Raw genomic sequence first — 112,697 nt, 5'->3', positions numbered from 1 at the left:
GGATCCATTCCATTTGCCCCTTGACCGGCTTGCGCGCCTTGGACGTGGGCTGTGGCGGCGGTATCTTGGCCGACTCCATGGCGCGCCGTGGTGCGGCGGATGTATTGGGCATCGATTTGTCGACAAAAGCACTCAAAGTTGCGCAATTGCACGCCCTGGAGGCTCAAACCCCCAATATTGCCTACCGTGAGGTCGCGGTAGAGGACTTGGCGGCCGAAGCGCCCGCTTCTTTTGATGTCGTCACCTGCATGGAAATGCTGGAGCACGTGCCCGACCCGTCGTCCGTGGTGCAGGCCTGTGCCAATCTGGTCAAACCCGGCGGCTGGGTGTTCTTTTCTACGCTGAACCGCAATGCCAAGTCCTTCATGCTGGCCATTGTGGGTGCAGAGTACGTGCTCAATATGCTGCCCCGCGGTACACACGAATACGCCAAGATGATCCGCCCCAGCGAACTGGCCAGCTTCTGCCGCCATTCCGATCTGGATGTGCGTCAGACCAGTGGTTTGGAGTACAACCCGCTGACGACCCGCTATTCGTTAAGCCGCAATACCGACGTCAATTACCTTTTCGCTACCCAAAAGCCCCTTTAGTGTTGCCAAATCCCGTGCTTTTTCCCAATATTGCCGCCATCTTGTTTGATCTGGATGGCACCCTGATTGACAGCGCCCCTGACCTGGGCGCCGCCGCCGACCAAATGCGTGTGGCGCGTGGCATGCCGTCCTTACCCCTATCCGCCTACCGCCACATGGCGGGTGCCGGTGCGCGCGGCATGCTGGGCGTGGCCTTCGGCATCACCCCAGACACACCTGGCTTTGAAGCCATGCGGGAAGAGTTTTTCACCAACTATTCGGCCTGCATGACTCAGCGCACCGTGGTGTTTGATGGTGTGCAGGAGCTGATAGCCCGCATCGAGCAAAGGGAATTGCCCTGGGGTGTGGTGACCAACAAGTCGTCTCGCTTCACCGACCCGCTGACCCGCGCCATGCCCTTGTTCACCCATGCCGGCGCCATCGTGAGCGGCGACACCACGCCGCATGCCAAACCCCACCCAGCCCCGCTGCTGGAAGCCGCGCGGCGCCTGGGCGTTGAGCCCAGCCAGTGCGTGTATGTGGGGGATGATGAGCGTGATGTGGTCGCTGGCCTCGCCGCGGGCATGAAGACCGTGGCGGCGAGCTATGGCTATCTGGGTCAAAAGACCGAAACCCAAGCCTGGGGCGCACATGCCGAGATTAATTCTCCGCTTGCGCTCTTGCAATTGCTGGCTAGCGCCTAAAATAGAAGACTTGGGGCTGCACTGGTTTCGACGTGGGTTCGGACGCGCAGCAGGGCATGTCGAGGTTCTGTTACCTCGTAAAACAGCAGAAAAAAACTAACTGCAAACGACGAACGTTTCGCACTCGCTGCTTAATTGCACGTGAGCCTCACAACAGCAAGCCGATAGGCTGGGCAAGGGTAGCGCAAGCTGTCCAGGCTGTGGGGTAATTTCATTCGGCTGGGTCCGCCTTGGGTAACTTAGGGCAGGTCGAGAAAATAGGTTGCTGGCGTTTTGCATAGCGTGCCACTGCGCGATGTAAAAGGCGAGACTCAAACCAGATGGCTACACATGTAGAACTGTTCGAAGAAGGCTTGCGGACGGGGGTTCAAATCCCCCCAGCTCCACCATACGTTAGCATCAAGGCCGCCGAGTCAACCAACTCGGCGGCTTTTTTCTTGTCCCGACCCGCCACATACCACCTAGAGCTTCCGCATGGAACTGATTGCCTTTCTGATCGACTTCGTCCTGCACGTAGACAAATACCTCGAAGCCTTTGTGCAGAACTACGGCACCTGGGTCTATGCGCTGTTGTTCGTCATCATCTTTGTTGAAACCGGCGTCGTGGTCATGCCGTTCTTGCCGGGGGATTCGTTGCTGTTTGTCGTGGGCGCCATGTGCGGCGTGGGGCTGATGAGCTACCCGCTGTCGGTAGGCCTGCTGCTGGCCGCAGCCATTCTGGGCAACCAGTCCAATTACACGATCGGTCGCTTCATAGGGCCACGGGTCTTTCAGTGGGAGGACTCGCGCTTCTTCAACCGCAAAGCCTTTGACTCGGCGCACGCGTTCTATGAACGCTATGGGGGCATCACCATCGTCGCTGCGCGTTTCATGCCTTTTCTGCGCACCTTTGCCCCCTTTGTGGCGGGCGTGGCGCAGATGACGCGCACGCGCTTCACCTTCTTTGATGTGACGGGTGGCGCGCTGTGGGTGGTGGGCATCATCACCGTGGGTTACTTCTTCGGCAATTTCCCGTGGGTCAAGGCCAACCTGGACAAGATCATCTGGGCGATGATTTTTGTGCCCGGCTTCTTTGTGCTGCTGGGGGCCTGGCGCTCCAAGCGCAAGGCGGCTGCAGCTGCAGCGGCCACGCAGGCACAATGATCTCGCCCAAGCCATCGCTGGGCGGGGGCCGCTAGCTTCTGATCCGATTACGCGCCAGCGGTGGGTTCTTGGAGAAATAGCGCTCGATGCCCCGCATCAGCGCGTCGGCCAACTGGTTTAGAAACTCATCACTGTTGAGCTTGGCCTCTTCCGTGGGGTTGCTGATGAAGGCCGCCTCCACCAGCACGCTGGGAATGTCGGGCGCCTTCAGCACCGCAAAGCCAGCCTGTTCCACCTTGGCCTTGTGCAACTTGCCGACGCGGCCAATCTCGCCCAAGAGCGTGCTGCCCAGCTTCAGGCTGTCATTGATCTGGGCCGTGGTGCTCATGTCCAACAGGGCACGCTGCACGGTGGCGTCCTTGGCTTGGACGTTGATGCCGCCAATCAAGTCGGCTTTATTCTCTTTGGCCGCCATCCAGCGCGCGGCGCTGCTGGATGCGCCGCCTTGGCTGAGTGCAAACACGCTGGCACCTTGCGGGTCGGGTGTGAAGAAGGCGTCGGCATGCAGGCTGACGAACAGATCGGCCTGCACGCGGCGGGCCTTTTGTACCCGCACCTGGAGCGGCACAAAGAAGTCGGCATCGCGCGTCAGATAGGCGCGCATAGCATTGCCGTTGACGCTGGTGGCATTGATGCGGTCACGCATCAGGTGGGCCAGGCGCAGCACCACATCCTTCTCGCGGGTGCCGCCGGGGCCTACGGCACCGGGGTCTTCGCCGCCGTGGCCTGCGTCCAGCGCGATGATGATCAGACGGTCGGTCGCCGCAGGCTCCGGTGCCTCGGTTTTGGCGGGAGGCTTTGCAGAATTTGGGGCGCTAGCCCCCGTGGATGCTGCGTGGGCTGCTATGGATTGTGTAGTGCTTGATGTGCCGCTCCCACTGGCGGCGGTCGCTGGCTTTTGTGTGTGCTGGGTGATCAGCTCACCCAAAGGGTCGGCCGCAGGGTGGGGCTTTGCCGCACTGTTGCTACTGGTCTGTGGCGGGTTGGCCTGCGTCTCTTGCAGGCGCTGCGCGATCAGGGCTTCCAGCGGGTCGGTCTCTTGCGTCGGGTACAGGTCCAGCACCAGGCGGTGCTGGTAGGCGGCCACCGGCGTCAGCGTGAACACCTGCGGACGAATAGGCTGCTTCAAATCCACGACCAGCCGCACCACATTGGATGTGAACTGGCCCACGCGTATGCCGGCAATATTGGGGTCGTCGGCACGCACCTTGGCCACCAGCTCCTTGAGTGCCGGGTTCAGCGTGATGCCTTCAATGTCCACCGCCAGGCGCGGCGGGCTGGGCACAAAGGTTTGCTTGGTTGTCAGCGCGCTGTCGGATTCGATCGTCACCCGTGAATACTCGGGTGCCGGCCACACGCGCACCGTGATGATGTTGGCACCATGCGCCAACTCGGCCAGCCCCAGGCTCAGCACGATGCCGCCACCCGAGCGCAGGAGGGCACGACGCTTCACGCTTGGGGCCCCTGCGGGACGCTGGCGGCATGCAGCAGGGCGGTGCCGGTGGGTGTGTTGGCGCTCAGGGTCACGTGGCGGGCGTTGTCGGGCGTGGTCAGAATGGTGATATCCAAGTCCGCGCAGGGTAGCATGGCGCCGGCCTTCTCAGGCCACTCGGCCAGTTTCAGTCCAGGGCTGGCGAAGATATCGCGAAAGCCCGCGTCCTCCCACTCGCGCGGGTCGGCAAAACGGTAGAAGTCGAAGTGCCAGATATTGAGGTCTGGCAGTTCATAGGGCTCCACCACCGCATAGGTGGGGCTCTTGATGCGCCCCGTCACCCCCAGCGCACGCAGCAGGTGGCGCACCAGCGTGGTCTTGCCCGCACCCAGGTCGCCATGCAGGGCGATGAAGGCATGCGCTGCGTCGGGTGACGCGGCCAGCGCCTGCGCAAAGCGCTGCGTGGCCGTTTCATCGGGCCAGTCCAGGGTTTTTACAATGGGGGCGTGACGATCAATAGCGCTCAATTCGATGGCAACCAGCTGGTTTCGCAAATGCAGGCCTGGGCCCGGGAATTGGGATTCTCCCAAATTGGCGTGGCCTCTGTCGATTTAACCTCGGCCGAGGCCGGGTTGATGCAGTGGCTTGCGCGCGGTTTCCACGGCGACATGGCCTACATGGCCAGCCACGGCCTTAAGCGCGCGCGCCCGGCCGAGCTGGTGCCCGGTACGCTCAGCGTCATCACCGCGCGCATGGACTACCTGCCGCGCAACACGCCCGAGGACTGGACCACGGTGGAGCTGGACCGCCTGCAGCGCCCCGGTGAGGCCGTCGTGTCCGTGTACGCAAGGGGGCGGGACTACCACAAGGTCTTGCGCAACCGGCTGCAACGCTTAAGCGAACGCATTGCGCAGGAGATTGGCCCCTTTGGCCACCGCGCCTTCACCGATTCGGCCCCGGTGCTGGAGGCCGAGCTGGCCGCTCGCAGCGGCCAGGGCTGGCGCGGCAAACACACGCTCTTGCTGAACCGCGAAGCGGGCTCGATGTTCTTTTTGGGCGAGATTTATGTGGACGTGCTGCTGCCCACCAGCGAGCCCGTGCAAGGACACTGTGGCACCTGCAGCGCCTGCATCACCGCTTGCCCCACGCAGGCCATCGTCGCGCCCCACAAGCTGGACGCGCGCCGCTGTATCTCGTACCTGACGATTGAGCACGCCGGGCCGATACCGGAAGAGTTTCGCCCGCTGATGGGCAACCGCATCTATGGCTGTGACGACTGCCAACTGGTCTGCCCGTGGAACAAGTTCGCCCAGCGCAGCCCGCTCAAAGACTTCGACCCGCGCGATGGCTTGAGCGGCCAGCAACTGGAGCACATGTTCAACTGGACCGAAGCCGAATTCCTGCACCGCACCGAAGGCAGCCCCATACGCCGCATAGGCCACGAGCGCTGGCAACGCAATATCGCTGTGGCGCTGGGCAATGCGCTGCGCGCTGGGGCCGATGTGGGGGCGTTTTTGCAGAGCCAGGTGCAGCACCCTAGCGCGTTGGTGCGCGAGCATGTGGAGTGGGCGCTGGCGCAAGCGCGCTAAACACCGCAAAACGATCGCTTTCCGTACAGCCCCACGAGGGAAAACGTGGGGGAGGCCGACCCACCCCCTGTGCGATGATCCCGCGGCACCGGACCCCCACGCTCACCACTGCGTGTGTTGCGCTGCCCCCCAAGGGGGCAGTGTTTCATTTTGGGGCGGCCCGGCAATGAAACTTTGAGGCACAACCTTATGCGACTCCCCAACCTGCTGGCCACCAAAAATGGTCGATTGATGGCTTTCTTTCTTTTGTATGTGACCGAGGGCATCCCCCTGGGCTTTGCGGCCACAGCCGTCGCCACGCGGCTGCGGCGGCTGGATGTGGGCCCGGCCGAGATCGGCGCCTTTGTCGGCTCCTTCTACCTGCCCTGGGCCTTCAAGTGGGCCTTTGGCCCGGTCATTGACGTGTTTTCTTCCGACCGCTTTGGCCGCCGCCGCGGTTGGATTCTGATCACCCAGGTGATGATGGCGCTGACGCTGCTATCCACCGTGATGCTGGACCTGCCCGCGCAGCTGGGCCTGTTCACCATCATCCTCTTGGTGCACAACACCTTTGGCGCCATGCAGGACGTGGCCATCGACGCGCTGGCCTGCAGCACCTTGCACGAGGACGAGCGCGGCCTGGCCAACGGCATGATGTTTGCCGGCGCCATGATCGGCAGCATGGTCGGTGGCAGCGGTGTGCTGTTCCTCAGCGGTGTCACAGGCTTCCAGCCCACGTTCTTTTTTGTGGCGGCCTGCATCTTCGCCGTGACGGTGTTCGTGGTCTTACCGATGAAAGAGGCGGCCGGGCCCGTGCGGGCTGCGGTGGTGGGCTCCAAGCTGGCCCAGGCCGGGCGCGAGATGCGCACCTTTGCGGTCGACTCGTTCCGCTCCTTCCTGGGCAGCCCCGGCGCTTTTGGCGGCCTGCTGTTTGCTCTGCTGCCGGCGGGTGCCATGTGCATGGGGCTGGCCTTGCAATCCAACCTGGCGGTCGAACTGGGCATGAACGATGACGAGGTCGCCGCGTTGGGCGTGTGGTCGTCGATCCTGAACGCCGGCTTCTGCGTACTGGGTGGCTATGTGTCCGACAAATGGGGCCGCCGGCGCACGTTGGCGGTCTATTTGGCGCTGATGAGCGTGCCGGTGTTCTACATGATGCATGAGCTGTCCAAGTATGGCTGGGTCATGCCGGTTCCTGCGGGCGCCGAGAACCGGCCCCAGGTTCCCGTTGCGCTGGTGACGGCATTGTGGATAGGCACGCTGCTGTACTCCGTCGCCCAGGGCCTGATGTATGGCACGCGCTCGGCCATCATGATGGACGTGACCAACCCCGCCGTGGCTGCCACCCAGTTCACCGCCTATATGGCCTTGATGAACCTGGCCATCTCGTACTCCGCCACCTGGCAGGGCATTGCCATCGAGGCCTGGGGCTACCCGACCACCATGCTGGTGGATGGCATCTTCGGCCTGGCCTGCATCTTGGTCATACCCTGGCTCAAGCCCGCAGCCGCTAGCGAAGCAAGCCGCTATGCCGACGCCCTGGGCCCCAAGCGCGCCCGCCGCATGGCGCTGGGCCTGGGCCTGGCCTGCATGGCCTGGGCGCCCTACAGCTACTGGAGCGCGTCGTTCGGCGCGGCCAAGCCCATCATGGGCACGCTGTTCACCGTGGTCTTCATCGCTTCTGCCTTGTTCCTGCTAGCCAGCCGGGCCGTGCTGGCCGAAGCCGGTGGCTGGGCCGCGCGCCTGGGCACCTGGATGGCGCCGCTGCTGCTGCTGCTCTATGCCCGCTACTACCTGGAGAGCATTGCCAAGTGGATGCCCGATGGCATCAGTGCCCCCAGCTTTGTGGCCGGCGCGCAGAACGCCATCACGGCCGTAGCGGTGCTGGCGGGCCTGACCTTGCTGCTGCTGCGCGGCCAGTCCTGGCACACCATGCAGCCAAGCCCGGCTACTGTGGTGGAGTAGTTTGCTATCTTTTGTGTAGCGATATATTCATATCCGACGAGGGCTAGAGGCCGGTTTTTATCGCAAGGCCCTTCAACAAACCCAAAATAGGTTTTTTTGAGCCTTTTTTAGCGCAAAACAGCCAACGCAAAGGGCAGGCTGACCACGCCCAGCATCGTCGACAGTGTGACCAGCCCCGCCACATAGGCGCCGTCATAGCCCATGCGGCTGGCCAGCACATAGCAGCTGGACGCGGTGGGCAGGGCCGAGAACACCAGCAGCACCGTGGTCTCGCCCGCGCTCAAGCCAAACAACCGGGCAATGCCCCAGGCCGCCATGGGCAGCAGCAGGTGGCGTATGGACAGCACCGAGACCGCCAGCGCCTTGGCCCGCGCCATGGCGCCCAGCTGCATGCCGGCGCCCGCCGCCATCAACCCCAAGGCCAGCGACGCCGCGCCGATGCGGCTGACCGAGGTCTCCAGCCAGTGGGGGATGGTGAAACCCAGCAGATTGGCCACCAGACCCGACGCGGTGGCGATGATCAGGGGGTTGCGCACCAGCTCGCGCGCAAAGCCGCGTTGGGCATGGCGCGCCATGGGCCACACCGCGCCCACGTTGAACAGCGGCACGCACACGCCAATCAGCACGGCAAACAACTGCACCCCCTGCGCCCCCGCCAAGCGGTCGGCAATCGCCAGGCCGATGAAGGAGTTGAAGCGAAACGCCACCTGCGCACTGCTGGCATGGTCGCGCCGATCGATCCAGCGCCGCAGCACCGGGACATGGGGCAGCGCATAGGCCATCGCAATGCCGCTCAGGCCCAGGGCCCAGCCCGCACCCATCAGGCGCGACGCGGCACCCACATCCAGCGGGCTCTTGACGATGGACTGGAACAGCAGCACCGGGAACAAGAAGAAATACACCAACGCATCGACCTGGTGCCAGACCGCGCGGTTGAGGGCGGTGTAGCGGCAAACCAGGTAGCCGCAGAGGATGAGCGAGAAATCGGGGAAGAGTAGTTGGGCGTAGTTCACCCGTCTGAGAATACCAGCCGTCCGCTCTGGTTTGGCCGGCACCAGCGGTTACCATTTGCCCTGCGCGAAGCGACTACAAACCCACTGGAGACCACCCGCATGCGACACCACCAACTACTATGTACCTTGGGCTTGGCCTTCGCGGCTGGCGCCGCCATGGCACAGGGCTATCCCAACAAAGTCATCAAGCTGCAGGTGCCATTTGCACCCGGCGGCACAACCGACATCATTGCACGCACCATTGCCGATCCACTGGGCAAAGTCTTGGGCCAGAGCGTGATCGTGGAAAACAAGGCTGGCGGCGGCGGTGTGGTCGGCGCCAACGAGACGGCCAAGGCCGCGCCCGATGGTTATTCGCTGGGTGTGGCCACGGTGTCCACCGTGGCGGCCAACCCGGCCATCAACCCCAAGAACCCCTACAACCCGCTGACCGATTTCACGCCCATCATCAACGTGGCGGCCACGCCCAATGTGATCGCCGTGCACCCCAGCTTTCCAGGCAAGGACTACAAGACCTTTCTGGCCGAGGTTAAGGCCAACCCCGGCAAGTATTCCTATGCCACCTCGGGCACGGGCGGCATCGGCCACCTGCAAACCGAGCTCTTCAAAAGCCTGACCGGCACCTTCATCACCCACATTCCCTACCGCGGCGCCGGGCCCGCACTGAACGACACCGTGGCCGGCCAGGTGCCCATGATCTTTGACAACATGCCATCGGCCATGCCCTTCATCAGCGCCAACCGTTTGGTCCCCATTGTGGTGGCCGCGCCCCAGCGCCTGTCGCAACTGCCCAATGTGCCCACGTTCAAAGAGGTGGGGCTGGAGCCTGCCAACCGCATGGCCTTCTACGGCATCTACGGCCCCAAGGGCCTGCCCAAGGAGGTGGTCGACAAGATCAACGCAGCCGTGCGCAAGGTGCTGGAAGACCCTGCCGTGCGTAAGCGCATTGAAGACACCGGCTCGCTGGTGCTGGGCAACACGCCCGATCAGTTTGCTGCCCAGATCAAGGCCGAATACGAGGTCTACAAAAAGGTCGTCGACACGGCCAAGCTGCGCCTGGAATGAATGCAGAGCAGGGTGGGGCACTGTCAGCAGACCAGGCAGAGATTGATGCTTTTGTCGACGCCCTCTGGCTGGAAGACGGCCTCTCCAAAAACACCCTGGCCGCCTACCGCCGCGACCTGACGCTGTACGCCGCGTGGCTGGCCCAGCGCTCCAGCCACCGCTTGCAGCAAACTACCGAGCTTGATCTGCAAGCCTATTTTGCAGACAGCCACGCCCACACCAAAGCCACCACCGCCAACCGCCGCCTGACGGTGTTCAAACGCTACTTCCACTGGGCGCTGCGCGAGGGCCTGCTGCAGATAGACCCCACGCTGAAACTGCAGTCCGCCAAACAGGCGCTGCGCGTGCCCAAGACGCTGACCGAGGCGCAGGTAGAGGCATTGCTCAACGCACCCGACACCTCCACCGCATTGGGCGTGCGCGACCGCACCATGCTGGAGCTGATGTACGCCAGCGGCCTGCGCGTCAGCGAGCTGGTGACGCTGAAGACCTTGAACATCAGCCTCAACGACCAGGTGCTGCGCGTGCTGGGCAAGGGCAGCAAGGAGCGCCTGGTGCCCTATGGCCAGGTGGCCGGCGACTGGCTGCGCCAGTACCTGGGCGCAGCGCGCGCTGAGCTATTGGCCGGCAAGCAGACCGATGACTTGTTCATCACTGTGCGCGGCGCCAACCCCGGCACCGCCATGTCGCGCGTGATGTTCTGGATGGTGGTGAAAAAGCACGCCGCGGCCGCCGGCATCAAGGTGCCACTGTCACCCCACACCCTGCGTCACGCCTTTGCCACCCACTTGCTCAACCACGGCGCCGACCTGCGCGCCGTGCAGATGCTGCTGGGGCATGCGGACATTTCCACGACGACGATTTACACGCACATCGCCCGGGAACGGTTGGCTACGCTGCATGCGCTGCACCATCCGCGGGGGTGAGAGGTGTTTTTGGGGAGAGCGGGCGTAGCCTGTTTCGAATTCAGCGCCGTGAAGCAGACATCGGATAACGTTGGATGTAACGGGCGCCGGAGCGTAGCGGAGGGAACCAAAATGCGTAGTATTTTGGCGTCCCTTTGACGAACTCGTTCGGGCTTGGGCGCGAGTGCAAATCCCCGGATCGTGAATCAGCGTTTGCCAAATGGCCACAGCTGGCGAATGGTGTCCCATGGTCCTCGAGCGAAGTGCAACTGCGGTGCCTCCCCCTTTCTCAGTATGTCCTCCGCTGTAATCAAGTGATCAACCCGATCGATGACCTCCTGCGCTTCGATCGACACTCTGTGCAAATTGATTTTTTCGGTACGCAACTGGGCGCGCAGGCGCTCCAGCGCGTAGCGGAACGCAGGAAGCTGATGCAATCGATCGCGAGTCACGATGGTGCTGGTTATGACCAACAGTTGAAGCGCCCCTCTCTTGTTCATCAACGGACGCACTCGCGTCTTGCTATCAACAGAAGCCGCCGCCTTGGTGACCGCAGCTTCTATTAACTTCATCACGGACTCGAGCGGGTCGGCCGCAGGCGCAGGAGGAACTACTGGTCCATCCTCATACAGACGGACCGGGCGCGCTGCAGCCGAAGATTTGAGAAAGACATCAATGTCGCTTGGCAGCATCATGAAGCGAAACGCCACCGCTGCCTTGCCGAACTCGTCCTCAAGCTGCCGCCATCCGGCAGGGGGCAATGCTAGAAAGGCTAAGGTCAGCCCGATGGAGTCGACGCAACAACGAAGCTCCCCAACATGCGGTTGCCTCGACTGAGTGGGCCAGATCAGGTCGTCTTCATGATTGAGCATGTCATCCCAGCTACAGCTTGTGGGGGGCCTAACCAGCATGCGTCGGGCTAGTTTCAATTGATTGTCTGATGTCATGTCGAAACGGATGCTGAGTTTGAATTTTGGTTTGAAGCAGTGTTACGGAATTCCAATCAACGGTCATTGGAGCAGCACGACTTCACGCGCTAACGTTGGCCGTGAGTGGACCACAGGCGACTTCTCATCCATGAGTCTGACAAGTGGATGCGATTGTCCTCCGGAAAGCAGTCTCTGATCAACTTCCGCGAGTGGCACCAAGCAGCTAAGCCCAAAGTGGTTTTCCAGCTGGCAACTTCACGCCAACTTCACATAGTTCATCAAGACCTCACGGACCGCGATCAGACTAAATCCTCCGAAACTCAAGTACATCAATCGAGTGTTTCCCTTTCGGAGAAAGTGATCGGTTTGTGAGTTCCATCAATGGAATCGCTACTGTTTCGCCACTGACAAGGCATTGTGGTCCGCTAACGACCGGGAAGACCTTGCAACTCCAAAAGTTGTAGACGCAGATCGTTAGTCATTCATAACCTATGCTTTTCGCTTTTATTTTCTTTTGGCCAATAACACTGCCGTTGTCTACAGGATATCTGTTGCTGCTCTTCAAGCTGTTTCGGAAGCAGGTGTACCTTGTGTTGACCATAGTGGCAATAGCGCCGTTTTTTGCATATGAGGCGGTTCAGTACTGGTGGTTTTCGAAGGTTCTACCCGTGCAGATTGGAATCACCTATCCAATATCCATCAGTGAAGAAGGCGGGTTTAGAGAAGGGTGTGGAACCGCTGTGTTCAAAGTATCGAACGAAACACTTGAGACCATCAAGAGAAGTGGACTCAACGCTCTTTCCGGAGCTACGCAAGCACGAGGGCATCTGAACGAGCACTATTACAAATATGAAGAGTGGAAAGAGACGCCAGTTCCTCCATCGTGGCTAAGCGAAGGATCGTGGATGTTGTGTTCCGGTTTGAGTAACGAAGCCCAAGCAAAGATAGTCGCTGCGGCGAAGGAAAAAGGCGCCTATTACACTACGAAAGAGGAGGCACAGTTGATTCTCATTCCTTCACTGGGATATGTAGTGTTCTCCTTTTTTGGCTGACGCAACTGTCAGCCGGGAGTCTAAGGCTGGAGTTCCTGTAAGCAGCCGTTGTCCAATGCCTGCAACTGGCCCCAACCTGCCGCTCGCGTACCCACCAAGCCTCACGGAACTTTTGGAAATCAGTCGCTGAAGCTTGTTGCGCAAATGCCCCGCACCCACCATCTCGCTAAGCCATATGCTCCATATCTTCCGGCATGGAGACCCAAGCATGCATCCGCTCTTCATACACCGAGAACACGGGTGGTGGGAAGTTTGAATCTGCAAAGACCCCTACGGGAATGGCGATGTTTTCTTCTCGGCCTTCTATGACGTAGTAGACCGTTGTGCCGCAAATGGGGCAGAACGTAAACTTGCATTTGCCGCCGCTGTCGCCCACACGGACGTAGTCTGTGCCTTCGCCTTGGATCTCAACCGCTTGCCGCGGGAACCGGGCCTGTGTGCCAAAGACGCTACCGGTTCTGCGCTGGCAGGCATGGCAATGGCAGACGGACACGCGGATGGGGTCTCCGGTGACCTTGGCGGTCAGTTGGCCGCAACTGCAGGATGCGATTCGAAGTGTTGTCATGGCGGTGATGGTGTCAATGGTGAAAGAAGGATCAGCGGCACGGCCTACACACCCATGGTCTCAGCCCAAGCCAAAGCCTGCACATGCGCCCAATTGACCTGGCTGTCGGTCAGGCACAGCAGTGTCGTGCTGCTGGCAAAAGCCGCGTCATCGCCCGTCTCGCAGGCAATGGTCAGCTCCAGGAACGGAGCCAGCGGGCCGGTGCGGTGTAGCAGGGCTTGTGTCACCACATCGGGTAGGGACACGGTAGCCAATGCGGTCTCCATGCGCATGCCCAGCATGGTGTCCAGCAGCGAGAACACGCCCACCACAAATGCGTTGTCGCTCTCTTCGGGCGGTAGCGCAGAGTCGGCTGCCAGCAGTTCCATCAGGCGGCCGCGTACAACCGCGGTGGTGCCTACCGCGGGGGGCACGTCGCCGTTGCGGGATGTGGTCAGCAGCAGCGCCGCCCACTTGAACAGGCGGTTCAAGCCCAGCAGCATGACCGCGTGCTTGAACGATGTGACTTCGGTGCGCGCGCCGAAGCCGGCCGAGTTGATGAAGCGCAGCAGGTTGAAGGACAGCGTGGGGTCGTGCTTGAGCACTTCTTCAATGTCGGCGGTGCTGGCCTGCTGGCGCACCAGGTTGATGAGCTGCAAGATGATGGCCTGTCCCGGCCGCACGGATTGGCCTTGCACCAGCACCGGCTTGGCAAACCAGAAGCCCTGGAACAGTTGCACACCCAGGTCTGCCAGCAGTGCGTACTGCGCTGGCGTCTCCACTTTTTCGGCAACCAGCTGGGCTTGCGACTTGGCCTGTGCCAGCTTGACGAAGGATGGGATGGACTGGGGCCGTATGACCGCCAGGTCAAACTTGATGAACGAGGCTAACTCGAGCCACGACACATAAGAGTGTGTCAGCACCGAGTAGTCGAACGCCAGGCGAAAGCCGCGGCGCTGAAGGTCTTGCAGGTGGGGCAGGCGGGTCTGTATTTGGTCGACCTCGGACACCGGCATGGGCGGTATCTCCAGCACCACGCGCTCGGGGTCTATCAGGTCCAGGTGGCCGCCGGCCAGACTGTCGTGGGTGCAATTGATGAACACGGTCTTCTCGCCGATGGGCGAGCGGTTGTCCACGGCGCTGAGCACATTGAACAGCAGCTGCGCGTCGGTGGCGGCTGTGTGGCCCTGCGACAGGGGTGCGCGGTTGAACAATTCGTAGGCCACAACGGCCTGGGTGCGATCCAGGATGGCCTGGTGTGCAAAGCTGACAGATGCCACGGAAACTTGAAGCGATAAAGGTGAGGGAGTGGTGTTTTCAGCCATGGGAGGGGGCTGCTAAAGATGAGGTGCTGGTGGCCGCGTGCAGACTGCTCTCAAAATCTGCCAGAGGCATAGGCCGCCCCAGCAGGTAGCCTTGGTAGGCGTCGCAGCCTTGGCTGTGCAAATGATCGCGCTGGGCCTGCGTCTCCACACCCTCGGCAATGACGGCCAGCCCCAGGGCGTGGCCCAGCGTGATGACGGCCAGCGCAATGGCCGCGTCGTTGGGGTCGGTCATCAAGTCGCGCACAAAGGATTGGTCAATCTTCAGTTGGTCCAGCGGCAGGCGCTTGAGGTACGACAGTGAGGAGTAGCCGGTGCCAAAGTCGTCCAGCGAGAAGCCCACGCCGCGCGCCTTCAGCGCCGTCATCTTGAGCGTGGTCTCGTCCACGTCGTTGACCAGCAGGCTTTCGGTCAGCTCCAGCTTCAACCGGCGGGGGTTGACGCCGGTATAGGTGATCAGGTCCAGCACATACTCCACAAAATCCGGCTGGCGGAATTGGCGGGCGCTGACGTTGACCGCCAATGTCAGGTCCTGCGTGGCCGTGTCCTTGGCCCACAGGGCCAGTTGTGTGCAGGCGGTCTCCAGCACCCAGTTGCCCAATGGCAGTATCAGCCCGGTGTCTTCGGCCAGCGGGATGAACTCGGCCGGCGACACCATGCCCCGCTCGGGGTGGGGCCAGCGCATCAGCGCCTCGGCGCCCACGGCGCGGCCGTCGCGGTCGATCTGGGGCTGGTAGTACAGCACAAACTGCCCTTGCAGAATGCCCTGGCGGATATCGTTCTCCAGCTTGACGCGGGTGGTAATGACGGCCTGCATGGCGGGGTCGAAGAAGCGCAGCGTGTTGCGCCCGGCCGCTTTGGACTGGTACATGGCCAGGTCGGCCTGCTTGAGCAGCTCGTCAGTGGATTGCTCGTGGTTGGCGTATAGCGTGATACCGATACTGGGCGTGATCTGGTATTCCAGTCCGGCCAGTTTGTAGGGCATGCTGATCGTGTCCAGAATCTTTTCTCCAATCATCTCGGCCTGGGCTGCTGCCTCTTCACGGTCTTCGCTGAGTTCCTCGATCATCACGACGAATTCATCGCCGCCCAGCCGGGCCACGGTATCGCCCTGGCGCATGCAGGCACTCAGGCGCATGGCGACCTGCTGCAGCAGCATGTCGCCCATGTCGTGGCCCTGGGTGTCGTTCAGTGTCTTGAAGTTGTCCAGGTCAATGAATTGCAGGGCGCCGATGCGGCCACTGCGGCCACTGACGGCCAATGCCTGGCGCAGGCGGTCCACCATCAGCCGGCGGTTGGGCAGGTTGGTCAGCGGGTCGTAGAAAGCCAGCTTGTTGATCTCTTCCTCGGCGGTTTTGCGTTGCGTCACATTGCGCGACAGCACGATAAAGCGCGGCTCGCCCGTGCCCTGCTTGCGGGTCAACGAGATCTCGAACCAGAAATTGCCCTTGGAGGTCTGCAGCGCAAACTCGCGGCCCTCGGAGTGGCCTTGTTCATTGGCTTCTTGCAACGCAGACATCACGGCGCGCGCCGCATCGGGCGGCAGCACGTCCGACACTTTCTTGCCCAGGAAAAACTCGGCCGGTGGGAAGGATGTGTTGGAGCGCGGCGCGTGGTAATCGTGGTAGGTGCCGTCCAACCCCATCTCCAGCATCACGTCGGGTATGGCCTCCAGTGTGGCCTTCAGGCGGTTTTGTGATGACGCGATCTCGGTCGTGCGCTGGGCTATCAATTCGTCTTGGCCGCGTTCGTGGGCCTTGAGTTCCATCAGCAGCTTGCTGGCATAGGCCAGCATGGCGCTCAAGAGCAAACCCAGCGCGGCTTTGGCGGTCAGCTCCGGTGTACCGCCCCAGCCTCCTATCGGCGCCACGCTGAGTGTCCATTCGCCATTGGGTACGGTCAGGTTGCGCTCCACCGGGTCATCCAGGCCGGTTTCGCTGCCGGCAATGGTGTCGCGTTGGCCGGTGTCGGGGTTGGTGCGCCACAGGGAATAGGCAATGCCGGCCTCAGTCAGCTGGTTCAGCCGTACATTGCTCAGGGCCTGTGGGAAGCGGATGACGGCATAGGTCAGTCCCCAGAACACGGGCCTGCCATCCGGGCCATCCAGAAAGATGGGAAGGCGCCCCACGGCGCCCAGGCCACCCTGGACCAGCTTCAGCGGCCCGGCCAGCGTGAGCTTGCCGGTGTCGCGGGCCATGCGGGCCTCGCGCCCCTGCTTGGGGTCGGCCAATTGGTTGAAGCCTATGGACTTTTCGTTGCCCTTCAGCGGCGCCACGCGCTGGATGATGCCGTTGGGGCTGAGGCCCAGTATGGAAACGCCGGGGTACCAGGGCAGCATTTCGGCGGCCACGCCTTCAAAGTCGGGCACATTGCCCTTGCCCTGGCGCACCATGGCGGCGATGGAATAGGTGGCCGACAGAGCCCGCTCCATCGTGGTCTGGATGGCATGCGCATGGTCGCTGGCAAGGGCCGCCATGCGCATCCGCTCGGCGGCCATGCCGCGCTGCTCAAGCCGCCAGATCACGGTCGCGCTGGCCGCCAGAGCCAGCACAAACACCACGCACGCCACCGCCAGGGGGCGGCCGATGCGTGGTGCGGCGGCGGTATCCGGTTGGGTCATTGCTGGCGAAGGCCCCATGGCAGGTGGTGGAACGTGTTGTTGGGCATTGTGCCTGCGGCGCGCGCGCCTGTGTCGGATTGTGCGCCGCAGATACCGGTTTCTGCCAAAACAGTATAGGCTAAATTGGCCTCTAGCCCTCGTGAAATATACGTATGCCGCTACGCTATTGATAGCGATTTCGAGTTGTTACTGGGGCAGAGCCGCGAGCTCGGCGTCCGAGAAGCCGGCCAGCTTGCGCGCCCGCAGGTTGAAGGGCGGTTTCAGTCGCGGAGCACCGTGCCGGGCGGCCGCTTCGGCGTAAAAGGCATAGGGGTCCAGCCCCCCACGCTGGCACAGCCAGTGGTACCAGCGGTTGCCAATGGCGACGTGGCCCACCTCTTCGGTCAGGATGACGTCCAGAATCTCCACCGCGGCCAGCGCCTGCGGCGTGCCCACCTTACGCAGCTTGGCCTGGATGATGGGAGTGGCGTCCAATCCACGTGCCTCCAGCGTGCGCGGTACCAGGGCCATGCGGGCGGTCACATCATGGCGGGTGTTCTCGCACATGGTCCACAGGCCGTCGTGGGCCACAAAATCGCCATAGTCGCGACCCTGCTCCAGCAGGTGGTTGCGTAAGAGCGTGAAATGCTTGGCCTCTTCCTGTGCAACCTGCAGCCAGTCGGTGTAGTAGTCGGCCGGCATGCCGGCAAAGCGCCAGATGGCATCCAGCGCCAGATTGATGGCATTGAACTCGATGTGGGCGATGGAGTGCACCAGCGCGCAGTGGCCCTCGGCGGTGAAAGGCGAGCGGCGGGGCACCTCTTGGGGATGCACCAGATGGGGCTGAGCGGGGCGACCGGGTTGCCCGGTGTAGTCCAGTTGCAATGCGCAGTCCAAGGCGCCCGCTGTTTCGCCGCCCAGTGTTAATGCCATGGCTGCTGCGGCCTTTTCGTTGGGGTCGGTCAGGCAAAAAACCGCGAGGGCACGTGTCCTAAGTTCCATACTTACAATTCTAGGGAACAAGTCCCGCCTCTCGATTGATCAGGAAACTCCCCCATGGCCATTTACGAACTCGATAGCATCGCCCCCCGCTTGGCCGAATCCGCCTGGGTGGCCGACAGCGCCCAGGTCATGGGCAATGTGGAGCTAGCCGAAGACACCAGCATCTGGTTTGGCGCGGTGGTGCGTGGCGATACCGAAGTCATCCGCATTGGCCGCGGCTCCAATATCCAGGATTGCAGCGTGCTGCACGCCGACATCGGTATGCCGCTGACCATTGGCGAAAACGTCACCGTGGGCCACCAGGTCATGCTGCATGGCTGCACTATTGGCGATGGTGCGCTGATCGGCATTGGCGCCGTGGTGCTCAATGGCGCCAAGATCGGCAAGGGCTGCATAGTGGGGGCTGGCGCACTGGTCACCGAGGGCAAGGAATTCCCCGATGGCTCCATGATCCTGGGCAGCCCCGCCAAGGCCGTGCGCGAACTCTCGCAAGCCCAGCAGGACGGGCTGAAGATGAGCGCCATCCACTACATCGAGAATGCCAAGCGCTTTAAGCGCGGGCTGAAGAAAATTGCCGATTGAACCCCATGGGGCCGCCATTGCCGGTGTGGCCCGTTGTTACTGCTTAGGAGCCCTGCGTGTCTGAATTGCACAAGTTTTTGTTTGATGGCCTGCCCGTGCGCGGCATGGTGGTGCGTTTGACCGACACCTGGACCGAAATCTTGCGCCGGCGTGCGTCCAACACCAATACCGGCCCCTACGAGGCCCCGGTGCGCGACATGCTGGGCGAAATGGTGGCCGCCGCTGCGTTGATGCAGGCGAATATCAAGTTTGATGGCTCACTGGTTTTGCAGATTTTTGGCGATGGCCCGGTCAAGTTGGCCGTGGTGGAGGTGCAGCCGGATCTGGCCCTGCGCGCCACCGCCACCGTGGTGGGCGAGCTGGATGGCGCGACCACGCTGAGCGAGCTGGTTAACGTGGGCAATGAGGGACGCTGCGCCATCACATTGGACCCCAAAAACAAGCTCCCCGGACAGCAGCCCTACCAGGGTGTGGTGCCGCTGTTTGACGACCAGCGCAAGAAGATCGACAACATCAGCGAGGTGCTGGAGCACTACATGCTGCAAAGCGAGCAGTTGGACACCACGCTGGTGCTAGCCGCCAACGACCAGGTGGCCGCCGGCTTGCTGATTCAACGCCTGCCGATGCAGGGCACCGACAACCTGTCGGGCAGCCTGGTCAGCAGGGAAAACGAAGACCAGATCGGCGTGAACGAGCACTACAACCGCATCGCCATTCTGGCCAGCAGCCTGAAGCGCGAAGAGCTGTTGACGCTGGATGTGGAAACTATTCTGCACCGCTTGTTCTGGGAAGAATCCCTGACCCGCTTTGAGCCACTGGAGGGCGCTACCGCGCCGCACTTCGCCTGCTCCTGCAGTCGCGAGCGCGTGGGCCGCATGATTGTGAGCCTGGGCCGCGAGGAGGTGGAGCACGTGCTGGTCGAACGCCCGGACATTGAAGTCGCCTGCGAGTTCTGCGGCATGCAATACCGCTTCGATGCGGTCGATGCGGCGCAGTTGTTCACCGCACCGGTGCAGCAGCATCCCGGCGGCTCAGGGCCGCACTGAGCCTCGGCCGTTCACCAAAGCGGTGAACAGGCGGTGTTCGCAGGCCGCGTCGGAGCAGGTGTCGCAGCACCACTGCCAGGCCGATGGCGTAGACGACCGCCGAGCATTTGGTTTGCGGTGGTAGGCAATGGCCTGCAGGGCGCAATCCAGGCGTGCTTGCCCGCTGCCATAGACCACCGCATAGGCCATAGCATGGCTGTCCAAGGCATGGCGCAGAGCCGCATCGTGTTGTGCGGTTACCGCGCTGGCTTTTCCAGGCATAGGCGCCAGGTCCAGGCCCATCAGCAGGGTCAGGTCGAAGCGGCGATGCTGGGCCAGTGCCAAAGGGTAGTGCGAGCGGTCTTGTGCAAGAACATCCTGCCGCACGGCTTCAGCCAATGCCCAGCCTTCATCAACCATGGTGTCATTGCGCGATTCTTCGGAGCTTGCGGCAGGCGCCAGGGCCAGGCGCAAGGCCGCAACCAGGGTGGATGTGCCCGTGCCCGGAGCTCCCACAACAGCGATCTTCATACGGGAGAGGTGTGCCGCGCAGAGTAGTGTGCGAACTACTTGGCGATCTGGACGTAGATTTCGTTGGCCTTGACCATGCCCAACTCGGAGCGGGCCTTTTCTTCGACGATCTCCAAGCCTTCGCGCAGATCGTTGATCTCGGCCACCAGGCGCTCATTGGCCCGCGTGGCATTGGCATTGGCTTGCTGCTGCTCGTCCAACTGGCGCATCAACTTTGTGACATTGGGCACACTGCCCCTGCCGAACCATAACTGGCCGTGCAAGATCACCAGCAGGGCGATCAAGGCTGCAGGAACAATGTGCTTGCCCACTAACCTATTCAGCGGAGGTTATAAAACGCGGCACGACCGGGGTAGCTGGCCACATCGCCCAAGTCTTCTTCTATGCGCAGCAACTGGTTGTACTTGGCCATACGGTCCGAACGGCTCAAGCTACCGGTCTTGATCTGGCCGGCGTTGGTGCCCACAGCGATGTCGGCGATGGTGTTGTCTTCGGTCTCGCCCGAGCGGTGGCTGATGACGGCGGTGTAGCCGGCGCGCTTGGCCATCTCGATGGCTTCAAAGGTTTCGGTCAGCGTACCGATCTGGTTGATTTTGATCAGGATGGAGTTGGCAATGCCCTTGTCGATGCCTTCCTTCAGGATCTTGGTGTTGGTGACGAACAGGTCGTCGCCGACGATTTGCACCTTCTTGCCCAAGCGGTCGGTCAGCTTCTTCCAGCCGTCCCAGTCGCCTTCGGCCATGCCGTCTTCGATGCTGATGATGGGGTACTTGTCGACCCAGGTGGCCATGATGTTGATCCACTCTTCGGCGTTCAGCGTCAGACCTTCGCCTTCGAGGTGGTACTTGCCGTCCTTGTAGAACTCGCTGGCTGCGCAGTCCAGGCCCAGGGCGATCTGTTCACCGGCCACATAACCGGCCTTGTCGATCGCTTCCAGAATCATCTGGATGGCGGCTTCGTGGTTGGCCACGTTGGGGGCAAAGCCGCCTTCGTCGCCCACTGCGGTGCTGATGCCCTTGTCGTGCAGAATTTTCTTCAGCGCGTGGAACACTTCAGCGCCCCAGCGCAGTGCTTCGCGGAAGCTGGGGGCGCCCACGGGGATGATCATCAGCTCTTGCAGGTCGAGGTTGTTGTTGGCGTGCTCGCCGCCGTTGATGACGTTCATCATGGGCACGGGCATGGACATGCGGCCCATGCCACCAAAGTAGCGGTACAGCGGCAGGCCGGACTCTTCGGCAGCGGCGCGGGCCACGGCCATCGAGACCGCCAGCATCGCGTTGGCGCCCAGGCGGCTCTTGTTGTCGGTACCGTCCAGGTCGATCAGGGTCTTGTCCAGGAAGGCTTGCTCGGAAGCATCCAGGCCCAGCACAGCCTCGGAGATTTCGGTGTTGATATGTTCCACGGCCTTGAGCACGCCTTTGCCAAGGTAACGCTTCTTGTCGCCGTCGCGCAGCTCGATGGCTTCGCGGCTGCCGGTGGAGGCGCCGGATGGCACAGCAGCACGGCCCATGGTGCCGGATTCCAGCAACACGTCGCACTCCACGGTGGGGTTTCCGCGCGAATCCAGGATTTCGCGGCCTACGATATCAACAATTGCACTCATTGGCTTTTTCCTAAGTTAAAAAAACGGTAGCGATCGATTTTTGCATGGCTGGGTGCGCTGGAGCGTGGGGCCTCGCCGATTGTTCTCGGCTGGTAACCGGTGGGGTCAGGCCGTGAAACGGTTCTCCAGAAAGCCATTCTTTTTGGTCACATCATCCAGCGCCACCAGGGTTTCCAGCAGCGCCTTCATGTGTTTGAGCGGGACAGCGTTGGGGCCATCACAAAGCGCATTCGTCGGGTCGGGATGCGTCTCCATGAACAGGCCTGAGACGCCCACGGCAACCGCAGCGCGCGCCAACACGGGGACCATCTCCCGCACACCACCGCTGCTGGTGCCCTGACCACCGGGCAATTGCACCGAGTGGGTGGCATCAAACACCACCGGTGCCTGGGTCTCGCGCATGATGGCCAGTGAACGCATGTCGCTGACCAGATTGTTGTAGCCAAAGCTGGCACCCCGTTCGCAGGCCATGAAGTTGTCTTCGCTCAAACCAGCGGCTTTAGCAGCGGCGCGGGCTTTGACGATGACGTTCTTCATGTCACCGGGGGCCATGAACTGCCCCTTTTTGATGTTCACGGGCTTGCCGGACAGGGCCACGGCATGGATGAAATCGGTTTGCCGGCACAGCAGGGCAGGCGTTTGCAATACATCTACCACCGGCGCGACTTGGGCGATCTGGTCTTCGCGGTGGATATCCGTGAGAACGGGGACGCCTATTTCTCGCCGGACCTTGGCGAGAATTTCAAGCCCCTTCTCCATGCCCAGACCGCGGTAGGCTGTCTCACTGGTCCGGTTGGCTTTGTCAAAACTGCTTTTGAAAATGAAGGGAATACCGAGGCTGGAGGTGATTTCCTTCAGCGTCCCGGCCGCATCCATCTGCAGTTGTTCGGATTCGACGACGCATGGGCCGGCGATCAAAAAGAAGCGGTGCTCCAGCCCAATGTCAAATCCGCACAGTTTCATTTTTATGCCACCGCCTTCAAATTCTTGCCTTCAGTCTGGTGGTCCAGTGCGGCCTTGATGAAGGCGTTGAACAGCGGGTGGCCGTCCCAGGGGGTGGACTTGAACTCGGGGTGGAACTGCACGCCGATATACCAGGGGTGGGTGGCCTTGGGCAACTCCACCATTTCGGTCAACTGCTCACGCTGCGTCAGCGCCGAGATCACCAGACCGGCCTTGCGCAGTTCGTCCAGGTAATTGACGTTGGCTTCGTAGCGGTGGCGGTGGCGCTCGGTCACGATGTCGCCGTAGATTTCGTGCGCCAGCGTGTCCTTGGCCACGTCGGAGCTTTGTGCGCCCAGGCGCATGGTGCCGCCCAGGTCAGAGTTCTTGTTGCGGGTCTTGATGGTGCCGTCGGCATCTTTCCACTCGGTGATCAAGGCGATGACCGGGTTGGCGCAATCGGGTTCGAACTCGGTGCTGTTGGCATCCTTGAGGTTGGCCACATGGCGGGCAAACTCGATGGTGGCCACTTGCATGCCCAGGCAGATGCCCAGGTAGGGTACCTTGTTCTCACGGGCAAAACGGGCCGCGCAGATCTTGCCTTCGATACCGCGTTTGCCAAAGCCGCCAGGCACCAGCACCGCGTCGAACTTGGCTAGGCGCGACACGCTGTCGGGCGTGATGGTTTCGGAGTCGATGTAGTCGATCGTCACCTTGGCATGGTTCTTCATGCCGGCGTGGCGCAGGGCTTCGTTCAGCGACTTGTAGCTGTCGGAGAGGTCCACATACTTGCCAACCATGGCAATGCTGACTTCGGCTTGCGGGTGGGCGGTCTCGTAGACCAGGTCGTCCCAGCGCTTCAGATTCGCGGGCGGCGTGTTCAGGCGCAGCTTGTCGCAGATCAGGCCATCCAGGCCTTGCTCGTGCAGCATGCGCGGCACCTTGTAGATGGTGTCCACGTCCCACATCGAAATGACGCCCCATTCGGGCACGTTGGAGAACAGCGAGATCTTGGAACGCTCTTCGTGTGGGATCGGACGGTCGGCACGGCACAGCAGGGCGTCGGCCTGGATACCGATTTCGCGCAGTTGCTTGGCCGTGTGTTGGGTGGGCTTGGTCTTGAGCTCGCCGGCCGCAGCAATCCACGGCAGATAGCTCAGGTGCACAAAGGCGCTGTTGTTGGGGCCAAGCTTCAGGCTCATCTGGCGCACGGCTTCCAGGAAGGGCAGGGACTCGATGTCGCCCACGGTGCCGCCGATTTCCACAATGGCCACATCCACCGCATCAGGCTCGCCAAAACGCGCGCCGCGTTTGACGAATTCCTGGATTTCATTGGTGACATGGGGGATGACTTGGACGGTCTTGCCCAGGTAGTCGCCACGGCGCTCTTTGTCGAGCACGCTTTTGTAGATCTGGCCGGTGGTGAAGTTGTTGGCCTTGCGCATGCGCGTTTCGATGAAACGCTCGTAATGGCCCAGATCCAGATCGGTTTCGGCGCCGTCGTCGGTGACGAAAACTTCACCGTGTTGCAGCGGGGACATCGTGCCGGGATCGACGTTGAGGTAGGGATCCAGCTTGATGAGAGTGACTGTCAGGCCCCGCGATTCCAGTATCGCAGCGAGGGAGGCTGAGGCGATTCCCTTGCCAAGGGAAGACACCACACCGCCGGTGACGAAGACAAATTTGGTCATGTCAGGGGGAGCTTGTACGCTCGGGGAGGTGGTAAAGCGAGATTATACCGGGGGCAGGGCGCCGTCCCATCAGAAGAGCAATACAGCCTCTGCTACATTGCCCCCCATGAACGACCTCGCTGGAAAACACATCGTCCTGGGCCTCACCGGAGGCATCGCCTGCTACAAGGCTGCCGAGTTGTGCCGGGCCCTGATCAAAGAGGGCGCAACGGTCCAAGTGGTGATGACCGAAGCGGCCGCTCAGTTCATCACACCGGTGACCATGCAGGCCCTCTCCAACCGGCCGGTCTACGACTCCCAGTGGGACGCGCGCCCCGACAACAACATGGCGCACATCAACCTCAGCCGCGAGGCTGACGCCATCCTGATCGCCCCCTGCAGCGCCGATTTCATGGCCAAGCTCTTGCACGGCGGGGCCGACGAATTGCTGAGCTTGATGTGCCTGGCGCGGCCCATCGACACCGTGCCCCTGTTGGTGGCACCCGCCATGAACCGCGAGATGTGGGCGCACCCCGCCACACAGCGCAATCTGGCACAACTGGCGGCTGACGGTGCCACGATTCTGGGTGTGGGTAGTGGTTTCCAAGCCTGCGGCGAAACGGGTGACGGTCGCATGCTGGAGCCCGATGAACTGCTGGCCGATGTGATCGCTTTTTTTCAACCCAAAGCATTGACCGGTCAACATGTTTTGGTCACGGCCGGGCCTACCTTTGAAGCCATTGATCCGGTGCGTGGCATCACCAACCGATCCAGCGGCAAGATGGGATTTGCGATTGCCCGTGCGGCGCAGGAGGCGGGTGCCCAGGTCATGTTGGTGGCGGGGCCGGTGTCTTTGCCTACGCCACGCGGCGTGCAGCGCGTCGACGTGCAGTCTGCGGCCGATATGCTGGCAGCCTGCGTGAATGCTGCGCACGCCGCTAGCGTATTCATAGCGACGGCGGCGGTGGCCGACTGGCGGCCTGCGCAGACTTCCGAGCAAAAAATCAAGAAAGACGGCTCTGGCCAGACGCCGACGCTGGCGTTTGCCGAGAACACCGATATCTTGGCCACAGTGGCCCAGTCAGCCCGTGCGCAAAGCGGTGCCTTGTATTGCGTCGGCTTTGCCGCCGAGAGCCACGACCTGGTGGCCCATGCCACGGCCAAGCGCATCCGCAAGGGCGTGCCGCTGCTGGTCGGCAATATCGGCCCTGCCACCTTTGGCAAAGACGACAATGCGCTGCTGCTGGTCGATGCCAACGGCACGCGGGAATTACCGCACAACAACAAACTCGCGCTGGCGCGGCAACTCGTTGCCGAAATTGCCGGCCGCCTCTCCCCTGCAACCTAACGCTAGAAAAATGAAGATCGACGTCAAGATTTTGGATTCCCGCCTCAACGAGCAAATGCCCAGTTATGCCACGCCCGGCAGCGCCGGCCTGGACCTGCGGGCCTGCCTGAGCGAGCCACTGACCTTGGCCCCCAATGCCTGGCAACTGGTGCCAACCGGCATGGCTATCTACTTGCAAGACCCGGCCTACGCTGCACTGATACTGCCGCGCTCGGGTTTGGGCCACAAGCACGGCATCGTGTTGGGCAATCTGGTTGGCCTGATTGACAGTGATTACCAGGGTCAACTGATGGTCAGCGCCTGGAACCGCAGCGATGTGGCGTTCACGATAGCGCCCATGGAGCGCATTGCGCAACTGGTCATCGTGCCCGTGGTGCAAGCCCAGTTCAATATCGTCAATGACTTTGAAGCCTCGGAGCGCGGCGCCGGGGGGTATGGTTCCACGGGCAAACACTGAGACATCGGATGGTAGCTACGAAATTTGTAGCTACAGATATCCATCCGACGAGGGCTAGCGCCCGTTTTTCTAAAAGTCGTCAGTGCAGGGTGCGGCTGGGCGGGACGTGGTCGTCGATGCCCACGTGCAGCTTGAAGAAGCCGGTGCCGCAACTGCCGCGTCCGATTTCTTCTTCCGTGGCCTCGCGCACCGATTCCACTTTCAGGTTGAGGCGAATTGCAATGCCCGCCAGCGGGTGGTTGCCGTCGATGACCACGTGGTCGGGGTAGATGTCGGTGATGGTGTACAGCGCGTCTTTGGGTACATCGGGGTTGCAGCCGGCGGGCAGGGCGCTGCCTTCCATCGTCAAGCCCACTTGCAAGTCGGCGGGAAACAGGTGGCGCGGTTCCAGGAACAGCAGTTTGTCGTTGAAGTCGCCAAAGGCCTGTTCGGGTTCGATCTGCAGTTGCACGCTGGCGCCGGCGGCATGGCCTTGCAGTGCGGTTTCGATCGCCGGTAACAGGTCATTACCGCCGACCAAAAACTCCACTGGCTCGTCCAAAACGTCCAGTTCCTCGCCCAAGGTGTCTTTCAGCGTCCAAGTGAGGGCAACGACGCATTGAGGTGTGATTTCCATACGAGAATTGTCCCATGAACATTGACCAACCCCTGCAGCTCCTGGGCGGGCTTTCGCCCAAGACCTTTATGCAACGCCATTGGCAAAAGAAGCCATTGGTCATACGCCAGGCCATACTGGGCTTTGAGGCCCCGCTGGATCGCACCGATCTGTTGGCACTGGCCGCCCAGGATGATGTGCAGTCCCGCTTGGTGATCCAGGCCAGCGCTGGTGGCAAGCAGCCCTGGCGCTTCAAGCACGGGCCGTTCAACCGCAAGGCGCTGCCGGCTTTCAAGCAACCGGGCTGGACCTTGCTGGTGCAGGGCGTCGATCTGCTCGACGAGCGCGTGCATGCGCTGATGAACCAGTTCCGTTTTGTGCCGGACGCGCGTCTGGACGACGTGATGGTCAGCTATGCCACCGATGGCGGCGGGGTAGGTCCGCATTTCGACAGCTACGATGTCTTTTTGCTGCAGGCCCACGGCCAGCGCCGCTGGCGGATTGGGCGGCAGAAGGACTTGAGCCTGCAGCCCGACATGCCGCTGAAAATTCTGGCCCACTTTGAGCCAGAAATGGAGTTCGTGCTGGATGCTGGCGACATGCTGTATCTTCCGCCCCGTTATGCCCACGATGGTGTTGCTGTGGGTGAATGCATGACGTATTCCATCGGCTTTCGGGCACCCAGCCGTGCCGAGCTGGCTGGCGAGTTGCTTCAGCGCCTGGCCGAAGATGCGGGTGACGCCGTGGGCAGCGGCTTATATGCCGACCCCAAGCAGGCAGCGCTGGCCCAGTGCGGAGAAATCCCCGACACCTTGATCGCATTCGCCCGCAAGGCGTTGGACGATGCGCTGCGGGATCCGCTTGCGCTGCAGCGGGTTTTGGGGGAGTATTTGACCGAGCCCAAGGGCCATGTGCAGTTTGATGGTGGTGATGCAGATGACGGTTGGAGCGCCTTGGTGTTAGACCGGCGTACCCGCATGGCCTATGACGCACAGCACGTGTTCATCAATGGCGAAAGTTTCCTGGCCTCGGGGCGCGACGCAACTTTGATGCGTTTGCTGGCGGATGAGCGCCACTTGACCGCACCTAGCGTTAAACGGCTCAGTGGCCCGGCCCGGGATTTGGTGCAAGACTGGATGGAAGCGGGGTGGATCCATGGTGACGAACAGTGATAGTGGCGGCGGCGAAGAACTGAAGGGCCCGTTTAGCGGACCCACGGCGTTTGCGCAAATAGTGCGTGCGGCCTTGGCCCGCGCGGTGCAAGAGGGCTGGCCAGCCATGGTGTGGAGCGACGCCACATTTGAAGAATGGCCCTTGGGCGAGCGCGTGGTAACCGAGTCTTTGCAGGCCTGGGCCGGCAGTGGCCGGCAATTGCTGTTGTTGGCCAAGAGCTATGACTCCATCCAACGCTACCAGCCCCGGTTTGTGACATGGCGCAGGACCTGGGACCACATCATTGAATGCCGTGTCTGCAAAACCGTGGATGCCAGCGAAATGCCCAGTGCGCTGTGGAGCCCACATTGGGCGATGCGACGCCTGGATTTGGTGCGTAGCACCGGCATTGCGGACCTGGAGCCTGCACGGCGCGTGCTGTTGAAAGAAGAACTGGATGAATGCCGCCGTCAAAGTGCGCCGGGGTTTTCGGCCAGCACTTTGGGGCTATAGCGACAGTTAGAGGGTTTTCCCGAGGGTTGAAAGACTATTCCTGTATACTTATGGGTTAGGCAAAAAGAGATCGAATGCTTTTTGTCTGAGTCTGGGCGGTGCGCTGCTTTGACAATTTCCGGAAATTGTTTCGTTAACTCACTCTAGTTTTAAAAATGAACAAATCACTCGTCTTGGCAGCCGTTATCGCTGCCGCTGCCTTGGCTGCTTGCAGCAAGCCCGCTGAAACTCCCGCTCCCGCAGCTGCTCCCGCTCCTGCTGCTGCTCCCGCCGCTGCACCTGCTTCCGCTCCCGCAGCTGACGCATCTGCTCCTGCCGCAGCACCCGCATCTGCTCCTGCATCTGCTGCTTCCGCCAGCTAAGAGCTCATTTTTGCTCCCAGCAAAAAGCCACCTTGCGGTGGCTTTTTTTCGTCTGTACTTTCTGGGGACAGGGGCCGCAGCCCCTGTGAACCTAGTACTTATTTGATGTCGTCGGCGATGACCTTGACGATGCGTTGCGCGTTGACCGAGGTCTCTGGCACGCCCTTGGTATCCAATACGGATACGGTAGTCACATTGGCGACGCTGCGTACCGCGATCTGGTATTTCGCAGGATCGGTGTTCTTACTGCCGCTAAACAGCTTGGCAAAGAAGCCCGGCTCGGTATTGTCGGCATTGAGCGGCACATAGCGCACAAAATAGATGCCTTGCTTGCGGTCGCGGTCTTCCACGGTGAAGCCGGTGCGGTCCAGGGCCAAGCCGACGCGGCGCCATGCGCTGTCAAATCCTTCTTCGATGCGCACGGCAGGTTGACCGTTTTCGGTGGAAATCGAGGCAATGCTCTTGGGTGCGCTGGCCGTGGCGACCACGGTCTTGGCTTGTGGCTCGCTGACGCCCAGTTTGACCATCAGGCGGCGTAGGAATTCAGCTTCCAGCTCAGGGTCGGTTGGGCGGGGTTGCCAAACCGTATTGCCAGCCTCTTTGGCCGAAGTGGTCAGCACGGTTTCCATCATGCCGCGGTGGCTGATGAAAATTTCGGTTTCGCCATTGGCATTGCGCTCCAGGCGGGTGCGGAACTTGTCGCGCTCGGCGGTGGAGTACAGCGAGTCAAACAGCTTGCCCAGCGAGTTGCGGATGAAGTCCTGCGGAATTTTGGCCCGGTTTTCGGCCCAGTCGGTTTCCATGATGCCCAGGGTATTTTGGTCCAGGGACAGCAGGAAGCCATTTTCTTGCCAGAACTCTTTCACGGGTTCCCACAGCTTGTCGGCGGGGCGATTGACCACCAGCCAGCGTTGGTTGCCGGCGCGCTCAATACGCGCATCACCCAGTGTGGCAGCTGCAACCACAGGCGTAGTGGATACAACGGGTTGGCCGGCCTTGTAGCCCGACGCCGACACGGCGCCGCCAACCACGGCGTAGTGCGTGTCTTTGGACAACTGGGTGAGATCGGGTGGAACGTCCAGCGAGGGCACTTTAGGGCCATTGTTCGCGCTGCGGTAGTCCACCTTGTCGGTTTCCAAAACGGAGCATGCTGACAGCGAGACGGCTACGCTAACCAGCGTCAATTTCAAGAAAGGGTTCACGAAAATCCTTTGGATGGAGAACTGCTTAAATCAGGCCAGCGGTGCGCATCACGCGCTCCAATGCCGGACGATTGTCGGGTGTCAAAACGGTCAACGGCAGGCGCAGTGCGTCTTTGCACAAACCCATGCGCGCAACCGCCCATTTGACGGGAATCGGGTTGGATTCTACGAAAAGCGCTTTATGCAACGGCAAGAGCTGGAATTGGATCTCCATGGCCCGCTTGATATCGCCCGCAACGGCCGCCTTGCACAGCTCGTGCATCAGCCGCGGCGCCACATTGGCGGTGACGCTGACATTGCCGTGGCCGCCGCACAGCATCAAGGCCACAGCGGTGGGGTCATCACCCGAATAGATGGCAAAACCCTTGGGGGCTTCTTTGATCAGCCATTGCGCGCGCTCGATGTTGCCGGTGGCTTCCTTGATGCCGACGATGCCGGGAACCTGGGCCAGGCGCATCACCGTGTCATGGGCCATATCGGCCACTGAGCGGCCGGGCACGTTGTACAGGATGACGGGCAGGTCGCCAGTGGCTTCGGCAATGGCCTTGAAGTGCTGGTACTGGCCTTCTTGTGTGGGCTTGTTGTAGTAGGGAACAACCTGCAGTTGCGAGTCGGCGCCCACCTTTTTCGCGAAACGTGCCAGTTCTATCGCCTCGGCTGTGGAGTTGGCGCCGCAGCCGGCCATGATGGGTACCCGTCCTGCGGCCTGCTCCACCGAGACACGGATGATTTCGCAGTGTTCTTCGACATTCACTGTAGGCGACTCGCCGGTGGTGCCCACTACGCCTATGCAGTCAGTACCTTCGGTGATATGCCAGTCGATCAGCTTGCGCAGCGCCGGGTAGTCCACGGAGCCATCTTCTTGCATGGGCGTGACCAGTGCAACGATGCTGCCGGTAAGAGGGCCTTGAGATGGATTCATGTCAGTTATTTGAACGGTAATCGACTATTTTACCTAGAGAGCATAGCGGCTGGATGGTAGCGGCTTGGCGCCATCGCCTGCTGGTCGCAGGGCCGCAATGCGTTGCACCACGCGGGGCGGGTTCTCCAAGTAGCCGTGCTCGTAAGCCACTACGTCCAGGCATGCGCAGGCGCGCAACAATTCGCTGGGCTGCAGCAGAAAATCCGGCCGGCTGGGGCGGCCAAAGGCTTCATTGCCGATTGCAAATGTTTCGTAAAGTAGTACGCCACCCTGCGCAACGCTGCTGGCGATAGTGTCCAAGAGGGGGCGCCATAGGTAATTGGTCACTATTACGGCGCCAAAGGTTTGTAGTTCACCCGCAGACTGCAGGGGCCATGGGCCGGTCTCGATGTCAGCGGTGATGAGCATGGCTTCGGGAACCTGTTCACGGGCCGTTGCCGTGTCACGGTCCACACCGGTGACCGGGTGACCATGCTCTGCAAACCACGACAAATGCCGGCCCGACCCGCAGGCAACATCCAGCACGCTGGCGCCCGGCGCCAGCAGATGGGACCAGCGGACTATCCAAGGGGATGGGTTCAAAAGCAGGCCCAGACTTGATTGGCCATCTGCACCATGAAGTCTGCCTGCGTATACAGTGCAAAGACTGCGGCCAACGCCGCGAGCGCCAGCAGACGGATGGTGATGCGCTTGCCCATGGCGATTGCCATCATGAAGCCACTGCATTGCGCGGCAGGGTCCGCGCAATGGCGGCTTCCTTGACCGGCAGATTGATCAGCGCCGCTGCAACCCCCAGTGCGATTGCGATGTACCAGACGATGTCATAGCTACCGGTCTTGTCATACAGGTAGCCGCCCAGCCACACACCCATGAACGAACCGATTTGGTGGCTGAAGAACACGAAGCCGCCCAGCATGGACAAATGGGCCACACCAAAGATCTGCGCGACCGTGGCATTGGTTGGGGGCACGGTGGACAGCCAGAGCAACCCCATCACTGCGGAAAACACATAGACGCTGGCCGGTGACAGGGGTGCCAATAGAAATGCGGTGATGGCAATGGCACGGGTGAAGTAGATGAAGGCCAGGATGTTCTTCTTTTGCATCTTCTGGCCCAGCACGCCAGCGGCATAGGTGCCAAATACATTGAACAGACCGATCAGCGCCAATGCATAGCTGGCTACCTGGGGCGACAGACCTTTATCTTTCAGGTAGCTAGGCATATGCACGCCGATGAACACGACCTGGAAGCCACATACGAAATAACCCGCCATCAGCAGTTGGAAGCTGGGGTATTGGATCGCTTCGCGCATCGCATGGCCAATGGTTTGCTCACGCACCGGGGCAGAGGTGCCGCCGCCAAAACCTGTTTCCCGCAGGCCCCATGCCAAGGGAATGATCAGCAGAGATGCCATTCCCAGCAAGACCAGCGCCTCTTGCCAACCAAATCGGCCGATCAAAAAACCCTCGCTGGGAACCATCAGGAATTGGCCGAATGATCCGGCAGCCGCCGCAACACCCATGGCCCAGGACCGCTTTTCGGCGCTGACGTTGCGCCCGATCACGCCGTAGATGACGGCGTAGGTTGTGCCCGACTGGGCCATGCCGATCAGCACACCGGTGCTGAGCGCAAAGAGCAACGGCGTATTGGCATGGGCCATGCCCACCAAGCCCAGTGCATAGAGCACCGCCCCGGCAATGATGACGCGGAAGGCGCCGAATCGGTCGGCCGCCATGCCGGCAAAGATGCCAAAAACACCCCAGGCCAGGTTCTGGATGGCGATTGCCAGCGCAAAGGTTTCCCGCGTCCAGCCGTGTTCCTGGGTAATCGGTTGCAGCCACAGGCCGAAACCATGGCGTATGCCCATGGACAGCGTGACGATAGTGGCACCGCAGACCAGAACTTGTGTGGTGGAAATGGGTTTGGGGGCGTTTTGCATGGCCGGATTGTCCGCAATCCCAGGTGCCGCTGCACAGCCCATGACAAAGTCATTGGGAGTGATGGCTGTATTTATATACAGATAGTCAATGCGCGGCGTTTACAATGCCGGCCTATGTCAGCCAAAGCTACCCCAGAATATTCAGAAGGTTCCATCCGGGTTCTCAAGGGCCTGGAGCCCGTCAAGCAGCGCCCGGGCATGTACACCCGCACCGACAACCCCCTGCACGTCATCCAGGAAGTGCTGGACAACGCGGCCGACGAGGCGCTGGGCGGTTACGGTAAAAAGATCAAGGTCACGGTCCATATGGACGGCTCCGTCGCCATTGAAGACGATGGCCGCGGCATTCCCTTTGGCATGCACCCGGAAGAGAAAGCCCCGGTCATCGAGCTGGTGTACACCCGCCTGCATGCCGGCGGAAAGTTCGACAAGGGCAAGGGCGGCGCCTACAGCTTCTCCGGCGGCCTGCACGGCGTGGGGGTGTCCGTCACCAACGCCCTGGCCAAGCGCCTGGAGGTCACCTCCTACCGCGAGGGCCAGGTTGCCACCATCGTCTTCGAGCATGGCGATGTGACCCAGCCGCTGCAGACCCGCAAGATCGGCGATGGCGATCGCAAGTCCGGCACCACCGTGCGCGCCTGGCCCGACGCCAAATACTTTGAGTCCGCTGTCTTGCCCGCCGGTGAGCTGACCCACCTGTTGCGCAGCAAGGCGGTGCTGATGCCCGGCGTCAGTGTGTCGCTGACCACCGAAAAAACCAAGGAAACCCAGACTTGGCTGTACAAGGGCGGCTTGCGCGACTACCTGACGCAGACGCTGACCGCGGACCCCGTCATCCCCCTGTTTGAAGGCGAAGGCTATGCCGATAGCCAGAGCGACAACTTTGCCGAAGGCGAAGGGGCGTCCTGGTGTGTGGCCTTTACCGAAGATGGCCAGCCGGTGCGCGAAAGCTATGTCAACCTGATCCCCACCAGCGCAGGTGGCACGCACGAGAGCGGTTTGCGCGACGGCTTGTTTACCGCCGTCAAGAGCTTTATTGAACTGCATGCCTTGTTGCCCAAGGGGGTCAAGCTGATGCCGGAGGACGTGTTTGCCCGCGCCAGCTATGTGCTGTCCACCAAGGTGTTGGACCCGCAGTTCCAGGGCCAGATCAAGGAGCGCCTCAACTCCCGTGATGCCGTGCGTCTGGTGTCCAGTTTTGTGCGCCCTACGCTGGAGTTGTGGCTCAACCAGCATGTGGACTATGGCAAGAAATTGGCGGAATTGGCGATTAAAGCTGCACAAAGCCGACAAAAAGCCGGCCAAAAGGTGGAAAAGCGCAAAAGCTCGGGCGTGGCTGTACTACCCGGCAAGCTGACCGATTGCGAAAGCCGCGACACCGCACACAACGAAGTGTTTCTGGTCGAGGGTGATTCCGCCGGCGGCAGCGCCAAGATGGGCCGCGACAAGGAGAACCAGGCCATTCTGCCGTTGCGTGGCAAGGTGCTTAATACCTGGGAAGTGGACCGCGACCGCCTGTTTGCCAATACCGAAATCCACGATATTTCGGTGGCGATCGGTGTAGATCCGCATGGGCCCAACGACACGCCAGATTTGTCCGGGCTGCGCTATGGCAAGGTGTGCATCTTGTCCGACGCCGATGTGGATGGTTCACACATCCAAGTGTTGCTATTGACCCTCTTCTTCCGCCATTTCCCCAAACTCATTGAAGCCGGCCATGTGTTTGTGGCCCGGCCACCGTTGTTTCGGGTTGATGCACCGGCCCGTGGCAAGAAACCGGCCTCCAAGGCGTATGCGTTGGATGACGGAGAGTTGATCGCCATTCTTGACAAGTTACGCAAAGAAGGCGTACGCGAAGGGGCTTGGAGCATCAGCCGCTTCAAAGGCCTGGGTGAAATGAATGCCGAGCAACTGTGGGACACCACGCTGAACCCCGATACCCGCCGTCTGTTGCCAGTTACGCTGGGTGCTATCGATTTTGGCGCCACCGAGGCCCTGATCACCAAATTGATGGGCAAGGGCGAGGCTGCTGCCCGGCGCGAACTGATGGAGTTGCACGGTGACTCGGTCGAGGTGGACGTCTGATGTCTGCCCGCTTGAAGAGTCTATTGGCGGGGCTGGCGCTGCTGGTCAGCCATGTGGCCCACGCCGATATGTGGATCTACACCGACGCGCAGGGCGTCAAGCATTTCGCTTCCAGCCAATTGGACCCGCGCTACAAGCTGATGTTCCGGGGCGTGCCCGCACCGGATGCGCAGGCGGCTCCTGACGGTGGCGTTGCCACGGCAGTTGCGCGCGAGGCTTATTCCAGTGGGGGCGGCCGTACGGTGGCCAGCATGGAGTCCGCGCCCAGCTTCTTGGCTGTCAAACCCCATATGCGCACGGCGGCAGACGCCAACCAGCTCGACATGTCCCTGTTGCATGCGGTCATTGCCACCGAGTCCGGCTTCAATCCGTCCGCCGTGTCACCCAAGGGTGCCGTGGGCTTGATGCAGGTGATGCCAACGACTGCGCAGCGCTATGGTCTGGCCAATGACCAAGGTGGCACCGTATCCGCCAAGCTGACGGATCCCAAGACCAATATCCAAACCGGCGCCCGCTACCTGCGCGACCTGATCAATATGTTTCCGGGGCAGTTGGAATTGGCCGTGGCCGCCTACAACGCTGGCGAAGGTGCCGTGCAGAAGGCTGGCAACAAGATCCCCAATTTCAAGGAAACACAGAATTACGTGCGCTCGGTGATGCAGCTTTACCAGCGCCTCAACCCCCAAGCCCGCGTGACGCCCGCAGCCACTTCCGGCGGCAGGGTGCAAGGGCAGTTTCACGGCCCGAGCGCCAATGTCAATCTACGTTGGGGTGAGCTGATCGGCGCGCAGGATGCCGATCCCGCATCCAAAAAAGTGGGCCGTGAGCCCTTGCAACCCGGCGACATGGCCATTGGCTCGGGTCAGACCGCCAAGGCCAGCCCGTCTCTTACCGAATTGTCGAATTAACCTGTATCCATGACCGACCAAGCCACACTTGATCTGACAGCCGAGCCGCCCCGTGATGGTGGTGGTGATGACGACCAAAACCTAGCTTCTTACGCCCAACGCGCTTATCTGGAATACGCACTCAGCGTTGTCAAAGGCCGGGCCTTGCCCGATGTCTGCGATGGCCAGAAGCCCGTGCAGCGCCGCATCCTGTACACCATGTCCCTGTTGGGCCTTGGCTACGGCGGCCCCAACGGAAACACCGCCGCCAAGCCAGTCAAATCGGCCCGCGTGGTGGGCGACGTCATGGGTAAATTCCACCCCCATGGCGACCAGGCTGCCTACGACGCACTGGTGCGCATGGCGCAAGACTTCTCACTGCGCTACCCGCTGATCGACGGCCAGGGCAACTTTGGCAGCCGCGATGGCGACGGCGCCGCGGCCATGCGCTACACCGAAGCCCGCCTGGCCAAGATCACCAGCCTGCTGCTGGACGAACTGGACATGGGCACGGTGGACTTCCAGCCCAATTACGAAGGCTCGACCGAAGAACCCCGTCTGCTGCCCGCGCGCCTGCCGTTCACGCTGCTCAATGGCGCCAGCGGTATCGCGGTGGGCCTGGCCACCGAAATCCCCAGCCACAACCTGCGCGAGATCGCCGATGCCTGCGTCGCGCTGATCAAGACCCCCACACTGGCTGAAGACGCCTTGGCAGCCCTGGTGCCCGGCCCAGACTATCCCGGCGGCGGCCAGATCATCAGTAGCGCCACCGACATCGCCGATGCCTACCGCACCGGCCGCGGCTCGCTGAAGGTGCGTGCCCGTTGGAAGATCGAAGACCTGGCCCGCGGCCAGTGGCAACTGGTGGTGACCGAGCTGCCACCCGGCGTCAGCAGCCAGCGTGTGCTGGAAGAGATTGAAGAACTGACCAACCCCAAGGTCAAGACCGGCAAAAAGGCCTTGTCGCAAGACCAGACCCAGCTCAAGGCCAGTATCCTGTCGGTGCTGGATGCTGTGCGCGACGAGTCCAACAAAGACGCCGCCGTGCGCCTGGTGTTCGAGCCCAAGACCTCGCGTATCTCCCAGCAGGAGCTGATCACCGCTTTGCTGGCGCACACCAGCCTGGAAACGTCCGCCCCCATCAACCTGACCATGGTTGGCCTGGATGGCCGGCCCACGCAAAAGTCGCTACGCCAGATGCTGATGGAGTGGATCGAGTTCCGCCAGACCACGATACAGCGCCGCTCGCAGCACCGGCTCAACAAGGTGCTGGACCGCATCCACATCCTGGAGGGCCGCCAGCTCGTTCTGCTGAACATCGACGAGGTGATCGCCATCATCCGCCAGGCTGAAGAGCCCAAGGCTGCGCTGATCGAACGCTTCAAGCTGTCAGACCGCCAGGCTGAAGACATTCTTGAAATCCGCCTGCGCCAACTGGCCCGGCTGGAAGCCATCAAGATCGAACAAGAGCTGTCCGAGCTGCGCACCGAGCAGGGCAAGCTGGAAGAGATTCTGGGCAGTCCATCCGCGCTGCGCCGCCTGATGGTTAAAGAGATTGAGGCCGACGCCAAGACCTTTGCCGACCCGCGCCGTACCTTGATCCAGGCCGAGAAAAAAGCCGTACTGGAGATCAAGGTGGTGGACGAGCCCGTCACCGTGGTCATCAGCCAAAAAGGCTGGGTGCGCACCCGCACCGGCCATGGTCACGAGGCCACGTCGTTCGCCTTCAAGGCAGGCGATGGCCTGTATGGCACCTTTGAGTGCCGCAGCGTCGATACGCTCTTGGTGTTCGGCTCCAACGGCCGGGTCTACTCGGTGGCGGTGTCGCTGCTGCCGGGCGGGCGGGGCGATGGCCAGCCCGTCACCACGCTGATCGAATTGGAAAGCGGCACACAGTTGTTGTATTACTTTGCTGGTTCGGCGGCCGCCACGCTGTTGCTCAGCAGCACGGCGGGTTATGGCTTCATGGCCACGGTAGACAACATGGTCTCGCGCCAGAAGGCCGGCAAGGCGTTTGTGTCCGTCAACGAAGGCGAAAGCCTGTGCGCCCCCTCGCTGGTGTCGGGCGCGCAGGGCAAGGTCACGGTGGCGGGCACGCCGGCTGCCGTTGTGCCGGTTGCCACGCATGTGGCCTGCGCATCTGCAGGTGGCCGCATCCTGACCTTCGAGATCAGCGAAATCAAGTCCATGGCCAACGGGGGCCGCGGTCTGATGCTGATCGACCTGGAGGCCAAGGACACGCTGGCCGGCGCCGCAGCCTACACGCGTAGCATCCGCATCGCCGGCGTGGGCCGGGGCGGCAAGGAGCGCGAAGAGACGCTGGAAATCCGCAGCCTGAACAACGCCCGCGCAGCGCGTGGCCGCAAGGGCAAGGCCGCTGACTTGGGCTTCAAGCCCAATGCCGTGGTGCGGGTGGAGTAAGCGGCTAGCCTTTAAACTGGGGCGCAGCAGCTACCCGCTTCCCTATTGCCGTGCCCCCATCCAGTCCACCTCCCCACCAGCCCCTGGCCGAACGCCTGCGACCCAAGAGTCTGGGTCAGGTGATCGGCCAACAGCATGTGCTGGGCGAAGGCATGGCACTGCGCCTGGCGTTTGAGTCGGGCCAGCCGCATAGCTGCATTCTGTGGGGGCCGCCGGGTGTGGGTAAGACCACCATTGCGCGGTTGATGGCCGACGCGTTTGATGCGCAGTTCATCAGCATCAGTGCGGTGTTGGGCGGTGTCAAAGACATTCGCGATGCGGTCGAACAGGCGCAGGTCGCACTGGGGCAGGGGCGGCGCACCATCCTCTTTGTCGACGAGGTCCACCGCTTCAATAAAAGCCAGCAGGATGCTTTTCTGTCCCATGTGGAGAGCGGTCTGTTCACCTTCATCGGCGCAACCACCGAGAACCCATCGTTTGAAGTCAATTCGGCCTTGCTGTCGCGGGCCGTGGTTTATGTGCTGCAGCCGCTCACGGCGGAAGACCTTAAGCAGATTGTGGCGGTAGCCCTCGTCGAATGTGCACTACCCGCTATCGAAAACGTAGCAATCGATCGTTTGGTGGCCTATGCGGATGGTGACGCTCGCCGCCTGCTGAACACCCTGGAGACCCTGGCTGTCGCCGCCCGGCAGGAGCGCCTGGAGCAGGTGACAGACGCCTGGCTGGTCAAAGTGCTGGGCGAACGCATGCGCCGCTACGACAAAGGCGGCGAGCAGTTTTATGACACCATCAGCGCGCTGCACAAGTCGGTGCGTGGCTCCGACCCCGACGCCGCACTCTATTGGCTTGTGCGCATGCTCGATGGCGGTGCAGACCCGCGCTACATGGCGCGGCGCCTGATCCGTATGGCCAGCGAAGACATAGGCCTGGCCGACCCCCGCGCCCTGCGCCTGGCGCTGGATGCGGCCGACGTATACGAGCGACTGGGCTCGCCGGAGGGCGAACTGACGCTGGCCCAGTGTGTGGTCTACCTGGCGGTGGCGCCCAAGTCGAATGCTGTTTACAAGGCCTTCAATGCGGCCCGTGCGCTGGTCAAGAAAGACGGCTCGCGGCCGGTACCCCTGCATTTGCGCAATGCGCCGACCCGCCTGATGAAGCAACTGGACTACGGCAAGGGATACCGCTACGCCCATGACGAAGCGGATGGCTTTGCGGCAGGTGAAAACTATTTCCCCGATGGCATGGAGCCCCCTGAGCTTTACCAGCCTGTGGAGCGTGGCCTGGAGATCCGCATCGCCGAAAAAATGCGGCAATTGAAGGCCCGCAATGTGGAATCAGCGAACGACCGTGCGGGCGATCCAGCTTAAGCGAAACGTATGTTTCTGCCGCTGTATTAGCGGTTCTAACGCCTCTGTGATTCGACTGATGCACCCCCTTTGCTAGGGGTAAACCCAAGGGTAACTAGCCTCTATGCACATATCCCCTTGGCTACAATTCCACACACTTGCCTGTCGCACCTTGGGAGATGGCAGGCTTTTTGCTAGCGAGCATGTGCCGCCCACAAGGCCACACCGGTCGCCTTCAAATAGCCGTTCAACCAATGGGTGAACCACGCACCGGCCAAAAAATCGGAGAACTTATATGGATATATTGTTGCAACAGATCATCAACGGTCTGGTGTTGGGCAGCATGTATGCACTCATCGCCCTGGGTTACACCATGGTGTACGGCATCATCAATTTGATCAACTTTGCCCACGGCGAGGTCATGATGGTTGGAGCTCTGACGAGCTGGTCCATCATCACCCTGATGCAGGAATCCATGCCCGGAACACCGGGCTACATCATTCTCATCATCTCGTTGCTCATCGCCTGCGTGGTGTGTGCGGTGCTCAACTTCACCATTGAAAAGGTGGCCTACCGCCCACTGCGCAACAGCCCCAAGCTGGCGCCCATGCTGACCGCGATGGGCATGTCCATCCTGTTGCAGACGCTGGCCATGATCCTGTGGAAGCCCACCTACAAGTCTTACCCAACCCTGTTGCCCAATACGCCCGTTGACGTGGGTGGCGCATTGATTTCCCCCACGCAAATTGTGATCCTTGGTTTTACCGCCGTATCACTGGCGGTTCTGATGTGGCTGGTTAACCATACCAAGTTGGGCCGTGCCATGCGTGCCACGTCTGAGAACCCACGCGTTGCTGCGCTGATGGGTGTCAAGCCCGACATGGTGATCTCCGCAACCTTCATCATTGGCGCCGTGCTGGCGGCCATTGCCGGTGTGATGTACGCATCCAACTACGGCACGGCCCAGCATGCAATGGGCTTCCTGCCCGGTCTGAAAGCCTTCACCGCTGCGGTGTTTGGCGGCATCGGCAACTTGGCCGGCGCCGTGGTCGGCGCCATCCTGCTGGGGCTGATCGAGTCGATCGGTGCGGGCTACATCGGTGCACTCACAGGCAACGTCCTGGGCAGTCACTACTCCGACATTTTTGCGTTCATCGTCCTGATCATTGTGTTGACGCTGCGGCCTTCCGGCCTGCTGGGTGAACGCGTGGCGGACCGGGCTTGAGGAGCATTCACCTATGAAACAACAACAAAAAATTCTGGTTTTTCTGGCTGCCGCTGCTGGCTTGCTGATACTGCCACTGTTGCTGCAAAGCTTTGGTAACGCCTGGGTGCGTATTGCCGACATGGCGCTGCTGTTTGTGCTGCTGTCCCTGGGGCTCAATATCGTGGTCGGTTATGCCGGTCTGCTGGACTTGGGCTATGTGGCTTTCTTCGCGATTGGTGCGTACACGTACGGCCTGATGGCCTCGCCCCAATTGACCGACACCTTCCCGGCGCTGGCAGCCATGTTCCCTGAAGGGCTGCATATGCCGTTGTGGGTCGTGATTCCGCTGGCTGCGGGTTTGGCGGGTCTGTTTGGCGTACTGCTGGGCGCACCTACCTTGCGTCTGCGCGGCGACTACCTGGCCATCGTGACACTGGGTTTCGGCGAAATCATCCGTGTGTTCATGAACAACCTGGACCAGCCGTACAACATCACCAACGGGCCCAAGGGCATCAGCCAGATTGATTCGTTCCACTTCTTTGGTGTGAACCTGGGCAGGAAGCTGTCGGTGTTCGGCTTTGAAGTCGCATCGGTTTCCCTGTATTACTACCTGTTCCTGGCGCTGGTGGTGTTCAGCGTCATCGTCTGCCATCGCCTGGAGTTGTCCCGCGTGGGCCGCGCCTGGATGGCCATTCGCGAAGACGAAATCGCCGCCAAGGCCATGGGCATCAACACCCGCAACCTGAAGCTATTGGCCTTCGGTATGGGCGCCACATTTGGTGGCGTGTCGGGCGCTATGTTTGCTTCCTTCCAGGGCTTCATCTCTCCCGAGTCTTTCAGCCTGATGGAGTCGGTGATGATTGTGGCCATGGTGGTGCTGGGCGGCGTCGGGCATTTGCCTGGTGTAATCCTGGGTGCCGTATTGCTGTCGGCCTTGCCCGAGGTGCTGCGCTATGTTGCAGGCCCGCTGCAGGACATGACTGACGGCCGTCTGGATGCCTCCATCCTGCGCAGTTTGCTGACAGCCTTGGCCATGATCACCGTCATGCTGTCCCGCCCCCGCGGCTTGTGGCCATCGCCCGAGCATGGCAAGTCCCTGCTGAACGCCAAGAGCTGAAAGTAACCACCAACATGACAGATACAGTACTCAACGTCTCCGGCGTTTCCAAACGGTTTGGTGGCTTGCAAGCCCTCAGCGATGTGGGCATCAAGATCGAGCGCGGCCAGGTTTACGGCCTGATCGGCCCCAATGGCGCCGGCAAGACCACCTTCTTCAATGTGCTGACCGGCCTTTACACGCCCGACAGCGGTAGTTTCGAGCTGGCCGGCAAGACCTACCACCCCACGGCTGTGCACACGGTGGCCAAGGCCGGCATTGCGCGTACCTTCCAGAACATTCGGCTGTTTGCCGAAATGACGGCCCTGGAAAACGTCATGGTCGGGCGCCATATCCGCACCCACTCGGGCTTGCTGGGTGCCGTTTTTCGCACCGGTGCATTCAAGGCCGAGGAGGCTGCCATCGCGCAGCGTGCCCAGGAACTGTTGGACTATGTAGGCATCGGCAAGTTTGCTCCCTACAAGGCCCGCACGCTGAGCTATGGCGACCAGCGCCGTCTAGAGATCGCCCGCGCACTGGCGACCGATCCACAGCTGATTGCACTGGACGAGCCGGCCGCCGGCATGAACGCCACCGAGAAGGTCATGCTGCGCGAACTCATCGACCGCATCCGCAATGACAACCGCACCATCCTGCTGATCGAGCACGATGTGAAGTTGGTTATGGGCTTGTGCGACCGCCTCACGGTGCTGGACTACGGCAAGCAGATTGCCGAAGGCACGCCGGCTGAAGTGCAGAAAAACGAACGAGTGATTGAAGCGTATCTGGGCACCAGCGGCCACTAGGCGGCTTCAGGAGAACAAGACAATGTCAACAACAAAAAATATTTTGCTCAAGGTCGCCGGACTGAAGGTTTCCTACGGTGGCATCCAGGCCGTCAAGGGCGTGGACTTTGAAGTGCGCGAAGGCGAGCTGGTGTCCTTGATCGGCTCCAACGGTGCCGGCAAGACCACTACCATGAAGGCCATCACCGGCACGCTGCCGCTGAACGCCGGCGACATCGAATATCTGGGCAAGAGCATCCGCGGCCAAGGCCCCTGGGATCTGGTCAAGCAGGGCCTGGCCATGGTGCCGGAAGGCCGCGGCGTGTTCACCCGCATGACCATCATCGAGAACCTGCAGATGGGCGCCTACATCCGCAATGACAAGGACGGCATTGCGGCCGATATGGAAAAGATGTTCACCATCTTCCCCCGTCTGCGCGAGCGCAAGGACCAGCTGGCCGGTACCATGTCCGGCGGTGAGCAGCAGATGTTGGCCATGGGTCGCGCCTTGATGAGCCGCCCCAAGGTCTTGTTGCTGGACGAGCCGTCCATGGGCTTGTCGCCCATCATGGTGGACAAGATCTTTGAGGTGGTGAAAGACGTGTACGCGCAAGGCGTGACTGTGTTGCTGGTGGAGCAGAACGCCAGCCGTGCTTTGGCCATTGCCAACCGGGGCTACGTGATGGAGTCAGGCATTGTGACCATGTCCGGCGATGCCGCCGAGATGCTGACCGACCCCCGCGTGCGAGCCGCTTACCTGGGCGAATAAGCCCCGCGGCCCAGCAGCCAAACAAAGAGCCACCCTTGCGGTGGCTTTTCTTTTTTCTCTTATTCCCGAGCCTTGTCGGCTTCGGAGGTGAATGAGTCCGCGAAGAACTCTTCGGATGGCAGTTGCGCCAGCGCCGAGAAGTCCCGGCGTGCCGACTCAATGACGATGGGGGCGCCGCAGGCATAGACCTGGTGTGCGCTGAGATCAGGAAAATCTTCCAGCACGGCGCGGTGCACAAAGCCGCTGCGGCCTTGCCAGTTGTCGTCGGCGGTTGCATCCGACACCACGGGCACATAGCGCAGGTGGGGCATGGTCTTTTGCTGCTCCGCGACCCAGTCCTGCATGTACAAATCCGCGGGACGGCGCCCACCCCAGTACAGCACGGTGTCGCGCGCAGACCCCAGGTGCTGCATATGCTCCAGCAAGGCCTTGATGGGGGCAAAACCAGTGCCCGAGGCCAGCAGGATGATGGGTTTGGTGGAGTCTTCCCGCAGGAAGAAGGAACCATAGGGCCCTTCCACGCGCAGGATTTCTTTTTCTTTCATTGCTCCAAATACATGGTCGGTGAACTTGCCGCCGGGCATGTGGCGGATATGCAGTTCCATGCTGGGGCCCAGGCTGGGAGCGCTGGCCATGGAATAGCTGCGCCGTGCGCCGTCGCGCAGGATGAATTCCACATACTGGCCTGCGCGGTAGGCAAAGCTGTCGTTGGCGGGCAACTGCAATTGCAAGACCATCACATCATCGGACTTCTTGGTCAGCGAAATCACCCGGGTTGGCATCTTCTTGATCGGCAAGGCACCTAGCTCGGTGACTTGGCGTGACTCCAGTACCAGATCCGACTGGGCAATAGCGCAGCAGGTCAGTACAAAACCATTGGTCTCTTCTTCCGCGGTGAGCGCAGACTTCTGGTGGTTGCCATGCTGCACGGAGCCGCTGACGAGCTTGCATTTGCAGGAGCCGCAAGCACCGTCCTTGCAGCCGTAGGGCAGGCCTATGCCTTGGCGTATGCCGGCTGCGAGCACCGCTTCGCCGGCCGCGACGCTGAACGTGCGCCCACTGGGTTGCACCACGACGGAAAATTGCGGTGCTTCGGAATGGCTTGCAGTCATCTTGTCGGTATCCTAGGAACTCTCATACACATATTTAAACGGATCAGCGATTTTGCCTTCAAACCAAGCACCCCTCGGCGCCTTGCCTGCGCGATTTCGGCGTGAACGTGTCCTGATTGTCGGCTGTGGTGATGTAGGCATGCGCGTCGCAGGGCAAATGCAGGGCCGGGTGCGCTTGATGGCGCTGACTTCACAACCGGCACGTGCGGTGGATTTGCGGGCCCAGGGGCTGACGCCGTTGATTGGCAACCTGGATGCTGCCGCCAGCCTACGCCGCCTAGCGGGGCTGGCTACGCGGGTTGTACACCTGGCGCCGCCACCTGCGGACGGTCGTGTGGACATCCGCACACAGAACCTGGTGCGTGCCTTGCGGCTGCGCAGCCCACCGCGCAGCGCAGTGTACGGCTCCACCAGTGGTGTCTATGGCGACTGCAGGGGGGCTTGGGTGTCGGAGACCCGTGCCCTGCAGGCGGGTACGCCCCGGGCGCACCGGCGCGTGCATGCCGAGGCCAGCATGCGCTTTTGGGGCGTGGCCACCGGCGTGCGCAACAGCATTCTGCGCATTCCCGGCATCTATGCTCCGAACCGGGAGGGCGGCACACCACGGGCGCGGCTGATCAAGGGTACGCCGGTGCTGCAGCCCGAAGAGGATGTCTACACCAACCACATCCATGCCGACGACTTGGCCCACGCTTGCTGCTTGGCGCTGTGGCGCGGAAGACCCCAGCGGGTCTACAACGTTAACGACGACAGTGACCTGCGCATGGGTGACTATTTCGACTTGGCGGCTGACCTGTATGGTCTATCCCGCCCACCCCGAATAAGTCGGGAGGAGGCAAGCGCGCTGTTACCGCCCACCTTGCTCAGCTTTATGAACGAGTCACGCCGCATGGTCAATGCACGTATGAAGCGCGAACTGCGCATGGCGCTGCGCTATCCCACGGTGCACAGCGGCTTGCTTTAGCCTTGGGCTTGGGCGGCAGCAGGCGCGCTCGATTCCGCGTCCAACTCGTCAGGGTATTGCTGGCGCAAGGCGTTGAAGGTTTCCAGATTGGCCAGCAGCAGGTCGACCAAGGCGGGCTCGAACTGGCGTCCGCTGCCTTCGCGTATGGCCTGCACCACCATGTCCTGCGACCAGGGCTCCTTGTAACTCAGGCGTGAGCCCAAGGAATCGAACACATCGGCCAGTGCCGTGATGCGACCTGAGACGGGGATGGCCATGCCCACCAGTCCGTTAGGGTAACCCGAGCCGTCCCAGCGTTCGTGGTGGGACAGTGCAATTTCGGCCGCCAGTTTCATCAACGCGCGGTTGGAACGCTTCAGAATCTCCAGGCCGAATTGCGCGTGTTGCCGCATCAAAGCCCACTCTTCGGGATTGAGCTTGCTGGGCTTGTGCAAAATCGCATCGGGTATCGCCACCTTGCCAATGTCGTGCAGGGGGGACGCGTTCTTGATCAACAGCGTCTGCGCCTCGGGCAGGCCGTAGAGGCGGGCGAGCAATTCACAGGACAGCGCGACGCGCTTCACATGGGCACCCGTCTTTTGGGTACGGGCCTCGACCGCGTCGGCCAGCGTGTAGACCAATTCCTTTTGCGTTTCTCGCAAGTCCTCTTGCAGGTTGATGTTGTCAAAGGTGATGGCAACGCTCTGCGTATAGATTTCCAGCAATTGCTGGTCCATTTTGCCCAGCTCGGCGGCGTGTTTCAGGTACAGCAGGTTGCCGCCGCCATTTTTGGCATGGGTGTACAGCACGTAGGCGTCGTCATAGTGCTGTCCACACTTTTTCTCAAACACTTCTTTGAAGCGCTGGGTAACAATATCCGGCAGATTGGCACAGCTCTGGTTGGTGCTGTATTGCACAAAATCGCCGGTGGCCGCAATGGTCTTGGTTTCATGCTCGCCGTTTTCTGCGTTGGGCAAGATGATGCAATACAACGCGGAGCGATCCAGGTGCAGCAGCGATGTCAGTTGGTCCAGCACGGCTGAGGCAAAGACCGTCAATGATTCCGCCGTTTGCACCATGGCCGTGGCGCCCAGCACGCGAGCCAAGCCATCGCGCTGGTATTCGATGATGCACAGATCGCGGTAGGCCCGCAGCTTGCTGTACAGCAGCGTACGCAGCTTCTGAATCGTCAGATCGGTTTTCTCTTTGTAGTCGTCGATATCGTATTCACGGATGACGCGGTCTTCGGGCGCCTGGCCGGGTTGGCCGGTGCGCATCACCAAGCGGGTGCGGTGGTTTTCCAACGTGTTGCGCACATAGTGCACCAGGTCCAGTCCGGCGTGGTCGGTTTCCATGACCACATCCACAATGGCCAGCGCAATATCGTCGCGGTTGTGAAATATCTCCCGGCCAGCCTGGCCGGAATGGGCGCTCAGCAACTCCAGGCCACTGCCCTGGAATTCGAAGCCCTTCAGCGCCAAACGGGTCACTGCGTGGACCTCAGCGTCGTCGTCCACGAGCAGGATGCACCAGGGTTTCTTTTGTGCTTTCTTTGCGTTGTCAGACGACGGGGATTCTTCCTCGGCAAAAATCAAATCCATGGGGCGAATCCTGCTGTGTTTGAAATGCACATTGGTCTTCGGATGATTCTACGCAGATTGCATCCAACGTGGGAAATTGCTGACCCTTCGGGCAGGATTGGGGGATAACCCTCAGTCGGGATAGATACGCAGCAGTGCTCTCCACACCAACCAACTGGACAACAGCGTGATGGGCCAGGCCCACAGTACATCGCTGAGCCAATGTGCGCCATCCGCCATGCGGGCAAAACCGATGGTCAGCCCGGCTGCCACGCCTGCGGCAGCCCAGACGACGCGGCGTTTGCGGTCCACCAGCAGCAAAGACGCCAGAAAGATGCCGCAGGCCACATGGCCGCTGACAAAGGAACAATTGTTGTTGCACTGGTCGGTGATGACGGCGGCGCGCGTGAACTGCTGGGTGCCGCCAAAAGCCTGCACCTGGTAGGGGCGCGAGCGCTGCCAGTTGTCCTTGAAGCCGCTGTTGACGACCAGGCCCGGCCCTAGCGCCCCGGCCAGTACCACAAAGGCCAGTGCCAGCCGCCAGTGCCGGAGCTGTGGTCGCAAGCTGGCGGCCACCCACGCCACCAAGGCCACTGCCACGATGACACGGAACACGGCGGGCACATACAGATTGATCAGTTCCACCCACCACCATTGGGCCACCTCGGTATGGGCCTGGGGGCCGAGAAATTGCGCGGCCGCCTGCAAGTCCAACTCCGTCCACACCGTGGGCACCAGCGCCAAGGCGACGGAGGCTCCCACTATCCACCAAAACAGACGGGGTGTTGGGTTGGCGGGCAGGGTGGGTTCAACGTCGGCTTGCATGGACTGGTGTGTGGCGGCGAGGGGGTGATTGTCGGTGATTTACCGCATCCAACTGGCTAACACCTGCTTACAAAGGGTGTCGGCGATTGGATGCGAAAATCATGGGCAGGTAATATCTGGACTCCTTTTAAGCGGACCTTCTCCCATGACCATTCTTGTGACCGGCGGCGCCGGATTTATTGGCTCCAACTACGTGCTGGACTGGCTGGCGCAATCCGATGAGGCCGTTGTCAATCTCGACAAACTCAGCTACGCCGGCAACCTGCAGAACCTGGACAGCCTCAAGGGCAACCCCAAACACATCTTCGTCAAGGGCGATATCGGCGACGCCAGCCTGATCCCCGCGCTGCTGGCCCAACACCAGGTCCGTGCCGTCGTCAATTTCGCGGCTGAGTCCCATGTGGACCGATCCATCCACGGCCCCGGTGAGTTTGTGCAAAACAACATCGTGGGCACCTACCACCTGCTGGAATCGGTGCGCGGTTATTGGAGCGCGCTGGCTGGTGCTGCCAAGACCGATTTCCGCTTCCTGCACGTGTCCACCGACGAGGTCTATGGCTCGCTGCACAAGGGCGACCCGGCCTTCACCGAATCCAACACCTACGAGCCCAACAGCCCTTACAGCGCCAGCAAGGCTGCCAGCGACCATCTGGTGCGCGCCTGGCACCACACCTATGGCTTGCCGGTGCTGACCACCAACTGCTCCAACAACTACGGCCCTTACCACTTCCCCGAAAAGCTGATTCCCCTGGTCATCGTCAATGCGCTGGCCGGCAAGACCCTGCCCGTGTACGGCGACGGCCAGCAGATCCGCGACTGGCTGTACGTCAAGGACCACTGCAGCGCCATTCGCCGCGTGCTGGAAGCCGGCAAGCCCGGTGAAACCTACAACGTGGGTGGCTGGAACGAAAAGGCCAACCTGGACATCGTGCGCACCATCTGCGGTCTGCTGGACAACCTGAAGCCCCGCGCCGATGGCAAGCCTTACCAGGACCAAATCGCCTTCGTCACCGACCGCCCTGGCCACGACCGCCGTTACGCGATCGATGCCCGCAAGATCGAACGCGAACTGGGCTGGAAGCCGACCGAATCGTTTGAAACCGGCATCGCCAAGACCGTGGCCTGGTACTTGTCCAACCAGGACTGGGTGGCCAATGTGCAAAGCGGTGGCTACCGCGACTGGGTCAAAACGCAATACGGCAGCGCCGCGGCCGTAGCATGAAGATTCTGCTACTGGGAACCGACGGCCAGGTCGGCTGGGAGTTACAGCGCAGCCTGGCCCCACTGGGCGAACTGGTGGTCATGGGGCTGGACCGCGCCACGAATCCGGGCGGCCTGAGCGGTGATTTCACGCAACTGGATGCGCTGGCCGAAACCGTGCGCACCGTGCGCCCGGACGTCATCGTCAATGCGGCCGCCCACACCGCGGTGGACAAGGCCGAGAGTGAAGCCGATTTCGCCCGCCTGCTGAATGCGCAAGCACCCGGCGTGCTGGCCGACGAGGCACAAAAGCTGGGTGCCTGGCTGGTGCACTACAGCACCGACTATGTGTTTGATGGCAGCGGTGAAACGCCCTGGAAAGAAACCGACGCCACCGGCCCCTTGAGCGTCTACGGACAAACCAAGCTGGAGGGCGAGCAGGCCGTGGCCCGCTGCCAGCGCCACCTGATCTTCCGCACCAGCTGGGTCTATGCGGCACGCGGCGGCAACTTCGCCAAGACCATGCTGCGCCTGGCCAAGGAGCGCGAAACGTTGCAGGTCATTGACGACCAGTTTGGCGCCCCCACCGGTGCGGATCTGATTGCCGACGTGACGGCCCATGCGCTGCGCCAGGTCAAGGCGGTGAAGGGCGGTGGCGATGTTGCGCTGGCCGGTATCTACAACCTGGTTGCAGGTGGCACAACAACCTGGCATGCTTATGCAAAACATGTTGTAGCCCTCGCCGAATCTGCGCAACCAGCTATCAAAATAGTAGCGAAAGAGATCAAGGCTGTTCCTACCTCGGCCTTTCCCACACCGGCCAAACGCCCCCACAATTCGCGGCTGGACACCACCAAGCTGCAAACCACCTTTGGCCTGCAACTGCCCCACTGGCAGGCAGGCGTCACCCGCATGTTGAACGAGATTGACTATGGTCGCACCCACTAGCTCCCCTTCCTCCAGCCGCAAGGGCATCATCCTGGCCGGGGGCTCTGGCACCCGCCTGCACCCGGCCACGTTGGCCATCAGCAAGCAGTTGCTGCCGGTGTACGACAAGCCCATGATCTATTACCCGCTGAGCACGCTGCTGCTGGCTGGTATCCGCGACATCCTCATCATCAGCACGCCGCAAGACACGCCGCGCTTCCAGCAACTGCTGGGTGACGGCAGCCAGTGGGGCGTCAACCTGCAATACGCCGTGCAACCCAGCCCCGACGGCCTGGCCCAGGCCTTCATCATTGGCGACAAATTCATCGGCAACAACGACAGCGCCCTGGTGCTGGGCGACAACATCTTCTACGGCCATGACCTGCAGATCCTGCTGCGCAACGCGCACGCGCAGGATCACGGCGCCACAGTGTTTGCCTACCATGTGCACGACCCCGAGCGCTATGGAGTGGTGGCCTTCGACGGCCAGGGCAAGGCCCGCAGCATCGAAGAAAAACCCAAGCAACCGCAAAGCAATTACGCCGTCACCGGCCTGTATTTCTACGACAAGCAGGTCGTCGACATCGCCAAGGCCGTCAAGCCCAGCGCGCGTGGCGAGTTGGAAATCACCGCCGTCAACCAAGCCTACCTGGAGATGGGGCAGTTGAGCGTGCAGATCATGCAGCGCGGCTACGCCTGGCTGGACACCGGCACACACGACAGCCTGCTGGAAGCCGGCCAGTTCATCGCCACGCTGGAGCGTCGCCAGGGCCTCAAGATTGCCTGCCTGGAAGAAATCTGCTGGCGCAATGGCTTCATCCAGGACGAGCAGCTGAACAAGCTGGCCCAGCCCCTGGCCAAGAATGGCTACGGCCAGTACCTGCTGGGCCTGCTGAAGGAAGGCAAGCACCCATGAAGGTCACCCGCACAGCCATCCCCGAGGTCTGCCTGATCGAGCCCAAGGTATTTGGCGACGCACGGGGCTTCTTCTACGAAAGCTTCAATGCACGTGCCTTTGCTGAAGCCACTGGCGTGCAAACGGAGTTCGTGCAGGACAACCATTCCCGCTCGGCCCGTGGCGTGCTGCGCGGCCTGCATTACCAGATCCAGCAAGCCCAGGGCAAGCTGGTGCGCGTGGTGGCGGGCGAGGTGTACGACGTGGCCGTGGACATCCGCCGCTCGTCGCCCACCTTTGGCAAATGGGTGGGTACCCACTTGTCCGGCGACAACAAGGCCCAGTTCTGGGTGCCGGCCGGTTTTGCCCACGGCTTTGTCGTGTTGTCGGAAACGGCTGAGTTCTTGTACAAGACCACGGACTACTACGCGCCCGCGCACGAGCAGTGCATCGCGTGGAACGACCCTTTCCTGAACATCCAGTGGCCCGATCTGGGCGAGGCGCCCAAGCTGTCGGCCAAGGATGCGGCGGGCAACACCTGGGCCAACGCCAAATTTTTTGACTGAAGAAGGAACACATCCATGGTATCTCCGCAATTGCGCCTGACATTGAGCTCGTTTGCGGTGGCCGCGCTCTTGAGCGCCTGTGCCGTGGCGCCATCGGGCAAGTCCCCATCCTCCTCGTCGCCGTCCACGTCTGCAGCTGTGCCATCGGCGCCCGCAGCGCCGGCGGCATTGACCTTGGCTGGAACGGAGTGGTCAGCCTTCGCAATCGATGGCAAGGCCGAGGTCGTCAACCCAAAGCCCAAGCTGCGCTGGCTCAGCGCGGACAAGGTGGCTGGTACTGGCGGTTGCAATGGCTTTACAGGTGCCTCCGTCTCGTCCAGCCCGGGTAGTCTGGTGTTGGGTCCGCTGGCGTCCACCGGCAGGGCGTGCTTGAGCATGCCGGGCTCGCAGGAAGACCTGTTTTTCAAGGCCCTGGAACTGACCCGCAAGGCGCGGATAGAGCGTGGCGATCAACTGGTGCTGATGGACGAGAACGGCAAGCAGTTGGCGCGCCTGCTGAAGACCAACTGAAGCAGCCTTGTCCTGCCGTGGCGGCAGCCCCTGGGGCTCAGCGCACGTTGTTGGTGATGGTGGATGGACCCATGTCCTGGAAAGGGCCCAGCGGGTTGCTGTTGACTTCCACTTCATTGATGACGGGTTGGCCACCCCAGCCGCGGTAGACCACCACATCGTTGACCAACAGAACCAGTGCATTGAAGCGCCAGCCCGTGGTCTCGGTGCGGCGTTTGAAATTCACAAAATCCGCCCAGAAGCCGCCGGTACGCGCCTTGGTGATGCGCGCCACGTTGAGCTCCCAGCCCCGGCAGGCATTGCGCGCATTGATGCAGGTCACAATGCCGGGGTCCAGATCGTCCTTGCCCAATATGCCGCCATTGAAGACCCTGCGCACGACATCGGCCTGCGTCAGGATGACGGTATTGGGTTGCTTTTCGGGGGTGAGTCCCCGTTCGGTCAGCTCGGCTATGCCGCTACGCGATGGCACCAGGGCCTCTATAGCCTGGCGTGCCTCGTCAAAGGTCTGAAAAGTGGGGGACTCGGTGTGGGCCCTGGGCAGCATGGACGTACAAGCCTGCAGCAGCAATGCGGCTACCAGCACCACACTCGCAGTTAGTGCGCGTTGGGCGAACGACAGGACCGTGGCTTGGTGTGACATGGCGGCCTTTGCTGGGGCTGTTGTTGCTGACCCCTTCGGCTACAGCTTAGCAAAATACTGCGCGTCCAGGGCAAAACATCTGCCACGGGAGACATGCAAAAAACTCAAAAGGGGAGTGCAGTGCAGCAGAAATACCCAACTGCTAGAAAGACCACAGCATGCATGCTATGGTGCCCGGGGCCGGAATCGAACCGGCACGCCTTGCGGCGGCGGATTTTGAGTCCGCTGCGTCTACCAATTCCACCACCCGGGCGACGCTGTTTACCAAGACCTAAATTATGGCACATTTAAGGGCATGAAATACCCAACTATTGAAGACGCGATCGGTAAAACACCGTTGGTCGCTTTGCAACGCATTGGCGCCGACTACAACGCAGCCCAGAACAACGTGGTTTTGGGCAAGCTGGAAGGCAACAACCCCGCAGGTTCGGTCAAGGACCGGCCGGCCCTGTCGATGATCCAGCGCGCGCAGGAGCGCGGCGATATCAAGCCTGGCGATACGTTGATCGAAGCAACCTCTGGCAATACCGGCATCGCCTTGGCCATGGCCGCAGCTATCAAGGGCTACCGCATGGTGCTGATCATGCCCGAGGACCTGTCTGTCGAGCGTGTGCAGACGATGAAGGCCTTTGGCGCCGAATTGATCCTCACGCCCAAGAGCGGCGGCATGGAATACGCGCGCGACCTGGCTGAGCAGATGAAGCGTGACGGCAAGGGCACGGTGCTGGACCAGTTTGCCAACCCCGACAACCCCCGCATCCACTACGAAACCACGGGCCCCGAGATCTGGGAGCAGACCGGCGGGCGCATCACCCACTTCGTCAGCGCCATGGGCACCACCGGCACCATCACCGGTGTGTCGCGCTTCCTGAAAGAGAAGAACCCCGCCATTCGCATCATCGGTGCCCAGCCATCGGAGGGCTCGCGCATACCGGGCATTCGCAAATGGCCGCAGGAATACCTGCCCAAGATTTACGACCCTGCCAATGTGGACGAGTTGGTGTATGTAGGCCAGTCGGACGCGGAGGACATGTGCCGCCGCCTGGCGCGCGAAGAGGGCATTTTTGGCGGCATTTCCGCGGCCGGTGCCTGCTGGGTGGCGCAAGAGATTGCCAAGCGCGAGAAGGACGCCACCATTGTGTTTGTGGTGTGCGACCGTGGTGACCGCTATCTGTCCACCGGCGTGTTCCCCGCATGAGCACCATGCAAGCCTTCAAGTTCTGCCCGCAGTGCGCCACGGAGCTGGCCCTCATTGCACGGGCCGAAGACGGTGGCGACAAGACGCGTCTGCGCTGCCCGGCTTGTGACTACACGCATTGGAACAATCCGGTGCCGGTGTTGGCCGCGGTCATTGAATACGACGGCCAGATTCTGCTGGCGCGCAATGCGGCCTGGCCGGGCAAGATGTATGCGCTGATCACCGGCTTCATGGAGGCCGGCGAGACGCCCCAGGAAGGCATTGCGCGCGAGATTGCTGAAGAGACCAACTTGACCACGGATTCGCTGGACCTGATTGGTGTCTACGACTTCCAGCGCATGAACCAGATCATCATTGCCTACCATGCGGTCTGCCGGGGTGAAGTGCGTTTGTCACCCGAGCTGGTGGACTACCGGCTCTATGCACCGCAGGATGTCAAATGCTGGCCGGCTGGCACCGGCTATGCGCTGGCAGATTGGCTCACGGCACAAGGGCACACGCCAAACTTCATAGAATTCCCCAAGCGAGATTGAGCGAACACATCACCATGCAAGCCGACAAAGAAATCGATACCCGCGGACTGAACTGCCCATTGCCTATTCTGAAGGCCAAGAAGGCGCTTTCGGATATGTCCACGGGGCAGACGCTGAAGGTAGTGTCCACCGACCAAGGCTCCATCCGCGACTTCCAGGCCTTTGCCCGTCAGACGGGGAATGAGCTGGTGGAGCAGGAGACCGTGAACAACGAGTTTGTGCACGTGCTGCGTCGGCGCTAACTTCCGACAGCGGCACGCGCCCGCAACAGACCGCAGGCGGATACCGCCGCTCGTGTCCCCCGCCCGCTACGCGGGCTCCTCCTTTACCTCGCTTTGGTACCCACCTCCGGTCCGTTGCTGGACCGGTCGGTGATGAGACGACCCAGCTCAGCCTAGGCGCTTCAGTTGCTCACGCAGCTTGTTCAGCGTATCCGTAAAGTCGGCCACGCGCTTGCGCTCTTGCTCCAGGACGGCCGGGGGGGCCTTGGCCACAAAGGCTTCGTTGCCGAGCTTGGTCTGGGCCTTGTTGATCTGGTCTTCCAGGCGTGCAATCTCTTTGCCAATCCGCAGTTTTTCGGCGGCTACATCCACTTCCATGTGCAAGCAGATGCGGGCCTCGCCGACCACGGCCACGGGGGCGGCCTGGGCTGCGGCTTGCCAGGCGGCTTCGTCGTCGAACAGGCGCACTTCGTTGAGCTTGGCCAGTGCCTGCAGCACGGGGGCCGAGGTCTTCAGGAATGCGGCCTCGCTTGCGCTTTGCGCCACGACGAACAGCGGCAAGCGGGTCGCGGGTGACACATTCATCTCGCCGCGCAGATTGCGGCAGGCGTCCACCAACTGCTTGAGCTTGGCGACGTGGGCGATGGAGCTTTCGTCGATGCGCTCAGGCTGGCTGATGGGGTAGGCGGCAATCGCAATCGACGGACCTTCGCGACCGGCAACGGGTGCCACCTTTTGCCACAGCTCTTCGGTGATGAAGGGCGTGATGGGGTGGGCCAGACGCAGCAGCACTTCCAGTGTGCGGATCAGCGTGCGGCGGGTGGCGCGCTGTTGTGCGGGCGTGCCGGTCTGGATCTGCACCTTGGCGATTTCCAGATACCAGTCACAGAACTCGTTCCACGCAAAGTCATAGATGGTGTTGGCGACGTTGTCCAGTCGGTAGTCGGTAAAGCCCTGGGCCACGTCGGCCTCGGCCTTTTGCAGCATGGAGACGATCCAACGGTCCGCGGGGCTGAAGTCCAGGTAGCCATGGGCAGAACCACCCACAGCGCACTCTTCCTTGGTGTGTTCCTTCAGGCCGCAGTCCTGGCCTTCGCAGTTCATCAGCACAAAGCGCGTGGCGTTCCACAGCTTGTTGCAGAAGTTGCGGTAGCCCTCGCAGCGTTTGCTGTCGAAGTTGATGCTGCGGCCCAATGACGCGAGCGCGGCAAAGGTGAAGCGCAGGGCGTCGGCACCGTAGGCGGGTATGCCTTCGGGGAATTCTTTTTCGGTGTTCTTGCGGACCTGGGGCGCGGTCTCGGGCTTGCGCAGGCCTTCCGAGCGTTTGGCCAGCAGGGGGGCGAGTGCAATGCCGTCGATCAGGTCGACCGGGTCCAGCACGTTGCCTTCACTCTTGCTCATCTTCTTGCCCTGGGCGTCTTTGACCAGGCCGTGGATGTAGACGTGTTTGAAGGGCACGCGTCCGGTGAAGTGCGTGGTCATCATGATCATCCGGGCGACCCAGAAGAAGATGATGTCGTAGCCGGTGACCAGCACGCTGGAGGGCAGGTAGAGGTCAAAGTCTTCGGTCTTTTCTGGCCAGCCCATGGTGCTGAAGGGCACGAGTGCGGACGAGTACCACGTGTCCAGCACGTCTTCGTCGCGGCGCAGCTGTGGGCCTACGGCCAACAGATTTTGCAGACGTGCGATGTCCGACGCCTGGTTGAGGTTGCGCGCCGTTAGTAGGTTGTTCTCGGTTTCACGCAGCCAGTTTTGCTTGGCTTCGGCTTCGTCGCGTGCGACCCAGACATTGCCCTCTTGGTCATACCAAGCCGGAATCTGATGCCCCCACCACAGCTGGCGGCTGATGCACCAGTCTTGGATGTTGTTCATCCACTGGTTGTAGGTGTTGATCCAGTTCTCGGGCACAAACTGCACCTGGCCGCTGTGGACGGCATCAATGGCTTTTTGCGCGATGGATTTGCCGGTGGCATCCCCTTCGCCCACCTTGTTGACGGCCACAAACCACTGGTCGGTCAGCATGGGCTCGACCACCTGGCCGGTGCGGGCGCAGACGGGCACCATGTTCTTGTGCGGCACGGCCTTTTCGAGGAAGCCTTGCTCTTCCAGATCCTTCAGCACGGCCTTGCGGCACTCATAGCGGTCCATGCCCTGGTAGGCGGCGGGGCCGTTGGCGTTGATCTTGGCGTCCAGCGTGAAGATGGTGATCAGTGGCAGGCCGTGGCGTTGGGAGCAGGCGTAGTCGTTGAAGTCGTGCGCGCCGGTGATCTTGACGCAGCCGCTGCCGAAGGCGCGGTCCACAAAATCGTCCGCAATGATGGGGATCTTGCGGTTGCACAGCGGCAGGTCGACCATCTTGCCGATCAGGTGCTGGTAACGCTCATCTTCGGGGTGCACGCACAGCGCGCCGTCGGCCAGCATGGTCTCGGGGCGGGTGGTGGCAATGTGCATGCCCTTCAGGGGCGTGCCATCGGCGGCGGTTTGTGGGCCATCGCTGAAGGGGTATTCGATGTGCCACATGAAGCTGTTGCGCTCTTCGTTTTCCACCTCCAGGTCGGACACGGCGCTTTGCAGAATCGGGTCCCAGTTGACCAGGCGTTTGCCGCGGTAGATCAGGCCCTGCTCGTACAACTGCACGAAAGTTTCGGTCACGGTCTTGGACAGCTTGGGGTCCATCGTGAAATATTCGCGGCTCCAGTCCACCGTGTCGCCCATGCGGCGCATCTGGTTGGTGATGGTGTTGCCCGACTTCTCTTTCCATTCCCAGACCTTCTTCAGGAACTCGGGGCGGCCCAGGTCGTGGCGGCTGAGCTTCTGGTCTTGCAACTGGCGCTCCACGACGATCTGCGTGGCGATACCCGCGTGGTCCGTGCCCGGCACCCAGACCGTGTTGGCGCCCAGCATGCGGTGGTAGCGCGTCAGGCTGTCCATGATGGTCTGGTTGAAGGCGTGGCCCATGTGCAGCGTGCCGGTCACATTGGGGGGCGGCAGTTGGATGGCAAAGGCGCTCTGGCCGGCCTTGGGTGCCTGCGTGCCGCGGTAGCCGGCTACACCGTAACCGCGCTTCTCCCACTCGGGTCCCCAATGGGCTTCGAGCGCCGAGGGCTCAAAGGATTTGGACAGGGACTGCAGGCCGGGTTGTGCGATGGGTGTGGATGCGGTGTCGGTCATGGTGGGGTATTTGGGTCAGAACCGGTGATTTTACTGGGGCAGCGAGCGCACGCATTGGCGGGTGCGCAGGCCAAGCCGCTGCGCTGGGCCGCCCCAAGCAAGGCTGAGCCCCCTCGGGGGGCAGCGAGTACACGCAGTGACGAGCGTGGGGGCTGCGGTTACTATGGCCGTCTTTTACGACGACGGGACACAACAGCAATGGGCCAGAAGGTGGTGTGCGAAACAGCGCGGCTGCGGATCAGCCATTTTGCGGAGGAGGGCGATGCGGCCTTCATCCTGCGCCAGCTCAATGAGCCGTCCTTCATCCGCAATATCTCCGACAAGCAGGTGCGCACGCTGGACGATGCCCGCGGCTACCTGCGCACCGGCCCCATCGCCAGCTATGCCAAGCACGGCTTCGGCCTGAACCGGGTGGCGCTGAAGGAGGGAGACACGCCCATCGGCATGTGCGGCCTGATCCAGCGCGACAACTTTGCCGATGTGGACATTGGCTACGCCTTTTTGCCCGAATACTGGTCCAAGGGTTACGCCATCGAAGCCGCACGCGGTGTGCTGGAGACTGCGGTGCGGGTGCACGGCCTGCAGCGTGTCATCGCCGTCGTCAACCCCGACAACGCCGAGTCCAGCCGCATGCTGGAAAAGATCGGCTTTGTGTTCGCGAAGATGGTGCGCATGCAGCCGGAGGAGGCTGAAATCCGCCAGTTCGCCATCGCGCTGCGCCCCTCTGCATGATCCAGACCTCCAGCCTCGCGTATGCCTACCCGGGCGGCGCCACCTTGTCCTTCCCCGATGTGGATGTGGCCCAGGGCGCGGTGCTGCTGCTCAGCGGGCCGTCGGGCTGCGGCAAATCGACCTGGCTGGCCCTGGTGGCGGGGCTGGTGGCACCCACGGCGGGTAGCCTGACGGTGGCGGGCCAGAAGCTGGATGCTATTAAATCCGTAGCGGCAGACGAATGGCGGGCGAGGGCTATCGGCTTTTTACCCCAAAGGCTTCACCTGAGCGCGGCACTCAGCGTCTACCAGAACTTGGCGATGGCGCAGTGGGCGGCCGGCCAGCCGGAAGACGCCGCGCGCATCCACACAGCCCTGCAGGCGCTGGGTGTGCGAGACCTCGCTCAGCGCAAGCCCGGCCAGTTGTCCGGCGGGCAGGCGCAGCGTGTAGCCCTGGCGCGGGCCGTGCTGCTGCAGCCCCAGGTGCTGCTGGCCGATGAACCCACCGCCAGTCTGGACGATGCCGCCGCGGCCGACGCCGTGGGCCTGCTGCTGGCCACCGCCAGAGCGCAGAACGCCACGCTGGTGATCGCCACCCACGATGCGCGCGTGGCAAGGCTGATTTCACCGGAGGCCTGTAGGCAAATCGTGCTCCAGCCCTCGTATCCATTGTCTCAGCCGCGATGAAAACACTAGCGTTCGCCTGGCACTATCTGTGGTCCCGCCCGTTGGGTGCGGCGCTCAATGTGCTGCTGCTGAGCCTGGGGCTGGCGTCCATCACATTCCTGCTGCTGGTCGGCTACCAGCTCAACCAGGCGTTCGAGCGCGACCTGGCCGGTGTGGATGTGGTTGTCGGCGCCAAGGGCAGCCCCATGCAGCTGATTTTGAGCGGTGTGCTGCACATCGATGTGCCGCCCGGCAATGTGCCGCTGCCGGCCGTGCAGGCGCTGGCCAAACACCCGCTGGTGGCCCAGGTCATCCCCCTGAGCCTGGGCGACAACGTGCAGGGCTACCGCATCGTCGGCACCTCGCATGACTATGTAGGCCTGTACAACGCCACACTGGCCCAGGGCAGGCTGTGGGATGCGCCCATGCAGGTGGTGCTGGGTGCCACGGCAGCGGCCAAGCTCGGTCTGCCTGTGGGCGGCCAATTGGTCGGCAGCCACGGGCTGGGGGCTGGCGGCCATGCGCATGGCGACAGCCGCTACACCGTGGTCGGCGTACTGGCGCCCAGCGGCAGCGTGCTGGATCGTCTGGTGCTGACCGATACCGCCTCGGTCTGGCATGTACATGAAGATCGGCATGAAGATGCAGGCAAGCCGGAACCTGAGGGCGCGCATGGCGAGCATGATGACAAGCCGAGCCACCCAGACAGCCACAAAGACGGGCACACGGGCGGTCACACCGACCATCACGATGGCAAGCATGACGCAGACCACGATGCCGAACGCGACGCCAAGCGCGAAGTCACGATGGCCCTGGTCCGCTACAAGACGCCGCTGGCCGCCATCAGCTTCCCACGCTACGTCAACACCAGCACCGGCATGCAGGCCGCCGCGCCGGCCGTGGAGGTGACGCGCATGCTGCACATGCTGGGCCTGGGCACCGACGTGCTGCGCGCCTTTGCCGGTGTGCTGCTGCTCACCGCGGGCCTGAGCGTCTTCATCGCGCTTTGGAGTGCCGTGCGCGAGCGCCGGGGCGATCTGGCGCTGTTGCGCATGCTGGGCGCGCCACCGCGCAAGATCGCCGCCTTGCTGCTGTGCGAGGCGCTGTGGCTAGGTCTGTTGGCGGCGGCCATGGGTTTGCTGCTGGGGCAGGGCTTTGCCGCGGCGCTGGGCTGGTTTTTGCAGCTCGACAGCACGCTGCTGATAGCCGGCATGGTCTGGCCGCCCGCGCTGGCTGTGGTGCCAGCCCTGGCGCTGGGCGTATCCTTGGGGGCCGCGCTGCTGCCCGCGCTGGGCGCCTACCGCGTCAGCGTGCTGGAACTTCTGCAGGCGCGCTAGGTCTCACAAAGACGGTTTTGAAGAGAACGCATATGAAAAAAAGGCCTCTAGCCCTCGTATTGTTTAACTATGTTGCTACTGTTTGTATAGCGGTAGGCGGACCGTTGGCCGCACTGTCGTCGCTGGACGCGGCGGCCCAATCCCAACCACAAGCCCAGTCCCAACCGGCCGCATCGCCTGCGGCCCTGGGCGTGCCGGCCGGCACAGGGGCTGGTGTGCACAGCCCCAACAGCCCGTTTGCGCCCTTGCAAGAGCGCGCCGACGTGGTGCCCTGGTCGGTGCTGACCGATGTGAAAACCAAGGTCGAGAAGAACCGCATGCTGCCAATCTTCCCCGCCCCGGTGCTGGCGCTCAACCAGAAGAATCAGCGCGTGCAAGGCTTCATGATGCCGCTGGAGCCGGGCGAGAAGCAAAAGCACTTCCTCATCAGCTCGGTGCCGCTGACCTGCTCGTTCTGCGTACCCGGCGGGCCGGAGAGCATGGTCGAGGTCAAGACCAAAACCCCCATCAAGTATTCGCTGGAAGCCGTGGTGGTGGAAGGGCAGTTTGCGGTGTTGAAGGATGACCCGTATGGCTTGTACTACCGGATCGATGATGCGGTGGTGGTGAAGTAGGGGCTGCTTGCTCGGCTACAACACGTGAAGGCTGACGAATCAAGGCAGACTAGTACATGATGAAGGTGGACTGATGGACCCGACAGCAGATTTGGCATGGCTCAAATTGTTTGCCTTGCCTGTAGTGATTCTTTTGCTCATTGCAGCATTGCCCTGGCTATTGAAGCAGCAGCGCAAGCAGGCCAGACCCGTTGACCCGGTCGCCGAAGCGAACGTCTATTTTGCATACGGTCGGAAGGCGCAAGGCCTGCAAGTCCTGCGCGATGCGCTGGCCATAGACCCCACCAACGAGGCGGTGCTGGCCAAGCTGCGAGAGATCGAACGCAAGTGACTCCAGGGCAACTCGGGTTCTCAATGCTTCGCTACTGCTACCCCTCGACTCCGCGTTAAACGAGCGGTTCAATACGCTTGCTGCGTATGTTGAACATGAGCTTGGTATCCCAGCTGGTCATTGCACAGATGACACGCAGATGAGCATTGCGGTCTGTGAGGTCTTGCTCTCTGATGCCGCCGCGGGCGCAGCGTTTGCGGACGCGTTTGTCAGGTGTTACTCCAGCGCCGCCCCGCGCGCGCACGGAACATGCCCCACCAAAGCAGAGGGACGTTGGCCCTCGATCTGAGGTAAATACTGGGTTTTTATATATACTGATGTTTTGTCCAGTTAAATATAAAGCCATGATCAAGCAGGACGTCTATTTTTGGCAGATCCAGTGGGCCGGGCGTTGGATGATGACCTACAAACGGTTCACCGAAGAGGCTATCAAGCGCGAGCATCCAGAGGCCGTGCGCGTTGACGAATCGCGTGAGGAGCTACTGGTGCCGGAAACCCCGCTGGAGAAGGCGTTTTCGGTATTCAGAGCCTGAGCCGGATGCGGCCCATAGCACGGCGCGCCTCGGGTCTGGCTGATTGGATAAAGCCTGCCGCCGCGGGCAGGCTGGTCGTGGCGTCTTGCGGCGCACCGCCGTGATTGACTGACTTGCAAATGGGTGGGCATGCCCCCATTTGCAGGTTCATAACTACCCGTCGCAGGCACGGGCACAACAACAACGAGAAGACAAAAGAGGAGTTCCTATGCAACAGACACCATCCATGGCAGTACAACCCGCACGCGCGGCGACCTTGCCGTCAAGCGCACCGCCAGTCATCCGCCGACGCGTACTGTGGCCGTTCCCAGTGGGCGGTGGCGGCACACGGCGCAAGACCGACAACATGGCCGCAACCGCCCAGGCGGTCATTGCGACGACTACACGGGCATTCCTTGCCTAACTCAATGTGCGCCGAATTTTCACAGCTCTTTGCGTTTGCGCCGCCTCACTAGCTAGCTGTCTAACATACCCAATATGGGGTTGTTTGCAGGTTTTTGCACATTTTCAGAGTAAAAATTGCCGATAGCCCTCGTGGATTTTTGATGTGTTGCTATATAAATAGTAGCGCCATCGTGACTGTTGTATCCATCGGGTAGCGGGTTTTGCTCCGTGTCCCCCGCCCGCTGTGCGGGCTCCTCCTTTACCTGCGCAAAACCCACTACCCGATGGATACTGCGCGGCTTTGGTTTGTGCGGAGCTTGGGCAAAAGCCCGTTTGCATCAACTGCCCGAAAGTGATTCCGGCGGAAAACCGTTGCCAGCAAAGACTCCAGCAGCAGGCATTGGGTGGCCGTTCTGCGCAGGTAAAGGAGGAGCCCGAAGGGCGGGGGACACGGAGCAGAACGGCCACCCAATGCCTGGTGCGGGCGCACACCCGCAACGAAACGAACGAACGTGGGGGCTTGTCTAAGGCGCCAACCGCTCCCGCAGCCACGCGCCACTGGGCTCCAACGTATAGCGCAGCCGGTCATGCAAGCGGCTCTTGCGCCCCTGCCAAAACTGCCAAGTATCGGGCTTCATGCGGTAGCCACCCCAGTGGGGTGGTCGTGGCGGCTGCAGCAGGAATTGGGCAGCGTACTTGGCCGCATTGGCCACCAGCACACCGCGCCCCGAGATGACCTCGCTCTGTGGCGACGCCCAGGCACCAATGCGTGAATCCAGGGGCCGGGTTTTGAAGTAGGCATCGCTCTCTTCGGCGCTGACTTTTTCCACCACACCTTCAATGCGCACCACGCGCTCCAGCTCCACCCAGTGGAATTGCAGGGCGGCAAAGGGGTTGCCGTCGAGTTCGTGGCCTTTGCGGCTGTCGTAGTTGGTGAACCAGGTGATGCCCTGTGCGTCATAGCCCTTGATCAGCACGATGCGGGTGCTGGGGCGCAGGTTGCTGCCCACGGTGGCCAGCGTCATGGCATTGGGCTCGGGCACTTCACCCGCAATGGCTTCCTTCAGCCATTGGTCGAATTGCTGCAGGGGGTCGGTGTGCGAGGCCGACTCGTCGAGTTCGGCACGCTCATAGCTTTTGCGAAGGTCTGCAATAGAGGTCATGGGCGCAGTATAGAAGCGCCTTGCAACCCCATAGGGTGTGATGCCTATGCGGGTGCGGCCATCAGGCTTGCTTTGGGGGCCACCAGGATTTTGTTGTCCATTGCGGCGCCAAACTGGATGTCGCCCATCAATTGGCCACCTTCCTGGATGACGACCTTGCCGTAGCGAATCTTGCCCGTGACGCGGCCGGTGGCATAGATGACCAGTTTCTGGCGCACGGTCAGGTCGCCATTGAACTCGCCGTGGATTTCTGCGTAGTCGATGTCGGCCGAACCCTTGAATGCGCCGATCTCGGTGATGTGCATCACGCGCGAATCCATCGTGGCCTCGACCGTGCCTTCCACGACCAGGGTGTCGCAGTCGGTGATCTCCACGCCCTTGAGTTTGATGTTGGGCCCTACGGTCAGCTTACTGCCGCCTTCTTTGGTGGGAGCGCCCGACACCGGCGCGGCCGCAGCGGGGGCTGCCTGCGCGGCAGGGGCGTTGTTGTTGCCCATGCCGCCCGCGTTGGTGGAGCCAGACAGGGGATTCTGCTGGCCTTGCAGGCCGTTGGGAGAGCGGGTGTTGAGGTTGTTGGGGGAGGCCGGGGTCTCGGGGCGCTTACCAAAGAAAGGAGGTTGCATCGACATCAGGGTTCCTTTGAAAAATGGAGAAATTGATACTAGTCTTGCACCTCAGTGGAAACCCTTGGTGAATTGCAACATCGATAGCCAAAATGCCACCAAATGTTGCTGGTATAGGACTCGTCCTACAGCCAGTCTCGCAAATCCGCATTTCATCGCAAATATGTGCAGCAGACCGGTGAGCAGGAGTAGAGTGCGCGCTGTCACATAGAGGAGATCGACACCATGCAACAAGACATGCAGAACCCGCTCCCTGCAGCGGGACTTGCACCCACGGTTCCAGAGGCGCGCATCGAAGCGCTGGACGTGGTGCGCGGATTTGCCCTGTTGGGCATCTTCCTGATGAACATCGAGTTCTTCAACCGCTCCATGAATGGCATCGGCGAGGGCATGCCCCAGGGCCTGACGGGCCTGGACTGGTTTGCGAGCTGGTTCATTTCGTACTTCATCCAGGGCAAGTTCTGGACCATTTTTTCGCTGCTCTTCGGCATGGGCTTTGCCGTGATGCTGACCCGTGCCGAGCGCGCGCAGCGTGCATTCTTGGGGCCGTATCTGCGCCGCATTCTGGCGCTGGCCACCTTTGGCGCCGCCCACTACATCTTCATGTGGGCCGGTGACATCCTGTTCAGCTATGCAGTGGGCGCCGGTGCCTTGTTGATACTGCTCTACGGCCAGTGGAAGCCGCTGGTGGTAGCCCTGGCGGTGCTGGTGGGCATTGGTGCGGGCACGGGTGTGGAGCCCCTGTTTGGCATCGCGGGCTCGCTGGCCTTTGTGTCGCTGGTCTCGCTGTATGTGCGGGACGAAAAGCGCTTTATGGTGCGTGGCCACAGCGTGCCGCGCTTGTCGTTGATCCTGGGTGTGGCGGGCGTGGCAGCGGCCATTGCTGCCATCGTGCTGTGGTGCCTGCCCAATGGCCCCAAGGAGCCGCGCCTGCCGGTCAGCCTGTTCGCTGTCATTTTGCCGGTGATGGCGGTGCTGTCGGCCAAGTACAAAGACCCGGTGAACCTGCGCGAGGTGCGTCTGGGCTCCACCATCTACATCACGTCCTTCATCATCATGATCTTCTTCGGCGCGGTGGACTACCTGACACCGCCCGAAGCGGAGCCCACTCCAACAGCGGCGGTGGCCACGGCTGCAACCGCCGCGCCTGCCGCTGCAGACAAAGCTGCTTCTGGCAATGCCGCGGAGAAGAAGGCTGAAACGCCCGCAGAGAAGAAGGCCGCCAAGGCCAAGCGCCTGGCCAATCGGCTGGAAGAGCGCGACCGCGAAGTCCGCATACTGGCCAGCGGCAGCTACCGGGAGGTGGTGGAGATACGGGCCCGGCATTTCCCCGAAAAATTGGCCGGTGACGCGGGCTTTGCCACCGTGCTGATCGCCATGTTCCTGCTGGGCAGCTGGTTTGTGCGCTCCGGCACCATGGAAAACACCAGCGCCCATCTGCCGCTGTTCCGCAAGCTGGCCTACTACGGTCTGCCATTTGGCATAGGGCTGGGGCTGTTGGGCAGCATGATTGCCACGCACCACGTTCCTGGCGCGGAGCACGACGGCTTCCAACTGGCCCGTGGCATGGCCGTGCTGGGCAATCTGCCGGCCTGCCTGGGCTATGTGGGCATGGTGGTGCTGATGCTGCACAGCCGCTCGGTCTTCTCCGGCATACGCGTGCTGGCACCGGTGGGCCGCATGGCCTTGAGTAACTACCTGCTGCAGTCGGTCATCTGCTCGTTCTACTTCTACGGCTATGGCCTGGGCCATTGGGGCATGCCCCGTGCGCACCAGGTGGTATTTGTGGCCACCATCTTTGTGCTGCAGATCGCCTTCAGCCACTGGTGGCTGTCGCGCTACCGCTTTGGCCCCATGGAGTGGGTGTGGCGCGCCTTCACCTACCGCACCACGCCCCCCATGCGGCGTGCGGCCGTGCCGTCTGCAAAGACCGTGGCGGCCTGACTGGCTGCCACTGCAACTGCCGCTACGGACCGGGCTGCAAGTCGATGCGCTGCACCGTGGCAGCCTCTACCGCCTTGCGGGTATAGAGCAGCGGAAAGTAATCCCCCGCCAGCCACAGCGGGGCCAGGTCCTTGTAGTGCGGGCTGTCCGGGTCGCCGGATTGGCCCGGCATGTTGACGGCGCGGGAGTTATCCCAGTTGCCCACGTCGATGACCACGCGGAACGACGGGCCGCTGAGCTGGCGGAAGTCCCGCGGGTCGTAGCTGGACTGGTTGGGCGTGCTGGCCCCGCCCGACTTGGGCAGCGGCCCCACATTCAGCTTGGCGGCCTGCGCGGTATCCACCGCCGCAGCAAAGGGGTGCGTCACCAGGGCGTGTTGCAGCTTGCCCCACTGCCATTGCTGCGGGTCGCTACCCAATAGTTTGTGCGTGTCGGTCCAGGCCAGGTTCAGGCTGGTCAGCAGCACCCAATCGCGCTTGGCCACGGCCTCGCTGCCGAACACCGAGGCCGGTTTTTCAAGCCCCTCCAGCAGCACCGATGTGTCGGGCATGGCCAGCACGGCCGAAGACTTCTTGGGAACCACGACCTCTTTGAACACATAGCCCAGGTAGCGCGACCACCAGACTTCGAACAACGCGGCCGCCGCCGAATCGGCACGCTCCACACCATCCCAGCCGCGCAGCACATTCAAAGCGGCCTGGGTCTTGGTGTCCGGTGAGGTCAGGTGCTTCAGCAGCGCCAGCACGCGTCGCGCCGGTATCGACAGCACATCGTTTTGCAAGCGCATGGAGTCTTCCAGGGACAGCTTGCCGGGTTTGGACAAGACTTCGCGCAGGCGTTGGTAGCGGTCGGGGCTGGCCCATTCGAAACCCAGCTTGTGCTTGCGGTAGGCGTAGTCCGCAGGCAGGTTCATCTCGTTGGCACTGGCGAACCAGCCCTGGGGCGGGTTGTAGAGCGAGGGCAGTTGTGTGCCGGGCAGGAAGCCGGCCCATTCGTAGCGGCCGTCGCCGGGCACAGGCATCAGGCCGTCCCAATTGGGGCGCACCGGTGCCAGGCCACCGGCCACCCAGCCGATATTGCCCTTGGCATCCGCATAGACCTGGTTCTCGCTGGGCGCACCCCAGCGCGCCATGGCCTGTTTGAACTCCTGGAAGTTGGTTGCAAACATGTAGTCGATGCTGCCGAAATAGGGCGCCATGCCGGGTTCAAACCAGGCCGAGCGCACGGCATAGGCGCGGTCCTTGGCGACTTCGGTGTAGATGACCGGTCCGTGCCGTGTGAAGCGCAACTCGGCATCGACTGGCTTGGCGCCTTTGACCGCAATGGATTCGCGCAGCACGGTGAATTTTTCCCACTGACCCTTGTAGCGGTACTCCTGCGGGTTGGCCGGGTTCAGCGCGTAGGCGTAGAGGTCTTCCTGGTCGATGCTGAAGATGGTCAAGCCAAAGGCGATCTGCCCGTTGTGGCCGATGGAGATGCCGGGTAGCGCCGGCTCGCCCGCGCCCACGACATCGAGCTTGGGTGCATTCAGGTGGGCGATGTAGCGCAGCGAGGGCACGGAGTAGGCGCGGTGCGGGTCGCTGGCCAGCATGGCGCGCCCGGTTGTGGTTTTGGAAGGGGCCAGGGCCCAGGCGTTGCTGCCCTCGCTGGGGGCTGGCGTTGCGTCCATCGCTAACGCGCTGGTGCCGTCGCCATGCGCCGCACTGCCAGTCAGCACACCTGCTTTGCCGAGCGTGACGCCTTGCGTTGCCAATTGGAAGACCTTGAGCAAGTCCCGGGGCAGGCAGGGGTCCAGGCCCTCGGGCACCTGTGTTTCCCACGGTGGCGACAGGCGCACCCGCATCGCGTCGGTTTTGACGGTGTCGTGGCAGGCCACAAAGGCGCGTGCCACCTCGGATGTCAGGTTGCGGGTAAGCGCATGGCTGCGGATGCGCACCACGTCTTGCGCCTGCCACTTCTCGGGCTTGTAGGCGAACTGCTTGAATTCGAAGGGCAGCCTCTGCGGGTCTGCTGCCACGGCGTCGATATAGGCGTTGATGCCGGCGACAAAGCGTTCGGCAATGCCCTGCGCGTTCTTGCCATAGGCCTGCCATTCCTTTTGCATGTCGCCGCGGTACAGGAACAGGCGGCTGGCCGTGTCCTGCTCCACGTAACTCGGCCCAAACACTTCGGCCAGCCGACCCAGGCCGCGACGGCGCCACAGGTCGATCTGGAACAGGCGGTCGCGCGCGGCGTTGTAGCCCTGCACAAAGAACACATCGTCCTGGCTGGCGGCATAGATGTGGGGCACGCCCCAGCGGTCCACCAAAATCTGTGCGGGCTGCTGCAGGCCGGATACCTTGATAGTGGTCGTCGTGGGCACGGCTGGCGCTGTGGTGGCGCTCAGCAGTGCGGCGCACAGGATGGTAAGGGTGAAAGGTCTCATCAGCACAAACGGGTTTTGATTCAGGCTACGCGCTGCACGGCGGGCTTGCCCGCTTGCACCGCAAACTGCGCCAGGGTTTCTATGCGGGAATCCGGGGTGCGCACATCGTCCACCACGCGCAAGGTGGTCGTGAGCTGCTGGGGCGTGATGTCTACCACGCCATAGCCGTGGCGTTCGGCATCGGCAAAGATGAAATGCGGATTGCGGGCCAGGCGCTCCGCGGTTTTACTGTTGTTGCTGCTGCCGCCACGCGACGTGATGCTGGTGCCGCAGAACTCTACGCCCAGCGTGGCGCTGTCCGCTTGGCTGTAGTCGGCCTTGATGTGGCCGACCCAGTTCTCGTGCACATCACCGCCCAGCAGCACCGGGTTGGCCACCTGGTGCTGCTGCAGTGACGTGGTGACGCGTTGCCGTGCGGCGGGGTAGCCGTCCCAGCCGTCGTTCCACAGCGTTTGCACGGGGCCGGCCTTGTGGAAATCGCGCGCGCCAAACAGCGTTTGCTGGGCGATCACATTCCAGCCCGTGCTGCCCTGGGCCAAGGCCTGGTCCAACCATTGCTCTTGGACGGTGCCCAGCAGCGTGCGTTGGGGTTGTGACCAGATGGCGCATTCGGCAGGGTGCAGCGTGCCCGCGCCCGGCTGGTTGTCGGGCGTGCAGGCCTGGGCGTCGCGGTACTGGCGGTCGTCCAGCCAGTAGAGTGTGGCGAGCTTGCCAAAGCGCGTCCGGCCGTAGATGCGCATCTCGGCACCGCTGGCCAGGCCTTGCAGGCCCTGGGTCAGCACGCGGGCCGGCAAGGGCATGTGCTCGTAGTAGGCTTGGTAGGCGGCCGCGCGGCGGGCCAGAAAGTCGGCCACCAGCGGGCCGTTTTCGCCGACGTGGGTGCCTGCGTAGTCGTTTTGTACCTCGTGGTCGTCCCAGACCGTGAACCAGGGGCAGGCGGCGTGCATGGCTTGCAGGTCGGCATCGCCGCGGTGCAGGGCGTAGCGGGCGCGGTAGCCGTCCAGCGTGGTGACCCAGCCGCCGGTGGGCACGCGCACGGCGTGGGCGGAGTTGGGGTATTCGTAGATGTAGTCGCCCAAGAACAGCACGGCGTCCAGGTTCTCGGCGGCCATGTGGCGGTAGGCGCTGAAGTAACCGTGGTCCCAGCGCTGGCAGGATGCATAGGCCAGGCGCAGGCGCTGGGCGTCTGCATCCGGCGCCGGGAAGGTGCGGGTGCGCCCGGTGGTGCTGACCGCATCACCCGCGCGAAAGCGGTAGTAGTACCAACGATCGGGCTGCAGCCCCTGGGGCTCCACGTGTACGGAGTGGGCCAGCTCGGGCAGGGCCAGGGCCTGGCCGCTGCGGGCGATGCGGGTGAACTGCGCATCGTGCGCGACCTCCCAGCGCACGGCAATCGGCTCACTGCCCAGCGTGGAGCCACCCAGCAACCCGGTTTGTAGCAGGCGCGTCCACAGCACCACGGTCTCGTGCGCAGGGAAACCGCTGGCCACGCCCAGCGTGAAGGGGTTACCGGTGAAGCGGGTCTTGCACCAGGCGTTGCTGGGCAAGACCAGGGCTGTCGCACCCGCGCCCATCAGCTGCAGCAACTGGCGGCGCGATGGCAAGCCCGGCGGCGGCGGGGCAGGGGGCTGGCGTGGGGGCATGGGCAGATGGGGGTTGGGTTGGGCAATGGTACCCAGCACGGTGCGGCACCATACAAACTTGTACCACGCTGGTAACTAAAGTTGTGCCAACGAGACGTAACCAAGTTACCATTGGATTTGTAATATTGTTACATCGCCCTATGCCAAATCCAGCCGCCCTCCATCCCGTTGTACTTGCCGTGACCGAGCGCATCCGTGCGCGCAGCCAGCCCACGCGTAGTGCCTACCTGGAACAGTTGGACGCGGCAGCCAACCGCAAGCCCGGCGCGGACCGCATGGGTTGCGCCAATGTGGCCCACGCCTTTGCCGCCATGCCCGATGCCGACAAGGCGCGTGTAACCGGCATCGACAAATTCCGCGTGGTGGCCGAGAAGGGCCCCAACATCGGCATCATCAATGCCTACAACGACATGCTTTCGGCCCACGCGCCGCTGCAGTATTACCCCGATGTCATCAAGCAAGAGGCCCGCAAGCACGGTGCCACAGCCCAGGTGGCCGGTGGTGTGCCCGCCATGTGCGACGGCGTGACCCAGGGCACACCGGGCATGGAGCTGAGCCTGTTCAGTCGCGATTCCATTGCCATGGCCACTGCCATCTCGCTGAGCCACGACGTGTTTGACTGCGCGTTGATGCTGGGTGTGTGCGACAAGATCGTGCCCGGTCTGCTGATTGGTGCCTTGCACTTCGGCCACCTGCCCACGGTGTTTGTGCCGGCAGGGCCCATGACATCGGGCCTGTCCAACAACGACAAAGCCAAGGTGCGCGAGAAGGCCGCCCAGGGGCTGGTGGGCCGCTCCGAGTTGCTGGAGGCCGAGTCCGCCGCCTACCACGGTCTGGGCACCTGCACCTTCTACGGCACCGCCAACAGCAACCAGATGCTGCTGGAAGCCATGGGCCTGCATGTGCCCGGCACCGCCTTCATCAACCCCGGCGCCGATGTGCGGCAGGAGTTGACGCGTGAGGCCGTGCGCACGGTGTTGGGCATCACCAAGAGCAAGCGCTTCACACCGATTGGCAAGCAAGTGGACGAGCGCTGCATCGTCAATGCCATGGTGGCCCTGCTGGCCACCGGTGGCTCTACCAACCATTTGATCCACTGGGTGGCTGTGGCCCGCTCGGCCGGCATCGTCATCGACTGGAATGACTTCTCGGACCTGTCCGATGTCGTGCCCTTGCTGACCCGCGTCTACCCCAATGGCAGCGCCGATGTGAATCAGTTCCAGGCCGCTGGCGGCCCGGGCTTTGTGATCCGCGAACTGCTGGATGCCGGTTACCTGCATGCCGACGTGTTGACCGTGCGGGCCGGCGGCCTGCGCGAATACACCGGCATTCCTTCGGCGGGTGCCGATGGTGCCCTGCAGTGGGCAGACCCCGGTGCCAGCAAGGACGAGACCGTGGTGCGCACTGCAGCGACGCCGTTCAGCGCCAGCGGCGGTTTGAAACTCTTGCTGGGCAACCTGGGCCGTAGCGTCATCAAGGTGTCGGCCGTGCCGCAAGACCGCCATGTCATCGAGGCGCCATGCCGCGTATTTGATTCGCAGGACGAGCTGCACCATGCCTTCCACGCCAACGAGCTGAACCGCGATCTGGTGTGCGTGGTGCGCTGGCAAGGCCCGCAGGCCAATGGCATGCCCGAGCTGCATAAGCTCACGCCGCCGCTGGCGGTGTTGCAGGGCAAGGGCTTCAAGGTAGCTCTGGTGACCGATGGCCGCATGAGCGGTGCATCGGGCAAGGTGCCGTCGGCCATCCACGTGTCGCCCGAGGCGGCATCGGGCGGACCACTGGCCAAGGTGCAAGACGGCGACATCATCCGCCTGGACGCCGTGGCCGGCACGCTGCAGGTGCTGGTGGACGCCGCCCAGTGGGATGCCCGCCCGCTGGCGACCATGCCCCAGGCCTTGCGCGCCGCCAACGGCATTGGCATGGGGCGCGAACTGTTTGCCGGCATGCGCCGCAACGCGCTGACCGCCGAAGAAGGTGCCTGCACTTGGCTGTGAAGCCGCACCATCCGTAACCCATTCCGCTAACGACTGAAGACCCATGCCAACAACAGCCTCCTGGACTGCGCTGCAAGTGATGCAAGACGCGCCCGTCATCCCCGTCATCGTGCTCAACGATGTGGCCCATGCCGTGCCCATGGCCCGTGCCCTGGTGGCCGGTGGTGTGCGCATGCTGGAGGTCACGCTGCGTACGCCGCAGGCGCTGGCCTGCATTGAGGCCATTGCCAAGGACGTGCCTGAAGCGGTGGTCGGCGCGGGCACCGTGCGCTCCAAAGCAGACGCGCTGGCCGCGGCCCAGGCCGGCGCGCGCTTTGCCGTCAGCCCCGGCTATACCAGCGCGGTAGGTCAGGCTTGTCGCGATGTCGGTTTGGCCTTGCTGCCCGGTGTGGCTACTGGCAGCGAAATCATGATGGCGCAGGAAGACGGCTTTACAGAACTCAAATTCTTCCCGGCCATGCAGGCCGGCGGCCCGGCCATGCTCAAGGCCTGGAGTGGCCCCTTCTTTGACGTGAAGTTTTGCCCCACGGGTGGCGTGAGCCTGCAAAACGCGCCCGAGTTTCTGGCCCTGCCCAATGTGGTGTGCGTGGGTGGTTCCTGGCTGGTGCCGGCCGACGCGCTGGTCCAGGGTGATTGGGCGCGTGTGACTCAGTTGGCCCGCGATACACAGGCGCTGCGCAAGCGCTGAAGGGTGCGTTGAGGGGACTACTTCCACGGAGTTGTAAGGGGCTCCACCACCGCATGGACATCTCGCAGTATCGGGATTACCATGGGTTCAGCGAACGGTAAAGGCGCCGAATAAGCACCCAGTAGAAAAAAGGGAGTTGGCCCACTATTTGCCGCGCCGTCGGCAGGAGGATGTCATGAATACCTCAGGTTTTCTGGATCGCTTGCTGCTGTGGCAAAAATTCGTCATCGTCGGTGTCGTGGCCGCAGTGGCGGTTTTGATCCCGGTGGGCCTTTACATCCGCGAAGCCGACAAGAACTGGGATGCCGCGCTGCTCGAGCGCGACGGGCTGGCACCCATGGCATCCATTCTGCGCACTATCCAGTTGACGCAACAGCACCGTGGCATCTCAGCCCTGGTGCTGGGCGGTGTGGACAGCGAGAAAGACAAGCGCGTCGCCAAGCAGAAGGAGGCCGACGCGGCCTATGAGTCCCTGGACAAACTGATCCAATCCATGGGCGACAAGGGCGTGGCCGACGCCTGGGTGCAACCCAAGCAGGACTGGGCCGCCCTGCGCACCAATGTCAGCAATGCCAGCCTGACGGTGCCGCAGAGCTACCAGGCCCACACGGCCCTGGTGCCCAAGCTGCTGGTCGTCAACGACCTGATAGGCGATCACTTTGGCCTGAGCCTGGACCCCGATGCCGACAACTACCAGCTGATACAGGCCATGTTCTACATCCAGCCCTATGTCACCGAAGCCTTGGGCAAGATGCGGGCCAAGGGTGCCGGCCTCTTGGCCAAGAAAGAGGCTACGCTGGAAGACAAGCTGGTCATGGCCGAGCTGATCGCCCGTGCAGGCGACCGGCTGGCGCAAATGGCCACGGCCTATGGCAAGGCGGTGGCCAGCAACCCCGACATCGGCAAGCGCCTGGGCAGCGCCATGACCGAGGCCCAGGCCCTGGCCAACGAATCCATGGCCGTGGCCAACGAGAAGATCGCCAAGGCCGAGACCTTGACGCACTCCGGTGTGGAATACGTAGCGCTGACGACGCGGGCCATTGACGCCCAGTTTGCGCTGAACGCCGCGGCCAACAAGGACCTGCAGCAGTCCCTCAGCCAAAAGATATCGGAACTGCGTTCGCTGCGCTGGATGATGCTGGCCTCGTTGGGCCTGCTGCTGGCGCTGGCTGTGCTGCTGTTGCGCTCCATACTGCGCTCCATCAGCGTGCCCATGGCCGAGGCCGTGCAAGTGGCGCAGCGTATTGCCAAGGGCGATTTGACGGCGCGCTTTGGTGCCGACCGCCGCGATGAGATCGGCCAATTGATGGTGGCATTGCACGCGATGAACGATGGCCTGGCCAGCATGGTGGGCGCGCTGCGCCAGGGCATTGAAGAGATCGACGACGGGGCCAACAGCATCGCTAGCGGCAACAGCGACCTGTCGGCACGCACCGAGTCGCAAGCCTCCAGCCTGGAGGAAACGGCCGCTGCCATGGTGGAGATGACGGCCACCGTGCGCCAGAACGCCGATAACGCACGCCAGGCCAATACCTTGGTCAACAGCACTGCCGAGGTGGCGGTGCGCGGTGGCGGCATCGTGGCCGAGGTGGTCAGCACCATGGGCGGCATCAACGAGAGCTCGCGCCGCATTGTGGACATCATCAGCGTCATCGACGGCATTGCCTTCCAGACCAATATCCTGGCGCTCAACGCCGCGGTAGAGGCGGCCCGTGCGGGTGAGCAGGGCCGGGGCTTTGCCGTGGTGGCCAGCGAGGTGCGGTCTCTGGCCGGCCGCTCGGCTGAAGCCGCCAAGGAGATCAAGGCCCTGATCAGTACCAGTGTGGAAAAGGTGGAGGCGGGCAACCAACTGGTGGGCAGCGCTGGCAAGTCCATGGACGAGATCGTGGACAGCGTCAAGCGGGTGACCGGTATCATGGGCGAGATCGTGGGCGCCACCGACGAGCAGCGCCAGGGCATCGAGCAGATCGAGCAAGCCGTGGCCCAGATGGACGGTATGACGCAGAAGAACGCCGCCCTGGTAGCCCAGGCCGCCGACGCCGCCGCCGCCATGAAGGACCAGTCGAACCGCTTGGTGCAGTCCATGGCGTCCTTTCAGCTACCCTGAAGTCTGCTTCCCGAATACTACTGATTTTGTAGCTAACTATTCATATTCGACGAGGGGTACAGGCCGAAATGTGTTGAATGTTTTGCCAAATAACCCGATTTGGGTAGTTTAAGAACCCTTTGCAGGGCTTGGCCTGCGTCAGGCCATCTGTGGGCGCTGGATCAACTCGATCTTGTAGCCGTCGGGATCGGTCACAAAGGCGATGATGGACGTGCCGCCTTTTACCGGTCCGGCCTCCCGCGTCACATTGCCGCCGGCCGCCTTGATCGCCGCGCACGCCGCATGGACATCGGGTACACCCAGTGCAATGTGGCCGTAGGCCGTGCCCGGTTCGTAGGATTCCACGCCCCAGTTGTAGGTGAGCTCAATCTCGGCATGGTCGGGGTTGGTGCCATAGCCGACGAAGGCCAGTGAGTATTTGTACTCGGGGTTTTCGGAGGTGCGGTTGAGTTTCATGCCCAGGATCTGGGTGTAGAAATTGATGGAGCGTTGCAGGTTGCCGACGCGCAGCATGGTGTGGAGGAGTCGCATGGTCGAGGTCTTTCTTCTGTGCAAATGGGCAGTGCCGAACAGGGGCAAGCGGGCAAGCATACCGCGCCCCTGATCACACTGCATCAGTGGCGGCGAAAGACCAGCGTGCCGTTGGTGCCGCCAAAGCCAAAGCTGTTCTTGGCAGCGTATTCCATGGGTATGCGGCGCGCGGTGTTGGCGCAATAGTCCAGGTCGCATTCCGGGTCGGGGTTGGCCAGGTTGATGGTGGGCGGCACGGTCTGGTGGTGCAGGGCCAGCACGGTGAACACCGACTCCACGCCGCCCGCACCGCCCAGCAGGTGGCCCGTCATCGACTTGGTCGAACTGACCACGATGTTGTGGGCATGCTCGCCGAAGACATTCTTGATGGCCCGGGTCTCGTTGATGTCGCCCGGCGGTGTCGAGGTGCCGTGGGCGTTCAGGTACTGCACATCGTGTGGGTTGATCTGCGCATTGCGCAGCGCCGCCCGCATGGAGCGGCTGGGGCCGGAGACATTGGGCATGGTGATGTGGTGCGCGTCACCCGTCATGCCGAAGCCGACTAACTCGGCATAGATCTTGGCGCCGCGCTTTTTGGCGTGTTCGTATTCCTCCAGCACCAGCACACCGGCGCCTTCGCCGACCACAAAGCCATCACGGTCCCGGTCCCAGGGGCGCGATGCGGCGGTGGGGTCGTCGTTGCGGGTGGACAAGGCACGCGCCGAGGCGAAGCCGCCGACACCCAGCGGCGTGATCTGGCTCTCGGTGCCGCCCGCGACCATGACATCCGCGTCGCCATATTCGATCAGCCTTCCCGCCTGGCCTATGCAGTGCAGCCCCGTGGTGCAGGCCGTTGCGATGGCCAGGTTGGGGCCGGTAAAACCAAAGCGTATCGACACATGCCCCGACACCATGTTGATGATGGACGTGGGCACGAAGAAGGGCGAGATGCGGCGTGGGCCGCGCTCAATGTATTCGCGGTGGGTCTCTTCAATGGCGGGCAGGCCGCCAATGCCGGAGCCGATCAGCGTGCCTATGCGTTCGGCCTGCTCCTCGTTCAGTGCGTCGCCGGTGGTAAGCCCCGCGTCCTGCATGGCCTGGATGGCCGCCGCCATGCCATAGTGGATGAAGCGGTCCATATGGCGGGCATCCTTAGCCGGGATGTAGGCCTCGACGTTGAAATCTTTGACCTCGCCCGCGAAACGCGTGGTCAGTGCCGAAGCGTCAAAACGCGTGATGGGGGTGATGCCCGAGCGGCCGGCGATCAGGCTGGCCCAGGCATCCGGCACGGTGTTGCCGACCGGGCTGACGACGCCCAGGCCGGTCACGACGACACGGCGGCGCTGTGTGTACTGGGTCATTGCGGGGCCTGCGTATGGGGTGTCGTGGGGCTGGGTGCAGGCTGCTTCAGTTCAAACACCAGGCAGGTGGTCGTGGCATGGGCGTACAGCGTGCCGTCGGGGCCGAACAGGCGGGCCTCGGCGGTGGCCAACTGCTTGCCGCAGTGGATGACCTTGCCCTCGGCACGTATGCGTTGCACCTTGGGGCCAATGGCCTTGACCAGGTTCACACCCAGCTCGGCCGTGGTGTAGCCGCGCCCTGGCGGCATCAGGGTGTGGATGGCGCAGCCCAGCGCCGAGTCCAGCAGCGTGGCGTACCAGCCGCCGTGGATGGTGCCCATGGGGTTCAGGTGGCCGGGGCCGGGTGTGCCCTGGAACACGGCGCGGCCGGCCTCGACCTCCATGATGAGAAAGTCCAGCGTCTTGGCGATGGCGGCATAAGGGATGTCGCCACGCAGCATGGCTTGCATCACTTCCAGGCCGTTCAGGCCGGCGATCTGCTCGGGCTGGGCAACGCCGGGCCCGGGGCCTTTGTCCAGCAGGCTGCGCACGGCGTGTTCCTGGGTCAGCCAGGCGTCGAGTAGGTTGGGGGTGATGCTCATGGTTTTCCTTCACGGGTTGAGGGGTTAATTGCAATTATAGTTGCATATGCAATTATTGTAGCTACAATTGAAACATGAACACTGTCACCGCCGTAACAGAAACCTCCGCGCCGCTGGCCAAGCCGCGGGGTTGCACCAACCTGCAACTGCGCCAGCTCACACGCCGCGTGTCCCAGCGCTACGACGCGGAGATGGCGTGTGTGGGCCTCAAGACCACGCAGTATTCGCTGCTGTCCTATGTGGTGAAGCTGGGCCCCATACGCCCGGCTGACCTGGCCAAGGCCATGGAAATGGAACCGTCCACGTTGACGCGCAACCTCAAACCGTTGATCACCGCGGGCTGGGTGGAGTTGGCCGCTGGCGACGATGGCCGCAGCCGCTCCATCTACGCCACGCCTGCCGGGCGCGAGAAGCGCGCCCAGGCGCAGCGCCACTGGAAGCTGGCGCAAGAGCGTCTGAACCAGACCTTGGGTTTGCAGCGGGTGCAGGCGCTGCATGACCTGATCCAGGAATCCCTGGCCTTGCTGGCCAACCCAGAAACCGATACCGACACTGAAACCGGAGCCGACGATGTCTGATGCAAGCCCCCTCTCTTCTTCGCGCAAGTCGCTGGCCGTTTGGCTGGTGCTGCTGGCCGCAGCCGGCACCTTTGCCCTGACCATGGGTGTGCGCCAGACCATGGGCTTGTTCCTGAGTTCACTCAATACCGCCACCGGCCTGGGCGTGGGCAGTATCAGCCTGGCCTTTGCGTTTGGCCAGTTGTGGTGGGGGCTGACCCAGCCCTTTGCCGGCGCCTTTGCCGACCGCGTGGGGGCTGGGCGCGTGTTGCTGCTGGGCGTGGCGCTGGTGGCACTGGGTACCTTCATCACCCCCTTCATGACGACAACCGCCGGGCTGATTTTTGCGATTGGTGTGCTTGCCGCTGGTGGCGCGGGCATGGCCGGCCCGGCCGTGCTGATGGCGGCTACCACACGTTTGCTGCCGGCCGACAAGCGTGGCATGGCCACCGGCATCGTCAATGCGGGCGGTTCGTTTGGCCAGTTTGTTATGGCGCCGATTGCCGGCGCGCTGATGGTCAGCGTGGGTTGGGGCAATGCGATGCAGGTGATGGCGGGCATTGTGCTGCTGGCATTGCCGGCGGCGCTGGTGCTCAAGGGCAGCAATGTCCCGGTAGCAGCACCAGAAGGCGCCAAATCCATGGGCACGGGTGATGCAGTGCGTTTGGCTTTGCGCACGCCCAGTTTTTTGTTGTTGGCAGCGGGTTTCTTTGTCTGCGGCTTTCACGTGGCGTTTCTGGCCACGCATTTGCCCGGCGTGGTTGCGGCTTGCGGCTTGCCTACTCAGTGGAGTGCTTGGGCTTTGGGCGTATTGGGGCTGTTCAACATCGTGGGCAGCATCGCCATGGGCTGGGCCGTGGGGCGCTGGCGCATGAAGTCGCTGCTGTCGCTGGTGTATGCGGTGCGGGCGGTGGCGGTGCTGGTGTTTTTGCTGGCGCCCAAGAGTGGCCCGGTGGTGTTGGTGTTTGCCGCAGTGATGGGCGTGAGTTTCTTGTCCACGGTGCCGCCCACGGCAGGTCTGGTGGCCAAGTTTTTTGGTACGGCCCATATGGCTACGCTGTTTGGCGTGGTGATGTTGACGCACCAGGTGGGTGGTTTCCTCGGTGCGTTCCTGGGGGGCAAGGTGTTTGATGCGACTGGCAGTTACAACTGGATCTGGTACGCCGACATTGTGTTGGCGGTGGGGGCTGCGTTGATTCACTTGCCGATTCGGGAGGCTGAGTTGCCGGCGCGTGCTGTTCCTGCTTAATCTTCGTTGTTGGTGGGTCAGCTTGGGCGGGATGGCGAGGGGCTCAGAGGCGCTGCGCTTTGCCACATCGCCCCCCGCCAACGCCAACAACCCAGGTAAGCTTGCAACCCATGACCACCTTCACCAAAGTAATCTTATTCACCGACACCGATGGCCGCGCGAAATTTCGCGAAGAAGCTGTAGCCCTGGCCCAGGGAACCCCGCAGTCCATGCTGTCCGAAGTATTTGCGTCGGGCGGCTACCAGCTGCGCACCAGCCCGGTGGGCTTTCGCAGCCAGTTCCATTGCACCGGCGCGCCGCAGTGGTGTTTCATCCTGGGTGGGCAGATGGAGATAGGCCTGCAAGGCGGCGTGTCGCGCGTCTTCAAACCGGGCGAGCACTTCTACTCGGCTGACGTGTTGCCAGAGGGTGCCACGTTTGACCCCGCGGTGCATGGCCACAGGAGCCGCCAAGTGGGGGATGAGCCCTTGGTGACCTTGTTTGTGCGGGGCTGAGGGCCGGGCGCTTGCTGTCCGATAGTCCGCGCCAATGAAAACGGGAGCCGAAGCTCCCGTTTTCTTCTGAGAATCGTAAGGGGCGATCAGCTCTTTTTGCCCTTGCGGCGCGCCACGGCTCCCAGCAAGCCCAAGCCAGCCAAAAACATGGCATAGGTCTCAGGTTCAGGGACTGCCGATACATTGCCGGTGAAGCGCACTTCGTCGACAAAAGACCAAGGCCCATTGGCATAAACCGACAACCGAACCTTGTTGCTGGTGATGTCGAGGTTGGACAGCGTGTAGAACGAGTGCGGTGCCGTGCTGTATGGGTTGTTGTCGTTCGCGCTGGATGGCGGATTGGTCAAAGTGCCTTTGAGAACCCAGTTGCCGGACTCGAATGCGGATACCGAGAACGTGGGCAGCGCCACGTCGCCCAAATAGTCTTGCGTAGAGCCAATGGATACGCTGCCGATGGATGAAACCGATGCAAAGCTGAAGTCGATATTGACCTGCTGCTGGTACACCCAACCCACCCATTCTTCGCCCGCATTGGCCGCCCAGCCCGCCTTGCCAATCACACCGTCGGTCAATTTGGTGAGCGACGGATCGTGGTAGCACCAGGTGCCGCAAGCCGTTGACTTGTCAAAGCTGTAGCTGGTCGGGGCGATAGGGGCCGCCATGGCGGCTGTGCTGCAGGAGAGAGCGATCAGTGCCAGCGTGGCGGGCCATTGCCGTAGGGTGTGTTGCATGAAATGTGAGCCTGTAGGAGTAAAGGGATGGGAGGCAGCTCCCACAGGCATTTTCTGGTGGCATATGCGCCACCACAATAGTCCTAATGGACTATTGGACCGAGGCTTTTTTCAACCGCCCTGCATTTCACCCGACATCAGCGTGACGACGCCAGGCACGCCGGCTTCTACATGGCGTTTCAAGGCATGCGCGATGTCGCTGGCTTTAATGGCGCGGTAGTTGGACGGTATCAGCGGACCCAGACAACGCGCCAGCTTCAGGCCCAGGCCTTCACCGGCGCGGCCGGGTTGGCCCAGAGCCGCACGGTCGCCGTCTATCAGGGATGGTCGGGCAATCACCAGGCTTTGGAAGCCCATGCGCGCCAGCGAAAGCTCCATCTCGCCTTTGATGCGGTTGTAGAAAACGGAAGATTGGGTGTTGGCCCCCATCGCGCTGACTACTCCTAATTTGGTAGCGCCAGACTTACGAACGGCGAGGGCTACAGCCTCAACAGCCTTAAGGTCCAAGGCGCGAAACGCCTCCTGGCTGCCGGCGACCTTGATGGTGGTGCCTAGGGCGATGAAGCATTCATCGACCTTGGGCAGGGTGCTGGGCAATGCCGTGAAATCCACGACATGGCTTTGGAGCTTGGGGTGCTTGCGCTCAAGAGGGCGGCGGCCCACGCAGTGCACCGCCGCAACCGTTTTATCGGCTAAAAGGTCCGCGAGGATTTCCTGACCCACGAGGCCCGTTGCCCCCGCCACCATAACCACCCGACCGTTGTCCGCCGCCATTGCCGCCTCCGTTGCGGTTGCCACCGCCGCCATAACCGCCACCACCACGGCGACCGCCGCGTTCAGCCATCATATCGACACTGGTGCGCATTGGGTCGGGCTGACCGCCTGCCGCTGTGCGGGGAGGGCGCTCGCCCATGCCGCTGCCAAAACCGCCTTCGTGGCTGCGCGGCTGCGCGTCGCCGCGGGGGGCATGTTGGCCACCACGGCCCTGACCGCCGCCGCCATGGCCTTGGGGGCCGCGTGCGCCTTGTGGGCGTGGGGCGTGGTGTTCGCCACCGCGTCCGCCGCCATTGCCGCCACCACCATTACCGCCGTTGCCACGGGGAGCTTGTGCGCCGCGACCGCCGCCACCGTTGCCGTTTCCGCCACGGCCGCCGCCACCACCGCCTTGGCTGGCGCGGTTGTCACGAACGCGTTGCAGCATTTCCGTGCGGGCGGCCTTCGCGGCGGCCTGCATCACGTCGCGGCTCGGCGGCTTGCCGGCACCGCCCCAGATGGTCTGGCGACCCATGGCGATGGGCTCGCCCTTTTCACCTGGCTCGGGGCCAAAGCCTTCCATGACCTGGACCGGGATGGTCTGCTTGGTGAAGCGCTCGATGTCCTGCATGAAGCCTTCTTCGTCCAGGCACACCAGGTTGACGGCGGCGCCTTCGTTGCCCGCGCGGCCGGTGCGGCCGATGCGGTGCACGTAGTCTTCGCAGACATTGGGGATCTCGTAGTTGACGACGTGGGGCAGTTCGTCGATGTCAATGCCGCGGGCGGCAATGTCGGTGGCCACCAGGGCGCGTACATCGCCGCTCTTGAAGCCCGACAGGGCTTGCGTACGGGCAGCCTGGCTCTTGTTGCCGTGCAGGGCCATGGCGGTGATGCCGTTCTTTTCCAGGAACTCGGCCACGTTGTTGGCACCGAACTTGGTGCGGGTGAACACCAGCACCTGGCTCCACTTGTGCTCGTTGATGATGTGGGCCAACAGGGCCTTCTTCTTGCCGCGGCCGACCGGGTGGATCACCTGGGTGATGCGCTGCACGGTGGTGTTACGGGGCGTGACCTGCACGCTTTGCGGATCTTTCAGCAGGCCAGCAGCCAGTTCACGGATTTCGTCGCTGAAGGTGGCCGAGAACAGCAGGCTCTGCTTTTCCTTGGGCACCAGGGCCAGCACCTTCTTCACGTCATGGATGAAGCCCATGTCCAGCATGCGGTCGGCTTCGTCCAGCACCAGCATCTGCACTTGGCCCAGGTCCAGCATGCCTTGCTGGGCCAGATCCAGCAGACGGCCGGGTGTGGCGACCAGAATGTCCACGCCCTTCTTGAGCTTGGCGATCTGGGGGTTCATGCCCACACCGCCAAAGATGACGGTGGAGCTCAGTTGCAGGTACTTGCCGTAGGTGCGGATGGATTCTTCGACCTGGGCGGCCAGTTCGCGGGTGGGGGTCAGCACCAGGGCGCGGATGCCGGTTCCGCCAAATTTGTTTTGTGCGCTCCGGCTCATGGTGAGGCGGTGCAGCAAGGGCAGGGTAAAGGCCGCCGTCTTGCCGGTACCGGTCTGGGCGCCGCCGAGCAGGTCGTGGCCTTGCAGGACCAAGGGAATGGCCTGTGCCTGGATCGCGGTTGGGGTTTCGTAACCCTGCTCGCGCACGGCCTTAACGATGGCCGCGGCCAGGTTCAATTCTTCAAATGTCATGGGTTGTGGCGCTCATCCAGAGCGCTTGGGATATCGGCCTGTTCAGGTACCTGGGTACCAGATCAGTCAAAGGCAGATGGATTCAAAGGCGGGACGTTGGATGTCAATCCGGTCCCCAGCAATGTGCTGACGTTGTGGGCAACTGAAGCACCGCAACAAGCCGTATTGTCGCACGTTGGCCGCAGTCCCGTCCAAAAAGCTGAAACAGAGTGTTTCGTCGGTGCGACTTCGGCATGACAATGCGGGCAAAAGGCTGGTCATTGCGCCTGGCAACTGGGAGAATCTGCTCACAATGAAAAAGTTCATGTTGCGAAGGCTGGGCGTGGCCCATGAAGCCGGAAGTCTCAAGCCGTCCTTGCAGGATTGCATCGAGGCTGTGTTGGAGCAAAGCGATGCCCTGGTGGACGACGTGCTATCGGGGTTGAAGGCGTCTTTGACCCAAACCCGCAGCAAGTCGGTACAGGTAACTCCCAATCCCGCAGCCAAGCCCACCATCGAGCGCTTGTACACCAATGGCACGGCCTTCAAGGCCAGCTTTGCCGAGAAACTGCGCCTGGCCCTGTACGGTGGCGATACCCATAGAGCGCAGTCCCAACCCTTGCGCTTTGATGATTTCCAGTTTTTGGAAGAAGAACAAATCGATGCCAACATCGAATTCGCGCTGACCCAACAGGAAATTGCACTGGCCGTCGACGATGCGCTACCGACGCTGGACGCGCTGATGAGCAGCCTGTTGGGCTGGATGACGGTACAGCCGCACTCCAACCCGCTGAAACCCGAGTCCTTTGTCTACGCCCTGCGAGAGGCCATGCTGGAGCACGTGCCCAGCGATGAGGCCCGCACCAGCCTGATGACGCCGGCCGCCGGCATGCTGGGCGTTTCCATGCGCCAGTTGTACAAGGAAGTCTCCGAGTGGCTGCGTTCCCAGGGCGTGGAGCCGGTGGGGCCTATACAACAGGGCGCCGCCCATGGCGCGCAAAAGCCGACCGAAAACTCGGTCACCCGTACCCTGTTGACGCTGGACAAGTTGCGCCGCCTGCTGTCCGGCGAATTGGAAATGGGGCCGTTGAACGGCAACGTCAAGGACTTCACGCACACGGTACCGGCTTCGTTTGTCGCGCTGGAAGACATGAAGCTCATGGAGCCCATGATGAAGCGCCTGACGGAGCGGGCCAGCCAGGCAGCCGCGGCGGCGCCCAAGGCTGAGCCCAAGGACATGCTGGAAGAGCGTGCTGAACCCAAGGACAAATCCAAGAACAAGAAGCTCGGCCGCGAGCTCGGCGAAGAGGTGGTTCGCATGATGCTGGAGAACCTGGCACAAGACCACCGCATGCTCGGTGGCGTGCGCAAGAATCTCAAGCTGATGGAGCCAGTGCTGATTACGCTGTCGCAATCGGACGCACGCTTTTTCAGCGAACGCCAGCACCCGGCCCGCCAGTTCATGGACAAGATGACCAGCCGTAGCCTGGCCTTCACGTCGGAAGACCAGCCGGGCTTCGCGCATTTCCAGAAAACGCTGGAGAAGTCGGTCAACATTCTGACCAATGGACCACGCGACGCGTCGACCTTCGCCCAGGTCTTGAAGAAACTGGAGGCCGTATGGGCCAAGGAAGAGCAGGAGCAGCGCCAGCGCGCCGAAGAGGCGGCACGCGCCCTGCTGCATGCCGAGCAGCGCAACCTGCTGGCACTGCGCCTGGCCGAAGACTTTGCCGAGCGGGTCAAGAACAAGAAGGTGCCCGACATCGTCAGTGCTTTCCTGCGCGGACCCTGGTCCCAGGTCGTGGCCGAATCCCAGTTGCGCTGTGCGGATGGTACGGCCGATGCCGACGGCTATCTGGCCTTGGTCGACGATCTGATCTGGAGCGTGCAGCTCAAGCTGGCCCGGCGCAACCGGTCGCGCTTGGTGGACATGGTGCCGGGCATGCTGGTCAAGATGCGCCAGGGCCTGGGGCTGATTGCCTACCCCGAGGAACGCATACCGGCCTTTTTCGACGAACTGATCACCTTCCACGAGCAAGCCTTTGAAGGCAGCCGCCCTGCTCCCACCGCCGAGTCTGTGGAGGCCACCGACAAGTCGTCGGTGGTGGCCGATATCTCTGCCATCGACAGCGTGGGCCTGCCGGTCGACGAGTTCTGGATGGCTGACGACGAGGCCACCGATTCCGGCTTCCTGCAGGGCAGCTCCGAGCGCATCCCCGAGGTCGAAGAGGACGAGACACCCGACCCGGCGGCGCAGATGGCCTGGAGCGCGCAGAGCCTCATCACCGGCTCCTGGGTGGACTTGGCACTGGGCGGCCAGTGGGTGCGCGCCCAGTTGACCTGGGCCAGCCCACACAAGACACTGTTCATGTTCATCTCTTCGGGCGGCATGGCGCATTCCATGTCGCGGCGCACCATGGACCGCTTACGGGGCCTGGGCCTGATTCGCCTGGTGTCGGATGGGCGGGTCGTGGACCATGCTCTGGATGCCGTGGCCCAGGCGGCGCTGCGCAACGATGTCGAGAAGGCCGGCGGGGCGGCCCAGTCGCCGTAATAGCCAGGTTTGGGCGGGTGGGGGCGTCCCAGTCGATAATAGGCACCATCCCAACGCTAAATCCGACTCGCATGGGCGCCGGCATCTGAGCCGTATGGCGCCCCCATGCGACTGAAAGCTGGTTGGCAAACCCACTTTTTCCTAACCTTTTATTGGTAAATCCATGGCCCAATACGTTTTTTCCATGAACCGCGTCGGCAAGATCGTGCCGCCCAAGCGGCATATCCTGAAAGACATTTCGCTGTCCTTCTTTCCTGGTGCCAAGATCGGCGTGCTGGGTACCAACGGCTCCGGCAAGTCCACTCTGCTGAAGATCATGGCCGGTGTTGACACCGAAATCGAAGGCGAAGCCATCCCCATGGCCGGCCTGAACATCGGCTACCTGCCGCAGGAACCCAAGCTGGACCCGGCCCACACCGTGCGTGAATCCGTGGAAAGCGGCATGGGCAAGGTGTTTGCCGCTAAGGCACGCCTGGAAGAGGTCTACACCGCCTACGGCGCCGAAGACGCCGACTTTGACGCACTGGCCGCCGAGCAAGCCGAGCTGGAAGCCATCATTGCCACCGCCGGTACCGACTCCGAACACCAACTCGAAATCGCCGCCGACGCGCTGCGCCTGCCCCCATGGGACGCCAACATTGGCGTGCTCTCCGGTGGTGAAAAGCGCCGCGTGGCGCTGTGCCGTCTGTTGCTGTCCAAACCCGACATGCTGCTGCTGGACGAGCCCACCAACCACTTGGATGCCGAATCGGTGGATTGGCTGGAGCAGTTCCTGCAGCGCTATCCCGGCACCGTGGTGGCCATCACCCACGATCGTTACTTCCTGGACAATGCCGCCGAATGGATTCTGGAACTGGACCGTGGCTCAGGCATTCCCTACAAGGGCAATTACTCCGACTGGCTTACGCAAAAGGGCGCCCGCCTTGAGGCCGAGCAAAAGGGCGAAGAAGCCCGCGCCAAGGCCCTGAAGAAGGAATTGGAATGGTCGCGCCAGAACCCCAAGGCCCGCCAGGCCAAGAGCAAGGCCCGCTTGGCCCGTTTTGAGGAATTGAGCGATTTTGAATACCAGAAGCGCAACGAAACCAATGAAATCTTCATCCCCGTGGCCGACCGCCTGGGCCATGAAGTGATCGAGTTCACCAACGTCACCAAGTCCTTTGGCGACCGCGTGCTGATCGACAACCTGAGCTTCAAGATCCCGGCCGGCGCCATCGTCGGCATCATCGGCCCCAACGGGGCTGGTAAATCGACACTGTTCAAGCTGATCGCCGGCAAGGAGCAGCCCGATTCCGGCACGGTCAAGATCGGCCAGACCGTGAAGATGGCCTTTGTGGACCAGCACCGCGATGATCTGTCCAACGACAAGACCGTGTGGGAAGACGTGTCAGGCGGGCTGGACATCCTCAACGTCGGCAAGTTCCAGATGGCCAGCCGCGCCTACTGCGGCCGTTTCAACTTCAACGGCGCCGACCAGCAGAAGAAGGTTGGCATGCTGTCCGGCGGTGAGCGTGGTCGCCTGCACCTGGCCAAGACGCTGATCGCGGGCGGCAACGTGCTGATGCTGGACGAACCATCCAACGACTTGGACGTGGAAACCCTGCGCGCGCTGGAAGATGCGCTGCTGGAGTTCGCCGGCACCATGCTGGTGATCTCCCACGATCGCTGGTTCCTGGACCGTATCGCCACCCACATCCTGGCCGCTGAAGGCGACAGCCAGTGGACCTTCTTCGACGGCAACTACCAAGAGTACGAAGCCGACAAGAAGAAGCGTCTGGGTGAAGAAGGCGCCAAGCCCAAGCGCGTGCGCTACAAGGCTTTGAAGTAAGCCCCACCCCAGGCAATCCAACCCGGCATGGCGGCATCGACCTCTCCGCAGTACCAAGCCTTGTACCGCACGACGGTGCAAGAGGCGGCTGCCGGTGGGCACATGCTGATGGGCCGACTGGTGGAGGCCGCCCGAGTTGCCCTGCAGGCACGCGAGGCCGCCAGCCGCGACCTGCGTGAGCGCGATGCGCTGGCCCAGGCGGGCAAGCAGTTGCGCAGCTGGGAGGCCAAGCTCTGCGAGCGCTACCCCCACGCCTTGCTGCAAGCCTTTACCCAGCCCGAGGTTGCCAAGAAGTCCGGCACGCTGGCCAGCGCCAATGTCGGGTTTGACGAACTGGAGCTGATGGACGAGGTGCAGGTGCTGACCAGCGTCACGCTGGCGCGCACGCTGCAGGTGGCCATGCTGGCGGCAGAAGCCAGCCTGGCCGAACTCAATACGCTGATCTGCAGCACGCTGGGCCTGGGCTCGGTCCATGCGGAGCGCAATCCGCTGCGCCCGCAAATCTATGTGAATGCCTTGAAGGCGGTGGTGGAACAGACCGGCTTGCCGTCATCCATGCAACTGGACTGGCTCGCAGCCATGGGCAATGCCTTGGGCCAGGAACTGCGTTCCATGTATGTGCAGCTCTGTGCTTCGCTGCGGGGGCAGGGTGTGGTGGCCGCCGGTTATGCGGTGGTGCATACGCCCGTTGGCGGCGGCGGAGGGGCTGGTGTGGGCCGCGGTGTGGCCTATGACACCTCCACAACAGCCGGTCCTGCGGGCGGTTATGCGCCTGCGCCTACCTATGGAGCGTCCACCGCACATAACCAGACATCGGGCCAGATACCGACCCAGACACCGATTGCAGACTCGGCCCCGCGTGTGCTAGGTACCGCACCCGCCCCCGCCAAAGACGCAACCTTGCTGACGCTGGACAAGCTGCGCCGCCTGCTGGCCGGCGAGCTGGATGCGCAGGACCAACTGTCCCCCATGGAGCAGTTCGCGCAGCGCTTCTCCCGCGAATTCGAGGCAGGCAACGCCGCAGCCGCGCCAGCCGCTGCGGCCGAGTTCGATGCCACCGTGCCGGCCGCGCTGGAAGCCTTGAAAGAAATGCAGCAGGTCGACGAAGTGGTGCAGCGCCTGCAGCAGCGCCGCGGTGGCGGTGCGTCGGCCACCGTGGAGGCGGGCGACACCTCGATTGAAGCCGTGCGCGCCCACTTGCGGGCCCACTCGCGCGGCGTGGGCCAGTCGCTGAGCCTGGAAGTCATCACGCTGATGGTGGACAACATCGCGCGCGACGGCCGCTTGCTGGCCCCTGTCCAGCAACTGATACGCCGGCTGGAGCCGCCGCTGCTGCGCCTGGCCCTGGTAGACCCGCGGCTGTTTACCAACAAGCAGCACCCGGCCCGCGTGCTGGTGCAAGAGGTGGCGGACCACAGCCTGGCCTATGCCTCGCCGCAGGCCAAAGGCTTTGCCGAATTCGTGTCGGCTATCGACCAGGCCTTTGCACTGTTGAACCAGGAACCCATCGAGAGCGCGGAGCCCTTTGAGCGGGTGCTGCATGTCTTGCGGGACGAATGGAAGCAAGCCGTCCGCGCCAATGCCCGTGCCCGCGATGCCGCCGTGCTGGCCCTGGAGCATGCCGAGCAGCGCAATCTGCTGGCCGACAAGATCGCCAAGGAAATCGCCGCCCACCGCGATGCCGCGCATGTGCCAGCCGTGGTGGTCGACTTTCTGTGCGGCCCCTGGTCGCAGGTCTTGGCGCAGGTCCGCATGGCTGGGTCCAACGCGGTGGCTGGCGCTGCTGACAAATACCAGTCGCTGATCGCAGCTTTGCTGTGGAGCACCCACCCCGACCTCAGCCGCAAGGACACGCCCAAGCTCACCCGCCTGGTGCCGCCGCTGTTGAGCACCCTGCGCGAGGGGCTGGAGACCATCCATTACCCGTCCACCAAGACCAGCGCCTTTTTTGAGGCCTTGATGGGCCTGCACCAGAAGGCCTTTCGCGGCGAGCACAAGCCCGCACCGCCGGCGACGCCCAACCCAGCGCCCACGCCCGAGGCGGTGCGCGGACCATTGCCCGCCGAAGACAACCCCTGGGTGGCACCCGAAGAGGCACGGGCCTCCAACTTCATGGATTTGCCTGACGCGCCTGATGGTGCGCCCGCGGCCGAACCTCAGGGGATTGGTGGCGATAGGGCGAGCACGGTCATGGGCATGGCGGCCGACGATATCGAGAGTGCCAATGCTGCTTTGGTCGTGGGCTGCTGGGTCGAGCTGCTCGTGGGTACGCAGTGGGTGCGCACCCAGATGACCTGGGCCAGCGCCCACGGGACGTTGTTCTTGTTCACCAGTGCCGCGGGCGAAGCCCAGTCCATGACACGGCGCTCCCGCGACAAGCTGCTGGCCATGGGCCACCTGCGCGTGATCTCGGGTGGGCCGGTGGTGGATGGCGCGTTGAATGCCGTAGCCCAGATGGCCATGCGCAACAGCGTCAACTCCATGTTTTGAGGTAATGGCTTAAGCCATTTCGGCCGCTAGCCCTCGTCAAATAAGCACATTTCGCTAGCTTATTGATAGCGGATTGCAATCCTCAGAGGGGATGCTCCGCATAGAACTTGCCGCCATGGAAGAGCAGTGGTGACGCGCCGGGCTGGTGTGTGCAGCGCTCCACCTCACCGACAAAGATCACGTGGTCGCCTTCCTCATAGCGGCTGCGGTTGAAGCACTCAAAGCTGGCCGCGGCGCCGGCAATCAGTGGTGCCCCACCAGCGCCCAGTGTGAACTGCACGCCCGCAAAGCGGTCGCTGTCGCGCGTGGCAAATTGCTTGGCCAGGTCTTGCTGGTCCGCGCTGAGGATGTTGATGGCGTAGTGCGAGCCTGCGCTGAACGCGGCCATGGAGCCGGCCGAGCGGGCCAGGCTCCATAGCACCAGCGGTGGCGACAGGGACACGGAGTTGAACGAGTTGGCCGTCAGGCCCACGTAACGGCCTTGGTCGGAGCGGGCCGTCACAATGGTCACGCCGGTGGCGAACATGCCCAGGGCGTCGCGGAATTCGGTGGCAGAAAAATTAGGCGGAAGGGCCTGTGGCGGGCGGGCTATCGAGGGCATCGCCGCAATTTAACCCATATTTGCGACGACGGGCTGTGCTGTCCACGACAAGCTGAGCCTGGCAAGGCCAATCTACAATCGGTCCATGCGTTTCAGAACCCTGGCCCTGCTCGTCTTTGCTACCAATTGCATAGCTGCCCATGCAATACCCATGAAGTCTTGCGCAGACTATGTGGCCAAAATTCCGAATGTGAAACCGGTCTTGTGCGAGGCTGCGCAGTTGCAGGACACCAAGGCACGCTCGGTGCTGGGCCGCCCCATCTGGAGCCGCGATGTGCCTGCCGATGGCAAGCCTTTGCGCGTGTTGGTGCTGGGGGGCATCCATGGCGACGAGATGTCGTCCAGCTCCCTGGTCTTCCACTGGATTGCGTTGGCGCAAACGCCCCCGTCCGACACCCCCACGCCCATCCACTGGCGCTTCATCCCCACGCTGAACCCGGATGGCATGTTTGCCAAGCCCGCCCGGCGCGTCAATGCCCATGGTGTGGACCTGAACCGCAACTTCCCCACCCCCAACTGGACCCGAGACGCCCGCCAGTACTGGGAGAGCCGCACCCGCCGTGATCCGCGCCGCTGGCCGGGCAAGGAGGCCCTGTCAGAACCCGAGTCGCGCTTCCTGCTGGAGCAGATCGACAGCTTCAAACCCAACCTGATCGTCAGCGTGCACGCACCCTATGGCGTGCTGGACTTTGACGGCCCCTCGGTGCCGCCCAGCCGCTTGGGGCGCTTGTACCTGGACCAGGTGGGCATCTTCCCCGGCTCGCTGGGTAACTACGGCGGCATCCACAAGGGTGTGCCCGTGGTCACCATCGAACTGCCCAGTGCGTCGCACACGCCGATGGATGCGGAAATGCGCCAGATGTGGATGGATTTGCTGCGTTGGACGACTGAGCGTTTGGGGTCAACTACGTCTGCTACCGCCGCGCCATCTGAGTTGTCCACGCCGCAGTAGGGTTCAGGGCTCATCGCGCTCCACCCCATCGGGCTGGCTGGGCGCCGGGCCTCATAGGCGCTTCGCTTTGCCAAATCGGCCCAACGCCCAGCCAGCCCGATGGGGCTCACCCTCTGCGGTGGAGCGCCTGAGGCGGCTCAGCCCGCAACTGCCCCCGCGCCTTGTCCACCCACACCTGCAGGTTGTCCAGCAGCCCCTGCTGGCTGAAAGAGCAACTCTCTTCACTGAACATCGCACTGGATTCCAGCCGATCCAGCAGCCCCAGTAGTACCTCACCGTAGCGGGGCGGCAGCGTGTCCACCAGTTGGGTCTGGGCACGGGCCAGGTCGGACAGCGCATGGGGCGTCAAGGCGCTACTGCGCAACTGATCCAGCGCCACTTGTAGCGCATCGAGTTGTGTGTGGGCGGCCGCGGTCATAGAAGAACTCAGTGCCCCAGAATCTTCGACAAGAAATCCCGGCTGCGCTCACTCTGCGGATTGTTGAAGAACGCGTGCGGGGTGTTCTGCTCCACGATCTGCCCTTGGTCCATGAAGATCACGCGGTCGGCCACGGCTTTGGCGAAGCCCATCTCGTGCGTCACGCAGATCATCGTGATGCCGTGGCTGGCCATTTCGACCATTACGTCCAGCACTTCCTTGATCATCTCGGGGTCCAGCGCACTGGTGGGCTCGTCGAACAGCATGATCTTGGGGGTCAGGCACAGCGCGCGCGCAATGGCCACGCGCTGCTGCTGGCCGCCGGAGAGCTGCAGCGGGTACTTGTGGGCTTGCTCGGCAATGCGCACGCGGTTGAGTTGCTCCATGGCCTTGGCTTCGGCCTCCTTCTTGGGCAGCTTGCCCACCCACATGGGTGACAGTGTCAGGTTCTCCAGCACCGTCAGGTGGGGGAACAGGTTGAACTGCTGGAACACCATGCCCACCTTCTTGCGCACATCGTCAATCACCTTGACGTCGTCGCCCAGCTCCACGCCGTCCACCACCAGGCTGCCCTGCTGGTGCTCCTCAAGCCGGTTGATGCAGCGTATCAGTGTGGACTTGCCTGAGCCCGATGGCCCACAGATGACGATGCGCTCGCCCTTGGAAACCGACAGGTCAATGTCGCGCAGCACATGGAAATTGTTGCCGTACCACTTGTTGACCTTGTCGAAGCGGATGATGGGTTCGGACATAGATAGGGGGGTGCGTAGGTGTGCTTTAGCGGAGCTTGCTTTTGTTGACCTGCTTCTCGACCCAGTGGCTGTAGCGCGACATCGAGAAGCAGAAGACGAAGTAGATGGAGGCGATGAAGAGGTAGCCTTCGATCTTGAACGGGCGCCAATCGGCATCGGAGTTGAGTGCCAGGCCCATGGCGCCGGTCAGTTCGTACAGGCTGACGATGGTGACCAGGGATGTGTCCTTGAACGTGGAGATAAAGCCGTTGACGATGCCCGGCACCACCATGGCCAGTGCCTGCGGCAGCACGATCTTGCGCTGCGTCTGCCAGTACGACAGGCCCAGCGTGGCCGCGGCCTCGACCTGGCCCTTGGGGATGGCTTGCAGGCCGCCGCGTATGACCTCGGCCATATAGGCCGCTGCGAACACGGTGATGCCCACCAGCACACGGATCAGCACGTCGATCGTGAAGCCCTGTGGCATGAACAGCGGGAACATGAAGGACGCCATGAACAGCACCGAGATCAGCGGCACGCCGCGTATCAGCTCCACATAAATGGTGCAGGCGCTGCGGATGGCCGGCAGATTGGAGCGCCGCCCCAGGGCCACCAGCAGGGCGATGGGAAAGGCCATGGACACAGACAGCGAGGCCAGCAAGATCGTCAGTGGCAAGCCGCCCCAGCGGTCGGTCTCCACCCGGGCGAGGCCCAGCACGCCGCCAAACATGATGGTGAAAAACGTGGCCAGCACGGCGATCCACAGAATCGCCAGCCACGGCTTCCAGAATGCGCGCATGCAACTGGCAACCAGCAGCGCCAGCATCAGCACGGTGGCCACCAGCGGCCGCCATTGCGCTTCGAACGGGTAGCGGCCAAACAGGATCAGCCGGTATTTCTCGGCGACCACGCCCCAGCAGGCACCGGCGCCGTCCACGCGACAGGCATCGGCACTGGGTATCCACACCGCCTTGAACAGTGCCCAGCCCAGCATCTGGGGCAGCACCCACAGCAGTAGCCCGCCGACGATGAGGGTGCCCACCGCGGTGGACACACTGCCGAACAGATTGCTGCGAATCCACGGCAGCAGGCCAATGGTGCGGACCGGTGCGGGGCGCGCGGGAATGGGTGCGAAGGTTTGGCCGGCCATGGGTGTCAACGTTCCTTGATGGCCGCACGGGCGTTGTACCAGTTCATCAGCAGCGAGGTCGCCAGCGAGGTAGTGAGGTAGACCAGCATGATGACCGAGATGCACTCCACAGCCCGCCCGGTCTGGTTGATGGCCGTGTTGGCGATGGACACCACGTCGGGGTAGCCAATGGCCACGGCCAGCGACGAATTCTTGGTCAGGTTGAGGTACTGGTTGGTCATCGGCGGGATGATGACCCGCAGGGCCTGCGGCAACTTGACCAGGCGCATCTCTTGCAGCGGGCTCAGGCCCAATGCACTGGCGGCTTCGCCCTGGCCCAGCGGCACGGACTGTATGCCGCCGCGCACGACCTCGGCCACGAATGCCGCGGTGTAGATGGTCAGGCCCAGCAGCACGGATAGGAATTCGGGCGTCAGCGCGCCGCCGTTTTCAATCGCGAACTCGCCTTGCTTGGGGCTGTCCAGCTCGGTGGGGGCGCCGCCCAGCAACCAGCCCACGAGCCCCGTCACGACCACGATGGCCAACGGTAACCAGAAGGTGCTGCGGGGCTGGCCGGTGCGCTCAAAGGCCCGTATGGCGCGCTGGCGCTGCCACCAGGCCAACGCCAAGCCTGCCAACAGCCCCCAGGCCGCCCAGGCGTGGCCGGTGGCCCAGATCGGGATGGGAAAGTTCAGCCCCCCTTTGCTGAGGAAGAAGGGGCCCAAGGTAATGGGTTCGGTCGATGCCGGCAGCAGTTCGGTGAAGAGCAGGTACCACATCAGCAACTGCAGCAGCACCGGTACGTTGCGGAACACTTCGACATACACGCTGCACAGGCCGCGCACCAGTGCATTGCGCGAGAAGCGGCCCACGCCAATCAGCGTGCCCAGCACGGTGGTGAGGATGATGCCCAGCACGGCAACCCGCAGTGTGTTGGTCAAGCCGACCAGGAAGGCGCGCCAATAGGGTTCGCCGGAGTCAAACGGGTAGAGGTTTTCGCCGATGTCAAAACCGGCGGCGCTGGACAGAAAGTCAAACCCGCTTTGGATACCCCGGATCCGCATATTGGTTGCGGTGTTGTGGGCCAGAAACCAGACGGTCAGGCCAATGGCCGCGACCGCGAGGATTTGGTACACCAGGCCCCGAAAGGCCTGGCTGCGCCAGCTCCAGCGTTTCTTCTTGGGTGGGGCCAGGCGGGTGGTGGTCACGGTTTGGACAGGCCCTAGCGCACGGGGTAGGCGTACATCAGGCCGCCCTTGTTCCACAGGTTGTTGAGGCCGCGTGGCAGTTGCAGTGCCGAATGGGGGCCTACGTTGCGCTCAAAAATCTCGCCGTAGTTGCCGGTGGTCTTGATGGCACGGGCCAGCCATTCCTTGTCCAGGCCCAGCAGCTTGCCGGTGTCTTCGGTCGTACCCAGGATGCGGCCCACCACGGGGTCGGTGCTTGTCTTCATCGCATCCACATTGGCTTGGGTCACGCCATATTCTTCGGCTTCGATCAGGCCGTAGACGACCCATTTGACAATGGCGAACCACTCGTCATCACCGCGGCGTACCAGCGGGCCCAGCGGCTCTTTGGAAATGATTTCGGGCAGGATGATGTGGTCGGCCGGGTTCTTGGCCGACTTGTTGCGCACCGATGCCAAGCCCGATGCGTCGGTGGTGTAGGCGATGCAACGGCCCGAGAAGTAGGCGCCTTCCACGGCTTCGAGCTTTTCAAACACCACGGGCTTGACGTTCAGGCCATTGGCTTTGGAATAGTCGGTGAGGTTCTTTTCGGTGGTGGTGCCGGATTGCACGCACACGGTCTGGCCTTTGAGCTGCTTGGGGCTCTTGATCTTGCTCTTGACCGGCACCATGAAGCCCTGGCCGTCGTAGTAGGTGACGGCGGTCTGGTTCAGGCCCAGGGAGGCGTCGCGCGTCAGCGTGAAGGTGGTGTTGCGCGACAGGATGTCCACCTCACCGGATTGCAGCGCCGTGAAGCGGGCCTGCGCGGGCAGGGGCACGTATTTGACCTTGTCGCCATCACCCAGCGTGGCGGCGGCAATGGCGCGGCAGATGTCGGAGTCCAGGCCATTCCACTTGCCGCTGGAGTCGGCGGCAGAGAAACCGGCCAGACCGGTGTGCACGCCGCAGATCACTTGGCCGCGGGCCTTGATGCCGTCCAGCGTCTTGCCCGCATGGGCGGGAGCGGCCCACAGCAGGCCCAGGGACGCCACGGCGGTGGCTATGGTCTTCACGGTATTCAGTTTCATCTACAAGTACTCCAGTAAATTACACAAGGAACACAACAGTTTACGCGGACCCTCAGAGCACATTCGGCATGTGCATATAGATGTGTGGGCATATAGCCGAGCGGCTCCGCCGGGCCGCTGGGTGGTGGGTGCCGTCAGCGGCTGGAGAGCAGACGGGGCGATCCGCCGGACAGGGCCTGCGGTGCCGGCTGGGCGGCGGGGCCCGCGGTGCCGACATGCTTGCTGTAGCCTGGCTCGTCGCGGCTCAAGCGGAAGTTGCTGACGATGTGCGTCAGATTGCGCGCCTGCTCTTTGAGGTTTTCCGACGCGGCCGCGCTTTCTTCCACCATGGCGGCGTTTTGCTGCAGGGTGTCGTCCAACTGCGTGACCGCGTGGGAAATGGAGCCGATGCGCCCGCTTTGCTCGCCGGTGGCCACGGCAATCTCGCCCACGATGGCCGACACGTCTTTGACCGACTGCACCATGTCCTGGATGATGTGGCCGGCCTGCGCCACCAGGGCGGTGCCGGCTTCGACCTGCTCGGTGCTGTTGCCGATCAGCGTCTTGATCTCCTTGGCCGATGCTGCAGCGCGTCCGGCCAGGCTGCGCACTTCGCTGGCCACGACCGCAAAGCCACGGCCTTGTTCACCGGCCCGGGCGGCTTCTACGGCGGCATTCAGCGCCAGGATATTCGTCTGGAAGGCGATGCCGTCGATGACGGAAATGATGTCCGCAATCTTGCGGGAGCTGGCGCTGATGTCGTCCATGCGCTGCACCACCTTGCTGACCACTTCCCCACTGCGCGTGGCCGTGTCGGACGCGGCGGCGGCCAGCCGATTGGCATTGCGGGCCGATTCGGCGCTGTGTTCCACGGTGGTGTTGAGGTTTTCGAGGTTACCGGCGGCGGACTGCAGGTTGTGCGATGCCACCTCGGTGCGCTGGCTCAGGTCCAATGTTGCGCTGGCCACTTCGGCACTGCTGGATTCGATGTTGTTGGCCGTGGTGCTGATATTGCCCACCAGTTCGCGCAGCTTGTCCTGCATGGTGGCAATGGCTTCCAGCAGGCGACCGGTTTCATCGTTGATGCGCACTTCTACCGCCGAAGTCAGGTCACCGGCGGCAATGCGCTCGGCCACCACGACGGCACGGCCAATGGGGGCGGTGATACTCAATGTGATGCGCCAGGCGATGAAGGCGCCCAGGGCCAGGGCCACGACCACCAGCGCACTGCCGGTGAACAGGGCTTGCGATTGGGTTTTCTCGGCCAACTGCGTGGCCTCTTGGCTGCGCGCGTATTGCAACTCAACCATGCCCGCCAGCTTCTGGTTCCAGGCCAGCTCGCCGGGGTTGACGCGCACCATCAGCGTCATATTGGCGGCCACCGCATCGCCGTCCAATGCTTGACCCACAGCCTCTTGCATTTCAGGACCCGTCTTGCGGCTGATGTCAGTGATTTCCTTCAAGAGCTTCTGTTCATCCGCATTGACGTCACCCTCTTGCACCAGGGCAGACAGTTCTTTCTCTTGCGTCTGGTAGCGCTTGAAGGTCTCGGCGAAACGCTTGCTCTGCTCCTTGGACCGTGCCGCGTCCACAGCATCCAGCATCACCGCCGAGCGGCTCTCAATCCCCAGCGCATTGACACTCGCCAACATGGCGTTGGCCAGCTTGGTCTTGCTGGCATTGACGCCGGTGATCTCCTGCATGCGCTTTTGCACCGCCTTGGCCGAATACTGGCCGACGGCGGCAACCGCGATCAGCAGAATCAGTATGCCGCCAAACCCCATGGTCAGGCGTGCGGAGATGGATCGGTTGTTGGCGCTGGGCATGGCAGGTGATCCTTATGGCGGTGGTTTCAGTGTTGCAAGATCTTGCTCAGGAAATCTTTGGTGCGGGGCTGGCGGTTTTCGGGGTGGTTGAAAAACTCGTCCTTGCCACAGTCTTCCAGAATGTGGCCACCCACGTCAATGAAAATAACGCGACTGGCCACCTTGCGTGCAAAGCCCATTTCGTGCGTGACCACCATCATGGTCATGCCTTCCTTGGCCAGGCCCACCATGACGTCCAGCACTTCGCCGACCATTTCGGGGTCCAGCGCAGAGGTGGGTTCGTCGAACAGCATCACGATGGGGTCCATGGACAGCGCGCGGGCAATGGCCACGCGCTGCTGCTGACCGCCAGACAGTTGGCCGGGGAATTTGTCCTTGTGGGCCATGAGGCCCACGCGGTCCAGCATCTTCAGGCCGCGGGTCTTGGCTTCGTCGGCGCTGCGGCCCAGCACCTTGATCTGGGCAATGGTCAGGTTCTCGGTGACGCTCAAGTGGGGGAACAGCTCAAAGTGCTGGAACACCATGCCCACCTTGGAGCGCAGCTTGGGCAGATCGGTGCCGGGTGCGTTCACCTGGGTGCCGTCGACGGTGATGATGCCTTGCTGGATGGGCTCTAGCGCGTTGACGGTTTTGATCAACGTGGACTTGCCCGAACCCGAGGGGCCGCAGACCACCACCACGTCGCCCTTTTTGATACTCACCGAGCAGTCGGTCAGCACCTGCACTGGGCCATACCACTTGGACACGTTCTTCATTTCAATCATGTTCGCTCTCCAGATCAATTCAATAGGTTTTGCCGCCGGGCCGCCCCAAGGCAAAACGCGCCCCCTTGGGGGGCAGCGCAGCACACGAAGTGGCAAGCGTGGGGGTCATATTCAGCGGATGATGGCGATCTTCTTGTGCAGGCGCTTGACCGCATAGGACAGGCTGTAGCAGATGATGAAGTACACCACCGCGGCCAACAAGTAGGACTCGATGGGCCGGTTGAAATTCTTGCCCGCCGCGTCAAAGCCCTTCAGCAGGTCGTAGGCGCCGATGGCGTAGACCAGCGATGTGTCCTGGAACAAGATGATGGTCTGCGTCAGCAGCACCGGCAGCATGTTGCGGAAAGCCTGGGGCAGAATGATCAGCTTCATGTTCTGGCTGTAGGTCATGCCCACTGCTTGGCCGGCAAACACCTGACCGCGTGGAATGGACTGGATGCCGGCGCGCATGATCTCGCTGAAGTAAGCCGCTTCAAACGCCACGAAGGTGATGACGGCCGAAATCTCGGAGCGGTAGTTCTCACCCAAGCGCCAGGGTATGGCCGCGTAGAACGAACCCGGTACCAACAGGTAGAACCACAGGATCACCATGACCAGCGGAATGCTGCGCATGCCGTTGACGTAGAAGGTTGCAGGGAAGTCCAGCCATTTGCGGCCGGAGAGGCGCATCATGGCCAGCAGGGTGCCGAATACCACGCCACCCGCGGTGGCGACCACCGTCAGCACGACGCTGAAGTAGAAGCCCTTCAGGATAAAGGCGCGGATGAGTTCCCAGTTGTAGAAGGAAAAGTCCAAATTCATATCAGTGACCTCCGCCGCCTGCTTGGGCAATGAAGCCGGGGACCCGGGTCTTTTTCTCGATAAAGGCCATGATGCGGTTGATGGCGAAAGCGGAAACGACGTAGCAGGCCGTAACGGCCATGTAGATTTCAATGCCGCGCGAAGTCTCTTCCTGGGCCTGCATGGCAAACATGGTCAACTCGGAGATAGAGACTGCAAAGGCGACCGACGAGTTTTTGAAGATATTCATGGACTCGCTGGTCAGCGGTGGGATGACAATGCGGTAGGCCATCGGCAGTATCACGTAGCGGTAGTACTGTGGCGTGGTGAACCCCATGGCCATGCCGGCGTAGCGCTGGCCCTTGGGCAGTGCCTGGATGCCGGCGCGCACCTGCTCGGCGATACGCGCGGAGGTAAAGAAGCCCAGTGCCAAGACCACCAGGTAGAAGCCTGGCACGTCTTTCATGGGTGGCACCAGCGCAGGTATCACGTGGTACCACACGAAGATCTGCACCAAGAGCGGGATGTTGCGGAAGAACTCCACCCAGGCATTGCCCAGGCGCACCAGCCAGGGGCTGTCGGGCAGCGTGCGCAGGATGCCGATGATAGAGCCTATGCTCAAGGCGATGAACAGGGATAGTAGCGAGACGGAGACGGTCCAACCCCACGCAGACAGCATCCATTCCCAATAGGTCGGCTGTTTGCCGCCCGGGTCCATTAAAAAGACTTCCCATTGCCAGTTCATTCAGGCTGCTCCTCTACGTTGGCGGCTGTCATGGTCACAGCGCGCTGCATGCTACAAATCTTATACCCGTAAGCCCCCCAAACAAAAGCCCGCCACCAGGATTCGGGCGGGCTTTGTTGCTTGGTCGGTGCGAAGGGTTTTATTTCTTCGCGTAGTCTTCGGCGGGCTTGTCGTTGGGGTTAGCCCAGGCGGCCTTGGTGGCGTCGCTGGCTGGCAGGCCGACCTTGGTGTTCTTGGGTGGGATGGGTTGCATGAACCACTTGTCATAGATCTTGGCCAGTTCGCCGGACTTGATCAGATCCTTCACGGTGTCGTCAGCCAGCTTCTTGAAGGCGGCGTCGTCCTTGTGGATCATGATGGCGATGGGTTCCACGTTCAGCACTTCGCCGACGATCTTGTAGTCAGCAGGTGCTTTGGAGGTGGCGATGTTGCCGGCCAGGATCTGGCCATCCATCACGAACGCATCGGCACGGCCGGATTCCAGCAGCAGGAAGCTGTCGGCGTGGTCCTTGCCGAAGACTTCCTTGAAGTCGATACCGGTGGCGCGCTCATGCTTGCGCAGCAATTGCACTGAGGTGGTGCCGGTGGTGGTGGCGACGTTGCGGTCCTTCAATTGGTTGATGGACGTGATGCCGGAATTGGCCTTGACGGCGATGCGCACTTCTTCCACATAGGTGGTGACTACAAAGGACACGTCCTTTTGGCGGGTGGCGTTATTGGTGGTGGAGCCGCACTCGATGTCCACGGTGCCGTTTTGCACCAGGGGGATACGGTTTTGCGAGGTCACGGCCAGGTACTTGGTTTCCAGCTTCTTGCCGGCGGCCTTTTCCAGATTGGCGATGATGCGTTGGCAGACTTCAACATGGTAGCCCGCGTACTTGCCGTCACCCAGCGTGAACGACAGGGCGCCGGAGGAATCGCGCACGCCCATGGTGACGGTGCCCGAAGCCTTGACCTTGGCGATGGTGTCCGTGGCCTGCGCATGTGCTGCGCCAAAGGGGATCATGGCTGCGGCAACAGTTGCGGCAGCGATGGCAAACAGATGTTTTTTCATGTCTTTTCCTAATAGTCTTCGGTTGATGTTGAATCCAAAGCGGATTAAGCGTTGCAAAACGTGGCCAGAACCAACCCGCTGATGTTAGTCCCTCGCGGGCCAATGTAACCATGGGTTTTTACGGGTTAACCATGCAAAATGCGCATGCCCCAATACCGGCCGGCTGCTTGGCCCCTTGCAGGGTGCTCCGCAATTTCTGTGCCCAGGGCGTCGCCCAGGCGACTGATTCTGGCCTGCGTTGGGGCCTACCCGGATGCGGCAGGGGTTGTGGCGCGCTAGTCTTGTGGCATCCATTCGTTCTGAGGAGTTTCGGTGCGCGCCCATTACAAATTCTGGCCCAAGCGGCTACCCCATTCCATCACCGTTCCCGCGACCTCGCTATGGGACAACTTGGAGACCAGTGCCCGCCGCTACCCCGACAAGGCGGCCATCATCTTCTTCGGCACGGTGCTGAGTTACGCGCAACTGCTACAAAAAGCAGAGCGACTTGCACAATGTTTGCGGGGGCTGGGGGTCAATAAAGGCGATAGGGTTGTGCTGTGCATGCAAAACTGCCCGCAGCTCATCATCGCCCATTTCGCCATCCTGCGGGCCAATGCGGTGGTGGTGCCGGTCAACCCTATGAACCGGGCCGAAGAGCTCAAGCACTACATCACCGACCCCGATGCGCGGGTCGCCATCACCACCGCCGACCTGGCCCCCGAATGGGTGCGCGCCAGTGATGCACTGGACGCCAAGGACCGATTGGCCCATCTGGTCGTCACCCACTTTGCCGACGCCTTTGATGCCGACGTGCAGGGCGACGATGCGCCCCCCGCCGCCTGGAGCCAATGGTTGCTGACCCGGCACCCTATGCCGACCTTGCATGGCGGCGAGGTCCTGGCCTGGAACGATGCCCTCAACGCGGGTGGGGAATTACCGCCGCTGACGGTGGGCCCCACCGACCTGGCCCTGCTGCCCTACACCAGCGGCACCACCGGCCTGCCCAAGGGCTGCATGCACCCGCACAGCAGCATCATGCACAACGCGCTGGCCAGCGGCCTGTGGGGCAATGGCTCGGCCGAGAACGTGGTGCTGGTCGTGGTGCCCATGTTCCACATCACCGGCATGGTCAGCGTCATGCACACCAGCGTGCGGGCCGGCGCCACCATGGTGCTGATGCCGCGCTGGGACCGCGACCTGGCCGGGCGCCTGATCTCGCGCCGCAAGGTCACGCACTGGACCAATATCCCCACCATGGTCATCGACCTGATGGCCAGCCCGAACTTCGCCAGTTATGACCTCTCCAGCCTGGTCTACATTGGCGGCGGCGGCGCGGCCATGCCCCAGGCCGTGGCCCAGCGCCTGCTGGAGCAGTTTGACTTGCGCTATGTGGAAGGCTATGGCCTGACCGAGACGGCCGCCCCCAGCCACAGCAACCCGCCGGACGCGCCCAAGCAGCAATGCCTGGGCATTCCCTTCATGGGTACGGACGCCCGCGTCATCGACCCCGACACGCTGCAGGAAATGCCGGTGGGCGAGTCGGGTGAAATCATCATGCACGGTCCCGAGGTGTTCAACGGCTACTGGAAGCGCCCCGACGCCACGGCCGCAGCCTTCATTGAGCTGGACGGCAAGCGCTTCTTCCGCTCGGGCGACATCGGCATGGTCGACGAAGACGGTTACTTCTTCCTGACCGACCGGCTCAAGCGCATGATCAATGCCTCGGGCTTCAAGGTCTGGCCAGCCGAGGTGGAGGCGCTGATGTACCGCCACCCCGCCATCCAAGAGGCCTGCATCATTTCTACGCCCGACAGCTACCGCGGTGAGTCGGTCAAGGCCGTGGTGGTGCTGCGCTCCACGCACAAGGATCTGGTCACCGAGCAGAGCATCATCGACTGGTGCCGCGAGAACATGGCCGTCTACAAGGTGCCGCGCGTGGTGCAGTTTGTCGAAGCCCTGCCCAAGAGCGGAGCGGGTAAAGTGATGTGGCGTTTGCTGCAGGAGCAAGAAGGAAAGTAACCCATGTTCGAAACCGCCATCGCCGGCAGTCTGCCCAAACCTTCGTGGTTGTCCGAGACTGAAAAACTCTGGCCGCAGTGGAAGCTGGCTGGCCCCGAGCTGCAGCAGGCCAAGGCCGATGCCACCCTGTTGTGGATCAAGGCCCAGGAAGACGCGGGCCTGGATATCGTGGGCGACGGCGAGCAAAGTCGCCAGCATTTTGTGCACGGCTTTTTGGAGCAGGTGGAGGGCATAGACTTTGAACACAAGGTCACGATGGGCATCCGCAACAACCGCTACGACGCCCAGGTGCCCCAGGTCATTGCCGAATTGCGCCTGAAGGGCCGGGTGCACGCCTTCGAGGCCCAACTGGCCCGCGCCCACACCCAGAAGAAGCTGAAGTTCACCTTGCCTGGCCCGCTGACGATTGTGGATACCGTGGCCGACCGCTTTTATGGCGACAAAAAGAAGATGGCTTTCGCCTTTGCCGAGCTGCTGAACCAGGAGGCCCTGGCGCTACAGGCCGATGGCGTGGACATCATCCAGTTCGACGAGCCGGCCTTCAATGTCTATATGCAGGACGCGGCGGACTGGGGAGTCCAGGCGCTGGAGGTCGCCGCGCGCGGTCTGACCTGTACCACAGCGGTCCATATCTGTTACGGCTATGGCATCAAGGCCAATACCGACTGGAAGGAAACCCTGGGCCAGGAATGGCGCCAATATGCGCAGGTGTTCCCTGCGCTGGCGGCCAGCAGCATTAAGCAGGTGAGTCTGGAGTGCTACCACTCCCATGTGCCGCCCGACTTGATGGCGCTGCTGAAGGACAAGGACGTCATGGTCGGTGTCATCGACGTCGCCAGTGACGTGATCGAAACGCCGGAGCAGATTGCCGACACGATCGGTGTGGCGCTGCAACACCTGCCGCGCAACCGCATCTTCCCCTGTACCAATTGCGGCCTGGCGCCCATGAGCCGCGAGGTGGCGGTGAAGAAACTGGAGGCTTTGGCCCAAGGCGCGGCCCTGGCACGCCAGCGTTATGGCCAGACCGGAAGTGGCGCATGACGGGATCGGGCAAGCAACTCCCTTTGGGTTCGGCCAAGGACTTGGGCTTTTGTCCGCAGCGCGTGCGCCATCTGGTCGAGGTGCTGCAGTCCGAGGTCACCAAGGCCCGCCTGCCCGGCGCGGTCGCCCTGATCGCACGCCGCGGTCAGGTGCTGTTGCACCAAAACGTCGGCCAGCAGGACCCGGCCCACGGCGTGCCCATGGAGCTGGATTCCATCTTCCGCATCTACTCCATGACCAAACCCATCGTCTCCGTGGCGGTCATGCAATTGATGGAGCGCGGCCAGTTGTTGCTGAGCGACCCGGTCGCCAAATACCTGCCGGAGTTTGCCGACCTGCAGGTCAGCACGGTGGTCGATGACCAAACGGTTCTACAGCGCCCGAAAACCGAACCTACGGTACAAGACCTGTTGCGCCACACCGCCGGCCTGACGTATGAGCTCCTGGGCAGTGAGCCCGTCCAGCGCCAATACGCACAGGCTCGCCTAGCCTCGCGCACGCGCAGCAACCGCGAGTTTTCCAAGGCCCTGGCGGCGCTACCGCTGATGTTTGAACCTGGCACGGTGTGGGAGTACAGCCGCGCCACGGATTTGCTGGGCGCGCTGATCGAGGTTGTCAGCGGCCAGACGCTGGGCGCCTATTTGCAAGACCACATCCTCAGCCCGCTGGGCATGGTGGACACCTCCTTTGTGGTGCCGCCGGACAAGCACCACCGCATCGCGGAGCCCTTTGCCATCGACCCGGATGGCGGTATCGCCCCGCGCCTGATCGACCTGCGCCAGAACGCCGCGCTGGAAGCGGGCGGGGCGGGGCTGGCATCCACATCCGCCGACTACGCCCGCTTTCTGCAGTGCCTGCTGAACGGCGGCGAACTGGATGGCCAGCGCATTCTCAGCACCGCCACTGTGCGCTATATGACCGCTGACCACTTGGGTAGCATTGGCGTGCACCGCGTCGGCCGCTCCGGCGAACTGCTGCCACCGGGCCACGGCTTCGGCCTGGGTTTTGCCGTGCGGCTGGAGGAGGGTATTGCCGCCCAGGCGGGCTCCAAGGGCCTGTACTTCTGGGGCGGCATTGCCGGCACCACGTTCTTTGTGGACCCGGCCAAGGATTTCTTCGCGCTGATGATGCTGCAGGCGCCCAACCAGCGGGACTATTACCGGCCACTGTTCCGTAATCTCGTGTACGCGGCGCTGCTGGATTGAATAAGGACTGCCGCATGCGGCATGACCCCTGCGCGGCGGTATTTGTGCCAAATATACCCATATTGGGTTTTATTGGGCAGTGTATCGCCATTTGCAGATGATTTTGGCCTCTAGCCCTCGTCTGATATTAGTTTGTTGCTATCAAAATAGAAGCGACTAAGGTGCCGCCCCATCAGCGCGATGCTCAGTCTTTGGCTACTTCCAGCACCAGCTTGCCGAAGTTCTCGCCGTTGAACAGCTTGAGCAGCGTGTCGGGGAAGGTCTGCAGGCCAACCACCACGTCTTCCTTGCTCTTCATCTTGCCTTCGCGGATATAGCCGGCCATCTCGGCCACGGCCAGGTGGTAGCGGTCGGCGTAGTCGAACACGACGATGCCTTCCATGCGGGCGCGGTTCACCAGCAGGCTCAGGTAGTTCTTGGGGCCTTGCACGGCGGTCGTGTTGTTGTACTGGCTGATCGCGCCGCAGATGATGATGCGGGCGCCGCGGGTGATCTTGGCCAGCACATCGTCCAGGATCTCGCCGCCCACGTTGTCGAAATAGATGTCCACGCCCTTGGGGCAGTGTTCCTTCAAACCGGCGCGCACGGCGCCGGGGCCGGCCTTGTAGTCGATGCAGGCGTCGAAGCCCAGTTCCTTGACCACCCAGTCGCACTTGGCGGCACCGCCGGCAATGCCGACCACGCGGCAGCCCTTGATCTTGGCGATCTGGCCCACGGTCTGGCCCACGGCCCCGGCCGCGCCAGACACCACCACGGTTTCACCGGCCTTGGGCAGGCCCACGTCCATCAGGCCGAAGTAGCCGGTCATGCCGGGCATGCCCAGCACATTGAGCCACTGGGTCACGCTGCCGGCGCGCTGGTCGATCTTGAACAGGCCGTTGCGCTTGAAGTCATCGGCGGCGAGCGTTACGTATTCCTGCACGCCCAGCGTGGCGCTGACCAGGTCACCGACCTTGTACGCATCGCTCTTGGAAGCAATCACCTTGCCGATACCACCGGCGCGCATGACTTCGCCAATGCCCACCGGTGGGATGTAGCTTTTGCCTTCGTTCATCCAGCCGCGCATGGCCGGGTCCAGCGACAGCGCCAGGGTCTTGACGATGATGCCGCCCTCGGCTGGCTCCGCCACGGCCTCTGTGGTGTGGCTCCAATCGGTGGGCTTAGGCATGCCCACGGGGCGGGCGGCGAGGCGGATCTGGTGGTTGACGAGGTTGGTGAGTGAGGACATGGCTGGATCTCCGCAGTGGCAATCAATGGAACACAAGAGGCAGCGGCACACAAGCCGGCTGCATAAGAGGCGCATCCTAGCCCGGCTTGTGGCCCAACGGCGTTGCCTAGGCGACAGGCCCGATAGGCCACCAGGGTATGAATGGGTCTATGCTTCGCCTACTTCAGGAGCTAAGGAGCACGCCATGCCTGCCAGCAAATCTTCGGCAAAACAATACGACGTGGTGCTGTACGGCGCCACCGGCTTTGTAGGCCGCCAAACGGTGGACTACTTTGCGCAGAGCGCCGATGTCCAATCCTCGGGCCTGACCTGGGCATTGGCTGGTCGATCCAAAGACAAGCTGGAGGCCGTGCGCAAGGCCAGCGGCGCCCAGCAGGCTGGCATTGTGGTGGCCGAGGCGCATGACGCCACCGCCATGGACGCGCTGGCCCGCAACGCCAAAGTGGTGCTCAGCACCGCCGGACCCTTTGCACTGTATGGGAGCGAGCTGGTGGCCGCCTGTGTTCGCCACGGCACCCACTACGTAGACATCACCGGCGAGACGCCCTGGGTCAAGGACATGATTGACCTGCATCATGAGGCCGCCCAGCGCAAGGGTGCGCGCATCATTCCGTTTTGCGGGTTTGATTCCATTCCATCAGACATCAGCGTGCACCTGGCCAACGCGGCCATGCAAGAGCGCCATGGCGAGCCCTGTGTGGAGGCCAAGGTGGCCTTTAGCATACGCGGCGGCTTCAACGGCGGCACGCTGGCCTCGCTGTTCAATATGCTGGCGTCGGGCCAATCGGACTTGGTGGCCGACCCGTTCTTGCTGAACCCCAATGGTACGCGCCCGGCCAATGCCGCATGGGCCCATGCCGACCCGATTGGCCCGCGCCGTGATGCCGACTTTGGTGCCTGGCTGGCGCCCTTCATGATGTCCACCATCAACACCCGCGTCGTGCGGCGCAGTGCTGCACTGCTGGGTTATGCCCCAGGCTTTGCCTACCAGGAGTATTTGCGCCTGGGCAAGGGGCCGGTGGCGGCTTGGGCCGCTACCGGCCTCAGCGTGGGTTCGTACACATCGCAGGCGGCGCTGCGTTTGCCGCCGGTGCGCAAGCTGGCGCAGAAATTCGCACCCCCACCCGGTGCAGGCCCGTCCGAGGCCAGCATGGACGGCGGCTCGTTCCGTGCGCTGTGGGTGGGTCACAGCGCCAGCGGCAAGACCGTGCACGGCATGATTGCCGATAAGGGAGACCCCGGCAACCGTGCTACTACCAAGATGTTGTGCGAATCGGCATTGGCTTTGGCAATGCAGCTGGATGAACTGCCGGGCGGGCGCAAGTATGGTGGCCTGCTGACACCGGCCAGCGGCTTGGGCGACGTGCTGGTGGCACGCTTGCGCGCGGCGGGTATGACGCTTCAAGTAGACCGCTAATTTCGTACGTCTGGACCGGCTTTGATGTGCGGGGCCCCGCTGGAACCTTTGCTGAAAGGAGCCAAAACCCGACTATCACGAAGGGTTATCCGCTAAACAAATTCTGTGTGCTGGAGATATGTCGTGGATAGGCATGGAAAGGATGTTTCCATGCGCACAACATTCAGGGCGGAAGCACATGGTAGCGATCGTAAGCGGCAATTCTTTGGGTTTGAACTTGACCTCGTGGGCCACGCTGGGCCAACGCGGCACCTTCGGGTCGGCAGCTCAGGGACGCAGTGGTGAACTTGCCTATGTCAACATCGCCAACGGCAATTTCATACTGCGCAATCGCGACGACTTTTTGGCCTCACAGGGCCTGGATGTCTCGGCAGTACGGACCTACAACAGCCAAGGCCTGCTCAACGACGACAACGGCGACAACTGGTCCCTGGGCATCTACAACCAGCCTCTCCAACTCAGCGGCACCCGTAACACCGCCGGCAGCACCATCACCCGCACCGCCAGCGATGGATCCCAGTCTGTCTACCAATTTGACCTTGCGTCTGGTAAATACACCAGCACCGACGGTGACGGCGCCTACAACGACATCGTTTACGTCAGCGCGGACGACCAGTTTGAGTGGACCGAAGGCAGCACCGGGACCAAGGAACGCTACGAAGGGGCGGCGACGGCCAAGTTGCTATCCCGCACGGACGCCAACGGCAACACCATCACCTACGGCTACAACGGCGGACTCCTGGAAAGCGTCACCGACGCCTCGGGCGAGGTAACCCGGTATGACTACGACGGCAACAAGCTCAGCCAAATCCGTGTGATAACCCAAGGTGGTGATACGACCACCCGGGTGCACTACCTCTACGACACCAGCAACCGCCTGTCCAGCGTCACCGTGGACCTGAGCCCCTCCGACAATGCGATCACCGACGGCAAGACCTACGTCACCAACTACACCTACGACGGCGCCAGCAAACGCATTGCGACGGTGAGCCAAACCGATGGCAGCAGCCTGGCCATCACCTACATCAACATGCCCGATGGCAGCTATCGGGTGGACACCATCACCGATGGACTGAACCAAACCACGCGATACGCCTACGACACAGTCAACAACCGCACCACGGTCACCGACTCATTGGGTGGAGCCACCAGCTTCCAGTACGACGCCAAAGGCCAACTGACGCGCGTCTGCACCGGCATCTCGGCGGGCAATGCGGCGGGCCTGTCCCAACTCAACTATGCATACAACCCGGCAGGCGACGTCACCTCCATCACGGACGGATTCGACGCTGCCATCACCTTCAGCTACGACAGCCACGGCAACCAGACCCAGCAAGTCGATGCCTTGGGCAACACCATCGCACGGACCTTCAACGCCAGGAACCAACTCCTGACCGAGACCTTCTACACCGTTGCCGGCGCCACAGGCCAGGCCATGACCGGCCGCAACGTCTATGACGCGGCTGGTAAAAACCGGCTGCGCTTCCACATCAGCGCCGAAGGCCGTGTCACCCAATACCAATATGACGCGTCCGGCCAATGCGAAGTGACCATTGAATACGCCCAAGCCGTGTACGACACCACCGGCCTGGCCATCACCGATGTCCCCAGCGAATCGGCCCTGCAAACCTGGGCTGGAACACAAGACCTGACCCAGACACTGCGCACCGACACCCGCTACGACTTCCGCGGGCAGCTCAAAAGCACCACCACCTACGCCACCGTGAACGTGGACGGCAGCGGCGGCAACCAGCCCAGCACCACCAACTACGTGTACAGCCAAGCGGGCGAGTTGCTCAAGACCATACAGGCCAACGCCACCAATGTCTCCCTCTTTGCCTATGACGGCTTCGGGCGGGTGATCTCCAGCACCACGCCATCGGCGGACGGCGTGAGCAACAACACCACCACGACGACCTATGACGACGTGGGCGCCAAGACCACCGTCACCTTGGCCAATGGCCTCTCCACGACATCCAGCTACGACGCAGCAGGCCGCCTGGTCAGCGTCATGCAATCCACGGCCAGCGCACCCAACCTGGGCACGTCCAACTACTTCTACGACACCAACAACCGCTTGGTGATGACCCAGGACCCCACGGGCGTGCGCCACTGGGCACTCTATGACCCAGCCAACAGGAAGGTCGCCGATATCGACGCCACCGGTGGTCTGACCGAGTACGTCTACACCGCCAACAACCAAGTCAGCGAAACCATCCGCTATGCCACTGCGGTGGACGTAACGCGCTTGGTCGACGGCAATGGCAAACCCACCAACCCGGCCCTGGCGGACATCCGTCCCAGCCGAACCGTCGTGGGCTCGACCATCAGCACCCAGGACCAAGTCACCTGGAACTTTTACGATGCCGCAGGCCGCCTGGCCTGGCAGATCGATGGTGCAGGCTACGTCACCCAGACCGAATACGATGCCAGCTCACGCATACTGTCCGTGACCCAATTGGCACACGCCATCGACACCGCCTTGCTGGGCGACGGCACGCAGTTCTTTGTCGAGCAGGGAGCCTTGGTCCAACACGCGACCATTGGCAGTACCGCCAGCGCCGTGCAATTGCAAGCCACGGCAGGTAATGCCGCACAAGGCGCCTCAGTGGGCTTGGTCGCCCATGTCCTGGGCAACAACCCCAGCGGAACAGTCACCTTCTTTGATGGCGCCACTGCACTGGGCAGTCCTGTGCCCATCTCCAATGGCATCGCCACCCTGAACACCACAGGCCTCACAGTCGGTCAGCACACGATCACCGCCCGCTACCAGGGCGATGCCAACAACGCCAGCAGCGTCTCCGGCGCCATCCAGCAGACCATCCTGGTCACCACCGCACTGAGCCTGAGCAGCAACGTGGCCAATGCCGTCCAAGGCGAACCCGTCACACTGGTTGCCAACGTCAGCAACGGCGGCGCCAATGCGGCCTTGGATGGCACGGTGACATTCATGGACGGCAGCACCATCTTGGGCAGCGCCCAACTGAGCAGTGGCAGCGCCAGCCTGGCGCTGGCCACCCTGGGCGCAGGCAGCCACAGCATCACCGCCATCTATTCCGGCAATGCCGCCAACGGTGCCAGCACCAGTGCCAGCACACGCAATATCAGCGTCCTGGCGCAAAGCAGCATCGATCTGGCGACCAACCCCGCCACCGGCACGCAAAGCACCACCCGCACCTTGACGGCCACCGTGACCACCGGCGCAGGAAACCCTACCGCCACCGGCACGGTGAACTTCTACAACGGCGCCACGCTGCTCAATGCCACCCCCGTCGTCCTGAGCGGCGGAGTCGCAAACTTCACGGCCACCAACCTGCCGTTGGGCACCAACGCGCTCACCGCCGTGTACTCGGGCGATGCCAACGCCGCGGCCAGCACCTCGGCCACCGTCGCAGGCGTGGCGCTGCCCATCACGGCCACGACCACCAGCATGGCGATGGCATCCAACACCGTGGTTGCGGGCAGCAACTTGACCGTCACGGTCTCGGTCAACGCATTGGATGCACTGGCTCCCGCTGCAACGGGTGCCGTCAAACTCTACGACGGCGCAACCGAATACAACGCACAATTGAACAACGGCGTTGCGGTCTTCACACTCACCGGCTTGAGCGTGAATAGCCATGTCCTGCATGCCACCTACCTGGGCAACCTGGAGTCCGCCACCAGCACATCCGCCTACGCCACCGTCAACGTCCTGGCCAGTGGCTCCAGTACGGGCACCACCACGACGGTCAGCGCTACCCCTAGCAACGCGGCCCAAGGCGCCAGCGTCACCCTCACGGCCCAAGTCACGGGCAGCAACCCCACGGGCAGCGTAGCCTTCCTCAAAGGCACCACCGTGCTGGGCGTGGCCACCATCAGCAACGGCACGGCCACGCTCACGCTAAGCAATCTGGCCCTGGGAGCCAACAGCATCACGGCCAGCTACGCCGGCGATGCCAGCAACCCGGCCAGCGTCAGCGCCACCCCTGTGGGCGTCAACGTACTGGCGGCACCGGCCACGCTGAGCCTCGCCAGCTTCAACCCCAACGCCGCCAAGGGCAGCAGCGTCACCTTCACGCTGCAGGCCACGGGCCTGAACCCCACCCTGGCGCCCACGGGCAATGTGAACTTTTACGATGGTGCGACCCTGCTGGGGCCAGCCACCTTGGTCAACGGCATAGCCACGTTCAGCACCAGTGCACTCACAACTGGCAGCCACAGCATCACGGCCCAATACATAGGCGACGCCAACAGTGCGGGGGCAACCTCTGCGGTACTGACCCAGGTCATCACGGCCAGTGCGCCTACGGTCAGCCTGAGTCCATCGGTGGGCACGGTGGCGGCGGGTTCGCCTATTACCTTGACGGCCAATGTGGCCAACAACACATCCTTCAGCGCCATCACCGTGGCCGATGGAATTGTTGTGACGGGTAACGCCTATACGGCACCCGCATCTACGCCTTGGAATGCCTCCATTCGCAGCACGGTAGGCTTTACCGGCGGCGCCAGTGTGAGCTTCAAGGGCGACACCGGTGGCAATACCTTGGTCGGATTGAACGTTGACCCGGCACTGGACAACGGCTATGGCTCCATTGACTGGGCCATGTTCTGCAACTCGGGATCCTTGTTCGCTTACGAAAGTGGAACGATATACCCCACTACCTTAGGCACCTACACAGCCAGCGACACGTTGAGCGTCACCTATGACGGCACCAGCATCCGCTACCTGAAGAACGGCGCGGTTCTGCGCACGGTGACGCCACCGACCATCACAAATCCGCTGTATCTGGACTCATCGTTCTACAACAGCGCGAGCAAGATCACCGACCTGCAGTTCAAGAATGGGGCAGGTGTGGACGCACAGGTTGCAGTCAGCAACGTCCCCACGGGCACGGTCAACTTCTTCAGCGGCCAGACCTACCTGGGCCAGGCCAACGTCGTCAACGGCGTTGCCAGCCTGACCACCAGCGCGCTGACCACCACTGGCACGGCCGCCATCAGCGCCAGCTACAGCGGCGACGCCAGCAACGCCAGCACCGGCTCGGCCATCAGCAACGTCAC

100 protein-coding genes, 1 tRNA gene and 1 other RNA gene (1 of these 102 running past the window's edge) are annotated in these 112,697 nt (G+C 62.3%); 55 read left to right on the top strand and 47 right to left on the bottom strand.

The genetic code is table 11. The features are described 5' to 3' along the window. From ubiG to AC07OO_RS09700, 4 genes are all read left to right on the top strand, one after another. Positions 1 to 590, top strand: partial view of a bifunctional 2-polyprenyl-6-hydroxyphenol methylase/3-demethylubiquinol 3-O-methyltransferase UbiG gene (gene ubiG, locus AC07OO_RS09715; protein WP_495081899.1) — the 3' portion only. 127 nt of this gene lie to the left of the window's left edge; the window shows 590 of its 717 coding nt (coding positions 128–717); its start codon lies off the left edge, out of view; its stop codon occupies positions 588 to 590. A 14-nt stretch (positions 591 to 604) separates the two neighbouring features. Beyond that, positions 605 to 1,273, top strand: coding sequence for an HAD-IA family hydrolase (locus tag AC07OO_RS09710; protein ID WP_495081898.1), 669 nt, complete (start codon positions 605 to 607; stop codon positions 1,271 to 1,273). 12 nt (positions 1,274 to 1,285) lie between these two features. Continuing rightward, positions 1,286 to 1,662: a transfer-messenger RNA gene (gene ssrA / locus AC07OO_RS09705) on the top strand. Positions 1,663 to 1,747: 85 nt separating this feature from the next. Next, on the top strand, positions 1,748 to 2,416 hold the full coding sequence (locus AC07OO_RS09700) for a VTT domain-containing protein (protein WP_495081897.1): 669 nt from the start codon (positions 1,748 to 1,750) through the stop codon (positions 2,414 to 2,416). 31 nt (positions 2,417 to 2,447) lie between these two features. On the opposite strand, the gene AC07OO_RS09695 is transcribed toward AC07OO_RS09700, so the two are convergent. Continuing rightward, positions 2,448 to 3,869 (bottom strand): N-acetylmuramoyl-L-alanine amidase, encoded by a 1,422-nt coding sequence (locus tag AC07OO_RS09695; protein ID WP_495081896.1) that lies wholly within the window; start codon positions 3,867 to 3,869, stop codon positions 2,448 to 2,450. Beyond that, complete coding sequence (gene tsaE / locus AC07OO_RS09690; protein WP_495081895.1) at positions 3,866 to 4,375, bottom strand: tRNA (adenosine(37)-N6)-threonylcarbamoyltransferase complex ATPase subunit type 1 TsaE; 510 nt, start codon at positions 4,373 to 4,375, stop codon at positions 3,866 to 3,868. The genes AC07OO_RS09695 and tsaE overlap by 4 nt, the downstream gene beginning before the upstream one ends. A gap of 27 nt (positions 4,376 to 4,402) precedes the next feature. Here tsaE and queG point away from each other — a divergent pair, with 27 nt between their 5' ends. Beyond that, the gene (gene queG / locus AC07OO_RS09685) at positions 4,403 to 5,437 is read left to right on the top strand and encodes a tRNA epoxyqueuosine(34) reductase QueG (RefSeq protein WP_495083330.1); all 1,035 of its coding nucleotides are present in this window, start codon (positions 4,403 to 4,405) and stop codon (positions 5,435 to 5,437) included. A gap of 189 nt (positions 5,438 to 5,626) precedes the next feature. Then, positions 5,627 to 7,381 carry an MFS transporter gene (locus AC07OO_RS09680; RefSeq protein ID WP_495081894.1) on the top strand — a complete coding sequence of 585 codons (1,755 nt, stop codon included), beginning with the start codon at positions 5,627 to 5,629 and terminating at the stop codon, positions 7,379 to 7,381. A gap of 107 nt (positions 7,382 to 7,488) precedes the next feature. On the opposite strand, the gene AC07OO_RS09675 is transcribed toward AC07OO_RS09680, so the two are convergent. After that, positions 7,489 to 8,394 (bottom strand): AEC family transporter, encoded by a 906-nt coding sequence (locus AC07OO_RS09675; RefSeq protein ID WP_495081893.1) that lies wholly within the window; start codon positions 8,392 to 8,394, stop codon positions 7,489 to 7,491. Positions 8,395 to 8,493: 99 nt separating this feature from the next. Here AC07OO_RS09675 and AC07OO_RS09670 point away from each other — a divergent pair, with 99 nt between their 5' ends. Together AC07OO_RS09670 and xerD are read left to right on the top strand one after the other, a co-directional pair. Next, positions 8,494 to 9,459 (top strand): tripartite tricarboxylate transporter substrate binding protein BugE, encoded by a 966-nt coding sequence (locus AC07OO_RS09670; RefSeq protein WP_495081892.1) that lies wholly within the window; start codon positions 8,494 to 8,496, stop codon positions 9,457 to 9,459. Next, positions 9,456 to 10,385, top strand: coding sequence for a site-specific tyrosine recombinase XerD (xerD, locus tag AC07OO_RS09665; protein ID WP_495081891.1), 930 nt, complete (start codon positions 9,456 to 9,458; stop codon positions 10,383 to 10,385). The genes AC07OO_RS09670 and xerD overlap by 4 nt, the downstream gene beginning before the upstream one ends. 185 nt (positions 10,386 to 10,570) lie before the next feature. Here the strand turns inward: xerD and AC07OO_RS09660 are convergent, their stop codons facing one another. Beyond that, a complete protein-coding gene (locus AC07OO_RS09660) occupies positions 10,571 to 11,236 on the bottom strand; it encodes a hypothetical protein (protein WP_495081890.1) in 666 nt (221 codons plus the stop codon). A 548-nt stretch (positions 11,237 to 11,784) separates the two neighbouring features. Here AC07OO_RS09660 and AC07OO_RS09655 point away from each other — a divergent pair. Next, a complete protein-coding gene (locus AC07OO_RS09655) occupies positions 11,785 to 12,345 on the top strand; it encodes a hypothetical protein (protein WP_495081889.1) in 561 nt (186 codons plus the stop codon). Positions 12,346 to 12,511: 166 nt separating this feature from the next. Here AC07OO_RS09655 and AC07OO_RS09650 read toward each other — a convergent pair whose 3' ends face one another. The 4 genes from AC07OO_RS09650 to AC07OO_RS09635 form a co-directional block, all read right to left on the bottom strand. Beyond that, entirely contained in the window at positions 12,512 to 12,910 is a 399-nt protein-coding gene (locus tag AC07OO_RS09650; RefSeq protein ID WP_495081888.1) for a GFA family protein, read from the bottom strand. Positions 12,911 to 12,954: 44 nt separating this feature from the next. Next, entirely contained in the window at positions 12,955 to 14,214 is a 1,260-nt protein-coding gene (locus tag AC07OO_RS09645; RefSeq protein WP_495081887.1) for an EAL and HDOD domain-containing protein, read from the bottom strand. Next, positions 14,207 to 16,831: a bifunctional diguanylate cyclase/phosphodiesterase gene (locus AC07OO_RS09640; protein WP_495081886.1), complete on the bottom strand. Its 2,625-nt coding sequence runs from the start codon at positions 16,829 to 16,831 to the stop codon at positions 14,207 to 14,209. Before AC07OO_RS09640 ends, AC07OO_RS09645 begins: the two co-directional genes overlap by 8 nt. Positions 16,832 to 17,017: 186 nt before the next feature. Continuing rightward, entirely contained in the window at positions 17,018 to 17,812 is a 795-nt protein-coding gene (locus AC07OO_RS09635; RefSeq protein ID WP_495081885.1) for a ferritin-like domain-containing protein, read from the bottom strand. Positions 17,813 to 17,866: 54 nt separating this feature from the next. On the opposite strand from AC07OO_RS09635, the gene AC07OO_RS09630 reads away from it, so the two are divergent. Next, complete coding sequence (locus AC07OO_RS09630; RefSeq protein ID WP_495081884.1) at positions 17,867 to 18,394, top strand: gamma carbonic anhydrase family protein; 528 nt, start codon at positions 17,867 to 17,869, stop codon at positions 18,392 to 18,394. A 56-nt stretch (positions 18,395 to 18,450) separates the two neighbouring features. Next, positions 18,451 to 19,440, top strand: coding sequence for an Hsp33 family molecular chaperone HslO (gene hslO / locus AC07OO_RS09625; RefSeq protein WP_495081883.1), 990 nt, complete (start codon positions 18,451 to 18,453; stop codon positions 19,438 to 19,440). Here hslO and AC07OO_RS09620 read toward each other — a convergent pair. From AC07OO_RS09620 to pyrG, 5 genes are all read right to left on the bottom strand, one after another. Then, on the bottom strand, positions 19,426 to 19,950 hold the full coding sequence (locus AC07OO_RS09620) for a hypothetical protein (RefSeq protein ID WP_495081882.1): 525 nt from the start codon (positions 19,948 to 19,950) through the stop codon (positions 19,426 to 19,428). The genes hslO and AC07OO_RS09620 overlap by 15 nt on opposite strands. A gap of 35 nt (positions 19,951 to 19,985) precedes the next feature. After that, a complete protein-coding gene (locus AC07OO_RS09615; protein WP_495081881.1) occupies positions 19,986 to 20,261 on the bottom strand; it encodes a septum formation initiator family protein in 276 nt (91 codons plus the stop codon). Between the two features lie 8 nt (positions 20,262 to 20,269). Beyond that, complete coding sequence (eno, locus tag AC07OO_RS09610; protein ID WP_495081880.1) at positions 20,270 to 21,553, bottom strand: phosphopyruvate hydratase; 1,284 nt, start codon at positions 21,551 to 21,553, stop codon at positions 20,270 to 20,272. Between the two features lie 105 nt (positions 21,554 to 21,658). Then, positions 21,659 to 22,516 carry a 3-deoxy-8-phosphooctulonate synthase gene (kdsA, locus tag AC07OO_RS09605; protein WP_495081879.1) on the bottom strand — a complete coding sequence of 286 codons (858 nt, stop codon included), beginning with the start codon at positions 22,514 to 22,516 and terminating at the stop codon, positions 21,659 to 21,661. A 2-nt stretch (positions 22,517 to 22,518) separates the two neighbouring features. After that, a complete protein-coding gene (gene pyrG, locus AC07OO_RS09600) occupies positions 22,519 to 24,186 on the bottom strand; it encodes a CTP synthase (protein WP_495081878.1) in 1,668 nt (555 codons plus the stop codon). A gap of 106 nt (positions 24,187 to 24,292) precedes the next feature. Here pyrG and coaBC point away from each other — a divergent pair, with 106 nt between their 5' ends. Next, positions 24,293 to 25,513 (top strand): bifunctional phosphopantothenoylcysteine decarboxylase/phosphopantothenate--cysteine ligase CoaBC, encoded by a 1,221-nt coding sequence (coaBC, locus tag AC07OO_RS09595; protein WP_495081877.1) that lies wholly within the window; start codon positions 24,293 to 24,295, stop codon positions 25,511 to 25,513. Between the two features lie 10 nt (positions 25,514 to 25,523). Further along, the gene (dut, locus tag AC07OO_RS09590; protein WP_495081876.1) at positions 25,524 to 25,970 is read left to right on the top strand and encodes a dUTP diphosphatase; all 447 of its coding nucleotides are present in this window, start codon (positions 25,524 to 25,526) and stop codon (positions 25,968 to 25,970) included. Positions 25,971 to 26,049: 79 nt separating this feature from the next. Here dut and AC07OO_RS09585 read toward each other — a convergent pair whose 3' ends face one another. Then, complete coding sequence (locus tag AC07OO_RS09585) at positions 26,050 to 26,586, bottom strand: FKBP-type peptidyl-prolyl cis-trans isomerase (RefSeq protein ID WP_495081875.1); 537 nt, start codon at positions 26,584 to 26,586, stop codon at positions 26,050 to 26,052. A gap of 14 nt (positions 26,587 to 26,600) precedes the next feature. Between AC07OO_RS09585 and AC07OO_RS09580 the strand changes: the two genes are divergently transcribed. Both AC07OO_RS09580 and AC07OO_RS09575 read left to right on the top strand, forming a co-directional pair. Next, on the top strand, positions 26,601 to 27,737 hold the full coding sequence (locus AC07OO_RS09580; RefSeq protein ID WP_495081874.1) for a JmjC domain-containing protein: 1,137 nt from the start codon (positions 26,601 to 26,603) through the stop codon (positions 27,735 to 27,737). After that, positions 27,721 to 28,230, top strand: a complete 510-nt coding sequence (locus AC07OO_RS09575) for a hypothetical protein (RefSeq protein WP_495081873.1) — start codon at positions 27,721 to 27,723, stop codon at positions 28,228 to 28,230. The genes AC07OO_RS09580 and AC07OO_RS09575 overlap by 17 nt, the downstream gene beginning before the upstream one ends. Before the next feature lie 460 nt (positions 28,231 to 28,690). On the opposite strand, the gene bamC is transcribed toward AC07OO_RS09575, so the two are convergent. The 5 genes from bamC to AC07OO_RS09550 are packed head-to-tail and all read right to left on the bottom strand — an operon-like array spanning position 28,691 to position 32,655. Continuing rightward, on the bottom strand, positions 28,691 to 29,794 hold the full coding sequence (gene bamC / locus AC07OO_RS09570) for an NlpB/DapX family lipoprotein (protein ID WP_495081872.1): 1,104 nt from the start codon (positions 29,792 to 29,794) through the stop codon (positions 28,691 to 28,693). Positions 29,795 to 29,819: 25 nt separating this feature from the next. Continuing rightward, positions 29,820 to 30,716: a 4-hydroxy-tetrahydrodipicolinate synthase gene (gene dapA / locus AC07OO_RS09565; RefSeq protein WP_495081871.1), complete on the bottom strand. Its 897-nt coding sequence runs from the start codon at positions 30,714 to 30,716 to the stop codon at positions 29,820 to 29,822. Positions 30,717 to 30,749: 33 nt separating this feature from the next. Next, the gene (locus AC07OO_RS09560) at positions 30,750 to 31,298 is read right to left on the bottom strand and encodes a class I SAM-dependent methyltransferase (RefSeq protein WP_495081870.1); all 549 of its coding nucleotides are present in this window, start codon (positions 31,296 to 31,298) and stop codon (positions 30,750 to 30,752) included. Further along, complete coding sequence (locus tag AC07OO_RS09555) at positions 31,295 to 31,429, bottom strand: hypothetical protein (RefSeq protein WP_495081869.1); 135 nt, start codon at positions 31,427 to 31,429, stop codon at positions 31,295 to 31,297. The genes AC07OO_RS09560 and AC07OO_RS09555 overlap by 4 nt, the downstream gene beginning before the upstream one ends. Then, positions 31,426 to 32,655 (bottom strand): MFS transporter, encoded by a 1,230-nt coding sequence (locus AC07OO_RS09550; protein WP_495081868.1) that lies wholly within the window; start codon positions 32,653 to 32,655, stop codon positions 31,426 to 31,428. The genes AC07OO_RS09555 and AC07OO_RS09550 overlap by 4 nt, the downstream gene beginning before the upstream one ends. Positions 32,656 to 32,769: 114 nt before the next feature. Here AC07OO_RS09550 and AC07OO_RS09545 point away from each other — a divergent pair, with 114 nt between their 5' ends. From AC07OO_RS09545 to AC07OO_RS09510, 8 genes are all read left to right on the top strand, one after another. After that, positions 32,770 to 34,740: a DNA topoisomerase IV subunit B gene (locus AC07OO_RS09545; protein ID WP_495081867.1), complete on the top strand. Its 1,971-nt coding sequence runs from the start codon at positions 32,770 to 32,772 to the stop codon at positions 34,738 to 34,740. Beyond that, on the top strand, positions 34,740 to 35,648 hold the full coding sequence (locus tag AC07OO_RS09540; RefSeq protein ID WP_495081866.1) for a lytic transglycosylase domain-containing protein: 909 nt from the start codon (positions 34,740 to 34,742) through the stop codon (positions 35,646 to 35,648). The genes AC07OO_RS09545 and AC07OO_RS09540 overlap by 1 nt, the downstream gene beginning before the upstream one ends. Before the next feature lie 9 nt (positions 35,649 to 35,657). Beyond that, complete coding sequence (parC, locus tag AC07OO_RS09535; RefSeq protein ID WP_495081865.1) at positions 35,658 to 38,048, top strand: DNA topoisomerase IV subunit A; 2,391 nt, start codon at positions 35,658 to 35,660, stop codon at positions 38,046 to 38,048. Between the two features lie 50 nt (positions 38,049 to 38,098). Beyond that, positions 38,099 to 39,415, top strand: coding sequence for a replication-associated recombination protein A (locus AC07OO_RS09530; RefSeq protein ID WP_495081864.1), 1,317 nt, complete (start codon positions 38,099 to 38,101; stop codon positions 39,413 to 39,415). A gap of 274 nt (positions 39,416 to 39,689) precedes the next feature. Then, a complete protein-coding gene (locus tag AC07OO_RS09525; protein ID WP_495081863.1) occupies positions 39,690 to 40,619 on the top strand; it encodes a branched-chain amino acid ABC transporter permease in 930 nt (309 codons plus the stop codon). Between the two features lie 13 nt (positions 40,620 to 40,632). Beyond that, complete coding sequence (locus tag AC07OO_RS09520; RefSeq protein ID WP_495081862.1) at positions 40,633 to 41,718, top strand: branched-chain amino acid ABC transporter permease; 1,086 nt, start codon at positions 40,633 to 40,635, stop codon at positions 41,716 to 41,718. 14 nt (positions 41,719 to 41,732) lie between these two features. Beyond that, positions 41,733 to 42,503 carry an ABC transporter ATP-binding protein gene (locus tag AC07OO_RS09515; RefSeq protein ID WP_495081861.1) on the top strand — a complete coding sequence of 257 codons (771 nt, stop codon included), beginning with the start codon at positions 41,733 to 41,735 and terminating at the stop codon, positions 42,501 to 42,503. A gap of 22 nt (positions 42,504 to 42,525) precedes the next feature. Next, positions 42,526 to 43,251 carry an ABC transporter ATP-binding protein gene (locus AC07OO_RS09510; RefSeq protein ID WP_495081860.1) on the top strand — a complete coding sequence of 242 codons (726 nt, stop codon included), beginning with the start codon at positions 42,526 to 42,528 and terminating at the stop codon, positions 43,249 to 43,251. 59 nt (positions 43,252 to 43,310) lie between these two features. Here AC07OO_RS09510 and AC07OO_RS09505 read toward each other — a convergent pair whose 3' ends face one another. Continuing rightward, the gene (locus AC07OO_RS09505; RefSeq protein WP_495081859.1) at positions 43,311 to 44,363 is read right to left on the bottom strand and encodes a CDP-6-deoxy-delta-3,4-glucoseen reductase; all 1,053 of its coding nucleotides are present in this window, start codon (positions 44,361 to 44,363) and stop codon (positions 43,311 to 43,313) included. Between the two features lie 52 nt (positions 44,364 to 44,415). On the opposite strand from AC07OO_RS09505, the gene AC07OO_RS09500 reads away from it, so the two are divergent. Beyond that, positions 44,416 to 45,327, top strand: a complete 912-nt coding sequence (locus tag AC07OO_RS09500; RefSeq protein WP_495081858.1) for an NAD-dependent epimerase/dehydratase family protein — start codon at positions 44,416 to 44,418, stop codon at positions 45,325 to 45,327. Here AC07OO_RS09500 and AC07OO_RS09495 read toward each other — a convergent pair. Together AC07OO_RS09495 and AC07OO_RS09490 are read right to left on the bottom strand one after the other, a co-directional pair. Beyond that, positions 45,324 to 46,907 carry a DUF3369 domain-containing protein gene (locus tag AC07OO_RS09495; RefSeq protein ID WP_495081857.1) on the bottom strand — a complete coding sequence of 528 codons (1,584 nt, stop codon included), beginning with the start codon at positions 46,905 to 46,907 and terminating at the stop codon, positions 45,324 to 45,326. The genes AC07OO_RS09500 and AC07OO_RS09495 overlap by 4 nt on opposite strands. Positions 46,908 to 47,018: 111 nt before the next feature. Then, the gene (locus AC07OO_RS09490) at positions 47,019 to 47,711 is read right to left on the bottom strand and encodes a phosphatase PAP2 family protein (RefSeq protein ID WP_495081856.1); all 693 of its coding nucleotides are present in this window, start codon (positions 47,709 to 47,711) and stop codon (positions 47,019 to 47,021) included. A 145-nt stretch (positions 47,712 to 47,856) separates the two neighbouring features. On the opposite strand from AC07OO_RS09490, the gene rfbB reads away from it, so the two are divergent. Genes rfbB through AC07OO_RS09465 form a run of 5 tightly spaced genes read left to right on the top strand, consistent with a single transcriptional unit; the run spans position 47,857 to position 51,809 of the window. After that, positions 47,857 to 48,933 carry a dTDP-glucose 4,6-dehydratase gene (gene rfbB / locus AC07OO_RS09485; RefSeq protein WP_495081855.1) on the top strand — a complete coding sequence of 359 codons (1,077 nt, stop codon included), beginning with the start codon at positions 47,857 to 47,859 and terminating at the stop codon, positions 48,931 to 48,933. Beyond that, on the top strand, positions 48,930 to 49,859 hold the full coding sequence (rfbD, locus tag AC07OO_RS09480) for a dTDP-4-dehydrorhamnose reductase (protein ID WP_495081854.1): 930 nt from the start codon (positions 48,930 to 48,932) through the stop codon (positions 49,857 to 49,859). The genes rfbB and rfbD overlap by 4 nt, the downstream gene beginning before the upstream one ends. Beyond that, positions 49,843 to 50,754 carry a glucose-1-phosphate thymidylyltransferase RfbA gene (rfbA, locus tag AC07OO_RS09475; protein WP_495081853.1) on the top strand — a complete coding sequence of 304 codons (912 nt, stop codon included), beginning with the start codon at positions 49,843 to 49,845 and terminating at the stop codon, positions 50,752 to 50,754. The genes rfbD and rfbA overlap by 17 nt, the downstream gene beginning before the upstream one ends. Continuing rightward, positions 50,751 to 51,299, top strand: coding sequence for a dTDP-4-dehydrorhamnose 3,5-epimerase (rfbC, locus tag AC07OO_RS09470; protein ID WP_495081852.1), 549 nt, complete (start codon positions 50,751 to 50,753; stop codon positions 51,297 to 51,299). The genes rfbA and rfbC overlap by 4 nt, the downstream gene beginning before the upstream one ends. 15 nt (positions 51,300 to 51,314) lie before the next feature. Continuing rightward, positions 51,315 to 51,809: an META domain-containing protein gene (locus AC07OO_RS09465; RefSeq protein ID WP_495081851.1), complete on the top strand. Its 495-nt coding sequence runs from the start codon at positions 51,315 to 51,317 to the stop codon at positions 51,807 to 51,809. Between the two features lie 37 nt (positions 51,810 to 51,846). On the opposite strand, the gene AC07OO_RS09460 is transcribed toward AC07OO_RS09465, so the two are convergent. Together AC07OO_RS09460 and AC07OO_RS09455 are read right to left on the bottom strand one after the other, a co-directional pair. Beyond that, entirely contained in the window at positions 51,847 to 52,452 is a 606-nt protein-coding gene (locus AC07OO_RS09460; protein ID WP_495081850.1) for a hypothetical protein, read from the bottom strand. A gap of 168 nt (positions 52,453 to 52,620) precedes the next feature. Next, positions 52,621 to 52,705: transfer RNA gene (locus tag AC07OO_RS09455), tRNA-Leu, on the bottom strand. Positions 52,706 to 52,747: 42 nt separating this feature from the next. Between AC07OO_RS09455 and cysM the strand changes: the two genes are divergently transcribed. Genes cysM through AC07OO_RS09440 form a run of 3 tightly spaced genes read left to right on the top strand, consistent with a single transcriptional unit; the run spans position 52,748 to position 54,425 of the window. After that, positions 52,748 to 53,650, top strand: coding sequence for a cysteine synthase CysM (gene cysM / locus AC07OO_RS09450; RefSeq protein ID WP_495081849.1), 903 nt, complete (start codon positions 52,748 to 52,750; stop codon positions 53,648 to 53,650). Next, positions 53,647 to 54,183, top strand: a complete 537-nt coding sequence (locus tag AC07OO_RS09445) for an NUDIX domain-containing protein (protein ID WP_495081848.1) — start codon at positions 53,647 to 53,649, stop codon at positions 54,181 to 54,183. The genes cysM and AC07OO_RS09445 overlap by 4 nt, the downstream gene beginning before the upstream one ends. Positions 54,184 to 54,197: 14 nt before the next feature. After that, complete coding sequence (locus AC07OO_RS09440; protein WP_495081847.1) at positions 54,198 to 54,425, top strand: sulfurtransferase TusA family protein; 228 nt, start codon at positions 54,198 to 54,200, stop codon at positions 54,423 to 54,425. Positions 54,426 to 54,572: 147 nt separating this feature from the next. Here the strand turns inward: AC07OO_RS09440 and AC07OO_RS09435 are convergent, their stop codons facing one another. Next, positions 54,573 to 57,575 (bottom strand): valine--tRNA ligase, encoded by a 3,003-nt coding sequence (locus AC07OO_RS09435; RefSeq protein ID WP_495081846.1) that lies wholly within the window; start codon positions 57,573 to 57,575, stop codon positions 54,573 to 54,575. Between the two features lie 198 nt (positions 57,576 to 57,773). Between AC07OO_RS09435 and AC07OO_RS09430 the strand changes: the two genes are divergently transcribed. The 7 genes from AC07OO_RS09430 (at position 57,774) to AC07OO_RS09400 (ending at position 62,169) form a co-directional block, all read left to right on the top strand. Continuing rightward, complete coding sequence (locus AC07OO_RS09430; RefSeq protein ID WP_495081845.1) at positions 57,774 to 58,307, top strand: GNAT family N-acetyltransferase; 534 nt, start codon at positions 57,774 to 57,776, stop codon at positions 58,305 to 58,307. Further along, positions 58,304 to 58,972: an ABC transporter ATP-binding protein gene (locus tag AC07OO_RS09425; RefSeq protein ID WP_495081844.1), complete on the top strand. Its 669-nt coding sequence runs from the start codon at positions 58,304 to 58,306 to the stop codon at positions 58,970 to 58,972. The genes AC07OO_RS09430 and AC07OO_RS09425 overlap by 4 nt, the downstream gene beginning before the upstream one ends. Next, positions 58,969 to 60,288 carry an ABC transporter permease gene (locus AC07OO_RS09420; protein ID WP_495081843.1) on the top strand — a complete coding sequence of 440 codons (1,320 nt, stop codon included), beginning with the start codon at positions 58,969 to 58,971 and terminating at the stop codon, positions 60,286 to 60,288. The genes AC07OO_RS09425 and AC07OO_RS09420 overlap by 4 nt, the downstream gene beginning before the upstream one ends. 32 nt (positions 60,289 to 60,320) lie before the next feature. After that, on the top strand, positions 60,321 to 60,902 hold the full coding sequence (locus AC07OO_RS09415) for a DUF3299 domain-containing protein (protein ID WP_495081842.1): 582 nt from the start codon (positions 60,321 to 60,323) through the stop codon (positions 60,900 to 60,902). Positions 60,903 to 60,975: 73 nt separating this feature from the next. Beyond that, entirely contained in the window at positions 60,976 to 61,233 is a 258-nt protein-coding gene (locus AC07OO_RS09410; protein ID WP_495081841.1) for a type IV pilus assembly protein FimV, read from the top strand. 344 nt (positions 61,234 to 61,577) lie between these two features. Next, positions 61,578 to 61,766 (top strand): hypothetical protein, encoded by a 189-nt coding sequence (locus tag AC07OO_RS09405; protein ID WP_495081840.1) that lies wholly within the window; start codon positions 61,578 to 61,580, stop codon positions 61,764 to 61,766. A 208-nt stretch (positions 61,767 to 61,974) separates the two neighbouring features. Further along, entirely contained in the window at positions 61,975 to 62,169 is a 195-nt protein-coding gene (locus AC07OO_RS09400) for a hypothetical protein (RefSeq protein WP_495081839.1), read from the top strand. Between the two features lie 505 nt (positions 62,170 to 62,674). Here AC07OO_RS09400 and pdxH read toward each other — a convergent pair. Both pdxH and AC07OO_RS09390 read right to left on the bottom strand, forming a co-directional pair. Continuing rightward, positions 62,675 to 63,313, bottom strand: coding sequence for a pyridoxamine 5'-phosphate oxidase (gene pdxH, locus AC07OO_RS09395; RefSeq protein WP_495081838.1), 639 nt, complete (start codon positions 63,311 to 63,313; stop codon positions 62,675 to 62,677). Between the two features lie 44 nt (positions 63,314 to 63,357). Next, the gene (locus AC07OO_RS09390; protein WP_495081837.1) at positions 63,358 to 63,942 is read right to left on the bottom strand and encodes a bactofilin family protein; all 585 of its coding nucleotides are present in this window, start codon (positions 63,940 to 63,942) and stop codon (positions 63,358 to 63,360) included. A 219-nt stretch (positions 63,943 to 64,161) separates the two neighbouring features. Between AC07OO_RS09390 and AC07OO_RS09385 the strand changes: the two genes are divergently transcribed. Further along, complete coding sequence (locus tag AC07OO_RS09385; RefSeq protein ID WP_495081836.1) at positions 64,162 to 65,880, top strand: DUF418 domain-containing protein; 1,719 nt, start codon at positions 64,162 to 64,164, stop codon at positions 65,878 to 65,880. 22 nt (positions 65,881 to 65,902) lie between these two features. Here AC07OO_RS09385 and AC07OO_RS09380 read toward each other — a convergent pair whose 3' ends face one another. Both AC07OO_RS09380 and AC07OO_RS09375 read right to left on the bottom strand, forming a co-directional pair. Then, a complete protein-coding gene (locus tag AC07OO_RS09380; protein ID WP_495081835.1) occupies positions 65,903 to 68,305 on the bottom strand; it encodes a penicillin acylase family protein in 2,403 nt (800 codons plus the stop codon). Positions 68,306 to 68,325: 20 nt separating this feature from the next. Then, the gene (locus AC07OO_RS09375; RefSeq protein ID WP_495081834.1) at positions 68,326 to 69,987 is read right to left on the bottom strand and encodes an alkaline phosphatase D family protein; all 1,662 of its coding nucleotides are present in this window, start codon (positions 69,985 to 69,987) and stop codon (positions 68,326 to 68,328) included. Positions 69,988 to 70,088: 101 nt separating this feature from the next. On the opposite strand from AC07OO_RS09375, the gene edd reads away from it, so the two are divergent. The 3 genes from edd (at position 70,089) to AC07OO_RS09360 (ending at position 74,740) form a co-directional block, all read left to right on the top strand. After that, the gene (gene edd, locus AC07OO_RS09370; RefSeq protein WP_495081833.1) at positions 70,089 to 71,945 is read left to right on the top strand and encodes a phosphogluconate dehydratase; all 1,857 of its coding nucleotides are present in this window, start codon (positions 70,089 to 70,091) and stop codon (positions 71,943 to 71,945) included. Positions 71,946 to 71,988: 43 nt separating this feature from the next. Beyond that, entirely contained in the window at positions 71,989 to 72,633 is a 645-nt protein-coding gene (gene eda / locus AC07OO_RS09365) for a bifunctional 4-hydroxy-2-oxoglutarate aldolase/2-dehydro-3-deoxy-phosphogluconate aldolase (protein ID WP_495081832.1), read from the top strand. 175 nt (positions 72,634 to 72,808) lie between these two features. Further along, complete coding sequence (locus tag AC07OO_RS09360) at positions 72,809 to 74,740, top strand: methyl-accepting chemotaxis protein (protein WP_495081831.1); 1,932 nt, start codon at positions 72,809 to 72,811, stop codon at positions 74,738 to 74,740. 138 nt (positions 74,741 to 74,878) lie between these two features. On the opposite strand, the gene gloA is transcribed toward AC07OO_RS09360, so the two are convergent. From gloA to AC07OO_RS09345, 3 genes are all read right to left on the bottom strand, one after another. Beyond that, on the bottom strand, positions 74,879 to 75,271 hold the full coding sequence (gene gloA, locus AC07OO_RS09355; protein ID WP_495081830.1) for a lactoylglutathione lyase: 393 nt from the start codon (positions 75,269 to 75,271) through the stop codon (positions 74,879 to 74,881). Positions 75,272 to 75,354: 83 nt separating this feature from the next. Then, positions 75,355 to 76,611 carry a beta-ketoacyl-ACP synthase II gene (fabF, locus tag AC07OO_RS09350; RefSeq protein WP_495081829.1) on the bottom strand — a complete coding sequence of 419 codons (1,257 nt, stop codon included), beginning with the start codon at positions 76,609 to 76,611 and terminating at the stop codon, positions 75,355 to 75,357. Continuing rightward, the gene (locus AC07OO_RS09345) at positions 76,608 to 77,192 is read right to left on the bottom strand and encodes a PaaI family thioesterase (protein WP_495081828.1); all 585 of its coding nucleotides are present in this window, start codon (positions 77,190 to 77,192) and stop codon (positions 76,608 to 76,610) included. The genes fabF and AC07OO_RS09345 overlap by 4 nt, the downstream gene beginning before the upstream one ends. 74 nt (positions 77,193 to 77,266) lie before the next feature. Here AC07OO_RS09345 and AC07OO_RS09340 point away from each other — a divergent pair, with 74 nt between their 5' ends. From AC07OO_RS09340 to AC07OO_RS09330, 3 genes are all read left to right on the top strand, one after another. Next, positions 77,267 to 77,770: a MarR family winged helix-turn-helix transcriptional regulator gene (locus AC07OO_RS09340; protein WP_495081827.1), complete on the top strand. Its 504-nt coding sequence runs from the start codon at positions 77,267 to 77,269 to the stop codon at positions 77,768 to 77,770. Next, the gene (locus tag AC07OO_RS09335; protein ID WP_495081826.1) at positions 77,763 to 78,998 is read left to right on the top strand and encodes an MFS transporter; all 1,236 of its coding nucleotides are present in this window, start codon (positions 77,763 to 77,765) and stop codon (positions 78,996 to 78,998) included. The genes AC07OO_RS09340 and AC07OO_RS09335 overlap by 8 nt, the downstream gene beginning before the upstream one ends. A gap of 110 nt (positions 78,999 to 79,108) precedes the next feature. Then, positions 79,109 to 79,492 (top strand): cupin domain-containing protein, encoded by a 384-nt coding sequence (locus tag AC07OO_RS09330; protein WP_495081825.1) that lies wholly within the window; start codon positions 79,109 to 79,111, stop codon positions 79,490 to 79,492. Positions 79,493 to 79,578: 86 nt separating this feature from the next. Here AC07OO_RS09330 and AC07OO_RS09325 read toward each other — a convergent pair whose 3' ends face one another. From AC07OO_RS09325 to AC07OO_RS09315, 3 genes are all read right to left on the bottom strand, one after another. Beyond that, complete coding sequence (locus tag AC07OO_RS09325; RefSeq protein WP_495081824.1) at positions 79,579 to 80,223, bottom strand: PEP-CTERM sorting domain-containing protein; 645 nt, start codon at positions 80,221 to 80,223, stop codon at positions 79,579 to 79,581. A gap of 111 nt (positions 80,224 to 80,334) precedes the next feature. Further along, positions 80,335 to 80,970: an NAD(P)H-binding protein gene (locus AC07OO_RS09320; protein WP_495083329.1), complete on the bottom strand. Its 636-nt coding sequence runs from the start codon at positions 80,968 to 80,970 to the stop codon at positions 80,335 to 80,337. Further along, complete coding sequence (locus AC07OO_RS09315; RefSeq protein ID WP_495081823.1) at positions 80,909 to 82,681, bottom strand: DEAD/DEAH box helicase; 1,773 nt, start codon at positions 82,679 to 82,681, stop codon at positions 80,909 to 80,911. The genes AC07OO_RS09320 and AC07OO_RS09315 overlap by 62 nt, the downstream gene beginning before the upstream one ends. Positions 82,682 to 82,985: 304 nt before the next feature. Here AC07OO_RS09315 and AC07OO_RS09310 point away from each other — a divergent pair, with 304 nt between their 5' ends. The 3 genes from AC07OO_RS09310 to AC07OO_RS09300 all read left to right on the top strand — a co-directional run bounded on the left by AC07OO_RS09310 (position 82,986) and on the right by AC07OO_RS09300 (position 89,529). Continuing rightward, entirely contained in the window at positions 82,986 to 85,214 is a 2,229-nt protein-coding gene (locus tag AC07OO_RS09310) for a DUF1631 family protein (protein ID WP_495081822.1), read from the top strand. Between the two features lie 163 nt (positions 85,215 to 85,377). Next, on the top strand, positions 85,378 to 87,039 hold the full coding sequence (gene ettA, locus AC07OO_RS09305; RefSeq protein ID WP_495081821.1) for an energy-dependent translational throttle protein EttA: 1,662 nt from the start codon (positions 85,378 to 85,380) through the stop codon (positions 87,037 to 87,039). A 27-nt stretch (positions 87,040 to 87,066) separates the two neighbouring features. Beyond that, positions 87,067 to 89,529 (top strand): DUF1631 family protein, encoded by a 2,463-nt coding sequence (locus tag AC07OO_RS09300; protein ID WP_495081820.1) that lies wholly within the window; start codon positions 87,067 to 87,069, stop codon positions 89,527 to 89,529. Between the two features lie 82 nt (positions 89,530 to 89,611). On the opposite strand, the gene AC07OO_RS09295 is transcribed toward AC07OO_RS09300, so the two are convergent. Further along, positions 89,612 to 90,130 carry a flavin reductase family protein gene (locus AC07OO_RS09295; RefSeq protein WP_495081819.1) on the bottom strand — a complete coding sequence of 173 codons (519 nt, stop codon included), beginning with the start codon at positions 90,128 to 90,130 and terminating at the stop codon, positions 89,612 to 89,614. 85 nt (positions 90,131 to 90,215) lie between these two features. Here AC07OO_RS09295 and AC07OO_RS09290 point away from each other — a divergent pair, with 85 nt between their 5' ends. After that, complete coding sequence (locus tag AC07OO_RS09290) at positions 90,216 to 91,082, top strand: M14 family murein peptide amidase A (protein WP_495081818.1); 867 nt, start codon at positions 90,216 to 90,218, stop codon at positions 91,080 to 91,082. A gap of 106 nt (positions 91,083 to 91,188) precedes the next feature. Here AC07OO_RS09290 and AC07OO_RS09285 read toward each other — a convergent pair whose 3' ends face one another. From AC07OO_RS09285 to AC07OO_RS09240, 10 genes are all read right to left on the bottom strand, one after another. Continuing rightward, complete coding sequence (locus tag AC07OO_RS09285; protein WP_495081817.1) at positions 91,189 to 91,500, bottom strand: hypothetical protein; 312 nt, start codon at positions 91,498 to 91,500, stop codon at positions 91,189 to 91,191. Between the two features lie 8 nt (positions 91,501 to 91,508). Then, positions 91,509 to 92,252: an amino acid ABC transporter ATP-binding protein gene (locus AC07OO_RS09280; RefSeq protein ID WP_495081816.1), complete on the bottom strand. Its 744-nt coding sequence runs from the start codon at positions 92,250 to 92,252 to the stop codon at positions 91,509 to 91,511. A 25-nt stretch (positions 92,253 to 92,277) separates the two neighbouring features. Then, positions 92,278 to 93,381 (bottom strand): amino acid ABC transporter permease, encoded by a 1,104-nt coding sequence (locus tag AC07OO_RS09275; RefSeq protein ID WP_495081815.1) that lies wholly within the window; start codon positions 93,379 to 93,381, stop codon positions 92,278 to 92,280. A 5-nt stretch (positions 93,382 to 93,386) separates the two neighbouring features. Beyond that, the gene (locus AC07OO_RS09270) at positions 93,387 to 94,568 is read right to left on the bottom strand and encodes an amino acid ABC transporter permease (RefSeq protein ID WP_495081814.1); all 1,182 of its coding nucleotides are present in this window, start codon (positions 94,566 to 94,568) and stop codon (positions 93,387 to 93,389) included. A gap of 14 nt (positions 94,569 to 94,582) precedes the next feature. Then, positions 94,583 to 95,614: an amino acid ABC transporter substrate-binding protein gene (locus AC07OO_RS09265; protein ID WP_495081813.1), complete on the bottom strand. Its 1,032-nt coding sequence runs from the start codon at positions 95,612 to 95,614 to the stop codon at positions 94,583 to 94,585. A 134-nt stretch (positions 95,615 to 95,748) separates the two neighbouring features. After that, positions 95,749 to 97,419: a methyl-accepting chemotaxis protein gene (locus AC07OO_RS09260; RefSeq protein ID WP_495081812.1), complete on the bottom strand. Its 1,671-nt coding sequence runs from the start codon at positions 97,417 to 97,419 to the stop codon at positions 95,749 to 95,751. A gap of 26 nt (positions 97,420 to 97,445) precedes the next feature. Next, positions 97,446 to 98,183: an amino acid ABC transporter ATP-binding protein gene (locus AC07OO_RS09255; RefSeq protein ID WP_495081811.1), complete on the bottom strand. Its 738-nt coding sequence runs from the start codon at positions 98,181 to 98,183 to the stop codon at positions 97,446 to 97,448. 111 nt (positions 98,184 to 98,294) lie between these two features. Then, the gene (locus AC07OO_RS09250) at positions 98,295 to 98,984 is read right to left on the bottom strand and encodes an amino acid ABC transporter permease (RefSeq protein ID WP_495081810.1); all 690 of its coding nucleotides are present in this window, start codon (positions 98,982 to 98,984) and stop codon (positions 98,295 to 98,297) included. A 1-nt stretch (position 98,985) separates the two neighbouring features. Beyond that, the gene (locus AC07OO_RS09245; RefSeq protein WP_495081809.1) at positions 98,986 to 99,708 is read right to left on the bottom strand and encodes an amino acid ABC transporter permease; all 723 of its coding nucleotides are present in this window, start codon (positions 99,706 to 99,708) and stop codon (positions 98,986 to 98,988) included. A gap of 139 nt (positions 99,709 to 99,847) precedes the next feature. Then, positions 99,848 to 100,762 (bottom strand): amino acid ABC transporter substrate-binding protein, encoded by a 915-nt coding sequence (locus tag AC07OO_RS09240; RefSeq protein ID WP_495081808.1) that lies wholly within the window; start codon positions 100,760 to 100,762, stop codon positions 99,848 to 99,850. 312 nt (positions 100,763 to 101,074) lie between these two features. On the opposite strand from AC07OO_RS09240, the gene AC07OO_RS09235 reads away from it, so the two are divergent. From AC07OO_RS09235 to AC07OO_RS09225, 3 genes are read left to right on the top strand one after another with little or no spacing between them, the layout of a single operon-like run. After that, the gene (locus AC07OO_RS09235; RefSeq protein ID WP_495081807.1) at positions 101,075 to 102,763 is read left to right on the top strand and encodes a long-chain fatty acid--CoA ligase; all 1,689 of its coding nucleotides are present in this window, start codon (positions 101,075 to 101,077) and stop codon (positions 102,761 to 102,763) included. Between the two features lie 3 nt (positions 102,764 to 102,766). After that, entirely contained in the window at positions 102,767 to 103,804 is a 1,038-nt protein-coding gene (locus AC07OO_RS09230) for a methionine synthase (RefSeq protein ID WP_495081806.1), read from the top strand. Next, positions 103,801 to 105,009, top strand: a complete 1,209-nt coding sequence (locus AC07OO_RS09225) for a serine hydrolase domain-containing protein (protein ID WP_495081805.1) — start codon at positions 103,801 to 103,803, stop codon at positions 105,007 to 105,009. Before AC07OO_RS09230 ends, AC07OO_RS09225 begins: the two co-directional genes overlap by 4 nt. Before the next feature lie 184 nt (positions 105,010 to 105,193). On the opposite strand, the gene AC07OO_RS09220 is transcribed toward AC07OO_RS09225, so the two are convergent. Continuing rightward, positions 105,194 to 106,237 (bottom strand): NADP-dependent oxidoreductase, encoded by a 1,044-nt coding sequence (locus AC07OO_RS09220; protein ID WP_495081804.1) that lies wholly within the window; start codon positions 106,235 to 106,237, stop codon positions 105,194 to 105,196. Positions 106,238 to 106,421: 184 nt separating this feature from the next. Here AC07OO_RS09220 and AC07OO_RS09215 point away from each other — a divergent pair, with 184 nt between their 5' ends. Together AC07OO_RS09215 and AC07OO_RS09210 are read left to right on the top strand one after the other, a co-directional pair. Next, a complete protein-coding gene (locus AC07OO_RS09215; protein WP_495081803.1) occupies positions 106,422 to 107,654 on the top strand; it encodes a saccharopine dehydrogenase family protein in 1,233 nt (410 codons plus the stop codon). A 178-nt stretch (positions 107,655 to 107,832) separates the two neighbouring features. After that, positions 107,833 to 112,697 (top strand): beta strand repeat-containing protein (locus AC07OO_RS09210; protein WP_495081802.1); only part of this gene is annotated, 4,865 nt, incomplete at its 3' end.

This window comes from Rhodoferax sp. GW821-FHT07G04, from assembly GCF_059418585.1.
The sequence above is the reverse complement of the archived record's forward strand: the minus strand, read 5'-3'. Positions and strand labels throughout refer to the sequence as shown.

What these genes read in the sequence shown, in the direction of transcription:
- AC07OO_RS09385 (WP_495081836.1), top strand. Translation starts at nt 64,162, where the DNA reads ATGCAACAAGACATGCAGAACCCGCTCCCTGCAGCGGGACTTGCACCC.
- AC07OO_RS09330 (WP_495081825.1), top strand. Translation starts at nt 79,109, where the DNA reads ATGACCACCTTCACCAAAGTAATCTTATTCACCGACACCGATGGCCGC.
- AC07OO_RS09415 (WP_495081842.1), top strand. Translation starts at nt 60,321, where the DNA reads ATGAAAAAAAGGCCTCTAGCCCTCGTATTGTTTAACTATGTTGCTACT.
- AC07OO_RS09390 (WP_495081837.1), bottom strand. Translation starts at nt 63,942, where the DNA reads ATGTCGATGCAACCTCCTTTCTTTGGTAAGCGCCCCGAGACCCCGGCC.
- AC07OO_RS09265 (WP_495081813.1), bottom strand. Translation starts at nt 95,614, where the DNA reads ATGAAACTGAATACCGTGAAGACCATAGCCACCGCCGTGGCGTCCCTG.
- AC07OO_RS09630 (WP_495081884.1), top strand. Translation starts at nt 17,867, where the DNA reads ATGGCCATTTACGAACTCGATAGCATCGCCCCCCGCTTGGCCGAATCC.
- AC07OO_RS09655 (WP_495081889.1), top strand. Translation starts at nt 11,785, where the DNA reads ATGCTTTTCGCTTTTATTTTCTTTTGGCCAATAACACTGCCGTTGTCT.
- AC07OO_RS09520 (WP_495081862.1), top strand. Translation starts at nt 40,633, where the DNA reads ATGAAACAACAACAAAAAATTCTGGTTTTTCTGGCTGCCGCTGCTGGC.
- AC07OO_RS09575 (WP_495081873.1), top strand. Translation starts at nt 27,721, where the DNA reads ATGGTGACGAACAGTGATAGTGGCGGCGGCGAAGAACTGAAGGGCCCG.
- rfbA (WP_495081853.1), top strand. Translation starts at nt 49,843, where the DNA reads ATGGTCGCACCCACTAGCTCCCCTTCCTCCAGCCGCAAGGGCATCATC.
- rfbB (WP_495081855.1), top strand. Translation starts at nt 47,857, where the DNA reads ATGACCATTCTTGTGACCGGCGGCGCCGGATTTATTGGCTCCAACTAC.
- AC07OO_RS09660 (WP_495081890.1), bottom strand. Translation starts at nt 11,236, where the DNA reads ATGCTCAATCATGAAGACGACCTGATCTGGCCCACTCAGTCGAGGCAA.
- AC07OO_RS09255 (WP_495081811.1), bottom strand. Translation starts at nt 98,183, where the DNA reads ATGATTGAAATGAAGAACGTGTCCAAGTGGTATGGCCCAGTGCAGGTG.
- AC07OO_RS09490 (WP_495081856.1), bottom strand. Translation starts at nt 47,711, where the DNA reads ATGCAAGCCGACGTTGAACCCACCCTGCCCGCCAACCCAACACCCCGT.
- AC07OO_RS09290 (WP_495081818.1), top strand. Translation starts at nt 90,216, where the DNA reads ATGCGTTTCAGAACCCTGGCCCTGCTCGTCTTTGCTACCAATTGCATA.
- AC07OO_RS09540 (WP_495081866.1), top strand. Translation starts at nt 34,740, where the DNA reads ATGTCTGCCCGCTTGAAGAGTCTATTGGCGGGGCTGGCGCTGCTGGTC.
- AC07OO_RS09380 (WP_495081835.1), bottom strand. Translation starts at nt 68,305, where the DNA reads ATGAGACCTTTCACCCTTACCATCCTGTGCGCCGCACTGCTGAGCGCC.
- AC07OO_RS09230 (WP_495081806.1), top strand. Translation starts at nt 102,767, where the DNA reads ATGTTCGAAACCGCCATCGCCGGCAGTCTGCCCAAACCTTCGTGGTTG.
- AC07OO_RS09460 (WP_495081850.1), bottom strand. Translation starts at nt 52,452, where the DNA reads ATGTCACACCAAGCCACGGTCCTGTCGTTCGCCCAACGCGCACTAACT.
- AC07OO_RS09440 (WP_495081847.1), top strand. Translation starts at nt 54,198, where the DNA reads ATGCAAGCCGACAAAGAAATCGATACCCGCGGACTGAACTGCCCATTG.
- AC07OO_RS09640 (WP_495081886.1), bottom strand. Translation starts at nt 16,831, where the DNA reads ATGACCCAACCGGATACCGCCGCCGCACCACGCATCGGCCGCCCCCTG.
- queG (WP_495083330.1), top strand. Translation starts at nt 4,403, where the DNA reads ATGCAGGCCTGGGCCCGGGAATTGGGATTCTCCCAAATTGGCGTGGCC.
- AC07OO_RS09555 (WP_495081869.1), bottom strand. Translation starts at nt 31,429, where the DNA reads ATGATGGCAATCGCCATGGGCAAGCGCATCACCATCCGTCTGCTGGCG.
- AC07OO_RS09240 (WP_495081808.1), bottom strand. Translation starts at nt 100,762, where the DNA reads ATGAAAAAACATCTGTTTGCCATCGCTGCCGCAACTGTTGCCGCAGCC.
- AC07OO_RS09585 (WP_495081875.1), bottom strand. Translation starts at nt 26,586, where the DNA reads ATGGAAATCACACCTCAATGCGTCGTTGCCCTCACTTGGACGCTGAAA.
- edd (WP_495081833.1), top strand. Translation starts at nt 70,089, where the DNA reads ATGCCAAATCCAGCCGCCCTCCATCCCGTTGTACTTGCCGTGACCGAG.
- coaBC (WP_495081877.1), top strand. Translation starts at nt 24,293, where the DNA reads ATGAACGACCTCGCTGGAAAACACATCGTCCTGGGCCTCACCGGAGGC.
- AC07OO_RS09445 (WP_495081848.1), top strand. Translation starts at nt 53,647, where the DNA reads ATGAGCACCATGCAAGCCTTCAAGTTCTGCCCGCAGTGCGCCACGGAG.
- gloA (WP_495081830.1), bottom strand. Translation starts at nt 75,271, where the DNA reads ATGCGACTCCTCCACACCATGCTGCGCGTCGGCAACCTGCAACGCTCC.
- AC07OO_RS09435 (WP_495081846.1), bottom strand. Translation starts at nt 57,575, where the DNA reads ATGACCGACACCGCATCCACACCCATCGCACAACCCGGCCTGCAGTCC.
- xerD (WP_495081891.1), top strand. Translation starts at nt 9,456, where the DNA reads ATGAATGCAGAGCAGGGTGGGGCACTGTCAGCAGACCAGGCAGAGATT.
- pdxH (WP_495081838.1), bottom strand. Translation starts at nt 63,313, where the DNA reads ATGACCTCTATTGCAGACCTTCGCAAAAGCTATGAGCGTGCCGAACTC.
- kdsA (WP_495081879.1), bottom strand. Translation starts at nt 22,516, where the DNA reads ATGAAACTGTGCGGATTTGACATTGGGCTGGAGCACCGCTTCTTTTTG.
- AC07OO_RS09545 (WP_495081867.1), top strand. Translation starts at nt 32,770, where the DNA reads ATGTCAGCCAAAGCTACCCCAGAATATTCAGAAGGTTCCATCCGGGTT.
- eda (WP_495081832.1), top strand. Translation starts at nt 71,989, where the DNA reads ATGCCAACAACAGCCTCCTGGACTGCGCTGCAAGTGATGCAAGACGCG.
- AC07OO_RS09335 (WP_495081826.1), top strand. Translation starts at nt 77,763, where the DNA reads ATGTCTGATGCAAGCCCCCTCTCTTCTTCGCGCAAGTCGCTGGCCGTT.
- AC07OO_RS09510 (WP_495081860.1), top strand. Translation starts at nt 42,526, where the DNA reads ATGTCAACAACAAAAAATATTTTGCTCAAGGTCGCCGGACTGAAGGTT.
- eno (WP_495081880.1), bottom strand. Translation starts at nt 21,553, where the DNA reads ATGAGTGCAATTGTTGATATCGTAGGCCGCGAAATCCTGGATTCGCGC.
- AC07OO_RS09225 (WP_495081805.1), top strand. Translation starts at nt 103,801, where the DNA reads ATGACGGGATCGGGCAAGCAACTCCCTTTGGGTTCGGCCAAGGACTTG.
- AC07OO_RS09700 (WP_495081897.1), top strand. Translation starts at nt 1,748, where the DNA reads ATGGAACTGATTGCCTTTCTGATCGACTTCGTCCTGCACGTAGACAAA.
- AC07OO_RS09410 (WP_495081841.1), top strand. Translation starts at nt 60,976, where the DNA reads ATGGACCCGACAGCAGATTTGGCATGGCTCAAATTGTTTGCCTTGCCT.
- AC07OO_RS09325 (WP_495081824.1), bottom strand. Translation starts at nt 80,223, where the DNA reads ATGCAACACACCCTACGGCAATGGCCCGCCACGCTGGCACTGATCGCT.
- AC07OO_RS09295 (WP_495081819.1), bottom strand. Translation starts at nt 90,130, where the DNA reads ATGCCCTCGATAGCCCGCCCGCCACAGGCCCTTCCGCCTAATTTTTCT.
- AC07OO_RS09580 (WP_495081874.1), top strand. Translation starts at nt 26,601, where the DNA reads ATGAACATTGACCAACCCCTGCAGCTCCTGGGCGGGCTTTCGCCCAAG.
- AC07OO_RS09670 (WP_495081892.1), top strand. Translation starts at nt 8,494, where the DNA reads ATGCGACACCACCAACTACTATGTACCTTGGGCTTGGCCTTCGCGGCT.
- AC07OO_RS09620 (WP_495081882.1), bottom strand. Translation starts at nt 19,950, where the DNA reads ATGAAGATCGCTGTTGTGGGAGCTCCGGGCACGGGCACATCCACCCTG.
- AC07OO_RS09550 (WP_495081868.1), bottom strand. Translation starts at nt 32,655, where the DNA reads ATGCAAAACGCCCCCAAACCCATTTCCACCACACAAGTTCTGGTCTGC.
- AC07OO_RS09280 (WP_495081816.1), bottom strand. Translation starts at nt 92,252, where the DNA reads ATGTCCGAACCCATCATCCGCTTCGACAAGGTCAACAAGTGGTACGGC.
- fabF (WP_495081829.1), bottom strand. Translation starts at nt 76,611, where the DNA reads ATGACCCAGTACACACAGCGCCGCCGTGTCGTCGTGACCGGCCTGGGC.
- AC07OO_RS09245 (WP_495081809.1), bottom strand. Translation starts at nt 99,708, where the DNA reads ATGAACTGGCAATGGGAAGTCTTTTTAATGGACCCGGGCGGCAAACAG.
- AC07OO_RS09315 (WP_495081823.1), bottom strand. Translation starts at nt 82,681, where the DNA reads ATGACATTTGAAGAATTGAACCTGGCCGCGGCCATCGTTAAGGCCGTG.
- AC07OO_RS09250 (WP_495081810.1), bottom strand. Translation starts at nt 98,984, where the DNA reads ATGAATTTGGACTTTTCCTTCTACAACTGGGAACTCATCCGCGCCTTT.
- AC07OO_RS09515 (WP_495081861.1), top strand. Translation starts at nt 41,733, where the DNA reads ATGACAGATACAGTACTCAACGTCTCCGGCGTTTCCAAACGGTTTGGT.
- AC07OO_RS09300 (WP_495081820.1), top strand. Translation starts at nt 87,067, where the DNA reads ATGGCGGCATCGACCTCTCCGCAGTACCAAGCCTTGTACCGCACGACG.
- AC07OO_RS09425 (WP_495081844.1), top strand. Translation starts at nt 58,304, where the DNA reads ATGATCCAGACCTCCAGCCTCGCGTATGCCTACCCGGGCGGCGCCACC.
- dut (WP_495081876.1), top strand. Translation starts at nt 25,524, where the DNA reads ATGAAGATCGACGTCAAGATTTTGGATTCCCGCCTCAACGAGCAAATG.
- AC07OO_RS09310 (WP_495081822.1), top strand. Translation starts at nt 82,986, where the DNA reads ATGTTGCGAAGGCTGGGCGTGGCCCATGAAGCCGGAAGTCTCAAGCCG.
- AC07OO_RS09345 (WP_495081828.1), bottom strand. Translation starts at nt 77,192, where the DNA reads ATGAGCATCACCCCCAACCTACTCGACGCCTGGCTGACCCAGGAACAC.
- AC07OO_RS09645 (WP_495081887.1), bottom strand. Translation starts at nt 14,214, where the DNA reads ATGGCTGAAAACACCACTCCCTCACCTTTATCGCTTCAAGTTTCCGTG.
- AC07OO_RS09465 (WP_495081851.1), top strand. Translation starts at nt 51,315, where the DNA reads ATGGTATCTCCGCAATTGCGCCTGACATTGAGCTCGTTTGCGGTGGCC.
- AC07OO_RS09680 (WP_495081894.1), top strand. Translation starts at nt 5,627, where the DNA reads ATGCGACTCCCCAACCTGCTGGCCACCAAAAATGGTCGATTGATGGCT.
- AC07OO_RS09495 (WP_495081857.1), bottom strand. Translation starts at nt 46,907, where the DNA reads ATGGATTTGATTTTTGCCGAGGAAGAATCCCCGTCGTCTGACAACGCA.
- AC07OO_RS09285 (WP_495081817.1), bottom strand. Translation starts at nt 91,500, where the DNA reads ATGACCGCGGCCGCCCACACACAACTCGATGCGCTACAAGTGGCGCTG.
- AC07OO_RS09320 (WP_495083329.1), bottom strand. Translation starts at nt 80,970, where the DNA reads ATGGTGGCGGGGGCAACGGGCCTCGTGGGTCAGGAAATCCTCGCGGAC.
- AC07OO_RS09400 (WP_495081839.1), top strand. Translation starts at nt 61,975, where the DNA reads ATGCAACAGACACCATCCATGGCAGTACAACCCGCACGCGCGGCGACC.
- AC07OO_RS09650 (WP_495081888.1), bottom strand. Translation starts at nt 12,910, where the DNA reads ATGACAACACTTCGAATCGCATCCTGCAGTTGCGGCCAACTGACCGCC.
- AC07OO_RS09220 (WP_495081804.1), bottom strand. Translation starts at nt 106,237, where the DNA reads ATGTCCTCACTCACCAACCTCGTCAACCACCAGATCCGCCTCGCCGCC.
- AC07OO_RS09635 (WP_495081885.1), bottom strand. Translation starts at nt 17,812, where the DNA reads ATGGAACTTAGGACACGTGCCCTCGCGGTTTTTTGCCTGACCGACCCC.
- rfbD (WP_495081854.1), top strand. Translation starts at nt 48,930, where the DNA reads ATGAAGATTCTGCTACTGGGAACCGACGGCCAGGTCGGCTGGGAGTTA.
- AC07OO_RS09430 (WP_495081845.1), top strand. Translation starts at nt 57,774, where the DNA reads ATGGGCCAGAAGGTGGTGTGCGAAACAGCGCGGCTGCGGATCAGCCAT.
- parC (WP_495081865.1), top strand. Translation starts at nt 35,658, where the DNA reads ATGACCGACCAAGCCACACTTGATCTGACAGCCGAGCCGCCCCGTGAT.
- dapA (WP_495081871.1), bottom strand. Translation starts at nt 30,716, where the DNA reads ATGAATCCATCTCAAGGCCCTCTTACCGGCAGCATCGTTGCACTGGTC.
- AC07OO_RS09275 (WP_495081815.1), bottom strand. Translation starts at nt 93,381, where the DNA reads ATGGCCGGCCAAACCTTCGCACCCATTCCCGCGCGCCCCGCACCGGTC.
- ettA (WP_495081821.1), top strand. Translation starts at nt 85,378, where the DNA reads ATGGCCCAATACGTTTTTTCCATGAACCGCGTCGGCAAGATCGTGCCG.
- AC07OO_RS09215 (WP_495081803.1), top strand. Translation starts at nt 106,422, where the DNA reads ATGCCTGCCAGCAAATCTTCGGCAAAACAATACGACGTGGTGCTGTAC.
- AC07OO_RS09420 (WP_495081843.1), top strand. Translation starts at nt 58,969, where the DNA reads ATGAAAACACTAGCGTTCGCCTGGCACTATCTGTGGTCCCGCCCGTTG.
- AC07OO_RS09405 (WP_495081840.1), top strand. Translation starts at nt 61,578, where the DNA reads ATGATCAAGCAGGACGTCTATTTTTGGCAGATCCAGTGGGCCGGGCGT.
- cysM (WP_495081849.1), top strand. Translation starts at nt 52,748, where the DNA reads ATGAAATACCCAACTATTGAAGACGCGATCGGTAAAACACCGTTGGTC.
- AC07OO_RS09340 (WP_495081827.1), top strand. Translation starts at nt 77,267, where the DNA reads ATGAACACTGTCACCGCCGTAACAGAAACCTCCGCGCCGCTGGCCAAG.
- AC07OO_RS09525 (WP_495081863.1), top strand. Translation starts at nt 39,690, where the DNA reads ATGGATATATTGTTGCAACAGATCATCAACGGTCTGGTGTTGGGCAGC.
- rfbC (WP_495081852.1), top strand. Translation starts at nt 50,751, where the DNA reads ATGAAGGTCACCCGCACAGCCATCCCCGAGGTCTGCCTGATCGAGCCC.
- AC07OO_RS09260 (WP_495081812.1), bottom strand. Translation starts at nt 97,419, where the DNA reads ATGCCCAGCGCCAACAACCGATCCATCTCCGCACGCCTGACCATGGGG.
- AC07OO_RS09505 (WP_495081859.1), bottom strand. Translation starts at nt 44,363, where the DNA reads ATGACTGCAAGCCATTCCGAAGCACCGCAATTTTCCGTCGTGGTGCAA.
- AC07OO_RS09360 (WP_495081831.1), top strand. Translation starts at nt 72,809, where the DNA reads ATGAATACCTCAGGTTTTCTGGATCGCTTGCTGCTGTGGCAAAAATTC.
- pyrG (WP_495081878.1), bottom strand. Translation starts at nt 24,186, where the DNA reads ATGACCAAATTTGTCTTCGTCACCGGCGGTGTGGTGTCTTCCCTTGGC.